Annotated in this window: 116 protein-coding genes and 1 riboswitch (2 of these 117 cut by a window edge); of the genes, 30 read left to right on the plus strand and 86 right to left on the minus strand. The window is 49.5% G+C overall.

Annotated elements, in window-relative coordinates; all coding sequences use genetic code 11:
• Window positions 1–509: the 5' end (the start) of a biosynthetic-type acetolactate synthase large subunit gene (gene ilvB, locus AC3Y23_RS16895; RefSeq protein ID WP_379200959.1), read on the minus strand. The gene continues 1234 nt to the left of window position 1, outside the view; only the first 509 of its 1743 coding nucleotides appear in the window; the start codon lies at window positions 507–509; its stop codon lies beyond the left edge, outside the window.
• 600 nt (window positions 510–1109) lie between these two features.
• Between ilvB and AC3Y23_RS16900 the strand changes: the two genes are divergently transcribed.
• Window positions 1110–1556: a GNAT family N-acetyltransferase gene (locus AC3Y23_RS16900; protein WP_379200961.1), complete on the plus strand. Its 447-nt coding sequence runs from the start codon at window positions 1110–1112 to the stop codon at window positions 1554–1556.
• A 21-nt stretch (window positions 1557–1577) separates the two neighbouring features.
• Here AC3Y23_RS16900 and AC3Y23_RS16905 read toward each other — a convergent pair whose 3' ends face one another.
• The 5 genes from AC3Y23_RS16905 to AC3Y23_RS16925 form a co-directional block, all read right to left on the minus strand.
• Window positions 1578–1898 carry a hypothetical protein gene (locus AC3Y23_RS16905; protein ID WP_379200963.1) on the minus strand — a complete coding sequence of 107 codons (321 nt, stop codon included), beginning with the start codon at window positions 1896–1898 and terminating at the stop codon, window positions 1578–1580.
• Window positions 1899–2142: 244 nt separating this feature from the next.
• Window positions 2143–3102: an ABC transporter permease gene (locus AC3Y23_RS16910; RefSeq protein ID WP_379200965.1), complete on the minus strand. Its 960-nt coding sequence runs from the start codon at window positions 3100–3102 to the stop codon at window positions 2143–2145.
• On the minus strand, window positions 3103–4176 hold the full coding sequence (locus AC3Y23_RS16915) for an ABC transporter permease (protein ID WP_379200967.1): 1074 nt from the start codon (window positions 4174–4176) through the stop codon (window positions 3103–3105). It lies immediately after the preceding gene.
• Window positions 4169–5707: an ABC transporter ATP-binding protein gene (locus tag AC3Y23_RS16920; protein ID WP_379200969.1), complete on the minus strand. Its 1539-nt coding sequence runs from the start codon at window positions 5705–5707 to the stop codon at window positions 4169–4171. Before AC3Y23_RS16920 ends, AC3Y23_RS16915 begins: the two co-directional genes overlap by 8 nt.
• 194 nt (window positions 5708–5901) lie before the next feature.
• Window positions 5902–6939, minus strand: coding sequence for a BMP family lipoprotein (locus tag AC3Y23_RS16925; RefSeq protein ID WP_379200972.1), 1038 nt, complete (start codon window positions 6937–6939; stop codon window positions 5902–5904).
• A gap of 307 nt (window positions 6940–7246) precedes the next feature.
• Between AC3Y23_RS16925 and AC3Y23_RS16930 the strand changes: the two genes are divergently transcribed.
• Complete coding sequence (locus tag AC3Y23_RS16930) at window positions 7247–7792, plus strand: acyl-CoA thioesterase (protein WP_379200974.1); 546 nt, start codon at window positions 7247–7249, stop codon at window positions 7790–7792.
• 147 nt (window positions 7793–7939) lie between these two features.
• Here AC3Y23_RS16930 and rplT read toward each other — a convergent pair whose 3' ends face one another.
• The 4 genes from rplT to AC3Y23_RS16950 all read right to left on the minus strand — a co-directional run bounded on the left by rplT (window position 7940) and on the right by AC3Y23_RS16950 (window position 10615).
• Window positions 7940–8299, minus strand: a complete 360-nt coding sequence (rplT, locus tag AC3Y23_RS16935) for a 50S ribosomal protein L20 (RefSeq protein WP_379200976.1) — start codon at window positions 8297–8299, stop codon at window positions 7940–7942.
• A 33-nt stretch (window positions 8300–8332) separates the two neighbouring features.
• Complete coding sequence (gene rpmI / locus AC3Y23_RS16940) at window positions 8333–8530, minus strand: 50S ribosomal protein L35 (protein WP_066373235.1); 198 nt, start codon at window positions 8528–8530, stop codon at window positions 8333–8335.
• A gap of 56 nt (window positions 8531–8586) precedes the next feature.
• Window positions 8587–9084 carry a translation initiation factor IF-3 gene (gene infC, locus AC3Y23_RS16945; protein WP_379200979.1) on the minus strand — a complete coding sequence of 166 codons (498 nt, stop codon included), beginning with the start codon at window positions 9082–9084 and terminating at the stop codon, window positions 8587–8589.
• Between the two features lie 292 nt (window positions 9085–9376).
• Window positions 9377–10615, minus strand: coding sequence for a glycosyltransferase family 2 protein (locus tag AC3Y23_RS16950; RefSeq protein ID WP_379201252.1), 1239 nt, complete (start codon window positions 10613–10615; stop codon window positions 9377–9379).
• A gap of 407 nt (window positions 10616–11022) precedes the next feature.
• Here AC3Y23_RS16950 and AC3Y23_RS16955 point away from each other — a divergent pair, with 407 nt between their 5' ends.
• On the plus strand, window positions 11023–11550 hold the full coding sequence (locus AC3Y23_RS16955; RefSeq protein ID WP_379200981.1) for a phosphatase PAP2 family protein: 528 nt from the start codon (window positions 11023–11025) through the stop codon (window positions 11548–11550).
• Window positions 11551–11602: 52 nt separating this feature from the next.
• Window positions 11603–12718, plus strand: a complete 1116-nt coding sequence (locus tag AC3Y23_RS16960; protein ID WP_379200983.1) for an MGDG synthase family glycosyltransferase — start codon at window positions 11603–11605, stop codon at window positions 12716–12718.
• A gap of 85 nt (window positions 12719–12803) precedes the next feature.
• On the opposite strand, the gene trmB is transcribed toward AC3Y23_RS16960, so the two are convergent.
• Window positions 12804–13520, minus strand: a complete 717-nt coding sequence (gene trmB, locus AC3Y23_RS16965) for a tRNA (guanosine(46)-N7)-methyltransferase TrmB (protein WP_379200985.1) — start codon at window positions 13518–13520, stop codon at window positions 12804–12806.
• Window positions 13521–13715: 195 nt separating this feature from the next.
• Entirely contained in the window at window positions 13716–13898 is a 183-nt protein-coding gene (locus AC3Y23_RS16970) for a hypothetical protein (RefSeq protein ID WP_379200988.1), read from the minus strand.
• A 312-nt stretch (window positions 13899–14210) separates the two neighbouring features.
• Between AC3Y23_RS16970 and mnmL the strand changes: the two genes are divergently transcribed.
• From mnmL to AC3Y23_RS17005, 7 genes are all read left to right on the plus strand, one after another.
• A complete protein-coding gene (gene mnmL / locus AC3Y23_RS16975) occupies window positions 14211–15167 on the plus strand; it encodes a tRNA modification radical SAM protein MnmL/YtqA (protein ID WP_379200990.1) in 957 nt (318 codons plus the stop codon).
• Entirely contained in the window at window positions 15167–15763 is a 597-nt protein-coding gene (gene mnmM, locus AC3Y23_RS16980; protein WP_379200992.1) for a tRNA 5-(aminomethyl)-2-thiouridylate-methyltransferase MnmM, read from the plus strand. Before mnmL ends, mnmM begins: the two co-directional genes overlap by 1 nt.
• 7 nt (window positions 15764–15770) lie before the next feature.
• On the plus strand, window positions 15771–16163 hold the full coding sequence (locus tag AC3Y23_RS16985) for a VOC family protein (protein ID WP_379200994.1): 393 nt from the start codon (window positions 15771–15773) through the stop codon (window positions 16161–16163).
• Window positions 16164–16202: 39 nt separating this feature from the next.
• Window positions 16203–17171, plus strand: a complete 969-nt coding sequence (locus AC3Y23_RS16990) for a type I phosphomannose isomerase catalytic subunit (RefSeq protein WP_379200996.1) — start codon at window positions 16203–16205, stop codon at window positions 17169–17171.
• A gap of 52 nt (window positions 17172–17223) precedes the next feature.
• Window positions 17224–18177, plus strand: a complete 954-nt coding sequence (locus AC3Y23_RS16995) for an alpha/beta fold hydrolase (protein ID WP_379200998.1) — start codon at window positions 17224–17226, stop codon at window positions 18175–18177.
• 170 nt (window positions 18178–18347) lie between these two features.
• Complete coding sequence (locus AC3Y23_RS17000; RefSeq protein ID WP_379201254.1) at window positions 18348–18431, plus strand: putative holin-like toxin; 84 nt, start codon at window positions 18348–18350, stop codon at window positions 18429–18431.
• Between the two features lie 300 nt (window positions 18432–18731).
• Window positions 18732–19424 carry a class I SAM-dependent methyltransferase gene (locus AC3Y23_RS17005; RefSeq protein WP_379201256.1) on the plus strand — a complete coding sequence of 231 codons (693 nt, stop codon included), beginning with the start codon at window positions 18732–18734 and terminating at the stop codon, window positions 19422–19424.
• 100 nt (window positions 19425–19524) lie between these two features.
• On the opposite strand, the gene AC3Y23_RS17010 is transcribed toward AC3Y23_RS17005, so the two are convergent.
• Genes AC3Y23_RS17010 through recQ form a run of 3 tightly spaced genes read right to left on the minus strand, consistent with a single transcriptional unit; the run spans window position 19525 to window position 24437 of the window.
• Window positions 19525–20610 carry a nucleotidyltransferase family protein gene (locus AC3Y23_RS17010; protein WP_379201000.1) on the minus strand — a complete coding sequence of 362 codons (1086 nt, stop codon included), beginning with the start codon at window positions 20608–20610 and terminating at the stop codon, window positions 19525–19527.
• 24 nt (window positions 20611–20634) lie between these two features.
• Window positions 20635–22587, minus strand: coding sequence for a B12-binding domain-containing radical SAM protein (locus AC3Y23_RS17015; RefSeq protein ID WP_379201002.1), 1953 nt, complete (start codon window positions 22585–22587; stop codon window positions 20635–20637).
• A gap of 14 nt (window positions 22588–22601) precedes the next feature.
• Window positions 22602–24437 (minus strand): DNA helicase RecQ, encoded by a 1836-nt coding sequence (gene recQ / locus AC3Y23_RS17020; RefSeq protein WP_379201004.1) that lies wholly within the window; start codon window positions 24435–24437, stop codon window positions 22602–22604.
• Between the two features lie 261 nt (window positions 24438–24698).
• On the opposite strand from recQ, the gene AC3Y23_RS17025 reads away from it, so the two are divergent.
• Window positions 24699–25730, plus strand: a complete 1032-nt coding sequence (locus AC3Y23_RS17025; RefSeq protein ID WP_379201006.1) for an RluA family pseudouridine synthase — start codon at window positions 24699–24701, stop codon at window positions 25728–25730.
• A 65-nt stretch (window positions 25731–25795) separates the two neighbouring features.
• Here the strand turns inward: AC3Y23_RS17025 and AC3Y23_RS17030 are convergent, their stop codons facing one another.
• From AC3Y23_RS17030 to AC3Y23_RS17045, 4 genes are read right to left on the minus strand one after another with little or no spacing between them, the layout of a single operon-like run.
• Window positions 25796–26677, minus strand: coding sequence for a cysteine ABC transporter substrate-binding protein (locus tag AC3Y23_RS17030; RefSeq protein ID WP_379201008.1), 882 nt, complete (start codon window positions 26675–26677; stop codon window positions 25796–25798).
• A 21-nt stretch (window positions 26678–26698) separates the two neighbouring features.
• Complete coding sequence (locus AC3Y23_RS17035; RefSeq protein ID WP_379201011.1) at window positions 26699–27454, minus strand: amino acid ABC transporter ATP-binding protein; 756 nt, start codon at window positions 27452–27454, stop codon at window positions 26699–26701.
• Between the two features lie 22 nt (window positions 27455–27476).
• Window positions 27477–28154: an amino acid ABC transporter permease gene (locus AC3Y23_RS17040; protein WP_379201013.1), complete on the minus strand. Its 678-nt coding sequence runs from the start codon at window positions 28152–28154 to the stop codon at window positions 27477–27479.
• Complete coding sequence (locus AC3Y23_RS17045; RefSeq protein ID WP_379201015.1) at window positions 28135–28800, minus strand: amino acid ABC transporter permease; 666 nt, start codon at window positions 28798–28800, stop codon at window positions 28135–28137. Before AC3Y23_RS17045 ends, AC3Y23_RS17040 begins: the two co-directional genes overlap by 20 nt.
• 267 nt (window positions 28801–29067) lie before the next feature.
• Here AC3Y23_RS17045 and AC3Y23_RS17050 point away from each other — a divergent pair, with 267 nt between their 5' ends.
• The 4 genes from AC3Y23_RS17050 to AC3Y23_RS17065 all read left to right on the plus strand — a co-directional run bounded on the left by AC3Y23_RS17050 (window position 29068) and on the right by AC3Y23_RS17065 (window position 32372).
• Window positions 29068–29583 (plus strand): hypothetical protein, encoded by a 516-nt coding sequence (locus AC3Y23_RS17050; protein WP_379201017.1) that lies wholly within the window; start codon window positions 29068–29070, stop codon window positions 29581–29583.
• Window positions 29584–29627: 44 nt separating this feature from the next.
• Window positions 29628–30023, plus strand: coding sequence for a hypothetical protein (locus tag AC3Y23_RS17055; protein WP_379201019.1), 396 nt, complete (start codon window positions 29628–29630; stop codon window positions 30021–30023).
• Between the two features lie 37 nt (window positions 30024–30060).
• The gene (locus tag AC3Y23_RS17060; RefSeq protein WP_379201021.1) at window positions 30061–30639 is read left to right on the plus strand and encodes a TetR-like C-terminal domain-containing protein; all 579 of its coding nucleotides are present in this window, start codon (window positions 30061–30063) and stop codon (window positions 30637–30639) included.
• 152 nt (window positions 30640–30791) lie between these two features.
• Window positions 30792–32372, plus strand: coding sequence for an oleate hydratase (locus AC3Y23_RS17065; protein ID WP_379201023.1), 1581 nt, complete (start codon window positions 30792–30794; stop codon window positions 32370–32372).
• An 83-nt stretch (window positions 32373–32455) separates the two neighbouring features.
• Here AC3Y23_RS17065 and AC3Y23_RS17070 read toward each other — a convergent pair whose 3' ends face one another.
• The gene (locus tag AC3Y23_RS17070; protein WP_379201025.1) at window positions 32456–33184 is read right to left on the minus strand and encodes a DsbA family oxidoreductase; all 729 of its coding nucleotides are present in this window, start codon (window positions 33182–33184) and stop codon (window positions 32456–32458) included.
• 342 nt (window positions 33185–33526) lie between these two features.
• Between AC3Y23_RS17070 and AC3Y23_RS17075 the strand changes: the two genes are divergently transcribed.
• A complete protein-coding gene (locus AC3Y23_RS17075) occupies window positions 33527–34459 on the plus strand; it encodes a glycosyltransferase family 2 protein (RefSeq protein WP_379201027.1) in 933 nt (310 codons plus the stop codon).
• Between the two features lie 254 nt (window positions 34460–34713).
• Window positions 34714–35826 (plus strand): FAD:protein FMN transferase, encoded by a 1113-nt coding sequence (locus tag AC3Y23_RS17080; RefSeq protein ID WP_379201029.1) that lies wholly within the window; start codon window positions 34714–34716, stop codon window positions 35824–35826.
• Window positions 35827–36411: 585 nt separating this feature from the next.
• Here AC3Y23_RS17080 and AC3Y23_RS17085 read toward each other — a convergent pair.
• From AC3Y23_RS17085 to AC3Y23_RS17105, 5 genes are all read right to left on the minus strand, one after another.
• Window positions 36412–37122, minus strand: coding sequence for an HAD family hydrolase (locus tag AC3Y23_RS17085; RefSeq protein WP_379201032.1), 711 nt, complete (start codon window positions 37120–37122; stop codon window positions 36412–36414).
• Between the two features lie 20 nt (window positions 37123–37142).
• Window positions 37143–37601 (minus strand): GNAT family N-acetyltransferase, encoded by a 459-nt coding sequence (locus AC3Y23_RS17090; protein ID WP_379201258.1) that lies wholly within the window; start codon window positions 37599–37601, stop codon window positions 37143–37145.
• A gap of 191 nt (window positions 37602–37792) precedes the next feature.
• On the minus strand, window positions 37793–38302 hold the full coding sequence (locus AC3Y23_RS17095; protein ID WP_379201034.1) for a metallophosphoesterase family protein: 510 nt from the start codon (window positions 38300–38302) through the stop codon (window positions 37793–37795).
• A gap of 141 nt (window positions 38303–38443) precedes the next feature.
• Window positions 38444–39124: an HAD family hydrolase gene (locus AC3Y23_RS17100; RefSeq protein ID WP_379201036.1), complete on the minus strand. Its 681-nt coding sequence runs from the start codon at window positions 39122–39124 to the stop codon at window positions 38444–38446.
• A 153-nt stretch (window positions 39125–39277) separates the two neighbouring features.
• Window positions 39278–39538, minus strand: coding sequence for a YqkE family protein (locus tag AC3Y23_RS17105; RefSeq protein WP_379201038.1), 261 nt, complete (start codon window positions 39536–39538; stop codon window positions 39278–39280).
• Between the two features lie 89 nt (window positions 39539–39627).
• On the opposite strand from AC3Y23_RS17105, the gene AC3Y23_RS17110 reads away from it, so the two are divergent.
• Complete coding sequence (locus AC3Y23_RS17110) at window positions 39628–39954, plus strand: winged helix-turn-helix transcriptional regulator (protein WP_379201040.1); 327 nt, start codon at window positions 39628–39630, stop codon at window positions 39952–39954.
• Between the two features lie 150 nt (window positions 39955–40104).
• Here AC3Y23_RS17110 and AC3Y23_RS17115 read toward each other — a convergent pair whose 3' ends face one another.
• Window positions 40105–40608, minus strand: a complete 504-nt coding sequence (locus AC3Y23_RS17115) for a GNAT family N-acetyltransferase (protein WP_379201043.1) — start codon at window positions 40606–40608, stop codon at window positions 40105–40107.
• A 71-nt stretch (window positions 40609–40679) separates the two neighbouring features.
• Window positions 40680–41522: an SDR family oxidoreductase gene (locus AC3Y23_RS17120; protein ID WP_379201045.1), complete on the minus strand. Its 843-nt coding sequence runs from the start codon at window positions 41520–41522 to the stop codon at window positions 40680–40682.
• A gap of 148 nt (window positions 41523–41670) precedes the next feature.
• On the opposite strand from AC3Y23_RS17120, the gene AC3Y23_RS17125 reads away from it, so the two are divergent.
• Window positions 41671–42765 carry a M24 family metallopeptidase gene (locus AC3Y23_RS17125; protein WP_379201047.1) on the plus strand — a complete coding sequence of 365 codons (1095 nt, stop codon included), beginning with the start codon at window positions 41671–41673 and terminating at the stop codon, window positions 42763–42765.
• A 124-nt stretch (window positions 42766–42889) separates the two neighbouring features.
• On the opposite strand, the gene AC3Y23_RS17130 is transcribed toward AC3Y23_RS17125, so the two are convergent.
• Window positions 42890–43624 (minus strand): queuosine precursor transporter, encoded by a 735-nt coding sequence (locus AC3Y23_RS17130; RefSeq protein WP_379201049.1) that lies wholly within the window; start codon window positions 43622–43624, stop codon window positions 42890–42892.
• A 7-nt stretch (window positions 43625–43631) separates the two neighbouring features.
• Window positions 43632–43677: riboswitch (PreQ1 riboswitch) on the minus strand.
• A 348-nt stretch (window positions 43678–44025) separates the two neighbouring features.
• Here AC3Y23_RS17130 and AC3Y23_RS17135 point away from each other — a divergent pair.
• Window positions 44026–45717 carry a methyl-accepting chemotaxis protein gene (locus AC3Y23_RS17135; protein ID WP_379201051.1) on the plus strand — a complete coding sequence of 564 codons (1692 nt, stop codon included), beginning with the start codon at window positions 44026–44028 and terminating at the stop codon, window positions 45715–45717.
• Between the two features lie 429 nt (window positions 45718–46146).
• Here the strand turns inward: AC3Y23_RS17135 and AC3Y23_RS17140 are convergent, their stop codons facing one another.
• The 14 genes from AC3Y23_RS17140 to AC3Y23_RS17205 form a co-directional block, all read right to left on the minus strand.
• Window positions 46147–46392, minus strand: coding sequence for a helix-hairpin-helix domain-containing protein (locus AC3Y23_RS17140; protein ID WP_379201054.1), 246 nt, complete (start codon window positions 46390–46392; stop codon window positions 46147–46149).
• A gap of 93 nt (window positions 46393–46485) precedes the next feature.
• A complete protein-coding gene (locus AC3Y23_RS17145) occupies window positions 46486–46812 on the minus strand; it encodes a YnfA family protein (RefSeq protein WP_379201056.1) in 327 nt (108 codons plus the stop codon).
• Window positions 46812–48410: a cobyric acid synthase gene (locus AC3Y23_RS17150; protein WP_379201058.1), complete on the minus strand. Its 1599-nt coding sequence runs from the start codon at window positions 48408–48410 to the stop codon at window positions 46812–46814. The genes AC3Y23_RS17145 and AC3Y23_RS17150 overlap by 1 nt, the downstream gene beginning before the upstream one ends.
• Window positions 48411–48464: 54 nt before the next feature.
• Window positions 48465–49277, minus strand: coding sequence for an adenosylcobinamide-GDP ribazoletransferase (gene cobS / locus AC3Y23_RS17155; protein ID WP_379201060.1), 813 nt, complete (start codon window positions 49275–49277; stop codon window positions 48465–48467).
• Window positions 49274–49822, minus strand: a complete 549-nt coding sequence (gene cobU / locus AC3Y23_RS17160) for a bifunctional adenosylcobinamide kinase/adenosylcobinamide-phosphate guanylyltransferase (protein ID WP_379201062.1) — start codon at window positions 49820–49822, stop codon at window positions 49274–49276. Before cobU ends, cobS begins: the two co-directional genes overlap by 4 nt.
• Window positions 49819–50886 carry a nicotinate-nucleotide--dimethylbenzimidazole phosphoribosyltransferase gene (gene cobT / locus AC3Y23_RS17165; RefSeq protein WP_379201064.1) on the minus strand — a complete coding sequence of 356 codons (1068 nt, stop codon included), beginning with the start codon at window positions 50884–50886 and terminating at the stop codon, window positions 49819–49821. The genes cobU and cobT overlap by 4 nt, the downstream gene beginning before the upstream one ends.
• Before the next feature lie 299 nt (window positions 50887–51185).
• Entirely contained in the window at window positions 51186–52349 is a 1164-nt protein-coding gene (locus tag AC3Y23_RS17170) for a pyridoxal phosphate-dependent aminotransferase (RefSeq protein ID WP_379201066.1), read from the minus strand.
• Window positions 52339–53280, minus strand: coding sequence for a D-alanine--D-alanine ligase (locus AC3Y23_RS17175; protein WP_379201260.1), 942 nt, complete (start codon window positions 53278–53280; stop codon window positions 52339–52341). Before AC3Y23_RS17175 ends, AC3Y23_RS17170 begins: the two co-directional genes overlap by 11 nt.
• Window positions 53281–53293: 13 nt before the next feature.
• Window positions 53294–54745 carry an aminotransferase-like domain-containing protein gene (locus tag AC3Y23_RS17180; RefSeq protein ID WP_379201068.1) on the minus strand — a complete coding sequence of 484 codons (1452 nt, stop codon included), beginning with the start codon at window positions 54743–54745 and terminating at the stop codon, window positions 53294–53296.
• A 93-nt stretch (window positions 54746–54838) separates the two neighbouring features.
• Window positions 54839–55147 carry a hypothetical protein gene (locus tag AC3Y23_RS17185; RefSeq protein ID WP_379201071.1) on the minus strand — a complete coding sequence of 103 codons (309 nt, stop codon included), beginning with the start codon at window positions 55145–55147 and terminating at the stop codon, window positions 54839–54841.
• Window positions 55148–55184: 37 nt separating this feature from the next.
• Window positions 55185–55853, minus strand: coding sequence for a histidine phosphatase family protein (locus AC3Y23_RS17190; protein WP_379201073.1), 669 nt, complete (start codon window positions 55851–55853; stop codon window positions 55185–55187).
• A gap of 951 nt (window positions 55854–56804) precedes the next feature.
• A complete protein-coding gene (cbiB, locus tag AC3Y23_RS17195; protein ID WP_379201076.1) occupies window positions 56805–57758 on the minus strand; it encodes an adenosylcobinamide-phosphate synthase CbiB in 954 nt (317 codons plus the stop codon).
• A gap of 70 nt (window positions 57759–57828) precedes the next feature.
• Window positions 57829–58728: an adenosylcobinamide amidohydrolase gene (locus AC3Y23_RS17200; RefSeq protein WP_379201078.1), complete on the minus strand. Its 900-nt coding sequence runs from the start codon at window positions 58726–58728 to the stop codon at window positions 57829–57831.
• On the minus strand, window positions 58725–59861 hold the full coding sequence (locus tag AC3Y23_RS17205; RefSeq protein WP_379201080.1) for a pyridoxal phosphate-dependent aminotransferase: 1137 nt from the start codon (window positions 59859–59861) through the stop codon (window positions 58725–58727). Before AC3Y23_RS17205 ends, AC3Y23_RS17200 begins: the two co-directional genes overlap by 4 nt.
• Before the next feature lie 201 nt (window positions 59862–60062).
• Between AC3Y23_RS17205 and lplA the strand changes: the two genes are divergently transcribed.
• Window positions 60063–61064 carry a lipoate--protein ligase gene (gene lplA, locus AC3Y23_RS17210; protein ID WP_379201082.1) on the plus strand — a complete coding sequence of 334 codons (1002 nt, stop codon included), beginning with the start codon at window positions 60063–60065 and terminating at the stop codon, window positions 61062–61064.
• Window positions 61065–61187: 123 nt separating this feature from the next.
• Here the strand turns inward: lplA and AC3Y23_RS17215 are convergent, their stop codons facing one another.
• Window positions 61188–61901, minus strand: a complete 714-nt coding sequence (locus AC3Y23_RS17215; RefSeq protein ID WP_379201084.1) for a metal-dependent hydrolase — start codon at window positions 61899–61901, stop codon at window positions 61188–61190.
• A gap of 269 nt (window positions 61902–62170) precedes the next feature.
• On the opposite strand from AC3Y23_RS17215, the gene AC3Y23_RS17220 reads away from it, so the two are divergent.
• Window positions 62171–62974 (plus strand): Cof-type HAD-IIB family hydrolase, encoded by an 804-nt coding sequence (locus AC3Y23_RS17220; RefSeq protein ID WP_379201086.1) that lies wholly within the window; start codon window positions 62171–62173, stop codon window positions 62972–62974.
• A 45-nt stretch (window positions 62975–63019) separates the two neighbouring features.
• Here the strand turns inward: AC3Y23_RS17220 and AC3Y23_RS17225 are convergent, their stop codons facing one another.
• The 8 genes from AC3Y23_RS17225 to AC3Y23_RS17260 form a co-directional block, all read right to left on the minus strand.
• On the minus strand, window positions 63020–63316 hold the full coding sequence (locus tag AC3Y23_RS17225) for an ATP-binding cassette domain-containing protein (RefSeq protein WP_379201088.1): 297 nt from the start codon (window positions 63314–63316) through the stop codon (window positions 63020–63022).
• On the minus strand, window positions 63273–63854 hold the full coding sequence (locus AC3Y23_RS17230; RefSeq protein WP_379201090.1) for a GNAT family N-acetyltransferase: 582 nt from the start codon (window positions 63852–63854) through the stop codon (window positions 63273–63275). The genes AC3Y23_RS17225 and AC3Y23_RS17230 overlap by 44 nt, the downstream gene beginning before the upstream one ends.
• Before the next feature lie 245 nt (window positions 63855–64099).
• Entirely contained in the window at window positions 64100–64813 is a 714-nt protein-coding gene (locus AC3Y23_RS17235) for a 5'-methylthioadenosine/adenosylhomocysteine nucleosidase (RefSeq protein WP_379201092.1), read from the minus strand.
• On the minus strand, window positions 64810–65958 hold the full coding sequence (locus AC3Y23_RS17240) for an iron-containing alcohol dehydrogenase family protein (RefSeq protein ID WP_379201094.1): 1149 nt from the start codon (window positions 65956–65958) through the stop codon (window positions 64810–64812). The genes AC3Y23_RS17235 and AC3Y23_RS17240 overlap by 4 nt, the downstream gene beginning before the upstream one ends.
• Entirely contained in the window at window positions 65958–66614 is a 657-nt protein-coding gene (locus tag AC3Y23_RS17245) for a methionine ABC transporter permease (RefSeq protein WP_379201096.1), read from the minus strand. The genes AC3Y23_RS17240 and AC3Y23_RS17245 overlap by 1 nt, the downstream gene beginning before the upstream one ends.
• Window positions 66611–67633, minus strand: coding sequence for a methionine ABC transporter ATP-binding protein (locus tag AC3Y23_RS17250; RefSeq protein ID WP_379201098.1), 1023 nt, complete (start codon window positions 67631–67633; stop codon window positions 66611–66613). Before AC3Y23_RS17250 ends, AC3Y23_RS17245 begins: the two co-directional genes overlap by 4 nt.
• Window positions 67626–68840, minus strand: a complete 1215-nt coding sequence (locus tag AC3Y23_RS17255; RefSeq protein WP_379201100.1) for an aminotransferase class I/II-fold pyridoxal phosphate-dependent enzyme — start codon at window positions 68838–68840, stop codon at window positions 67626–67628. Before AC3Y23_RS17255 ends, AC3Y23_RS17250 begins: the two co-directional genes overlap by 8 nt.
• A 113-nt stretch (window positions 68841–68953) precedes the next feature.
• Window positions 68954–69802 carry a MetQ/NlpA family ABC transporter substrate-binding protein gene (locus AC3Y23_RS17260; protein ID WP_379201102.1) on the minus strand — a complete coding sequence of 283 codons (849 nt, stop codon included), beginning with the start codon at window positions 69800–69802 and terminating at the stop codon, window positions 68954–68956.
• 247 nt (window positions 69803–70049) lie between these two features.
• Between AC3Y23_RS17260 and AC3Y23_RS17265 the strand changes: the two genes are divergently transcribed.
• The gene (locus AC3Y23_RS17265; protein ID WP_379201104.1) at window positions 70050–70505 is read left to right on the plus strand and encodes an S-ribosylhomocysteine lyase; all 456 of its coding nucleotides are present in this window, start codon (window positions 70050–70052) and stop codon (window positions 70503–70505) included.
• 21 nt (window positions 70506–70526) lie between these two features.
• Complete coding sequence (locus AC3Y23_RS17270) at window positions 70527–71297, plus strand: SDR family NAD(P)-dependent oxidoreductase (protein ID WP_379201106.1); 771 nt, start codon at window positions 70527–70529, stop codon at window positions 71295–71297.
• Window positions 71298–72180: 883 nt separating this feature from the next.
• Here AC3Y23_RS17270 and AC3Y23_RS17275 read toward each other — a convergent pair.
• The 5 genes from AC3Y23_RS17275 to cysT form a co-directional block, all read right to left on the minus strand.
• Window positions 72181–72963 (minus strand): MBL fold metallo-hydrolase, encoded by a 783-nt coding sequence (locus AC3Y23_RS17275; RefSeq protein WP_379201108.1) that lies wholly within the window; start codon window positions 72961–72963, stop codon window positions 72181–72183.
• Between the two features lie 321 nt (window positions 72964–73284).
• Window positions 73285–74361 (minus strand): sulfate ABC transporter substrate-binding protein, encoded by a 1077-nt coding sequence (locus AC3Y23_RS17280; RefSeq protein ID WP_379201110.1) that lies wholly within the window; start codon window positions 74359–74361, stop codon window positions 73285–73287.
• A gap of 268 nt (window positions 74362–74629) precedes the next feature.
• Entirely contained in the window at window positions 74630–75694 is a 1065-nt protein-coding gene (locus AC3Y23_RS17285) for a sulfate/molybdate ABC transporter ATP-binding protein (protein WP_379201112.1), read from the minus strand.
• A 1-nt stretch (window position 75695) separates the two neighbouring features.
• Window positions 75696–76493: a sulfate ABC transporter permease gene (locus tag AC3Y23_RS17290; RefSeq protein WP_379201114.1), complete on the minus strand. Its 798-nt coding sequence runs from the start codon at window positions 76491–76493 to the stop codon at window positions 75696–75698.
• Window positions 76490–77308 carry a sulfate ABC transporter permease subunit CysT gene (gene cysT / locus AC3Y23_RS17295; protein ID WP_379201116.1) on the minus strand — a complete coding sequence of 273 codons (819 nt, stop codon included), beginning with the start codon at window positions 77306–77308 and terminating at the stop codon, window positions 76490–76492. Before cysT ends, AC3Y23_RS17290 begins: the two co-directional genes overlap by 4 nt.
• Before the next feature lie 242 nt (window positions 77309–77550).
• Here cysT and AC3Y23_RS17300 point away from each other — a divergent pair, with 242 nt between their 5' ends.
• On the plus strand, window positions 77551–77952 hold the full coding sequence (locus AC3Y23_RS17300) for a secondary thiamine-phosphate synthase enzyme YjbQ (protein ID WP_379201118.1): 402 nt from the start codon (window positions 77551–77553) through the stop codon (window positions 77950–77952).
• Between the two features lie 140 nt (window positions 77953–78092).
• Here AC3Y23_RS17300 and AC3Y23_RS17305 read toward each other — a convergent pair whose 3' ends face one another.
• The 3 genes from AC3Y23_RS17305 to AC3Y23_RS17315 form a co-directional block, all read right to left on the minus strand.
• Window positions 78093–78674 carry a TetR/AcrR family transcriptional regulator gene (locus AC3Y23_RS17305; protein WP_379201120.1) on the minus strand — a complete coding sequence of 194 codons (582 nt, stop codon included), beginning with the start codon at window positions 78672–78674 and terminating at the stop codon, window positions 78093–78095.
• Between the two features lie 3 nt (window positions 78675–78677).
• Window positions 78678–79310, minus strand: coding sequence for a YigZ family protein (locus AC3Y23_RS17310; RefSeq protein ID WP_379201122.1), 633 nt, complete (start codon window positions 79308–79310; stop codon window positions 78678–78680).
• Window positions 79311–79439: 129 nt separating this feature from the next.
• Entirely contained in the window at window positions 79440–80795 is a 1356-nt protein-coding gene (locus tag AC3Y23_RS17315) for a glucose-6-phosphate isomerase (protein WP_379201124.1), read from the minus strand.
• A gap of 272 nt (window positions 80796–81067) precedes the next feature.
• Between AC3Y23_RS17315 and AC3Y23_RS17320 the strand changes: the two genes are divergently transcribed.
• A complete protein-coding gene (locus AC3Y23_RS17320; protein ID WP_379201126.1) occupies window positions 81068–81970 on the plus strand; it encodes an NAD(P)-dependent oxidoreductase in 903 nt (300 codons plus the stop codon).
• A 286-nt stretch (window positions 81971–82256) separates the two neighbouring features.
• Here the strand turns inward: AC3Y23_RS17320 and ppnP are convergent, their stop codons facing one another.
• Both ppnP and tkt read right to left on the minus strand, forming a co-directional pair.
• The gene (gene ppnP, locus AC3Y23_RS17325) at window positions 82257–82574 is read right to left on the minus strand and encodes a pyrimidine/purine nucleoside phosphorylase (protein ID WP_379201128.1); all 318 of its coding nucleotides are present in this window, start codon (window positions 82572–82574) and stop codon (window positions 82257–82259) included.
• A gap of 30 nt (window positions 82575–82604) precedes the next feature.
• A complete protein-coding gene (gene tkt, locus AC3Y23_RS17330; RefSeq protein WP_379201130.1) occupies window positions 82605–84647 on the minus strand; it encodes a transketolase in 2043 nt (680 codons plus the stop codon).
• A gap of 223 nt (window positions 84648–84870) precedes the next feature.
• Here tkt and AC3Y23_RS17335 point away from each other — a divergent pair, with 223 nt between their 5' ends.
• Window positions 84871–85500, plus strand: a complete 630-nt coding sequence (locus AC3Y23_RS17335) for a hypothetical protein (protein ID WP_379201132.1) — start codon at window positions 84871–84873, stop codon at window positions 85498–85500.
• 27 nt (window positions 85501–85527) lie between these two features.
• On the opposite strand, the gene AC3Y23_RS17340 is transcribed toward AC3Y23_RS17335, so the two are convergent.
• From AC3Y23_RS17340 to AC3Y23_RS17405, 14 genes are all read right to left on the minus strand, one after another.
• Entirely contained in the window at window positions 85528–89331 is a 3804-nt protein-coding gene (locus AC3Y23_RS17340) for a PKD/REJ-like domain-containing protein (RefSeq protein ID WP_379201134.1), read from the minus strand.
• A 13-nt stretch (window positions 89332–89344) separates the two neighbouring features.
• The gene (locus AC3Y23_RS17345) at window positions 89345–91609 is read right to left on the minus strand and encodes a hypothetical protein (protein WP_379201136.1); all 2265 of its coding nucleotides are present in this window, start codon (window positions 91607–91609) and stop codon (window positions 89345–89347) included.
• 5 nt (window positions 91610–91614) lie between these two features.
• The gene (locus AC3Y23_RS17350) at window positions 91615–92235 is read right to left on the minus strand and encodes a hypothetical protein (protein WP_379201138.1); all 621 of its coding nucleotides are present in this window, start codon (window positions 92233–92235) and stop codon (window positions 91615–91617) included.
• A gap of 208 nt (window positions 92236–92443) precedes the next feature.
• Window positions 92444–92941: a hypothetical protein gene (locus AC3Y23_RS17355; protein WP_379201140.1), complete on the minus strand. Its 498-nt coding sequence runs from the start codon at window positions 92939–92941 to the stop codon at window positions 92444–92446.
• 18 nt (window positions 92942–92959) lie between these two features.
• Window positions 92960–93340: a hypothetical protein gene (locus AC3Y23_RS17360; protein WP_175370638.1), complete on the minus strand. Its 381-nt coding sequence runs from the start codon at window positions 93338–93340 to the stop codon at window positions 92960–92962.
• Window positions 93341–93355: 15 nt separating this feature from the next.
• Window positions 93356–93499, minus strand: coding sequence for a hypothetical protein (locus AC3Y23_RS17365; RefSeq protein ID WP_379201143.1), 144 nt, complete (start codon window positions 93497–93499; stop codon window positions 93356–93358).
• Between the two features lie 6 nt (window positions 93500–93505).
• Entirely contained in the window at window positions 93506–93715 is a 210-nt protein-coding gene (locus AC3Y23_RS17370) for a hypothetical protein (RefSeq protein WP_379201145.1), read from the minus strand.
• A 58-nt stretch (window positions 93716–93773) separates the two neighbouring features.
• Window positions 93774–94580: a hypothetical protein gene (locus AC3Y23_RS17375; RefSeq protein WP_379201147.1), complete on the minus strand. Its 807-nt coding sequence runs from the start codon at window positions 94578–94580 to the stop codon at window positions 93774–93776.
• 74 nt (window positions 94581–94654) lie between these two features.
• Window positions 94655–95704 carry a hypothetical protein gene (locus tag AC3Y23_RS17380; RefSeq protein ID WP_379201149.1) on the minus strand — a complete coding sequence of 350 codons (1050 nt, stop codon included), beginning with the start codon at window positions 95702–95704 and terminating at the stop codon, window positions 94655–94657.
• 12 nt (window positions 95705–95716) lie between these two features.
• On the minus strand, window positions 95717–97153 hold the full coding sequence (locus AC3Y23_RS17385) for an ATPase, T2SS/T4P/T4SS family (protein ID WP_379201151.1): 1437 nt from the start codon (window positions 97151–97153) through the stop codon (window positions 95717–95719).
• Entirely contained in the window at window positions 97150–98214 is a 1065-nt protein-coding gene (locus AC3Y23_RS17390; RefSeq protein WP_379201153.1) for a CpaE/TadZ family protein, read from the minus strand. Before AC3Y23_RS17390 ends, AC3Y23_RS17385 begins: the two co-directional genes overlap by 4 nt.
• Before the next feature lie 14 nt (window positions 98215–98228).
• Window positions 98229–98993: a CpaB family protein gene (locus tag AC3Y23_RS17395; protein ID WP_379201155.1), complete on the minus strand. Its 765-nt coding sequence runs from the start codon at window positions 98991–98993 to the stop codon at window positions 98229–98231.
• A gap of 235 nt (window positions 98994–99228) precedes the next feature.
• Window positions 99229–100128: a formyltetrahydrofolate deformylase gene (gene purU / locus AC3Y23_RS17400; RefSeq protein ID WP_379201158.1), complete on the minus strand. Its 900-nt coding sequence runs from the start codon at window positions 100126–100128 to the stop codon at window positions 99229–99231.
• A 48-nt stretch (window positions 100129–100176) separates the two neighbouring features.
• Window positions 100177–101304 (minus strand): deoxyribonuclease IV, encoded by a 1128-nt coding sequence (locus AC3Y23_RS17405; RefSeq protein WP_379201160.1) that lies wholly within the window; start codon window positions 101302–101304, stop codon window positions 100177–100179.
• 170 nt (window positions 101305–101474) lie between these two features.
• Between AC3Y23_RS17405 and AC3Y23_RS17410 the strand changes: the two genes are divergently transcribed.
• Both AC3Y23_RS17410 and AC3Y23_RS17415 read left to right on the plus strand, forming a co-directional pair.
• The gene (locus AC3Y23_RS17410) at window positions 101475–101939 is read left to right on the plus strand and encodes a DUF2621 domain-containing protein (RefSeq protein ID WP_379201162.1); all 465 of its coding nucleotides are present in this window, start codon (window positions 101475–101477) and stop codon (window positions 101937–101939) included.
• 54 nt (window positions 101940–101993) lie between these two features.
• Entirely contained in the window at window positions 101994–102893 is a 900-nt protein-coding gene (locus AC3Y23_RS17415; protein WP_379201164.1) for a TIGR01777 family oxidoreductase, read from the plus strand.
• Window positions 102894–102936: 43 nt separating this feature from the next.
• On the opposite strand, the gene AC3Y23_RS17420 is transcribed toward AC3Y23_RS17415, so the two are convergent.
• The 11 genes from AC3Y23_RS17420 to AC3Y23_RS17470 all read right to left on the minus strand — a co-directional run.
• Window positions 102937–104616, minus strand: a complete 1680-nt coding sequence (locus AC3Y23_RS17420; protein ID WP_379201166.1) for a DUF6382 domain-containing protein — start codon at window positions 104614–104616, stop codon at window positions 102937–102939.
• A 16-nt stretch (window positions 104617–104632) separates the two neighbouring features.
• The gene (locus tag AC3Y23_RS17425; protein ID WP_379201168.1) at window positions 104633–105142 is read right to left on the minus strand and encodes an A24 family peptidase; all 510 of its coding nucleotides are present in this window, start codon (window positions 105140–105142) and stop codon (window positions 104633–104635) included.
• Between the two features lie 3 nt (window positions 105143–105145).
• A complete protein-coding gene (locus AC3Y23_RS17430) occupies window positions 105146–106153 on the minus strand; it encodes a TadE/TadG family type IV pilus assembly protein (RefSeq protein ID WP_379201170.1) in 1008 nt (335 codons plus the stop codon).
• Window positions 106154–106171: 18 nt separating this feature from the next.
• The gene (locus AC3Y23_RS17435; RefSeq protein WP_379201172.1) at window positions 106172–108427 is read right to left on the minus strand and encodes a hypothetical protein; all 2256 of its coding nucleotides are present in this window, start codon (window positions 108425–108427) and stop codon (window positions 106172–106174) included.
• Window positions 108428–108525: 98 nt separating this feature from the next.
• Window positions 108526–109194, minus strand: coding sequence for a TadE/TadG family type IV pilus assembly protein (locus tag AC3Y23_RS17440; protein ID WP_379201262.1), 669 nt, complete (start codon window positions 109192–109194; stop codon window positions 108526–108528).
• Window positions 109194–109379, minus strand: a complete 186-nt coding sequence (locus AC3Y23_RS17445; protein ID WP_379201174.1) for a Flp1 family type IVb pilin — start codon at window positions 109377–109379, stop codon at window positions 109194–109196. The genes AC3Y23_RS17440 and AC3Y23_RS17445 overlap by 1 nt, the downstream gene beginning before the upstream one ends.
• A gap of 14 nt (window positions 109380–109393) precedes the next feature.
• Entirely contained in the window at window positions 109394–110266 is an 873-nt protein-coding gene (locus tag AC3Y23_RS17450) for a type II secretion system F family protein (RefSeq protein ID WP_379201176.1), read from the minus strand.
• Window positions 110267–110279: 13 nt separating this feature from the next.
• Window positions 110280–111062 (minus strand): type II secretion system F family protein, encoded by a 783-nt coding sequence (locus AC3Y23_RS17455; protein WP_379201264.1) that lies wholly within the window; start codon window positions 111060–111062, stop codon window positions 110280–110282.
• 32 nt (window positions 111063–111094) lie between these two features.
• Window positions 111095–112363, minus strand: coding sequence for a TadA family conjugal transfer-associated ATPase (locus AC3Y23_RS17460; RefSeq protein WP_379201178.1), 1269 nt, complete (start codon window positions 112361–112363; stop codon window positions 111095–111097).
• A complete protein-coding gene (locus AC3Y23_RS17465; RefSeq protein ID WP_379201180.1) occupies window positions 112356–113531 on the minus strand; it encodes a P-loop NTPase family protein in 1176 nt (391 codons plus the stop codon). The genes AC3Y23_RS17460 and AC3Y23_RS17465 overlap by 8 nt, the downstream gene beginning before the upstream one ends.
• Before the next feature lie 190 nt (window positions 113532–113721).
• On the minus strand, window positions 113722–114220 hold the 3' portion of the coding sequence (locus AC3Y23_RS17470) for a copper amine oxidase N-terminal domain-containing protein (protein WP_379201182.1). The gene runs 425 nt beyond the window's last position; the window shows 499 of its 924 coding nt (coding positions 426–924); the start codon falls outside the window, past its right edge; the stop codon is at window positions 113722–113724.

Consider the following 114220-nt stretch of genomic DNA (forward strand, 5'->3'; position numbering starts at 1 on the left):
TTGGCTACATGGAACGCTTCGTGAATCACACGTGGCAGATCCTCGACATCACGCACCAGGTAGCTGTGCTTCGTGATTGGCATTGTAATACCAGTAATGTCTGCCTCTTGGAACGCATCCGTACCAATTAAGCTGGAGAATACGTTACCTGTAATGACAACCAATGGTACAGAGTCCATAAACGCGGTCGCGATACCTGTTACCAGGTTAGTTGCTCCTGGTCCCGAGGTGGCGATACAGACACCAGGCTTGCCGCTTGCTCTAGCATACCCGTCCGCTGCGTGGATGGCGCCTTGCTCGTGACGAGTAAGGATGTGATTGAAATCTTTAAAGCCGTGCAGCGCGTCGTAGATGTACAATACTGCACCACCAGGATATCCAAATACGGTATCAACACCTTCGAGTACAAGACTGCGAAGCAGAATCTCCGATCCGGTAATGATCTCCGGCTGTTTCCATTTCTCACGTAACTCATCTGTCGACCGCAATTTCGGTATTTGCGCGCTCATCAGTCTTCCTCCTTCGATGTTTAACGTTCAGTATTCAAAAATGACGGACCGTCAATTTAACAACAACTTTAGTTAGGGGCGGCGTTCTTTAACAACAAAAAAACCTTCCGCCTCCCACACGCAAATTAAGCGTGTGAGGGACGAAAGGTTGATCTTCCGTGGTACCACCCATGTTTGCATTCATCTCGCGATGATATGCCTTATCAGGTATACAAAAATCCATCGATGTAGGCAGGGCCCAATCTTTGTAACCTGAAGTCCCTAACGCGGACCAAACGATTCCCCCTAATAATTCCACCGCTCTTACTGATGGACCTTTCAGGAAAACAGCTCCGAGGTGAGCTCGTATATAAGGGATTTCGGTGGAGGTTGCAGCAAATCCTCACACTCTCTGAGCAAAAGAGCCCTTAAAACTTCGTCCTCATCATTGCCGATACATGTATGCTCGTTAAAATGTTTAGACACATTATATGATTCCTCACACGGATTAGTCAATACCCATATTTTTAAAAAACTTTCTCGTCCCCTTCACCCTTACGGAACGCTTCCCCCTCCTACTGTCATATGATGGTACGACAATGCGTGGAAAGGGGGCGCCATATGATCCGTTACCGCAGACCGAAACAGGACGATGCTGTCATCCTCGACTTGATCGAGAAGCAGCTCGTCCCATTATCCCATCTGCCACAGAAAATGATTTCCCAGGTACGAAAAGATTTGCCCCGCCGGATAGGTCACGGTGTGACGCTTGTTGCCTGCACCGATTACGAGAGTGATCCGCTGGGGTTTGTCCACTTTATGCTGCACGGGGATCTGCTTTATATCGACATGCTGGCCATCACACCCGCCGCTCGGCGCAAACGCTGGGGGAATCTGCTCATGGATCGGGCAGAGCGATTTGCACTATCACGCGGGTGCCAGCGGGCCAAGTTATCGGTAGATTCCGGTAATACAGCCGGCCTTACCTTCTATCGTAAGCTGGGCTACAAGACGACCCGTTATCATAAACAGGGGTACATCTATGAGATGGAAAAACAATTATCTTAAAACCCATGCGGCTATATCCACTTAGTAAAATCCATAAGGATAAGGTGCTCCACCGTACCCGTATCCAGGACCGTAGCCGCCATATCCATATCCGCCACCATAAGGTACGCCGCCGTATCCGCCATATCCATATGGAGCCGTCCCTACAGCGAGCAAATCAAACAGCACCAGCGGAATCAATGCCTTCGTTTGCACTTTTTTGCCACTAGAACGCTGCAATATCAAACGATTTCCGGAAATGCGGACCAATTTTCCTGATACCTTCGTTCCATCTTTTTTGACCGCTACGATATGTTTGCCAACCAGCTTCATGACCTGCTTCTTGGTGACCGCTTGTGCCATAATATCCCTCCTCAAATGTTGTACGAAACCCATCCCTTCGAATGTTCTTCGCATTCAATTGGCTCTGCTCTTGTCAGTCCTTTGCTTACATCTTCAAAACAGTGTATTCGCTGGATAATACGCCTGCCTGTTCATCCGCCTGTTCTGCTAAATTTACTTTCAGGTATGGAAACAAAAAAAGCCGCATTCCCGGAAATACCGAAAATGCGGCTTGAACTATATTTGCCTAACCTGTTACTCTGATCTAGCGTTTACTTGGATCGTACGGTTGCCCCAAAGCCTTAGGAGCTGACGAACGTCCTACAGTACTTACAAGCACGATAATCGTCAGCACATAAGGAATCATAAAGATAAATTCCTGAGGAATGTTCTTGGACCATTCGAACAATTGTACGTAGTTGCGGATCGCTTGAGAGAAGCCAAAGAATACGGCCGCACCAAAAGCACCGAGCGGGTTCCACTTTCCGAAGATCATCGCTGCAATAGCGATAAAGCCTTGACCCGAAATCGTATTATGGGCAAAGGTGCCCGTTGTCGTCAATGTAATCGTGGCGCCGCCAATACCAGCGAGCATACCACTCATCATTACGCCAATATAACGCATTTTGTTTACATTAACACCCAGCGTATCCGCAGCACTCGGATGTTCACCCACAGCTCGCAAACGAAGACCAAACGGCGTCTTGAAGAGTACCAGGTAAACAATGATCACCAGCACAATGGCAAGATAAGTCGTCGGATAGGAATTGAAGATTCCTTCTCCGATAACCGGAATTTTGGACAGACCTGGAATAGCAAACTTGCTGAAACCATCCAATAATGGAGTCTCTCCCGAGCCTTCAAACAATAGCTTTACCATATAAAGCGTACTGCCTGCCGCCAAGAAGTTGATCACCGTACCACTGATGGTCTGATCTGCTTTGAACGTAATCGAGGCAACGGCGTGAATTAATGAACCGATAATCCCCACTGCCATCGCAGACAGCACCCCTACCCAGGGCGCCAATTCACCCATGCCGGCTTCTTGGGCGTAATATCCCCCTACAGCAGCGGCAAAAGCACCAAACATCATCAAACCTTCAAGCCCAATGTTAACTACACCGGAGCGTTCCGAGAAGATGCCGCCGAGGGAGGCGAAAATGAGCGCTGTGGAAAATACAAGCGTCGTATTGAGCAACTGGCCTAATAGCGTCAGCACATCCATCTATAACACCTTCTCTTTCTTGCGCTTGAAGTAAAATGGTTTGAGTACCCAGCGCACAATACCTTGTGCAGCAATGAAGAAAATAATCGAACCGATAACGATACGGATCAGTTCAGGCGGTACATCCGCACCAAAACTCATACCTGCTGCACCGTAGGTCAGCGTACCATACAATATCGCTGCCAAAATGACACCGAACGGATGGGTCAAACCAAGCAGTGCTACCGCAATACCGTCGAAGCCATAGCCCGGCGAACCTGCGAAGACAGATTGGTAGTGGAATACACCAAGGACTTCACCTGCTCCGGCTAGACCCGCGAATACCCCACTAATAAACATCGCTTTGATGACATTTCGGCCGACATTCATCCCGGCATACTCTGCAGCATGTGGATTAAGACCTACCGCACGCATTTCGTATCCTTGCTTTGTTTTCCATAGATAAACATAGAAGAAGACGGCGGCTGCTAACGCAATGGCTGTTCCCCAGTGGAGACGGGCATTGTCGAAGAAAGAATTAAGGAAGGTCATAGAGAGCGAAGCTGGGATATCTTCCGAACGGTTCTGACCCGGAATTAACAAGAAGGTTCTAACGATATAATTCGCAAAGAACAATGCGATCCAGTTCAACATAATGGTCGTGATAACTTCGTTAATCCCACGTTTAGCCTTAAGGTAACCGGCAAAACCGGCCCAAATACCGCCGCAGAGTCCAGCAGCAATCACAGCGAGTGGAACAAGCAGGAAGGATGGCAGAGCAGCCAGCTTAATGCCGACTACCGATGCCGCTGTCATCCCAATCAGAACTTGTCCGTCCGCACCGATGTTGAACATCCCTGAACGGAAGGCAAAAGCTACGGCAAGTCCGGTCAGCATAAGCGGTGTCATCTCACGGATGGCTTCCCCGATGTCATACGTGCTGCCGAATACGCGTTTGAACAGCGCAGAGTATGCTGCAATCGGATCATATCCTCCCGCTAGCATGACAATAGCGCCGACCAGGAATCCAAGGATAATCGCGACAAGAGGAATAATATAGCTGTCCGTCGCAAAGATTTTTCTAAGCTTATTCAACCGTCTTCCCTCCCCGCTTCAAGCTACCCGCCATCATCAGACCCAGTTCCTGGTCATTTGTGTCCTGCGGATACACTTCGCCGACAATCTGTCCTTCATAAATAACGGCAATTCTGTCGGATACGTTCATAATTTCGTCCAGCTCAAAGGAAATGAGCAGAACAGCTTTGCCTTGATCACGCTGAGCGATAAGCTGCTTTTGCACAAATTCAATCGCACCCACATCAAGACCACGGGTTGGCTGAGCCGCGATGAGCAATGTCGGATTTTTATCTATTTCCCGCGCAATAATCGCTTTTTGCTGATTTCCCCCGGACAAGGAACGAGCCTTCGTCTCCAGAGAAGGTGTCCGCACGTCGAATTGCTGGATAAGCTCTCCTGCATGCTTATTAATAATGTCATAATTCAAGAATCCACTTTGGTTATATGGCTTCTTATAGTAAGTTTCCAGCACCATGTTCTCACTCATCGAGAAATCAAGGACAAGACCATGTTTATGACGGTCCTCCGGTATATGGGAGACATTCTTCTCGGTAACTTTACGCGGGGAGAGGTTCGCAATCTCCTGGCCTTCCATACTAATGGAACCGGAATCAATCCTACGCAGACCGGTGATCGCCTGGATTAACTCACTCTGTCCGTTGCCGTCGACACCAGCAATACCCAGAATCTCTCCTGCTTTAACTTCAAAGCTAAGTCCATTCAATACAGGCACGCCGTCCTTGTTCTTGCTGTTGACATTATCAAGCTTCAGTACGGCTGAACCGATCTCTGGAGGCTTCTTGTCCACTTTAAAGGTTACCCCGCGTCCTACCATTTTCTCGGCCAGTTCATTAGGGTTAGTCTCAGAAGTCTTGACGGTATCAATAACTTTTCCGCGACGGATAATGGTAACCCGATCAGAGATCTGCATGATTTCCTTAAGCTTATGAGTAATCAGAATAATGGATTTACCTTCAGCAACGAGTCGCTTCATGATGTCCATCAGTTCTTTAATCTCCTGCGGTGTAAGTACAGCAGTTGGCTCGTCAAATATGAGAATATCCGCTCCGCGATACAGGGTCTTCATAATTTCAACCCGCTGCTGCATGCCTACAGAAATATCATGGATTTTGGCATTTGGATTGACTTGAAGTCCATACTGCTCAGACAGTTTCCGAACCTGCTCCGCAGCGGATTTATAGTCGATTTTAAGACCTTTTTTCGGTTCCATGCCAAGAACAATATTCTCGGTTACCGTAAAAGGATCTACTAGCTTGAAATGTTGGTGAACCATACCGATACCAAGCTCAATGGCTTTATTCGGACTATCGATCATCACCGGTTTCCCGTCAATCTCAATACTGCCTTCATCTGGTTGATACAGCCCAAATACGATGTTCATCAAAGTGGACTTCCCTGCACCATTCTCACCGAGCAATGCGTGGATTTCCCCTTTTTCAAGAGTCAGGCTGATGGAATCGTTGGCGACAATACCAGGAAAACGTTTTGTGATTTGCTTCAACTCTACGACTGGAGCCGCAGCACTCATGGAATCACCCTCATCACAGAATATAATACAACGGAGTAAAAACTCTCTTAAGAAAGCGATTTATCGCCCCATCCAGGACGTCATCACTGCCTACCTACTTACAAATTAACGCCTTAACCAAAGAACAAGGCCAGCTGTATAACCGGCCTTGCTCCCTTGTACTATTGTGTAATACACGAAAAAGTGAGGCAGTATTACTCAGCAGGAACTGTGATCTTTCCGTCGATGATTTGTTGCTTGTACTCATCTACTTTAGCCAGAATTTCCGGACTTACGTTAGCCTTCGAAGTTTCAGGAAGACCTACGCCATCGTCTTTCAAGCCAAGATTGGTAACTGTACCACCTTTGAAGGTACCATCGATTACTTGCTCAGATACTTTCTTAACCGCTTGGTCTACACGTTTGATCATGGAAGTCAGGGTTACATCATCACCAAATTCCAGAGATTGGTCTTTATCTACACCGATAACCCATACTTTACTTCCGCCCGATTTGTTGCGGGATTTAGCTTCGTTGAACACACCAGTTCCTGTTGCACCAGCAGCAGGGAAGATAATGTCCGCGCCAGAGTCATACAATGTAGCTGCCAAGGACTTACCAGTATCAGGCTTATCATAAGCACCAGCATAAGTAATTTTCACATCAGCATTTGGGTTAACCGCGAGTACACCTGCTTTGAAGCCAACTTCAAAACGTTTGATAACCGGGCTTTCCATACCGCCAACAAAAGCTACTTTGTTAGTTTTAGTTGTTAGACCTGCAACAACACCCACCAAGAAAGAACCTTCGTTCTCAGCAAAAGTAACGGATTCAACGTTAGGAGCATCTACAACGCTGTCGATGATTGCCAGGTTGGCGTTAGGGTTTTCTCCAGCTACTACTTTAATAGCATCGCCAAGGTCAAAACCGATACCCCATGTCAGGTTGTATCCACCCTTTACGAATTGGTTCAAGTTCGGCTGATAGTCTGCATTAGATTTACTTTGCAAGTATTTAACCTCTACACCTTTTTCCTTCTGAAGGGCTTGCAGCGCTTCCCAAGTGGATTGGTTAAAGGATTTGTCGTTAACTCCGCCTACGTCAGTAACCATACCGATCTTAACATCGGATTTAGGAGCGGCTTCTCCACCGTTTGCTGCATTAGTGCCGGCGTTATTACTTTTTCCGCAGCCAGACAAGATTACTGTTAGAGAAAGCATCGTAACGAGAGACAGCTTGAAAACCTTTTTCATTGATAGTGATCCCCCTTAATAAATTGGTCGTCCTCTGTGTTTCTAATTGGACATCCATTAGCTCAAATTATACCCGCAAAAAATGCTAAAATCCAGTCTATTAATGACCGAAGGTCAATAATAATTTGTCTTTTCGACTCAAGAAAGCGCTATCCCTGTCATAATATGTAACAAAAGCATACAAAACACGTTAGATAAGTCGAAACATCTGCAGCAGCTTCCGCTTTCTTCTTTTTAATATTATTGCACAGAATCGCAATTTCTATTATTATGAGTGCTTACAAAGCAGGAAAGGAAGTTTCAGAAAATGAGTGAAAACAAAGAAATCCCAGCGGCGGCTCCCGCCTTCAAATACTGCCGGGAATCCCGCGTATTCAAAACCGGACGAGTCTTCCCTAATGATGTCAATAATCACAAAACATTATTCGGCGGCAAGCTGATGAGCGGAATAGACGAAGTTGCTTCTATCTCAGCCATGCGGCATTGCCGGATCAACGTCGTCACCGCTTCCACCGATTCTGTGGATTTCCTGCGCCCGATCGAGCCCAGCGATTCCGTATGCTTCGAATCCTTCGTCTCCTGGACCGGACGCACCAGTATTGAGGTATTCGTAAAAATTATCGCAGAGAACCTCTACACTGGCGAACGTGCTGTTGCAGCGACCTCTTTCCTGACATTTGTAGCTATTGGCGAGGACGGACGGCCAGCTGCAGTACCGACAGTCATTCCTGAGACCGATGAAGAGAAGTTGATCAGCGAGTCAGCTGAAGAACGCGCCGAGCTACGGAAAGTCAGACGGGGTATTAGCAAAAAGCTTGCTCTTCAGCTTAACACCACCAAATACTGGGAATAGATAATTGCCGCGATAAAAAGCCCCAACGCAAGATCGTTGTTAAGGCTCGGTCTTAGTCAAAAATTCCGGAAGAACTCTCTCATCCCACAAAAAAGCACCGCCTGCGGGTTCCCCGTATAGCGGTGCTTTTCGGTTATATTACAACACTTACGCGTTGATTTTCTCTTTGGCTACAACTGCCAGCGAGTTGAATGCGTTGATATCATTCACAGCCAGATCAGCCAGCATCTTGCGGTTTACTTCTACGCCAGCCAGTTTCAGGCCGTGTACAAGTTTGCTGTAAGACAAACCGTTCAAACGAGCTGCAGCATTGATACGAACGATCCACAGTCTGCGGAAGTTACGTTTAGTTTGACGACGGTCGCGGTATGCGTAAACCATCGATTTCATTACTTGTTCTTTAGCTGTTTTGAAAATGCGGTGTTTGGAACCGAAATAACCTTTTGCCAACTTCAATACTTTTTTATGTTTACGACGAACGACGAATCCGCCTTTAACTCTTGCCATATTAATAAACCTCCCAAAAATGTGTAGTAAATATTACAAATTACCCAATTGTTGTTTCAAACGTCTTACATCCCCAGGGGCCATAACAGGGTTCGTTCCCAATACGCGCTTAGCACGTTTGGATTTGTGGGACAACAAGTGATTTCTGTGTGCTTTGTAACGTGTTACTTTACCAGTTCCGGTAATTTTGAAGCGGCCTTTAAGGCTGCTGTGTGTTTTCATTTTAGGCATTGTGTTTCCTCCTTGAATATTATGTGGTCCCCATTGCTGAGCAAAGGGTTCCGGAGTTATTGAGGCTTAGGAGCCAAAATCATGATCATGCTGCGGCCTTCCAACTTAGGCAGGCGTTCCACAACAGAGATCTCAGCAACTTCATTCTTAACGCGTTCCAGGATCTTCTGGCCGATATTGGCATGTGTAATCTCACGTCCGCGGAAACGAACCGAGCACTTCACCTTATCGCCTTCGTTCAGGAATTTAACCACATTGCGGAACTTGGTTTGATAATCATGTTCCTCAATGTTGGCACGGAACCAGACTTCCTTGATATCAACGATCTTCTGGTTCTTACGCGCTTCCTTCTCTTTCTTCTGCGTTTCATAACGGAACTTGCCGTAATCCATGATGCGGCATACCGGCGGTTTCGCCTGTGGCGCTACGTTGACTAAATCCAGATTAAGATCGATCGCCATTTGCAGTGCCTCGCGGATCGGTTTAATTCCGATTTGCTCACCTTCCGCACCTACCAACCGAACCTCTTTGGCCCGAATTTCATCATTGATCATATGTTCCTTACTGATAACTCTCCACCTCCGGATCTTGTTAACGATAAACTTCAGCACAACTTCATAAAAAAGGGATGCCGGTAACTCCCGACACCCCTGTTTGATCAACGTTCATGAACATTAACATTCATAAAGCATTGAGATCAAAACCAGCTAGCATAATGCCAGTCAGGTGAGAAGCCGGTGCTTCTTCTTGCAATCTCTATGTTTTTCACACTTAAATACTATACACTGTTGTCTATATGAATGTCAACAGGTTTTCGACTTTTTACAAAAAAACATCAGCAAACCACTATCCCTGCTTGCTTTGCACTTCCTCCAGCCTTACGACACGCGTATGCTTGGTGTGGCTCCATTGCTTGTTGTTCTGCGTGAAGAACGCATAGAACGTAATCGGATACCACGAGATCAAGTAGATTGGGAACAGAAGCAAATATGCATATACCTTCTTGAACTTGACCTTCTCTAAGATCATCGCCAAGAAGAACGTAAGCAGGTTCCCTCCTATAGCCACAAAGCCCAGCCATAATGGAAGGTGTCCATAAATATTAGCAATGTTCGGTCCGTTAAAGAAGGCATTGTCGATCCACATGACCGCTGTCATCAGGAATGTAAGCAGCACAATATATACGTTTGCCCCATAAAGGGCGAGGTCAAACTTCGTCAGACTGCGTTCCTTAATACTCTGCCACAGCAGCGGGAAGAAATAACGACGGGCCACCGTGAAGTGTCCCTGCATCCAGCGTAGGCGTTGTCTTGAGGAGGCCTTGAAGGTCAATGGTTTCTCATCGAAGACCTTGGCGTCATAGTTGAACTTCGGATATACACCCTTCGAAGCGCTGCGCATGGTGAACTCCAGATCCTCAACCAGACTTGTGGCTCCCCAACCCATTTCCTTCAGCAGCTTGGTCTCAAAGCACATGCCGGTGCCACCAAGGAAATTCGCCATGCCCAGGTTGTGACGGGAGAGCTGCCATAGACGGTTGATGTACCAGTAAGATACACCGTAAGCGGCCGTAATCCATGAATCTTCTGGATTCTTCGTATCAATGTAGCCCTGAATCACTCGTGCCCCTGAACAGAGATCATTGTTCATTTCCATCAAGAACTCGGTGTGCGCCAGGTTATCGGCATCGAACATCACGACGGCGTCATACTGACGCTGCATGCCCCACAGTTCCTTGAGCATCCATTCAATCGCATAGCCCTTACCTCGCAGATTGGCATTGGTACGGACGCAGGCATTCATGCCGTGCTCCCGAACAATCCGGGCCGTCCCATCCGTACAATTGTCACAAATCACGAATACATCGTACAGCTCCGGCGGATAATTAAGCTGTTTCAGGTTTTCCATCAGTGCGCCAACTACTTCTTCTTCATTGTGCGCCGCAACAAGTACTGCAAACGATTTTTCCGGCTTGAACTGCTCTTTTCTTTTTTTCTTTTGCAGTCCGAACAGCGAGAACGAAAACTGGTAAATCGCGATCGCCGCCAAGATCACTTGGAGCGTAACAAACAGTGCGTCTGTCATGACCTTTTTTAATGCCCCCTTTTTTTCACTCATGGTGTTCTTTTTCTCTCTGGCTTGTAAAACGTTCTTTCTGACCCTTTTGTTGCATCCCTTACAAAATAGACTACAAGCATTCACTTATTGTTGGCAGGGTCCTGGTTTTTTATATCTTCCGCGCTAAAGGATTGTTCGGATTCCCTGAGGTGAAACCCATTTTTCTCTGTTACCTTTTAAACACGTTCGGCCTGCTTGAATCATTGTAAGGCGTAAGGGTATCCCAAGTCAAAACTGGCAATTTTCGCGCAAAGCTGAGCTTTTTCTTGAATGGGCTCCCTTAAAAAAGTATGATAAAGACGGCTTCACTTTTTAAGAACGGATTGCCGCATCAATGCTAAACCGATAGCCGGACTAGCGGAGGGACAACGATTATGAGACATTTATTCATGAAACTGCATCTCTGGGAGCGGCGTCTTTTTCAATGGATTAACGGCCGGATGCATAACCGGTTTTTGAACTTCTGGCTTTACCATCTCACGCATCTGGGTGGAGCAACCCTCGCAATCGGCACTAATCTGCTGATTTGGGCCTTCGCTCCCCAGCCATGGAGAACAACGGCGATACAGGCGCTAGCTTCGCTGGCTGTCAGTCATGTGCCCGTGGCTATCGCCAAGAAGCTGTATCCGCGCAGGCGCCCCTATCTGGCCCTTCCGGGTACACGGACGTTTCGCAACCCGCTTAAGGATCATTCTTTTCCATCAGGTCATACTACTGCTATCTTTGCTTGGCTCGTTCCTTATATGGCAGCCTTTCCGCCGCTCGCCTTTGTGTTGCTTCCGTTAGGATGCACTGTCGGATTCTCACGGATGTACCTGGGCCTGCATTATCCGTCCGATGTGCTTGCAGGTGCTGTAATAGGTACCGGAGTTGCTGCCGGCACAATTGCCTTATGGTCCTGAACAGGGTAGGCTAGAATATTAGAATCCCTTTTGAGAACAGGTGAACTATACATTGCGCAAAAAAAGAGTGCTTTTGCTGTCGGAAGGCTTTGGCGCAGGTCATACGCAGGCAGCCTATGCGCTGTCCAGCAGCCTGCGCAAGCTGTCGCCCAATGTTCAAACGAAGGTGCTTGAATTAGGGAACTTTCTAAATCCTAAAATGGCACCTCTTATCGTATCTGCTTACCGGAAGACGGTGACCACTCAGCCACGGCTGATGGGGTATGTCTACCGTCATCAGAAATCATTTAACCGCCTTACCACGCTTGCCCTGCATCGCATTTTTTATACCCATACCAAAAATATTATGAAGCAGTTGCAGCCGGATATCATCGTATGCACCCACTTTATTCCCAGTGCAGTGATCTCCCGCCTGAAGCGGCTGGACCCGGATTTTAAAGTTCCGCTCTGCACTGTCATCACCGATTACGATGCGCATGCCAGCTGGATCAGTCCACATGTGGACCGTTATTTCGTCTCTACGCCGGAGGTGAAATCCAAGCTGCTTCGCCGCGGAGTCGCCTCTGCCAGTATACAGGTTACGGGAATGCCGGTGCACCCCAATTTCTGGGAGCATCCTGGCAGAGCGGAGATTCTGGAGCAATTCGGTCTTCATGATAAGCCAACGGTGATGGTGATGGGAGGCGGCTGGGGGATGATGAACGACGAGACGGTCAATCATTTCTTGGCAGGGTATCGGGAGCAGATCCAAATCGTATTTTGTCTTGGTCAGAACGAGAAGCTTCTGGAGGAAATGCGCAGAAACCCGGTGTATAACCACCCTAATATTCGCCTCCTCGGGTTCACGCGTGAGGTCGACAAGCTGATGGAGGTATCTGATCTGCTCGTCACCAAGCCAGGCGGCATGACTTGTAGTGAAGGCCTAGCCAAAGGCATTCCGATGCTCTTCCATCATCCCTTGCCCGGACAGGAGGAAGAGAATTGTCGTTATTTCACGGCGGCCGGGTTCGGCGAGCCCATTGAGTCTCTCGATGTTGTCGTCAAATGGATGGAGCGCCTGTTGAACAACTATGAGGATATGCAGAACAAGCGGAAGCACCATTTGGAACGAATCGCCCGCTACCATCCCTTGCAGAGTGCCCAAAGCATTCTCGATATGCTGGAGTAAAAGCAAACAGCGGCCCTCAGGGCCGAAATAAAAGCCGGCAAGTCCTTCGTGAATACGGAGGCTTGCCGGCTTTTAACTGATAACATTATAGTCTGTACTTGTCCATCCGGGTGGCCTGATAACGTGCCAGCGCCTCTGAACCCACAATGGCTTCGCAGCGATGAATATTGACTCCCCGTCCGTAGAACTTCGTCTCATATTCTGTCATCACATGCTCTTCATTGATCACACCGTCCGTATGCAGATCAAGTGAAATGTTCTTCATTTGCAACCCGAAATCCGCAAAAGAATTCAGCGAGAACTCGAACAAACTTCTGGAATCCGTCTTCAAATGAATCTCGCCCAGAGGGCTCAGCAGGCCACGATATTTGTCGAGAAAACGCGGATGCGTTAGACGACGACGGGCATGCTTGCTCTTCGGCCAAGGGTCACTGAAGTTCAGGTAGATGCGTTCTAGCTCCTCCGGAGCAAACACTTCTTCCGCATAGTCGATATTGGCAAGCGCCAGCTTCAGGTTAGGCGGGGTCTCATGACCTTGCGGCTCCCATACAGCTCTCGCTTTTTCTCCGGCACGGCGGATCAATTCATCGTACATGTCCACACCGATAAAGTTGATATCGGGATATTTGGAGCTCATTTGGCTGATAAACTGCCCTTTGCCCATTCCAAATTCGACATGAATCGGATGGTCATTCCCGAACAAGGCAGCCCATTGCCCTTTATGGCTACGGGGGTCGAGGACAACCAGATCAGCCTGGCCCTCGAGACTTTCACGTATTCCTTTTCTTCCACGTAAACGCATGCGTATTCCTCCGCTTATCGAATGCTGTAACTGTCACTTGCAATATTGTGCCGAACTTGTCCCCAAAAGTAAAGGCATAACGGCAAAAAAAAGGAATCCATCATACCAGCCCAAGGAAGGCTGCTGCGAGAATCCCTTACTGATTACTATTGAAATTGGGTCATGCTTTACTACACCACCGGTGGTGTGCTCAGCTTACTTTGCTCCGGAATTGAAATCGAGCGTCTTCTCGAACGCATTACGAATCTTGCGCTGCGCTTCCGTCTTAATCTTGTGGTTACCGTTAAATTCTACACCTGTCAATGCAAGGGCCTCATCAGGGGTTAATGTAACGTCAATCGAACCTTTGCCATCGGCATATGCCGTTTGAGAATTCATCGATATCACCTCACGGTTATTAGTATGGACCGGACGACACGAAAGTATGAATTCAATACAAGGAAAATGTCTTGATATTACTGACTTTTTACACTTCAAATATAACATAAGGTGTAAGTATTAACAAGCCAATTTTTCTATTTTCCGGCCTAAATTTCAGCGATCTTTACAGTGCCTCTTGTTACGCTGGACGGTGATTTTTGGTACAATGGATTGGACTCATGACGCATGATAAAATTACTTGCGTCTTCTTTATAAGTCGATATACTAACCGTATAGCAGAGAATGAACCGAATTTCAAAGGAGCAACCCATGTTTAACCTATTAGAGACCTCCTCCGCCCCTTTGTGGGGAGATAAACGTTTTCATACCTGGAACTACGAAATGCGTGAGCAGATGAATACAAAAGTGTTCAAAGTCATGCTCGATGCCGGTTTCACTTGTCCGAACCGGGACGGATCCATTGCCAAAGGCGGCTGCACCTTCTGCAGCGCGCGAGGCTCCGGAGATTTTGCCGGCAGCCGCCGCGATGATCTCATCACCCAGTTCAATAAGGTACGTGATCGGCAGCATCTCAAATGGCCGAATGCCAAATACATCGGCTATTTCCAGGCTTACACTAATACTTACGCTCCAGTAGAAGAACTGAGAGAATATTTTGAAGTTATTCTTCAGCAGCCAGGTGTTATAGGACTGTCCATCGCTACCCGGCCGGACTGCCTGCCAGATGATGTAGTCGAGTATCTGGCAGAGCTGAACAAGCGTACTTACCTTTGGGTGGAAATGGGCCTTCAGACGATCCATGACTCCACCTCAGAGCTGATTAACCGTGCTCATGATACAGCCTGTTATCTGGAAGCTGTCGAGAAGCTGCGCAAACACGACATCCGAATCTGTACACACATCATTCACGGGCTGCCACAGGAAACCCATGAAATGATGCTGGAGACGGTCTCGGCCGTAGCCAACATGGATGTACAGGGCATTAAGATCCACCTGCTTCACCTCATGCGCAAGACGCCGATGGTGAAGCAGTATGAAGCCGGCCTGCTTCGTTTTATGGAGCAGGACGAATATATCAAGCTGATTGTCGACTCCCTGGAACTTCTGCCACCAGAGATGATTGTGCACCGTCTGACCGGTGATGCCCCGCGCGATCTACTCATTGGGCCAATGTGGAGCCTCAAGAAATGGGAAGTCCTCAACGGCATCGATAATGAGCTGATTGCCCGGAACTCCTGGCAAGGCAAGTACTGGAGGCAACGCTAATGGGCTTCTGGTCTGTTCTTAGCTTCGCCCAGAAGCTGACCACCGAGCGGCTATCCTCTGGTGGCCGCGCCATTGATGCCACCGTCGGAACAGGGGCTGATACCCTGTTCCTGGCGAAGCTCTGCGGGCCGCGCGGCGAAGTCCGCGGCTTCGACATCCAGGCGGAGGCGCTCGCGCTGGCTGAAGAGCGTCTCCGCGCGGCGGGCGAGGCGTCACCTGGGACGCTGGCCCCGGTAACGCTGCTGCAGAGCAGCCACGCCGACATGCTTGAAGCGGTTCCGGAAGACTGGCCCGGAACCGTGTCGGCGGTGATGTTCAATCTCGGCTATCTCCCTGCGGGAGATGCCGATAAGACCATCATCACCAAGCCCGACAGCTCCCTTGCGGCTCTGGAAGCCGCGCTCGAGCTACTTCGCCCCGGCGGGATCATCACAGCGGTGCTGTATCCCGGGCATGACGGCGGCGACCTGGAAGCCGCTGCCGTGGAGTCTTGGGCCGCTGCCATCCCGCCTGTCGTCGCCCAAAGCATTGTATACCGCCAGTTACAGCGGGCATCTGCCCCTTACTGCCTGGCGCTGGAGAAGAAAAGGAGCTGAAGACCGCATGGCCGTACACAAAATTGAGCATGTTGGGATCAAGGTCTCTTCTCTTGAGACCTCGATTGATTTCTATCGCAACGTCATTGGCCTGACACTGGCCGAAACGGTCGGTGAGCTGGGCGACCGTCTACGGCTGGCCTTTCTCTCTTTTCCGGGACAAGCCTCTGTCGAGGTGGAGTTGATTGAGTCTCTATGGGAGGGCCTGCCTGATGAAGGCCGGGTCAGTCATATTGCCTTTACGGTCTCCGAGATCGAGGGTGAGTACCAGCGAATAGAAAGCCTTGGTCTTGAGGGCCTGACCGCCATCCGTCAATTGGAGGGTGGCAGCCGGTTTTTCTTTTTTGATGGACCAGATCATGAAAAAATTGAGTTTTTTGCATCCACCCGCAAGGTCTAACAGCAGCTAAATTTTACTATCAGAGAGGAAGATGTAATCATGACTCAACCTTATCCATTGAAATTTCAACCAGAATTCCAAGAACGTGTTTGGGGCGGACGTGCCCTGGAGAAATTCGGACTGGACCTGCCAGAAGGCCATATCGGCGAAGGCTGGATGATTGCTGACCACCCTAACGGAACTTCTTCCGTGGTCAACGGAGACCTTGCCGGACAAGGACTGGATCAAATCCGCGAGCAATTCGGACGGGAATGGTTCGGCAGCAAAGGGATTTCGGAAGCAGGCGGCAGATTTCCGCTCCTGATCAAACTCCTGGATTGTAACGATAATCTCTCCGTACAGGTACACCCTACCGATGATTACGAAGGATTGCCGAAGGGCGAACTGGGCAAAACAGAAATGTGGTACGTTCTTGACGCCAAACCAGATGCGAAAATCATCTACGGATTGAAGGAAGGCGTTGACCGCGAAACATTGCGTCAGGCGATGGAGAACGGTACAGTCATGGACACGCTGCAAGAAGTCTCTGTATCGGCAGGCGATACATTCTATATTCCGGCCGGAACAGTGCATGCCCTGTGTGCAGGTGTTGTTGTAGCCGAGATTCAGCAAAACTCGGATACTACATACCGTATCTACGACTACGACCGTCCAGGTCTGGACGGCAAGCCGCGTGAGCTTCATATCGAGGATTCCCTTAACGTAACGGCCTACGAAGGTGCGGGGGCCACTTCCATGAAGACTGACAGTGCAGTCCCTGGAGAATGGCTGCAGCTTGCTGCCTCCCCTTATTTCATTGTGGAAAAAGGGATTGTACAAGGCGAATGGAATCTCGCCACCACTCCGGACAGCTTCACGATCCTCGTGATCTGTGAAGGCAGCGGCCATCTGACTTGGGAAGGCGGATCACAGCCTTACGCTGCAGGCGAATGCTACCTGTTGCCAGCCAATCTGGGGGCTTATGGAATCGAAGGCCAATCCACAGTGCTTCGCTCCTATTTGCCATAAGACTTCCTAAATCCAGTGTCTTTGCCCGCAATCTTGTTCAGGAGGATGGGCTATGTTGGAAAATAGTTTTACAATGACGGATCCCATCGGGGTCGATATACATGTCTATGAATGGTTGCCGGAACCCGGCGCTACGGTCAGGGGCATCGTGCAGATCTCGCACGGGATGTCCGAGACGGCAGCCCGTTATGCCCGCTTCGCGAAGGCGCTGACGACAGCGGGATATGCTGTCTATGCCAATGATCACCGGGGTCACGGCAAAACGGCAGGCCAAGTGAATCTGCTTGGCGATACCGGCCAGGATGGCTTCTACTGGATGCGGCGCAATCTGCTGCAGGTCGCTGAGATTGCAACCTCCAGGCATGAGAATCTGCCGATCTTTCTGTTTGCACACAGCATGGGCTCCTTTCTGGCTCAAAAGCTGATGTGCGAAGAGGGCAGCTCGACTTATGCCGGGTATATTCTCAGCGGTACCAACGGTCCACGCAGTATGCTTAGGCTTGGGGAATCCCTTGCGAACATCCAGTACCGTCTTCAAGGAGAACTGCATCGCAGCATATTGTTAAACAGCATCGTATTCGGCAGCTACAACCGCGGGTTCTTGCCAATGAGAACCCCATTTGACTGGCTGAGCAGTGATCCAGACGAGGTTGACCGGTTTGTATCCGACCCTTTTTGCGGTGCCATCTGTACCACCCGCTTTTTCCGCGACTTCTTCCGGCTGTTGCGTGATATCCATTCCGAGACGTCACTCGCCTCCTTGTGCACAGACAAGCCAGTGTATCTGTTCTCTGGAGAATTGGACCCTGTCGGCATGAAGGGCACAGGTGTACTGAAGCTGGCAGAGCTGTATAGGAACAAGGGGATTCAGGATGTAGCCTGTCGGTTATATCCCGGAGGCCGACACGAAATGCTAAATGAAGTAAACCGCGATCAGGTAACCGCAGATGTACTGGATTGGCTGGTTCATCACCTCCCCACGGGGAAATCATTGCTGCAATCCTAAATTAAACAAAGACAGGTTATTCCGAATTACGGAATAGCCTGTCTTTTTGCACTCCACTATAAATCTACTAATGCTCCATTTTTTAACTTCATAATTATGATATTATTTTATTGTACAAACACTGGCTTCAATAGCGGCGGTCTATCTCCTTACTAAGGAGGTGACACTCCATGGAGGTCAAGGATGCCCTAACATTAATGTTCGCTTTTGGCATGTTTATACTATCACTGCTCGCCTATCTAAAAAAGAAATAGACCGCCCCGGCAAGGTAACGGTCTATTCCACACACAAGCGATAACGGCCGACTGCTATGAAGCAGTGGTTGTACGCTGGGAACCGTGTTTGCCGCACGGCTCCTTTTTCATTCCTATTATAGCACAATCCATATTATTACATAATCACAACACAGATCATAATAAATACAAGTTGCTCAGAAAGTAAATTTGTCACAGCTGTCTTTACTTCATGGGCTGTAAAATACTTCTCATAATAAGGAGGCTGATACACGTGACTGATTTGGATGGTACGAAGCAGATTCTCGACTACTAAAAGTCATCTACGATATCGGCGGAGGTATAGGCGTATACTCCAGGTGGCTAGCAGAATTGGGTCATGAGGTTCATATGTTCGAGCTTGCACCCAAAGCTGTGGAATACGCGCGAGCGCTTCAGGACTCCAAGCAAATCGTACCTATTCATACCATTGAGGTTGCCGATGCCCGAAGCATTGCGCGCCCTGATAACAGTGCTGACTTTGTATTACTGATGGGACCGCTTTATCATTTACCTGAACGAAAAGAAAGAATGGCGGCGATACATGAAGCCAAAAGGGTCCTGAAACCTGGCGGAATTATCATTGTCTCTGCGATCTCCCGCTTTAGTTCAACCTTATGGGGATTATCTGTATACGGAGGGCAAAATGACTATTTGGAAGATCCCATTTTTTCAGCAATGATTAAACAGGAACTGACAAATGGCCAGCATATTCGACCAGAGGCTTATCCTTCGTTTATCTCCCGGGCCTTTTTCCATCTACCGGAGGAATTAAATAGCGAACTTGCAGAGGCAGGCTTCATGGACACTAAGATGCTAGCCGTTGAAGGGCCAGTGTGGATCGTGCCTACATTTACTGAGAAGTGGAAGAACGAACACAGTAGAGCAGAACTATTGAAAATATGCTCACTGGTAGAAGAGCAGGAAAGCTTACTAGGAATGAGTCCACATATGCTGGCTGTCGCTAAAAAATAGTTAACGGCAGCACTCTAGCCATTTCTGCTTAATATAGCGACGAAAACACCTTTAGGCAACTGCCCGAAGGTGTCTTTGTGTTAGAGAGGAATAGAACGATTTACCAAGGTACAATTTGCAGCTCAGGCCATTTATCCGCCCACTTCTGTGCCTTGCTGAGGTAGATCGTTTCATTGATCAGCGCCTTGTTCGGACGAACGGTCAATGTAAACAAATCCTCCAGACCGTATGGGGCATAAATCTGCCAGCTGCCATCCCTATTCAGCCTTGCACCCAAGCAGGTTGCTGTTGTAGGCCATGTATCAAGCGCCGCCTCCAATGTAGTATAAGGCTTGAGCTCTATTCCGAATTTATCGCGGTACCAAAGATGGACACGGGCCTGGTTTTTCAGATCAACAGGAATAGGGATGTCTGCGAACAACGCCTTGGCTTTCACAATCATTGCATCTTCGCTTTCGTAACTGAGATCAGTGTTGTCGTAGTAGACAATATCGATATCTTCAATCCCATAATGGAGCGGTCTCCCGGTTAGCTCGTTCCAGACCGTTTGGACAAGACAGCCTGCACCAATATAATACGGGTAAGGCTCCAGTGCCTGAGCGCCGTGAAATAAATTCATTAACACGGAGCTTCCGGTGATAATTCCGATCAGTCTTTGGCTTAAGTCTGCCGCCTCAGCCGGATTTTTCGATGTTGAACTGCTCAGCAGATCATACTGAAGAATTTTCTGCTGGCCTTTTTTCCCCATTCGACGCAACCCATGATCGACAAACCCCGCCTGGGAATACAAGCGTTCTGCCGGAAGGTTCCTTTCATTCACAGCAAGAACCACTTCCCTTACCGTTGGAAAATGCAGCTGAACGAACTGCGGCAGCAATAACAGCGCCGACTTGGCATAACCCTTCCCCTGGTGCGCATAATCAATCAGGAAAGCACGAAGCAGCAGTGCTCCGGAATGATTCGGATAGAAATCGGAAATCCCCTCACCACCATGAAGAATGAAAAAACCGACCGGCCGCTCTCCTTCCAGGATGACAACGGCCGTTCTGTCGCCATCCTCCAAAGCAGTTGCCAGTGTATCTCTGGGCATACCGGTGAACTGCCCTTGCTCTTCTGGAAGGTAAAAACGAAGCAACGCTTGCTTGTATTTATCCTCATACAGAGCCAATGAAATTCCTTGATTCACGAATAAGCCCTTCTTTCCTCTTCCCTAGACCAAGGGCATGGTGTAATACTTCGGCTTTCCACTCTCATCCTGCTGGTACAGCACGATGAGCAATGTGTTCCCTCCGGCCGGAACATCAGCGACAAGCGTGGAGGTGTTCGCCTGCTCAGATGCCTGGGCGGACAAACCCTCCTCACCCGGAACAGCTGCTTCGACTCCTGCTCGGGCTGTAGCGGAGATCCCGGCAACAGCAAGGAAAGCGCCGTTATCGGGTTCACCTATGGCTTGGAGCTCCCCGCCAACCGTCGTTCCTTCATCAGCCCGCAAGCCACTGATGGATGTCAGCACTTCTTCAAGCGGGAAGGGCAGCAGCTCCAGCACGGCATATTTTTGCAGCTCACGTTCATTAATCCCCGTTCTTACTCCTGCAAGTTCCATGGACAAAATTTCTGGATTCGCAGCAATCTCCTTCAACCAGGAGGCCCACTGCGACTTACCGAGCGTAGGCTCCCACCAGATTTTACGCGGCTTGTACTTATGCCCAAGGAAGTAGTCGAGCTTCATGAGTCCGGTGATAATGTCCATCGACTTCGTGCCTCGCTCAGTCAAGAAATCATGTAGCCTTATGAACAGGTCCTCCAGCTGATGGCCAATCTTCTGCCAGCCCTGCTCCTCCCAGTAATCGCCGAATTCTTGAAAGAAGTCAAAGGGTGAAGGAAACACATGGCGAATCAAATACTTAATGGAATGATCCAGCCGATGGCTGTTCCAGTATTTCTCCAGCACATCCTCTAGCCGTTTCAGGCGGATAATGTCGCCAAAAGACATCACATGGCTGCTCAAAATTTCATAAGGAGCGTGCTCCATATATGTGTAATCATATTTGGCTGCCTGCGACCGCAGCCCGGTGCCGCGCAGCATTTTCAAAAAGCCTAATTGCAATTCTTCCGGCTCCATCGCGAACACATCATTAAAGGTCTTGCGGAACGTTGCGTAATCCTCCTGCGGCAGTCCGGCGATCAGATCAAGATGCTGGTCGATATTGCCACTGGCCTTGATCTTCATCACCGTACGCGACAGCTTCGCAAAGTTCTGGCGGCGTTTGACCAACTCATTCGTCTCATCGTTGGTCGACTGCACACCAATCTCGAACCTGAAGATGCCCGGGGGTGCATTTTCCGCCAGAAAATCCAGTACCTCCGGCCGCATAATATCCGCCGTAATCTCGAATTGGAACACACAACCCCGGTGATTATCAATCAGGAACTGGAACATTTCCATCGCATAATTGCGGTTAATATTAAAAGTCCGGTCGAGGAACTTGATGATCTTGGCTCCATTGTCAATCAGGTAGAGCAGGTCAGACTTCACGCGCTCAATATCATAATACCGGACACCGACCTCAATACTGGACAGGCAGAACTGGCAGTTGAAAGGACAGCCCCGGCTGGTCTCAAAATATACGATCCGTTTGCTTAAATCTGGCAAATCATCGGCAAAACGATGCGGCGTGGGCAATGTGTTCAGATCACTTTTCGGCCGGGGAGGATTGACGATCAATTCCTCTCCCTTGCGATAAGCCGCACCGTACACAAAATGGAACTTGCGGTCATCCCGCAGCTCCTGGAGCAAATGATGGAACGTCTCTTCACCGTCTCCATTCACCACAAAATCAACGCCCGGCTCACGCTTCATCCAGTACAGCGGCTCATAGGACACTTCCGGCCCGCCAAGCACAATCGTCACTTCAGGCATGACTTTCTTGAGGATACCGATCACCTTGATCGTCTCCTCGATATTCCAGATATAACAGGAGAAGCCGATCACATCCGGCCGTCTCTGGAACAGGTCAGATACTATATTCATTACAGGGTCTTTAATCGTATACTCCGCCAAATGAATATCACTGAATTCATGCTCGCTGTACGCCTTAAGCAGGCGGATCGCTAGCGAGGTGTGAATGTACTTGGCGTTTAATGTAGCCAGGATGATCTTCATGCGCTACGCCCTCTTTACAAGTCATTTTGGAAAAACTCAAGGAACGGTTTACCATACTTGCGGTATTTCACTTCACCGACACCCTTCACCCTCAGCATTTCCGCTTCGGTCTGTGGACAAACCACACTCATCTCACGCAGGGTCGCATCATTGAAAATAATATAGGACGGCACATGCTCCCGGCCTGCCAGCTCCCGCCGGATCAGGCGAAGCTGCTCAAACACCGTCTCGTTAACCGCCGACGGCGACAAGTCGCGCACCCGGCTGCGCTCCCGCGAGCTTGAAGGTGATCCAGCCCGCGATGGCCGAGCCACCCGCTGCAGCACCTGACGCTGACCGCGCAGCACTTCTGCAGCCGGAAGCTGCAGTCTAACTACCGGATACTGCCCCTCCGACAGGGCCAGATATCCTTCCGAGATCAGCACGTTGATGCTCTCCGTAATCTCCTTCTCCGTCCGTCCGGACATCGCGCCATGGGTTGGCAGCGACTCGAAGCCGTATTGCAGCACCTTCTGGTTACGGGAACCTTTCAGCACAGAGGCCACCAAGGCAACCCCAAAACGCTCACGCATGCGGTGAATGCAGGAGAAAATTTTCTGCGCATCCACGGTCATGTCCACTAGCTCACGCTCATCCGTACATGAGCTGCAAATGCCACAAGGCTTGTCCTTATGCACCTCGCCAAAATAATCCAGCTGCGCACTGCGCAGACAGCGGGTGGAATAACAGTATTCGATCATCTGTTGAAGCTTGCGGTATTCATTGGCTTTGCGCTCAGGGTCCTGCGGATTCTGCTCGATCAGGAATTTCTGGGTCATGATATCCTGGGCGCTGAACAGTAAAATACACTGGCTCGGCTCCCCATCCCGTCCGGCCCGGCCTGCTTCCTGAACGTAAGCCTCCATATTCTTCGGCATGTTGTAGTGAATAACATAACGGACATTGGACTTGTCGATCCCCATGCCAAACGCATTCGTCGCCACCATCACCCGGATGTCGTCATAGAGAAAGCCCTCCTGGCTCTCCGCCCGTTCCTGGTCATTCATCCCGGCATGATAGCGCCCAGCGGCAATCCCGGTATTCAGCAGCCGTTGATACAGATCGTCAACATCCTTGCGGGTCGCCGCATAAATAATGCCTGGCTGGTGTGTATGCGAAGCCGTATAATCCAGTACGAACTCACGCTTATTCTCACCACGCAATACGGACATCGCCAGATTGTCACGCCCAAGTCCGGTCATGAAGACGCCCGGCTCGCGTAAGCGTAGCAGACGGACGATATCCTCCATTACCTCCGGCGTGGCCGTCGCCGTGAACGCCGCCAGAATGGGCCGCTGCGGTAGCTCATCTACGAACGGAGACACGGAAAGATAGCTGGTGCGGAAGTCATGCCCCCACTGGGAGACACAGTGCGCCTCGTCCACCGCTACGCAAGAGATGGACAAGCCTGCCATCTCCAGACGAAACCAGTCCAGCTCCAGCCGCTCCGGTGCGACATAAAGCAGCTTCAAGTCACCCCGGCGGGCCGCACGGATGCGTTCATTAACTTCCTTGCCGCTCAGCGTGCTGTTGATATACGCAGCCGGAATACCAGCCGTGATGAGTGCATCTACCTGATCCTTCATCAGCGAGATGAGCGGCGAGATTACCAGGGTCAGACCCGGCATTAACAGAGCTGGCACCTGATAACAGATGGACTTCCCGCCCCCGGTAGGCATAATACCGAGTGTGTCGCGCCCTTCCAGCAGATTTCCAACGATTTTCTTCTGACCCTCCCGGAAATCGGGATAGCCGTAATATTTTTGCAGTTCAACCTGCGCCTGTTCCATAGTAGGTGCTTGCATAGTCATATCTATCATAACTCCTTAGATCTATCTCTCTTTAGTTTACCGGGCAGCAGAGTAATGAGCAACCGCCCGACCACATTTCCAGCTCTCTTTCTTCTTTTGGAAAAGACACATAAAAAGAATAGGTTTGAGCCAAGCTTTATATAAAAACTATAATTAGTAGGAATACATCGACCCTGTTCTATATCTGATTCCAACAATAGTAATTCTTCAGAGGCCATGGTATATTGAAGAGTACAATATCAGAGGACGGAGAATGCAATCATGAACACAAGACGAAATCCCGGGGAGACCTCTGCAAGAAATGCGAAGCCTGCCCGCACAACCAAACCCCAACACAAAACACAACCCAAAGCAGGTACCAGAAACCATAGCAAGCCAAATAGCAGACCAAATCCAAAGGCCAAGACACCAGCAGCACCAAAAACCTATACGGTAACTGAGCCAGTGGAACTGTTATCCTTTTTGCTCAGTCACGTCAGCGGACGTGGACGCAATGCGATCAAATCCATTCTCGCTCGTGGTCAGGTATCGGTTAATGGCAAGACGACAACCCAGCATAATTTCCAACTTCAACCGGGCTATAGTATTGTGATCGAAACTGAAAAACCGGTGCAGCCGGAAGTTCTGAACGGACTCACCATTGTGCATGAGGATGATGATATCATCGTGATCCAGAAGGATGCGGGACTGTTGTCCATTGCTACTGGAGAAGAAAATGAATTGACGGCCTACCGCCAGCTCATGGAGCATGTACGTCGCAGCAATCCGAAGAATCGAATCTTTGTGGTACATCGCCTGGACCGCGACACCTCAGGGGTTATGATGTTTGCCAAAAGCGAACGTATTCAGCAGGCCCTGCAGAATACGTGGAAGGATACTGTGAAAGAACGCTCCTACGTGGCGCTTGTCGAAGGGGCCGTTAAAAAGCCGGAAGGCACCGTCAGCTCCTGGCTGAAGGAAACTGCCACTCTCAAGATGTATTCCAGTCCTTATGAAGGCGACGGCCTGCATGCCGTTACCCATTACAAGTTGATCCAGTCCAATCGCCACTTCTCCTTGCTGGAAGTGCAGCTGGAGACAGGGCGCAAGAACCAGATCCGCGTCCACATGGCCGATATCGGCCACCCTATTGCAGGCGACAAAAAATACGGAGCAGAGACCAAAACCGTAGGCCGGCTCGGACTGCATGCCCGCGTTCTGTCCTTTGTTCATCCGAAGACAGAAGAATTGCTGACCTTCGAGAGCCCGATTCCTAAAGCGTTCTTGAAATATACCTCGCCTGAATCGAGATAATAAAAAAGTCTGTCCCATCAAGCTATCAACATAGCTGAGGGACAGACTTTTTTTATGTTCAAGACTTACTGCACCTTCCCGCCTTCTACAACCAGTTGGTCGGTGAAGCCTTCACCGTATACCTCTTTCAAGGTCTCGTTATACGCCTCATGAATGAACTTTTCCTTGCCCAGTGTGCCCAGCTCGTTGTTGATCCAGTCCAGCAGCTCCTTATTGCCCTTGGCAACAGCCGGAGCAATGGTGTCTTGGCCACCGAACTCGGGAATGCTGACCGTAAAACCAGGGTTGGACTTGGCCCAAGCGATTAGCTCGGTATTGTCGTTAGCAATCGCCGCGCCGCGTCCATCTTTGAGGGCAGCGAAAATTTCTGTGTATTGGTCAAATTTCAGCAGCTCCACATCCGGGTATTCCTTGGTGAAGTAGGACTCAGCCGTTGTGCCTTTAGCGACAATCAGCTTCTTGCCCTTCTCCTTCAACTGGTCAATGGAAGTAATCGGGGCACTGTCTGGCGACACAATTCCGAAGGACAGCTTCATGTACGGGTCAGCAAAATCGACCTTTTCCTTCCGCTCATCAGTAACCGTGAAGTTCGCCATAATGATATCTACTTTATTGGATTCCAAATAAGCTACACGGCTGGCTGCATCCACGAGAACGAACTCAGCCTTGGATTCATCGCCTAGCAAGTCTTTCGCAAAACGCTTGGCAATGTAGACGTCGAACCCCTGGTTCTTGCCCGCTGAATCCACATAACCAAATGGCGGTTTATCCGCGAATACACCAATTCGGATCTTGCCATTCTTCTTCAATTGCTCAATCGAAGCAAACTTGGAGGAGCCGGTACTGCCACTGTCCTTGTCCGAATTGCCGTTACTGCAGGCCGCAAGACCCACCAATAACAGACTGGCCAACACGACAGACGTTAACAACTTCAATCCTTTTCTCATCTCTCTTCATCTCCCTTGAGTCTATAATTTGTCGTACTGAAATATATCCAGAAAATGCTGGGCACGTTCTGTCGACGGTGAAGTGAAAAACTGTTCCGGTGATGATATCTCGCAAATTTTGCCTTGATCCATAAAGACAATTCGGTCACCTACAGATCTTGCGAAGCCCATCTCATGGGTGACGATAAGCATCGTCATTCCCTGCTTGGCAAGCCCCAAAATGACCTCAAGCACCTCTCTCACCATTTCGGGGTCAAGCGAGGCAGTTACCTCATCGAACAACATGATTTCTGGGTTCATGCATAGTGCCCGGACAATGGCAATCCGCTGCTTTTGTCCCCCCGACAGCTGGCGTGGGTAGGCATCCTTCCGGTCAAGCAGCCCTACCCGCTCCAGCAGCTGCTCCGCCTGCCGCTGTGCTTCGTCTCTGCTGCGCTTCTGCACCTTCAGCGGCCCGAGCAGAATGTTCTCGATAACCGTCATATGCGGGAACAGCTCGTAATTCTGGAATACCATGCCAATATGCTGCCGCACCTCGCGAAAATCCACATCAGGCTTCGCCAGATCCTGATTGCGATAATGAATTCTCCCGGCCTGGACAGGTTCCAGGCCGTTAAGACATCGCAGGAAGGTACTCTTCCCACAGCCAGAGGGGCCGAGAATGACGATGACTTCTCCCTTGCCCACTTGCAGGTCGATCCCCTCCAGCACTTTACGATCATCAAAGCTCTTCTCTAGCCCCTCTATCTCCAGCAAAATTTCCCCCGACTGTGTCATTGCGATCTGTCCTTCCTAGTATCTAATTTTGCCATCGCCGCTCTGCCAGCTTGGACAATCTGGATAACGGATAACAGACGAGAAAATAAAGAATGAAGATGAATCCGTATACCCAGAAGGATGCCGTCGGCGCCTTAATTACACCCAGCTCTATAATCTGCTGCCCGATCTTCACCACTTCGATCACCCCGATCAGTACAACCAGCGAAGTCGTCTTAACCATCCGTGTCGCCAAATTGATCGCCCCCGGCAGCATTCGCCGCACGGCCTGCGGAATGAGAATATGGCGGTATAACTGCCGGGTACCAAGGCCGAGTGCCTTCCCCGATTCCAGTTGATGGCGCGGCAGGGATTCCAGCCCTCCCCGGACAATGTCACCGATTTCTGCCGCCCCCCACAGGCTAAATACCAGAATGGCTGTCACTTCCCCGTCTATATCAATACCGAGCAGCGGAGAGAATCCGAAGTGCACCACGTACAGCCAGACCAGAATTGGAATGATTCTGAACGCCTCCAGATACAGTCGCAAAATGAACTTCAGAGGCCGGGAATTCAGTGTCCGCAAGAGACCCATAATCGTTCCAAGCACTACACCGATAATAATCGAGATAAATGCAATTTCTATCGTAACCAACAGACCGCCTAATAGCCGCTCGAAATTGGAACCTTCAAACAACACGTTAATCCCCGAATTCTGCATATCGAACCTTCCTTTCCACCCAGCTCAGGACCAGCGATAATGGCAGCACCATAACCAGATAGGCCAGCACTAACAGTAGCAACGACTCCGCCGTCTTGTAGTACATGCCGATGAGATCCTTCGCCACATTCATCAGATCCATCAGAGCGATGGCTCCGACAATGGACGTCTCTTTGAGCAGAAATATTACATTGGCCCCCAGCGACGGAATACTGATCGCAAACGCCTGCGGCAGGATCACATATCGTGCCAGTTGAACCTTGGACAGCCCAATGCTTAGACCGGATTCTATCTGTGTTCTCCCCACGGCTTCGATCCCGCTACGGAATGCTTCTGTCATATAGCTTCCTCCGAGAAAAGTCAGGCCGATAATGGCACAAGTCGTCTCACTTAGATGAACGCCGACCTTGGGCAAGCCATAGTACAGAAAGAACAATTGCACCAGCAGCGGCGTATTCCGGGAAAGCTCCACATAAGCATGAATCACAGGACTAACGATCTTGACCCTGTAATATAAAATCACGCTGAAGACCAACCCGATTAGCAGCGAGAACAAAATGCCCCAGAAGGCCAGCTTGAGGGTCAGCCACATCGCGGCACCATACAGCGGCAAACTCTCCGTCATAAACTCCCAATTTAATTGCATATACACACCTACTCTGCTTCCGAAAATAAAATCAATCATTAAACAAACTATTCTCATAAATTTTATTGGTTATAAAAATATAGAACTCTATGAATCTAGGGATTCTACCAAATCTAACTTTTATTTAATTCAATTTTAAGGAAAAAAATTACATCCCGCGACACTTATAATATTCACATAATTCCAACTTGTCAACTAAGTTTTATGCATTTTTAACGGCGTCTAGCGACATGTTACAATAAAAATAAAAGTAAGAAGGTGCCCTTCATGTTCCATCCTACTGTCTTTGATAACATTAAAATCGCTATCGAGAACCAAATTTACGACTACGACAACCTGGATGGACTCCTTATCGTTACAGACCGATCCGATCTACTGGATCTGGCGCTAATGTCACGTGAATTCACGCTTTCCTTCCAGCTCATCGGGAAAGGGAATATCACTGCCGAGATCGTCCTGCGTTCCTCTATAAAAGAGCTAAGTGATGAGATTCTGGAGACACCGGGAAGCAATCCCGGCTGCTATCTGCTGCTCCGCTTTTATATGCAAGTCAGCGACGCCTCTACGACCTGCCCCGCTGTGGTCAGTGCACTGAATACCATTTGGGGGCCGGATCTGCAGCCAGTGCAATCCTTGTCTTTTATATACGGTCAGGAAGAGGTAGGCTATCACAACTGCATTGAATTGCAGTTCAAGCGGCAAATTACCGAGGAACAGATGGAGGATATTCCAGAGCTGTTGAAGCATGTCTTGCAAAGTGCCGAGGCACTTGGAGCCTTATAGTTTCTACTTTGTAGCCAAACCCTAAGCGAATGGAGGATGTCACGATGTCATTCCTGCCTGCTGCCAAAGAGTCACGCTGGTTTTGGTGGATGGGAATCTACAGTCTGCTGCTGTGGCTGCTGCTCTGCCTCAATCGCTTCGTCCTGCTCGGACGGCCTGTTGAAGCTGTACTTCTGCTGCGGTTTGCCCTGTTAGCCCTTACGATATCCGCTGTTCTGCATACTTTCGGATGGCTTGGTGCCCGGCTGGTCTGGGTGATGGCAACTGTCGGAATTATCGCAGGCTTTCTCGTGATGTTCACTTATACCTACAGGGAAATGTCTGGCTGGCAGGATCTTGCGGGGTTTCTTGCCTTTTCCGTATTGTCACTGGGAGGCTTCGCTTGCGGGTTGATGGTAGAGGGCCTCGTACGGCTGACAAAGTGGTGGCGGAATTCCTAGTTTCACACGCTGCAACCAAATGTGGAGGTGATGTCTCTTGTCCAATGCCATACTTACTAAAAATGCGCTGGCTCACTCACTGAAAGGTCTAATGGAGCATACTCCACTGAATAAAATAACCGTCAAGCATCTTGTAGATGATTGTGGTCTGAACAGACAGACCTTCTACTATCACTTTCAGGATATTTTTGAGTTGCTAGGCTGGATCTATAATACTGAAGCGCTGGAAAGCATCGCCCAGTATCGCAGCTATAACACGTGGACGGACTGTTTCTATAGAGTATTCCGCTATATCGAGAGCAACAAAGCCTTCTGCTGCAACACCCTGGATTCCCTGGGCCGAAATCATCTTGATGCCTATCTCTATTCAGTGACCCATGACATGATCATGGGGGTGATTCGTGAGTTGTCCGAAGGGCTGGAAGTGAGTAGTGCCGATAAAGAATTCATTGCTAACTTTTACACACTGGCTTTTACCGGACTAGTCATCCAATGGATAAAGAACGGCATGAAGGAGCCACCCGAGCAGATTATAGAAAAGCTAAGCGAACTGCTCGAGGGCAACTTTGTTAAGGCCCTGCACACGTACGGGAACAAGTCGCCTCAATCCCTATAGGTGGCTGCTTTAAGCTGAATCCTGTCTAAAAACTAGACACTTTCCCTCAAGTGACCAAAATCCCGACATTTCCAAGGTTTTGATTATACTCACGCTTGCCGCCTTGTATTACATTAGGGGTGTGATTACAGCACCCTTTGGAGGCGATAGTTGTGAGAGAAGAATACAGTGATAAACAGGTCTATTTTGTAGGTGGAGGCATTGCGTCCCTGGCCGGCGCATCCTACCTGGTCAGAGACTGTGACTTTCCCGGACAGAACATTCATATCATTGAAGAAATGAAAATTCTGGGCGGCAGCAACGACGGGGCCGGCGATGAAGAGAACGGCTATGTCATTCGCGGCGGGCGGATGCTCAACGATGAGACCTATGAGAATACGTGGGAGCTGCTGACATCGATTCCTTCCATCGACCGGCCGGGCCTGTCTGTGCGGGATGAGATCATGGCCTTCGACACGGCCAACCCGACTCATTCCAACGCCAGATTGGTCAATAGCCGAGGCGAGGTAGAAGATGTTCTGTCGATGGGCTTCGACATGGCCGACCGTCTGGCAATGGGCAAGCTGATCATCACACCAGAGGAGAAGCTCGGCAAAGCGCGGATCAACGACCTGTTCGGCCCTCATTTTTTCACAACAAATTTCTGGTTCATGTGGGCAACCACCTTCGCCTTCCAGCCATGGCACAGCGCGGTTGAATTCAAGCGGTACATGGTCCGCTTCATCCACGAGTTCCCAAGAATTCAAACGCTGGAGGGCGTAACCCGTACTCCTTATAACCAATACGACTCTATTATTCTTCCAATGCATAAATATCTGGAGGGCTTCGGTGTCGACTTTACCCTGAAATGTACCGTGACTGACCTGGAATTCAAGGACGGTGACGGCATTACCGTAACCCGCATGAATGTGCTGCGCCAAGGGGTGGCGGATGTAATTGATGTAAAAGAAGGCGACCTCGTCATCATCACCAACGGTTCCATGACCGAAGGCTCCAGCCTCGGCTCTATGACCGAAGCGCCAAGTCTGAACGGCAAGGGCAGCTCCTGGAAGCTGTGGGAAAATATCGCCGCCAAGAAACCGGGGCTCGGTAACCCTTCTTCTTTCGCAGATCATGTGGATGGTTCGAAGTGGGAATCCTTCACCGTCACCTTCAAGGACACCAAGTTCTTCGATCTTATGGAGAAATTTACACGTAACCGTGCTGGTACCGGCGCTCTGGTCACCTTCAAGGAGTCCAGTTGGCTCATGTCGGTTGTGCTGGCCTTCCAGCCGCACTTCCGCAACCAGCCGGAGCATGTTCGGGTATTCTGGGGTTATGGCTTGTTCCCGGACAAGGTCGGCGACTTCGTGAAGAAGAGAATGTGCGATTGTACCGGGGAAGAGATTATGGAGGAGTTAATCGGTCATCTTCATTTTGAAGCACATCGGGAAGAAATTATGGCCACCGCCAACTGTATCCCATGTATGATGCCTTATATCACGTCCCAATTCATGCCGAGACTGCACAGCGACAGACCGCAAGTGGTGCCTGAAGGCTCCACGAACCTGGCCTTTATTGGACAGTATTGCGAAATTCCGGATGATGTTGTTTTCACGGAGGAATACTCTGTGAGAGCCGCCAGAATTGCCGTGTACACGCTGCTGGGCATCAATCGCTCGATTGAGCCGATCACCCAGTATCAATACGATGTGCGAAGCCTGTTCTCAAGCTTTATTACTTCATTCAGATAATTGTCGCAATAATATTCATATGCCAAAAAGGCGGAGAGCAAGGGATTCCCTTCTCTCCGCCTTTCTATGTTCCAAGCGCCAGATTACAGACTGCAGGAGCCGTCTGCACAGCCGTCATCGCCAGCTGCTTGGCCTCCGCCTTTGGGCTGACCTACAACCTGCAACGCCGGAGCTTCCTGCTCTTCTGCCCAAACGGTGTCCAGCACCTCCGAGAATACCGGTCCAGGCTGCGCACCCGATACAGCATACTTATTGTTGAAGACAAAGAACGGCACACCGGTAATATTCAAGCGGGCACCCTCTTCGATATCCGCATGAACTTCAGCGCTGTAATCATCAGATGCCAGCATCGCCGTAGTGTCTGCTTCATTCAGTCCCACTTCGCCAGCCAGCTTGACAAGCACACTCCGATCACCCAGATTCAGTGAATCCGTGAAGTAGGCGCGCAGCAAACGTTCGGTCATCTCGGCAGCTTTTCCTTGCTTGGCTGCAAAGTGACTCAAACGATGGCCGTCGAACGTGTTCGTATGCACCATAGTATCAAAACGGAAATCCAATCCTACGCCTTGAGCCTGTTCCGTCAGCTGTGCATTCATGGCTTTAGCTTTGTCCAGACTCATGCCATATTTCTTAGCCAGCATCTCGTGGATGGTCACATCGCCGTCAGATTTAGCGTGGGGATCGAGCTGAAAGCTGCGGTAGACCACCTCAACGTTATCGCGGCCTGCAAACTGGCTCAGTGCGTGCTCAAGTCTTCTTTTGCCTATATAACAGAACGGACATGCATAATCAGACCAAATATCTATTCTCATCGTTATAACCTCCCAAATGATCTTTCAGCAATCAAGTCACTTACTATTATATAGTTGAATCCCTGAAATTACAAACTTATAGACAACAGCGACCGGAAGTCCAAACATTCCACCGTAGTGACGATCGAGCCTAACGTTCGAATCTTAAGTTCATCTTATATAGGTTGAATTTAAGATTTTGACATGGATAAGTTGCGAAAAATGTTTGGATTTTTCAGAAAAAAGTAAACGAAAGTGGTATATACGCTCATCTTGGACGGGGAGTAGAATGAAAATAACGAAACTAACGGAAAATTCGGCGAAGTAGCAAGGAGAATTACATACCTGAAAGGAGACTACGGCATGCCTGACTTATCTATCGTGATTCCAACGCGCAACCGGGTCAGTGACCTCACGCGATGTATCGAATCCATTGCTGGACAAGTTCAGCTGGAGGACATCTCTATAGAGCTGCTTATCATGGATGACGGAGATATACCGAAAGAAGTCCTGGAGCATTTCACCCAAGCACTTGCCAGAATGCCGCAGACAGAACTGCGATATTACCGCAAGACCAAGCCGGGCGTATGGCTCTCGCGGTATGAAGCCGTGAGTCTCGCGAGTGGCGATATCCTCTTAACCTTCGATGACGATGCTGAGCTGGACGATCCACTGTATATCCGTCGCATGCTGGATACCTATGCCGCTGACCCTAACATCGTCGGTGTAGGCGGTATCGCCAAAGGTCTGTCCAGCAGCCCTTCAGGCAAATTGCTCGGCCGGCTGACCTGCCAGATGTCAGGCTCGCCGGGTAAATTATCAGCAAGCACCCTCGCTGGCTCTCTATTGCTATGGGGAGAGACGGAGGAGACGTTTGAGACCGATTTTTTTCACGGCTGCAATATGTCCTTCAGGCGATCTGCCTTAAAGGATATGAAGCCCTACCCCTGGATGACGAGCTACGCGGTAGCCGATGATATCTATATGTGTCATTTGGCCGGCCGCTACGGCAAGCTAGTCATCAACCCCCGGCTACAAATTACGCATCACGAATCCCCCAGCTCTCGTGACAAAGCCGGACGTGTCGCCAGAGCGACCGCAGTCAATCATTATTATCTGCTGAACCTACGCAAGGCTCCGCTAACCGGTTACGCCGCCTTGCTCTGGACACTTGCCTATTTAACAGGGAAATCAACGTTAAAACGCAATATGAGCGCTGTTGCTGGTTATGTCCAGGGCATCCTCTTCGTATTAAACCCACGCAAGAATAAGTATAGGGAGTACATGACGGACTGAAGCCAGAGTTATATGGCTTTACACTATCACCTACGCATTACACACCCTCACGAGTGCCACTCTATTTTGCATGTACACCTTCTCTTTTCAGGGAGGGTGTTTTGTTTTGTGGTGAGACAAAGTTACTATTCGTGGGCCTTTCCCTGGAGTATGCTTATTGTCGCCCGACTGGAGAAATGGGTTCCCGGGGCTTCCTATCTGCGGTATGATAGTCATGATATGGTTTAAGAAACTAACTTTATGGATGGTGGAACATGTTTAAAAACAAAAAATTAACGCTGATCCTCGCACTCATCGTTGTTGTTGCCTTAGCAGGCGGGATCTGGCTGTTCACCGGGGGCAAAACCAAAGAATCTGCGACCTCTCCGGACGGACAAGGTTCCAAGATTGTAGAAGAGAACGGAACGAAATCCCTGGCGCAGACATTTTACATTTATGATACGGTCGTGAACATCAAGATTTTCGGAGACAAGATCGCTCAGAAGAATATGGACGATATTCAGACGATGATGGAACGGATGGATTTGGAATTTAGCCGGACCAAAGAAGGTGGCGAAATCTACGCCGTGAACAAAGCAGCAGGCAAAGAAGCTGTTGTCGTCTCCGACGAAACTCTGGATATTATTAAGGAATCCCTTAAATATGCCAAAGAAATGAACGGACTATTCGATCCTACCATCGGGCCGCTGGTAGACCTCTGGAATATTGGCAGTGGTGGTACCAAGGTGCCGGACAAAGCCGCTATCGAGAAGGCTGCAAGTCTGACCAATTATAAGGATGTTATCGTTGACGAGAATGCGAAGACTGTTAAGCTAGCCAAAGAAGGTATGGTGCTCGACTTAGGGGCGATTGGTAAAGGCTATGCTGCTGACCGTATCGCTGATTACTTGAAAGAACAAGGCATAGAGAGTGCCATGATTAATCTCGGCGGCAGCAGCATTATTGCGCTGGGCGCCAAGCCGGGCGGCGCGAAGTGGAACATCGGCCTGCAGGACCCGGATCAGAGCCGTGGAACACAGCTTGGTACGATCAAAATCGAGGACGAGGTCATTGATGCTTCCGGCGTGTACGAACGCTTTTTCATCCAGGATGGTGTCCGTTATCATCACATTCTCGACCCGCGGACAGGCTTTCCGTCCCAGAATGGACTGAAGAGCATCACGATCATGAGCCCCAACGCAATGGATGCAGACGCACTATCAACCGGGATCTTCCTGATGGGTCTGGACGAAGGCATGAAATTCATTGAAGCACTGCCGGAGAAGATCGAGGCGTTCTTCATAACTGATGACAACAAGATCTATGCCACGTCGGGCATCAAAGGCAGACTGAACCTGACGGACACTACCTATACTCTTGCTAATTAATTGAGGGGACGTGTGCTGGGTTGAGGGCGGGTGTTGGATGCGGAGCGCCGAGTGGGGAACGGCGAATGCGAAGCATTGAATACCGAGCGCCGAATGTGGAACGTCGATGCCAGGCGCCGAATGCCGAACACCGGATGCAAAACCTCGAATGTGAGCGTCGAATGCAGAACATAGTGTTAACATGAACAGGATTTTGGAATTAAGTGCAATTTTGTACCTTATATTTAGAAATTCCTTCGACATTTGAGAATTAAGTGCAATTTTGCACCTTAATTTCCAATAAATCACTCGTTCGGGGGCAATCGATGGAATTTAAGATACATTTATGCCGTTAATTGCCTATATCTGTTCTATTCATCCAAACTAAGGTACAGATTTGCCCTTAATTTGTTCTACCCAGGGATTTATTCGGCAGCATCATTCAGAATTGAAGTTCCGTGCAATTAGTGGTTATAAAAAGGACCTCGCCTCCACGAAATGTGGAAGTCGGAGGTCCTTTTGTTTATAATTTGTGGATAAATGGAGACATTCCTATTTCCTTCGAACATCACTTTTGAGCAGACCCGAGTATACTCCAGAACTCTCCTACAGGATCGGTAACCCGGCAAACTCTTCATAGTTACTGAATGTATGTGTCGGCTCATGTGCTGTGCGCGGCTCTCTCCCGTGTGGATTGTACCAGCATACTTTCCATCCCGCTCCGAGCGCACCGACAACATCGTTATCCCAGGCATCTCCAACGTATAGCGACTGTTCTGCTGTCGTCCCGGTTTTGCGGTTCACATAGGCGAAAAGCTCCGGGTCCGGCTTAGCGATCCCGACGGCATCAGAGATAAAAATCCGGTCTGCAGGCAGGATGCGATCCACACCAAGACCTACAATCTTTTTCATCTGGTGATCTGCCGGACCATTCGTAATCACACCTACCGTATGGCCCCCAGCAATAAAGCGCTCCAACTGCTGCCGGACTCCCTGGATCATTTCGATTCTGTACTGACGGTCGATGTAGGCTGCCTGCACCTCTGCTGCTTGTGCACGATCAAGCGTCATTCCGAAATCCGCAAAAGCTCGCTCCATCCGCATAACCCGCGTCTCTTCCAGCGGAATTTCCCCACTCAGATACTTAGGCCACAGCAAATCGCTATGATGTCTTACCTTAAAGAATAAATCCGCAAAGTCCAGATTCTCACCCGCTGGCTTCAAAACTTCCTTCACCGCTTCCCGGAAGGGAACCAGATGGTCATACAGTGTATCATCCAGGTCAAAAAACACCGCTAGTTTCTTGCTGTTCTCCACATTAAGTCTCCTTACTCTATTTACTTTTTGAAAAAAAGATCATACGTATAGAAGTCCTCGTCCCTGATGTAACCGTTCGATTCATATAAATGCTGCGCCACATTATTGTCTGTCGTAGTCGTTAACGTCAGGCCCTTTCTTCCGGTCCTCATTGCATATTCACGCGCCGACTCCAGCAGTTTAGAGCCTATACCGGCACCCCTGAGTTTTTCATTCACGTACAGGTCGTTCAAGATCCAAAGCCGCTGCAGCGTCACTGACGAGAAGGAGGGGTACAGCTGAGTGAAGCCAGCTGCTTGCCGCTGACCTCCTGCCTCTTCCACTGCCAGCAAAATTACAGACTCTTCAAGCCGTAGCCGCTCCTTCAGAAACGCCCGCGCCCCGTTCAGATCCGATTCCTGTCTGTAGAACACACGATACTCGTCAAATAACGGAGCGAGCAGCTCCAAGTCTTCCAAAACAGCCTGTCTAATCACGATCTTCTGTATATCATCCTTCAGCACATCATTGTTCTGTACATCATTCTTTAGCATATCGTATCCTGCTTTCCGGCTGTAGCCTTTTTACCATAATTGTAATATCTTACTGCCGGACTGCCCATGGACAGATTACTGCATAATTTGTATCTTTGCCTTCATCCCTATCTCCATCTCTATCTCCAGCGCTATCCCTATTCCTTGGAGTCATAGAAGATATGACGGGCGTCGGCTATTTTGCCATCTTCAATATCCAGTAGCCCGAAGGAGTACTGCTTCTCCCGCCGTTTGTCCGTCGGTGAGCCGGGATTAAATAATAGAATGCCGTTCTCCCTGCGCAGCAGCGGCTGATGCGAATGGCCGAACAGGATGCAGTCCACATCCTCATCTGCAAAAGCGAGCAACGCGTTGCCATCGGTCCCTTTGCGCGAATAAGGAGCATGGCCATGGATCATGCCAATACGGACCCCCTCCAGTGTGATGATCTTGCGTTCACCAAAACGCGCTATAATTTCCGGACCGTCATTATTCCCGGCAATCCCTTCTACCGGAGCCAACTCAGCCAGCCAATCGTAAATCTCCAGCGCAACCCAATCCCCGAGATGCAGGATCATGTCCACCTTGCGAAATTCCTCCGTAAGGGCCTGTGGCAATGCCTTGGCCATTCTGGTCATATGTGTATCGGATACAACGCCTACTTTCATGTCCTCAGCTCCATTCTATTCAGGAATCCAACTAATTCTGATTATTGTATAATCTGCACTCCGCAGACGCAAGTTTAGGTCAGTTGTTTCGCTCGCCGTGAGCTCTCTATTACCTTATAGCCACTTGGTTATTCTACGTTTCTACAAGAATGGTCTGGCGTCGTTTAAATTTTGGATAATAAAATCCGGATCATTATGATTATCCAGTGTCCAGGGGACGGAGAGCCTATTCAGCCAACAGGCCCGGATTCCAGCGCGCTTCGCCCCCAGAACGTCAGAGGCGGTATCGCCAATATGTATGATTTCCGCAGGTCGAACATTATAATGAGCAATCACTTGCTGAAATAGCGTGTTAGAATGATCATTTTTATACGATTTATATGTTTCTGAAGCGAACAGGCGAATGGGATAACGGGTATAAAAGGCAGGCAGCATATCCTCGTCCGTATCGCTTACAATGCAAACATCATATTTTCCAAGAATATAGCGGATAAAGTCTTCCGTCTCTTCATATAGCTCTGCCTGCGAATGCTCCCGAACGAGAATATCCAGCGCTTGCTCTGGCTCGAATCGGATATTATACGTGGAGAAGAGTCTAGTAAAACACCGTCTGTATATCTCTTTGGTCAGCAGGAATTGGCCGTCACCCCTCATCTGCACAGCAATAGTATAATAATGTTCCAATAACCGGGCTTGATAACTATTCGCCTGATCCTCACTGCAGTCATCGCCCAAAATCGCATTCCACATGCTCATAGTACGCCTATCCAGATTCACCAGCGTTTGAAACATATCCAGACTAATGACCTTAATTGACTTCATGGCTACCCCCAATCTGCCTACTACCTGCGAACAATGTGAATTCCAATGCTTCCTGTGAAAAAAGTACCACATCCTGCCCTCTCCCGGCTCGCTCTTTCATCACACATAAAAAAAGACACTCTTTCGAGTGTCCTCCATTGGTCATACAACCGTTTATTTAAAATTGTGCCAATCTTGTTTACTGTTCTCCAGCAGATGGGCAAAATCATTCTCCAGCCGCTTCTGCTCTGCTTTCCGCTTGTCCTCCACTGCTTGACGGGCCGCTTCCTGACGCTGCTTTTCTTCAGCCTTCAGTTCATCTGCCTGCGCTTTCAGCTTACTCAGCACATCGCTGCTCAGTAGGTCCTTAAGTGTAGCCGGACTGTCCGCTGCGGCAGCGCGGGGAGGCGTTTGAGTTCTTTTCTTTTTTGCCACGATAAATCATCCTTTCAGCCTACTATTAATTCAAATTTGTTTTAGTCACGGGACTTTTCGTTTATAATGTACTGTAAGAGGTGAGCCTTATGAAAGCCACAGATTTATGTCCCCGGTTACAAAAAAGCATGGATATTATGGGCAAGCGCTGGACTGGCCTAATCATCTATCAGCTCCTTCAAGGACCACAGCGTTTCAGCACCATCGAAGCCTCGCTCCCCGTCAGCGGAAGACTGCTCTCGGAGCGGCTCAAAGATCTGGAGCAGGAAGGTATTGTTCTGCGAGAAGTTTTTCCCGAGACGCCTGTAAGAATTCAATACTCCTTGACGGAAAAAGGTCTGGCGCTTGAGTCGGTCATTCGCGACCTCCAGCAATGGTCCGAGAACTGGATAGAACCTGGAGAATGCCAATCCTGATCCTACCTAACTATAGAGAGCTTCACTGGACCCTACGAAATCACATTTCGTAGGATGGAGACCGAAATAATACTGTGACGCAGGGAAACCGGAGAATACCGGTTTCCTTTTTGGCGTTCAGTCTAAAGCCGGATAAAAGTGCTTCCGAGGTTACAGCTTGCGGCCGATAATCACCAGATCACGTTCAACGCCGTCCATTTCAGCTACCCCGGGCAGCAGTCCCCACTCGGTAAAGCCGAATTTCCGCAAAAGGCCCAGACTAGGCTCATTATGGCCAAACACGAAGCCGACGAGATTCTTCAGCCCAAGGGTTGGCGCCGTCTCCAGCGCCTTGGTCAGCAGAATGCTGCCTGCACCGGTCCCGCGATACTTCTCGCTTACATACACGCTGATCTCGGCAGTCCCATTGTAAGCCGGGCGTCCGTAGAACGACTGGAAGCTGAACCAGGCCGCGATCTCGTCGTTATTCCTCAGTACCCATAGCGGACGATGATGGCTGTTATGCTCATGGAACCACCGTTCCCGCTCCTCTACGCGTACAGGCTCCAGATCGGCGGTCACCATTCGTCCGGCAACCGTTGAGTTATAGATGTCCACAATTTCCGCCAAATCGGCGAGCTTGGCATCTTCAATGATGTAGTTCTGCCAATCCATATCTTCATTCCTCCACTAAAATAGAATGTCCGCCATGAATAACGCTTGGTTCTTACGATTACTGAAATCGGTCAGGACAAGCCGACCTGTTCTTCACTCCATTGCCAGAGCCGCTTGGCTTCTACTGAATCCGTCGCTCTCGGCGACAGCTCCTTAATCTTGCGCCGATAATAATACTCTCCCGTAACCTGATGCAATTCCGGGGCTGTGGCTAGGTAAAGAGCGGTGTCCGCACCTTGCTCCGGGGTCAGGAAGAAGTAAGACATCAGCTTCATCGCTGATCGGCCAAAGCCAGTCTCCCGGTTCACCCCAATGCTCGTACCCACCGCGCCAGGATGTACTGAGTTTACGGTAATCCGCGTTCCCTGTAAGCGCAATGCCAGTTCCCGGGTGAAGAGGATATTGGCGAGCTTGGAGCGGGCATAAGCCTTCGCCACATTGAAGCCCCGTGACAATGTCGGGTCCTTATAGTGCATCGATCCAATTTTGTAGGCGCCAGAAGCAACCACAATGATCCGCCCCTGCTCTGCCGCTTGAAGTTGCTCAAGCAGCAAGTTAGTCAGCAGAAAATGTCCCAGATGGTTGACGCCAAGATCCATCTCAAACCCGTCAGCTGTCAACTGGCGCTTGGTGCTAACTACACCGGCATTGTTGATCAGGACATCCAGTACGGAATAACGAGCGGCGAATTCCTGTGCGAAGCTGCGAATGCTGTCCAGCGAGGATAGATCCAGCAGCATCAATTCAATCTCTTCCGATCCACTCTGCTGTCTGGCGGCCACTAGCGCTTCCTCCCCGCGCTTTTGACTGCGGCAAGCCATAATGACCCTGGCACCCTTGCGGGCAAGCTCAACTGTTGTAGCCAATCCCATGCCGGCATTAGCACCGGTGATGATTACAACCTTACCTTTCATTCGGGTTCACTCCTCTTAGGCTGGATTCGGCAGAAGCGGCCGGTCCCCTGTTCTGGTTTTTTGCGAGCGATTGTCTTAATATAATGGTACATCATTTTGCGGATGGGAGAAAGCATACCTTCGCAAAACCGAGAGGGGAACCATGAATATGAGCAATGTATTGAAAAGCCTGGAGCAAGGGCTGACCAGTGAGGGACTGGACGCTCTGCTCGTTACCGATCCTAAGCATGTCTACTATCTGACCGGATTCGCCAGTAATCCGCATGAACGTTTTCTCGGACTGCTCCTGGTCCGCGGAGAAGAGCCGGTCCTGATCGTCCCGGCCCTTGATGCTGAAGCAGCCCATGCTGCCTCTTCCGTGAAGAATATCGCCACGCACAGTGACACTGATAATCCATATGAACTGCTGCGCTTGCGTCTGCAAGGCAAGAAGCTCGGGGCCGTTGGTATTGAGAAGGAGCATTTCACCGTTTCCCGATTTGAGCAGCTCGCAGGGGCCGTTTCGGCAGAGCGCTTCAGCGATATCGGCTATTTACTCCGGAGCATGCGCGCGAAGAAGACGCCAGAAGAGGTCGCTGCCATGAAACATGCCGCAGAGCTAGTGGAAGAAGTGCTGCGCCGTGGCCTGAAGCATGTCAAGGCCGGTGTCAGTGAAATTGAACTGGTAGCGGAGCTGGAGTATTTGATGAAGAAGCTTGGCGCTTCTGGCCCAGCCTTCGATACCCTGGTACTCTCGGGACCGAACACCGCTCTCCCACATGGCGAGCCAGGTAGCCGGATCATCGAGCCAGGAGATTTCCTAATGTTCGACCTAGGGCTGTATGCTGCGGGTTACGCCTCTGATATTACACGCACCTTTGCCGTGGAAGAGGCGGACAGCAAGCTGACCGGCATCTACAATGCCGTGCTTGCAGCTAATGAAGCGGGGATTGCCGCCGCTAAATCAGGAGCTACCTTTGGGTCAGTGGATCGCGCGGCCCGTGAAGTCATTGAAGCTGCCGGGTACGGGGAGTACTTCGTCCATCGTGTCGGCCATGGCCTCGGCATAGATGTCCATGAATATCCTTCACTGCACGGGCTCAATGAAGACATTATTGAAGTGGGCAATGTCTTTACGGTGGAGCCGGGCATTTATGTACCGGGCGTAGGCGGTGTGCGCATTGAAGATGATGTCTTCGTCAGTGAAGACGGTGCGCAGACACTGACCACCTTCCCTAAAGCTCTGACTGTACTTCATTTATAAAGAGGCATCGAATCACCTTTTGACAAGAAAACTCAGCATAATTATATAAAACAGCACGTCTCCAAATCAGGAGACGTGCTGTTTTATAATACATTAACTTGCTCTATAAGGACTCCTGGCTCTTCTAGGCGGTAGTCGCCTTCGTATCGGAAGCCTCCGGGAGTGGCATATTCGGTTTATCCTCCGCAAAAGTAAATGTGCGGGCAATATACAGTACCGGTGTCCCTGCTGCAGTGAGCAGGAATTTGATAATGTAGGTGGTCAGTAAGATCTCTGTCCATACCTTCAAGTCGTAAATCCCAGCAAAAGCAATCGTACAGAAGACCAATGTGTCCACAAAGGAACTCACCATCGTGCTACCATTGGTACGAATCCAGAGCTGGCGGGAGCTGCCATAATACTTTCGAATCCACGAATACAGCCGCACATCCAGGAACTGACTGACGAAGTAGGCTACCAGACTGCCCAGTGCAAGCCGTGGCATCATTCCGAAAATCGTCTCCAGCGAAGACTGGGCGATATCACTTTCCTGCGGCGTGAACGCCAGCGCCATCTGCATGATCACCGTCGTCGTAATCAGTGTGAAAAAGCCAAACCATACCGCTGTCCGCGCCTCCGCTCGCCCATACTTCTCGTTGAGCAGATCACTGGCCATGTACAATGTCACATACATGGTATTACCAAGCGTCATGACGATGCCCGGGGGCATGGAAATAGTCTTGGAGACCTGAATATTGGCAATGACGGTGGCAACACCCACCCAGGCGTACATCCCTTTTTTGCCGAACAGTCGGTAGCACAGCAGAAAAAACACAAAATTGACGAGGACAAAGAGAATCCCCCACCATAAATTAAACATCTTATAACTCCTCCTAGTTTTGTTTACGCGGGATGGTTACGAACCGCGGTTCCGAATTTTCGGAACAAAACATAAATACTCTACCATAACAGAAGCAAAGACACCAGAATATTTTGTTTTTTGCGTAAATCCTCTTTTTCCCATCCTCTTCTATTCAATTTTCGAAAGTTTCGACACTTTTTTATCTTTTTCAGAAAATAATACAGCGAAAATCGATTTTTTCACTATTCAACCGCAGGTTAATTATATAAAATAGTTATCAACAATGTGTGTTTATCCCACCAGAGCGATAGTATTAACCTGATATACGACCCTACTTACGGAGTTATCATAGCTATCCATACATAAAAAGGCATCAGGCTTGGGATAGAAAGGCATATCAGAGAAAAGGAGAGAATCCAATGTTTCGTTTCAAGCATTCGATTAGCCGAAAATTCACGCGCTTGTTGTTTGTCGCCATGTTGCTCGCGTCTCTTTTGTTAAGTACAAGCTTTTATTTCATATCGACTAATACGTTCGAGAGCTATGTACTGCCGCAGATCAACAAATTGCTGACCGGAGCTGTTCAGGATGTATACAAGAACATCAATTCTACCCACGCCCAGCGGGCGCTAGGCAAGAATGAGCAGTCAATTACCAATATCGAATACTATTTCAAGGACAAACGCAACCAACATGATGTAGAAACGATCTTTCTGGCGAGTCTGAACGACGGTCAAGCTACCGTACTTACCGCTGATCATGGCTCCAAAATGAAGGCAGGAGACAGCCTGCAAGTGACCCCAGCTATGGAACAGGCCTTCAAGGACCAAAAAACGACGCTCAGCGATATCTATAGCGACGATTACGGTGTACATAAAACAGCCTACATCGCTATTAAAGGCAGTCCGATGGTTATCGGCGTAAGCTCTGATGTAGCCTTTATCACAGAAAGAATGAACGGCATCCTCTGGACTAGTGCAGGAATCACCTTGCTCGTTCTCATCCTCGGCATCACCGGTGCCCTACTTATGAGCCGGCGGATCACACGCCCTATAACACAGCTCGCAGCGTACAGTAATAGGCTCGCGCAGGGTGATTTCACCCAGGAGTTGACTATAAAAGGTACCGATGAAGTAGGCCAACTCTCCGAAAGTTTCCGAACCATGACTGAACGCCTTAAAGAAATGTTCGGCCAGGTTCTGGAGACCTCCAGTACGGTTGTCGAAGACTCCAATGATCTCAAAGCGCGTGTGAAGGTCCTGAACGGGATGGCAGAGCAGTCCGCCCAGTCCGTGATCGAGATTGACAGAGGCAGTACATCCATAGCTCACAGCGCGAAGGACAACTCGCGGGCTATGGAAGAGATTAATTACAGTATCCAGCATATTGCCTCCGCCGCAGGAGAAGTTACTGAACAAATCAGCGAAGCCTCAGCCGAAGCGCTCGGCGGCAATGAAATTGCCCAGATGGCTGTTGAAAAAATGCGTCAGATTGAACGAGCTTCCGAACAGTCACTGAGCCAATTCCAGGTCATGAACGAGCGCTCCCTCCAGATCGGTGGAGTGGTGCAGGGCATCACAGAGATCACTAAGCAGATTCAGATGCTCTCTCTAAATGCGTCGATTGAAGCGGCACGGGCCGGAGAACATGGACGCGGCTTTGCCGTGGTAGCCGGAGAGGTACGCAAACTCTCAGAGCAATCCCGGACAGCTACCGACCAAATTCGTGAATTTCTACTTGGTTTGCAAGAGGATATGAATCGCTCTGTCACGGAGATGAACCACGTCAACTCGGAAGTAGCATCCGGGGTCGGCAAGGTTGCAGAAGCGGGAAATGCGTTCAATCACCTGTTGATACTTATTCAAAGCATCGACCACAGCATTCAGTCTGTGTCCGCAGCCACTCAGCAAATCTCGGCCGGAAGTGAGGAGGTCAGCGCCTCAGTGGAAGAAACAGCGCAGATTACTGCAAAATCACAGGCTAATGCCAATACACTCTCCCAAAACTCCGAGCGACAGGGTGCGGAACTGGAAGGCCATTCTCGTACAGTAGAGCATTTGCATGAGCAAGCCACGAAGCTGCAGCAAGCCGTGCGGCAGTTCAAGATCTAACATATTCCCAAGATGTGACCAGCCCCCGTCCTATAATGGACGGGGGCTCTCTTGTATATGTCTTTAGAAACGCTCGTTCTATTCCCCACTGAAGGCTCTTGAAATCCACAACGTTCCAACTGCTATGCTATAATAGCCCTGAAAGATTTTTTCCAGTATATGGACAAATCTGCTTTTGGAAGTTAAGCGTACCGGGTTCTCAAGCTGGGTGGCCGGCTGCTGCTTCAGGCACTTCTCAGTCCATACTGGCGATTCCAGTGAGCTACCCGGCTTTAGTGGACAAGCTGGGTTCTGACAGGCTATTCGGTTAAAGTGATTTTGGAGGTAAAATCATAGCACCACCTGATAGCAAAGAGGCTGCCGGTTATTGTCCGCAGCCTCTTTGTGTTTGCCCTTCTATGCTGTTTTCACGATCATAGTCATCCGATCTCAGGAACCTTCCGCGAACGACAGCCCCTTCTCGGCAAGTGCCGTGCGCAATTGGCCCAGCGCCTTGGGGCCCATGCCATGCAGCTGCAAAAGCTCGCGCTCGGCAAGCTTGCTCAATTGCTCAAGCCGCACATATCCGGCTGCAGCAAGCGCTCGCTGTGCCGGCTTGGCCAGGGCTGAAAAGTCCGATTCCAGCTGTGCGCCAGCTCCGTCATCACCGGAGTTGGTTTGTGTATTTTTGGACATAAAGGGTGCACCTCTATCCGTAATAATAGTCGCTTAATGTTATCAGGCTTCCCACAGTTACCAGACTGGCATACCCATTAGATCTTCTTGGTCTTAATGCCTTGGCGCCCACAGAATGACCGACACGCCTACCATACAAATCAAGGCACCTGCCCAGTCGTAGACATCCGGTGTCTTCTTGTCCACCAGCCAGCCCCACAACACGGCCAATATGATAAACACTCCGCCATAGGCGGCATACACCCGCCCAAAGGACGGAAACTTCTGGAGTGTAGGAATGATACCATAGCCCACCAAAATAATAGCCCCGACAATACCATACCAAAGCGGCCGGGATTCCCTCAGCCAGAGCCAGACCAGATAACCGCCCCCGATCTCCGCAAGGCCGGCAACAATGAATAACAGTATAGCAATTGCCATTAAAATCCCCCTTCTCTGTCTATCCCCATGATTCCATAGATGGCCTCCATGTTCAAGCTTTGTCTTGCAGCATCGGCCAGACGATCGAACTCCATCTCGCGGAGCGCAGCCGCCGAGTAAGTTGCCTCCAGCGGCTTCAGGCCCTTGGAGACACGCAACCCGTCAAGCCAGGCTCTGCGCAAGCGGTCATTATGGAACACCCCGTGTAGATAGGTTCCCCATACTTTTCCGTCCTTTGTGCCCCATCCTTCGCCAAGCGTCTCGCCGTTCCCCCCTGTTAGCTCGAACAAGCTGTGAACAGCGTCTGCATCAAGACTCGTGGTTGTACCCATATGAATCTCATAACCAGCAATAACGTTGACCGAGTCTGTATCAGAAGTAGCGCCATACAGCTGAAGCGGATGGCCAGGAGCCAAGCGTCCGCTAACCCGTACAGTAGTCTTATGCTGTAAAAAAACTGTAGACAGTGGCAAATACCCCAGTCCGGCAGTTGTCCCCGGTTCATGACTCTCCACGGCATGTGGATCATGCAGTTCAAGGCCCAGCATCTGGTAACCTCCGCAAATCCCTGCAAGCTGAAGTGTCCCCCCTGCCAGCGCCCGATCAATGGCATCCGGGAAACCCTGCTCACGTAAATAAGACAGATCAGCAGCCGTATTCTTCGTACCTGGCAGCAGAATGACATCTGGCGTCCCCAATTCTTGAGGACGGGTTACATACCGTACAGCGGTATCCGGTTCTTCCCCCAGCGGATCAAAGTCGGTAAAGTTGGAGATTCTCGGATAGCGGATGACGGCAATATCCAGTTCCTTGCCTTCATCCTTTTGGCGGTACCCGGACGTTCCTTCCAGCACCACGGAGTCTTCAGCTTCAATACGAAGCTGCGGCAAAAAAGGCAAGACACCCAGCACAGGAATACCCGTACGCTGCTCCAGCCAATCCAGACCAGGCTGCAGCAGCGATAGATCGCCGCGGAATTTATTAATTATGAACCCTTTGACCCGTGCAAGTTCATGCGGCTCCAGCAGTTCAAGCGTACCCACCAGAAAGGCAAACACGCCTCCTCGGTCAATATCAGCCACCAGCAGCACCGGCGCATCGGCCCAGCCTGCCAGATTCATGTTCACAATATCCCGTGATTTCAGGTTAATTTCCGCAGGACTTCCCGCCCCCTCCATCAGCACGATGTCGTATTCCCTGCGTAGGCGGTTCAGGGCATCCAGTACCGTGCCTTTGGCTTCCGGGAGAAATTTCTCGCGATACTCCCTGGCACTCAGCGCAGTATGAGGTACCCCATGCACGACGATTTGCGCACTCATCTCGCCGGAAGGCTTCAGCAGAATAGGGTTCATATCGGTGTTTGCCTCAATGCCGAAGGCCTCTGCCTGCATCCCCTGAGCACGGCCAATTTCTTTGCCGTCCACGGTGACATAGGAGTTCAGAGCCATGTTTTGCGACTTGAAGGGCGCGGTGCGGTACCCATCCTGCTTCATGATCCGCCCGAGGGCCGCAGTCAACAAACTTTTGCCTACATCAGAAGCGGTTCCCTGCAGCATCAGCACCGCTGCAGATCCCTTCTTGTCTTGAATCTTATCCATGGGATTCCTCTCTTTCTTTAGGCGCCGTATAGCGGCTGCGATACGGCAACTCGTTCATAGCAGGATATGCTGGAGCATTGCCAGCACCAGCAAGAGTACGGCCTCCAGCAGCTCGTTCAGCGCGCCGTACACGTCGCCGGTGAGGCCGCCGAGCCGGCTGACCGCCCTGTGGGCAGCCATGTTGCCGCAGATGAAAGCGGCAACTGGCAGCAGGAGGGCCGCGGCCAACGTCAGCGGCCAGGCTGTGCCCCCGCCGAGCGCCAGCGCAGCACCCGCGGCGGCGAGTGAGAGCAGCGTGGCGCAGATCCCTGCGCGCTGCTCATGTGTAGGTGTCAGGCCGGCAAAATTGGCGGCCAGTCCTTCATCGCCGCGGGCAATCGGCCAGCGGACCATGGCCCGCACCATGGCCCAGCGGCTCCAGACCGGGGCCAGCACAAGCAAAAACAGCGACGTATAGGAGTTGTCCGCTAAGATCGCTGCCAGCAGCGACGCCTTCAGCAGGAGCAGCAGCACACAGGCGAGCACACCCATAGCCCCTACGCGGCTGTCTTTCATAATCTCCAGCATTCGTTCCCTTGAACGGTAACTAAGCAATCCGTCGGCGGTGTCCATCCAGCCGTCCAAATGCAGTCCGCCGGTGAGCGCCACCCAGACGATCAGGCTAAGAACCGCAGTCGGAAGCGGTGGTAGCAGCAGGCCGAACAGTCCCGCTACCGCTGCTGTGCATAACCCGATGGCTGCACCCACCAGCGGATAATATACCACGCTGCGCTGTAGCAGCTGCTTGGAAAAGCCCACATCCCGGCGGATGGGAAAGCGCGACAGAAATTGAAAAGCAGCTGTAGCGGCGTCTCTCTGGGTCCTCATAGCTTGTACTCCCGGCTTTTCAATTCAATTGGAATCCCGGCGGTCACCAGAAAGACCTGACTGCATTGCTGAGCTAGTCTGGCATTCATTCGCCCTGCCAGATCACGGTACAGCCGCCCCAGTGCGTACTCCGGGACAATACCATCGCCCACCTCATTCGTAACCAGGATGAGTGTGCCCTGAAAAGAAGCCACGCTCTGTTCAAGTCTGCCGATCTCCCGCTCCACCAGCAGCTTTCGCTCATTATCTTCCTCCACAGCCAGCAGCACGTTGGACAGCCACAGGGTCAGGCAGTCCACAAGCACTGCCCTCCCACCAGAGAGGCTGTCCAGCAGCCCCGGCAAGTCCAGCGGCTCCTCAGCGGTCTCCCAGGCATAGCCGCTTTCTTCCCGCTGCCTGACATGTAGGGCAATCCGCTCCTGCATCTCTCCATCGAAGGCTTGTCCGGTAGCTACGTATAAAGCCCGATCCGCTAGTGACTCCATCAGCCGCTCCGCAAAGCCGCTCTTGCCGCTGCGCGCCCCGCCCGTTATCAGAATGCTCATGACGGCTCCTTCTCCGCGCCGGATATTCCAGCACTTTCAAAGGTCGCCATCTCGCGCATGATACGACAGACCGCATCGATCATATGCAGGCACAAGACGCCCCCTGTGCCTTCGCCGAGCCGCATGCCAAGGTTCAGTAGCGGCTCCATCCCAAGCCGTTCCAGCAGGAGACGATGGCCCTGCTCGCCCGAGACATGGGAAGCTATCATGTAGGCGCTCGCCTCCGGGGCAATGGCTCTGGCTACCAGTGCCGCCGCGCCGGAAATGAAGCCATCCAGCACAACAGGTATGCGGCAAGAAGCCGCCCCAAGAATCAGCCCTGCCAGCCCGGCAATTTCTAGCCCGCCGACTTTGGACAACACGTCCAGCCCGTCCTCTGGATCCGGCCTGTTGATGCTCAGCGCCCGTTCCACCACGGTGATCTTATGCTTCAGAGCTTCACCGTTGATACCGGTTCCCCGGCCGACTGCAGTCTCCGGTGTGACTCCTTCCAGCGCACACAGGACGGCAGAGCTCGCCGTCGTGTTGCCGATTCCCATCTCACCGGTAATCAGTAGCTCCGTGCCGCTCGCAACGGCATCCTGTGCCACACGAATTCCGGCCAAAACCGCCTGCAAAGCCTCGTCCCGGCTCATAGCCGGCCCCTGTGCCATATTATCCGTACCAAAACGCACCTTGACGTTCAGCAGATCGGGGTGGCTCACATTGCCATTCATTCCGATATCGACGAACTTCACCTCAGCCCCGGCGTGGCGGGCCAGTACATTTACCGCCGCGCCGCCGTGAAGAAAATTATCCGCCATCTGCAGGGTTACCTCTTGAGGAAAGGCACTGACGCCCTCGCAGCATACCCCGTGATCGGCAGCCATCACAACCACCGTACGCTTGTTATAGAGCGGCTGCTCTGTCACAGAAATGCCGGCCAGTCTGACTGCCAGCGCCTCCAGCTGCCCTAAGCTCCCTGGTGGCTTGGTCAGGCTGTTCAGGCGAAGAAGTGCCTGACGCGAGGCGTCCTCATCCGGCGGGACAATCTCTCCCGTCATTTCATAAATTGCAGATAACATCCAATGTTCCCCTCCAGATTTATTAAATTCTTGTGCGTCCTTCTCAGTCCGGGTTAGTTCGTAACTATAACGTCTCCGCTTAGCTTCTCCTTGGCTTTTCTTTAGCCTTCCCTTTAGATTTTGATTTTGGTTTTGACTTCGTTACTGCTTTCGCCTTAGATGCTGCCTTAGACTTCGAAGCAGATTACGCCAAAAACCCCCGCTCTATAAAGAGGGGGGCGAAGCTTTCCATAGCCATTCTGATGCATATCCCCATTTCTTCTGCTAAGGATTATAGGGGATATGCAAACATCTTACAATTACATTTTTACCTTCATGAAGCTCTCCATCCGCTCCAGCGCCTGCGATAACTTCTCTGTGGATACTGAGTATGAGCAGCGAATATGCCCCTCTCCTCCCGCTCCAAACACATGACCGGGCACGGCTGCAACACCAACTTCCTTCAATAACTGCAACGCAAACGTCTCAGAATCAAGCCCGGTGTGAGCGATACTCGGAAAAGCATAAAATGCACCCTCCGGTACATGGCAAGGCATCCCGATCGAACGGAATCCGTTTACCAGCAGCTCCCGGCGCTGCCGGTATACTTCTCTCATCTCGTTCATAGCCTCAAGGCCATGGCGCAGAGATTCTATTGCAGCAATCTGTCCCAACACCGGGGCACACATGGCTGTATATTGGTGGATCTTCAGCATTGCTGCCAGCAGCTCGCGGTGGCCGCAGGCATAGCCAATTCTCCAGCCGGTCATGGCGAACGCTTTGGAGAAGCCGCTGAGTACAATGGTCCGCTCCTGCATCCCCGGTAGTGAGGCAATACTGACATGCTTCCGGTCATAGGTTAGCTCGGCATAAACTTCATCGGAGATAACCAGCAGGTTGTGTGCCTTCACGATCTCCGCAATCGGCTGCCAATCCTCGGCAGTCATGATTGCGCCTGTCGGGTTGTTGGGATAATTCAGCATCAGCAGCTTGGAACGCGGGGTAATTGCCTTTTGCAACGCCTCGGCAGTTAGCTTAAAGCCATCCTCCGCCCTCGAGTCCACCTCCACTATGGTAGCCCCATTAAGATAAGCGATTGGCGAGTAAGCGATATAACTGGGTGAGGGCAGAAGAATCTCATCTCCTGGAGCAGTGAACGCCCGCAACGCCAGATCCAGCGCTTCGCTGCTGCCTACAGTGACTACTATTTCGCTTGCAGGGTCGTAGCGCAGGTTGAAGTTATTTTGCAAATAGTGAGCAATTTCCTCTCTAAGCTCCGGCAAGCCTGCATTCGGTGTATATCTCGTTGCTCCCTGACTCAGCGCCGCCATACAAGCTTCTCTGATATGCTCCGGGGTATCAAAATCCGGCTCACCCACGCCGAGCGAGATAATATCCTGGTTGCCGGCACTGAGCTCGAAGAATGCACGGATTCCGGAAGGCGGGATGTCCCGTACGCGAGGCGCTATCCAATTATTCAACATGAACCGGCACCCCCTTATTCTTGCTGCGTTCCGTCAGAGAACAGCTGATAATCCGATCCAATAATGCGCTGAATGACAATCCGGCTGCCGCTGCGCTTTTAGGAAGCAGACTCGTTGTTGTCATTCCAGGCAGCGTATTGACCTCCAGTACATAAGGTACACCGTCCATCAACAACATATCGACCCGGGCATATACGCTACACTTCAACGCCTTATAACAGGTCATTGCCGCCTTGCGCACCAACTGCTCCACCTCTGGCGGCAGGGTTATCACAACCTCTTGCGCCCCACCTACCTCATACTTGGCACTGTAATCGAACCACTCCGAAGACGCCGAAGTAATGCCTACCACCGGGAGAAGCTCCCCGTCCAGGATGGAACAGGTGATTTCCTGGCCTACGGTATACCGTTCAATCAGGATCGACTGATCGGGATCACTGGTAAAAGCCTTCAGCACCGCACCTCGCAGCCCCTGCTCATCATTCACCTTTTCCATTCCGATGCTGGAACCGCCTGAATTCGGCTTCACCATCACGGGATAACCCAAACGTTCCACAGCTTCCGGGGAATAATCGTCCATGCTGTCCCAACACAGCCAGTCGGGTGTGTTGACTCCCTCGTACCGGAGGATTTTTTTGGCCAGATCCTTGTTCATGCACAGGCTGCTCGCCAGCACGCCACTTCCCGTATACGGGATGCCCAATGTCTCCAGCGTTCCTTGTATCGTTCCATCCTCCCCGTAAGCGCCATGCAGAGCTAGAAGAGCAACATCAAGCCCTTTGACCTTCTCTACAAGCTCCTCCCGTGAACTGAATACAACCGGAACCACCTCGTATTTATTACGGTCCAGATGATTCATCATCTCTCTGCCCGTGTTCATCGATACCTCAATTTCTGAAGAAATGCCCCCCAAAATCACGCCAACCTTCATCTCCAGCACCCCTTCATCCCATTAATTGCCTAGCCGTTCTCCCAATGATTTCGATTCCTTTGACAATATCCTCATCCGCCACTCGAGAGAAGCCGATCCGCATCGTATGCTGCCCGCCGCCATCGGTATAGAACATCTCTCCTGCCGTAAAAATAACCCCCTGCGCACGGCACGCCTCAAGCAAAGCTCTTGTGCTAAAGCCCTCCGCAAATGCGACGAACAAATGCAGTCCCCCATCACTCGTCAACGTTTGGTACGGAACATGTTGCTTACAGCATTCCAGGGTCAGCTCATATTTTCGTTTATATTCCGCTCTCGCTTTTTTCAAATATTTCTCCAGATTGCCGTTGTACAAATATTGATAAAGGATCGACTGATCCAGAGTAGAAGTGTGAATCGTCTGCGCCCGCTTGAGGCTCTCCAGATAATAGATCAGTTCCTGATCAGCCAGCACCCAGCCTACCCGAAGCCCTGGGAACAATACTTTAGAGAAGCTTCCGAGATAAATCACACTATTGCCTGCACCCGCCGTCGCAATCAGTGGCGATACATGCGATCCTGAATAACGCAGCTCTTCATTAAAACCATCCTCAATAACCGGAATATCGTATCCCGCCATCAGCTTCATCAGACCCTGTCTTTTCTCAGGAGACATGACAATCCCGGTCGGATTATGGTACGAAGGCACGAAGTACGCACAATCATACTCTCCCGCATCCAATGCCTTCTCCAGCTCACCCAAATGAATACCATCCCGCTCCATCGGAATGCCCTTAATCCCGAAGCCATGCAGCTTGAGGTTCTTGATCGCTGTGTGATGCGTAGGGTTCTCGGTCAGGACCTGGCCACTCTTCCGGTTCAGGGCTGACAATACGATATTGAAGCCCTCCGTGAAACCATTGGTGATCAGGATGTCCTTGCCTTTCATGTCCACGCCCTTGTGTTCCATATATTGATGTAAATAATCGATTAACGGTTTGTAGCCCTTGGCGTAGCCGTAGTTCAACAGGACATTGCCTTCCACTGCCATACGGTCCATGAAGGCCCGTTTAACATTGTCTAGATCGAATAAACTCTCATCCGGCGCAATGCTGGTAAAAGAAATAGTACCCTTTTCCGCACGAAGCCCGTGCTTCATAATATCCAGTTCTTCCGCCAGCATGGCATGATCGTTCAGATGTCGCTTCCAGTCCATAGTGCGGGAAGAAACCGTCACGGTACCGGGTGCAGAAGAGGCTACATAATTGCCCTGCCCTTTAACGGCGTAGACAAACCCATCGTCCTCCAGTCCTTCATACGCCGCGATTACAGAGTTGCGACTAACTTGCAGCAGCACACACATCTCGCGGGTGGACGGCAGCTTCTGACCACCTTGCAGTGCGCCTTTTATAATTAAGTGCTTCATATAGTCTTTGATTTGTATATATACCGGTCGTCCGGCAATGAGCTTAAAATCTTTAAACATCCATCATCGCCCCCATAGCTATCATGGCATAGTTAGCAGGGTAAAAAAAGAACCACGATCCCGGATTTTTCATCCAGTCGTGGTTCTTAGGGGTTATGATCTTGTTTGGTTGATGCTCCAAATACCTATAATTATCTCTGTGCCTATCTCTGTTTCTACTTCTGTTTCTACTTTTGTTCCTACTTTTGTTCCTACTTCTGTTTCTACCTCTGTTCTTACCTTTGTTCCTACCTCTGTTCTTACCTTTGTTCCTACCTCTGTTCCTACCTCTGTTCCTACCTCTATTCCTACCTCTGTTCCTACCTCTGTGCCTACCTCTGTTCCTACCTCTGTTCCTACCTCTGTTCCTACCTCTGTTCCTACCTCTGTTCCCGTGCCTATCCTTGGCCCTGTTGAAAACACGGCCTTCTCTGTGATGAGTATTTCCCCGGTAACTGCGTTATCTGCGTAGATCTGCTCTCTCGCTCCATCTGCCTCTGTTCCATTGCAGCCGAAGTAACAGTAAAGATCCCAGTGGAGGAGCGATCGCCTCCCGGAATGAAGTCCCCGTTCGGGTGAGGGCCAGCAGCTGACGGATCACGCCCCCATGTGTCACCACCAGCACACGTCGGGGCTGGCAGAGCTCTCCCTGAGAAGAACAAGAAGGCACCCCTGTGGCTACCTCCAAACTGTCCAGAAAATGGGCCACTCGATCTGAGAACTGTGCCCAAGACTCGCCCCCTGGAGGGGTGAAGGCGGCGGGATCATCGATCCAGTTCCGGTAAAGCGCTTGGTCCTTCAACTGCTCATAGTTGCAGCCCTCCCACTCACCGAAGTTCATCTCACGCAGCCGCTGATCATAGACAGCACTGGCTGCGAGAGGGGAAGCGACTGCAGTCAGGGTCTGCCGGCAGCGAAGCAAATCGCTGCACCACACTTCCTTGAAGCTCTCGTATCCGGCTAGCTGCTCCTTGAGCCTGAGCAATAACCCTCCGCTGTCCGGCAGCAGCGGGAGATCCGTGTGACCCAGGTAGCGCCGCTCCGCGTTCCACTGTGTAGGGCCATGGCGTATCAGCACCAACTCCAGCTCAATAACTCTACCATTATCCGAATGGGGTTCTGTATTCATATATGCAATCATTCCTATACATGCGATTGGACTGAATCTACTAAAGAGGATAAAAAAGTAATACTCACTTTATCAATTCTTCATCAGTATCTATATAAGACGAACATAAGATCCGAACATAAGATCTGAACGTAAGATTTGAACACAAGATCTGAACATAAGATCTGAACACAAGATCTGAACACAAGATCTGAACACAAGATCTGAACACAAGATCTGAACACAAGATCTGAACACAAGATCTGAACATAAGGCTCGTTGTCACTGATGTGGAATGTTTGGACTTACGGTCGCTGTTGTTCCTAGATTCCTTCTTTATAAACCGTCTCTATATAGAACGCCTAAAATAACAAACAAAGCCTAGAAGTTATCTCCGAAGTGTAATTAACGGCATTTTTGTACTCTAAATAGCCCGTAATTGTCGATAGGTGGTAATTAAGTGCAATTTTGTACCTTAAATTCACTGAAATACCCTCTATTGTACTTTTTTTAAAAAATAAGGTACAAAAACGCCCTTATTCTCCTCATTTACCTCTAATCTACAAATATAAGGTACAAAAATGCCCTTAGTTGGGTAGGTAGCGTCATTTCCCATCGTTCTTTCTCGCTTCTCCCTTAGTCCTCCTTAGTTCTTCTCAGTTCTCTTTAGTTCTCCTTACTTTCCTCTCGCTTTTTTCTTCGGTTCTCCTCGCGTGTTCCTCGTTCCTTTTTGCTTTTGTTACTTTCTTTTGTTACTTTCTTTTGTTACTTTCTTTTGTTCATCTTATCTTTTCTAAAAGATACAAAACTCGCGCGCGCCCTTGCCACCTAGGACAGTGTTAACCGAATCAGCAAACTAGCCTATCAACCAATCAATCAGTCAGTTAGTTAGTTAGTTAGTTAGTTAGTCAGCCAATCAATCAGCTATTAAATCAACTAATCAATCAACTAATCAATCAACTAATCAGTCAACTAACTAATCAGCCAAGCTGTCGCTGCGCAAAGACAAGCAAAGATAGAGGAACAGAGCAACATCATCCGCGAGGCCTGGAGAATATCCTCCGGCTCCATGACCCTGACCGGGTCGCCCATGTAGGCCCGGAAGGAGGTTACGCCATGGTAGACGTTCTCCCCGCCCAGCCGGATACCGAGCGCGCCAGCTACCGCTGACTCTGGGAAGCCGCTATTTGGGCTGGGATGCAGGCGGGCATCGCGCCTGATTATATGTATACAACGCCGCCAGTCTAGGCGTAGCAGCCAGGCGCACATCGTTAGGAGTCCCGCTGTGATCCGGGCAGGAATGAAGTTGGCAACATCGTCCAGCCTGGCGGATGCCCAGCCGAGATGAAGGTACTTGTCATTCTTGTAGCCTACCATGGAGTCGAGCGTATTCACCGCTCGATAGGCCATGGCTAGCGGCGCACCGCCAAGCAGGGCATAGAACAGCGGCGAGACAACAGCGTCTACGATGTTTTCAGCCACAGTCTCCACAGTGCCGCGAACAATCTCCGGGCTGTCTAACGAGGTTGTGTCGCGCCCCACAATCATCCCTACCGCCTGACGGGCAGCGGGAATGTCCCCCCGACGCAGCTCGGTGTAGACGGCGAGGCCGGCGTCCTTCAGACCTTTGGCAGCAATGGTGGTTGAGATTAGCCAGGCCGAGGCGACCCAAGGAAGCCAAGGCGCGATCATCGCGAGCAGCCATAGCAGCAGAGTCGTCAGACCCCAGGCTCCGCCAGCCACGATTAGCGGCAGGAGCAGCCCGGCTGGCCGCAGGTTGCGGGGCCGGGATACGAAACGGCGAATCAGACGTTCCACGGCCTTGATCACCTTCCCCATCCCTACTACCGGATGGGGAAGTGCCCGCGGATCACCTACGATTCTATCAATAATATAGGCGGCGAGCAGAATCAAGGCCGTAATCACAGCCCCTCCTCCCAGGCTCTATTTTCATTGCCTACTCTTATCCCTGGCCTTGTATTTTTATCCGTGCTCATTAACTGTCCTTCCTCGTCTGCAACGATTTCAGGCTGGCTGTGACCGCACCATAGACCAGCCGCCCCAGAGCACCGCCCAGATCGGTAGCTGTCCCGGCATAGACATGCTCAGCGCCGTATCGTCCACTCTGGCTTACGCCCAGTACGATAGCATCTGTTGTCGTACCCGTCGCCGTCAACCCGTTCTCGGGGTCAGTAATCCCGAGATCCGCGAGAGCGGCTGTCTTGGCCTCGACAGCTGTCATCACAGCATTAACCATTGCCGCAGGCGATAGTCGTCCATCAATGCCCAGCATAATGTTAATCGTGCCTGGCCGGTATGCCTTTAGCACGGGGCGGGTTACCCCTGCACGAGCCGCATTGCCTGCAGCTGCCGTAACGCAGCAGAAGATTCCGGCAGAGCCGGTATCTTCCTCGAATACCGCAGCATGCTCCAGCGGCACGGCTGTCATCAGGCCGGCGCAGCCTGTCGCAGGATAACCCCATTCCCGGAGCTTGTTCTCCATATCGCGCACCGGATCACTGCATTCATAATCCCGGCTGACAAACAGATTTACCGCTTGTGTCAGGGGCATCATGCCCCCGCCATATACTGCACTCGACAGTCCATCCACCTCAACCGGGAACGCCAGCAGTAGATGGTCTTCCTGTCGCTCCAGGGTCAGCCCGGGAAAGACCGAAGAATGGATTACTGCGGTCCCAGCTTCATTCATAAAGGGGAGCTTTGCTCGACTCAGCGTGGCTTCATTCCCCTGGATTACAACTCTGTTGAGTTCATTCAGATTGTTTTCATTCAGATTGAGTTCATCCAGATTGTTTTCATTCCGTTTTGTTTCTGTTTCTGTTTCTGTTTCTGTTTCATTTCTATTTTGTTCACTAATATTGATGTCTCTCATCATCCCTTTGCCCCCTCCGTCAACATTGTTTTTTCACTGCCTCGTCGTTGCTGCTCTCTTATAATCTCCTCAATGCGCTGCAGCAAGATGGTATTATCCTCATGCCCTTTGACCGCAATGCGGATATGTCCCGGCCCAAGGCCAGGATACATAGCACAGCTGCGGACCAGGATGCCGCTGTCCCCCAGACAGGCCTGCATCTCTGCCGCACTCCATGGCTGCGGTAGACCGCACAGCAGGAAGTTGGCTTCGCCCGGCAGCACATCACAGCCGATTCTAGTCAACCCTTCCAGCAGCAGCTTCCGCTGCGCCGCAATTAGCTCACGCGTGCGGCGTTCATAGGCCTGCCCGCTGGTCAAGCACGCCTCTCCAGCCAGGAGAGCGAGCGTGTTCACGCTCCAGGTGACCTGTTTATCGGACATGGCAGCGCCAAGCGACGGATGAGCGATAGTGAACCCGAGCCGCAGGCCTGGAATGGCATAGAACTTGGTCATGGAGCGGATCAGCACGGTGTGTGGGAACCGCGCAAGCTCCGGCAGCAGCGTGGCCCGCTGCCCCGGCTCAATAAAGTCGATGAAGGCCTCATCGACAGCCAAATATGCACCACTAGCCTCGGCCTTTTCCGCCAGTAGCACCAGCTCATCCAGCGAATACTGGATGCCATTCGGATTGTTCGGCTGGCCGAGGAACAGCAGCTCCACCCGGTCCAGTAAGCCGGAGAGTTCTTCTACTCCGGCCCGATAGCCGTTCTCCCGGGTGCCCTGCACAGTCAACACCTCTGCTCCGAACTGCTCCGATAGCTGGCGATATTCCGAGAAGCACGGCTCTGCAAGACCTACCCTGCTGGGAGCAAGCGCCAGCAGCAGCAAGGACATACTTTCGGCGGCGCCGTTGCCAACGGTCAGCCATTCACCGGGCACACCCAGCGTTTCCGCGAGCAGGCCCTTGAAGATCCGGTGGCCAGGGTCAGGATAAGCCGTGACCGAGGGCAGCGCCTCCCGCAGCCGTTCCAGCAGCCCTGGCGGCGGACCCAGCGGATTAATGTTGGCGCTGAAGTCCAGAAAAGCGCGGCCCTTCCCCCCGTAGAGTTCCGCAGCCGTCAGCAAATCCCCGCCGTGGCCGTATTTTTCAAGCATAACAGCACTTCCTTATCTTATATTTACGTTACCTATGTAAGCCAATGCCCTCATTTTGCGCTCTAGCTGGAAATTCGTCAATGACTTCGCGCTGCCGAGCGAATCTCTCGTGGAGAGGGTAGTGAAACGCTTTTGTGAATTCCCTACTTTTAGTTTAAAATAAAGGCTGTATTCAATCATGCTGCAACGGAGGAACATTCCATGCTATTTATCGATAACACGGGGATTACGGATGCATCCATCAATCTCGCGATTGAAGAATATGCGCTAAAGCATTTGCCTATGGACGAGAGCTACTTGCTCTTTTATATCAACAGTCCGTCTATCATTATCGGCAAGCATCAAAATACGATTGAAGAGATTAACCAGGAGTACGTGAAGGACAATAACATCCAGGTTGTGCGTCGTCTATCTGGCGGCGGGGCGGTCTATCATGACCTCGGCAATCTTAATTTCAGCTTCATTACCAAGGATGACGGCGAATCCTTCCTTAACTTCCTGAAGTTCACGCAGCCGGTCATCGACTACTTGCGGAGCATGGGCGTCAATGCCGAGCTCAGCGGACGGAACGATCTGCAGGTCGGAGAGCAAAAAATCTCCGGGAACGCCCAGTTCTCTACACGCGGACGCATGTTCAGCCATGGTACGCTGATGTTCGACCTCAATCTGGAGGATGTACAAGCTTCGCTGAATGTTAATCCGGAGAAGTTCAAATCGAAGAGTACGAAGTCGGTTCGCAGCCGCGTAGCCAACATTAAAGATCTTCTAGGGACGGATATGACGATTGAAGAATTCCGCAGCGGTCTGCTGCGCTCAATCTTTGGCATGGAGCCTTCCGAGGTGCCACAGTACAAGCTGGAACAAGACGACTGGGTAAAAATCCATGAAATTTCCAAGGAGCATTACCAGAACTGGGATTGGAACTATGGATTGTCACCGAAGAGCAACGTCAAACACACACGTAAGTTCCCTGCCGGAATTATTGATATCCGGATGGACATTGAAGATTCCTACATCAAGGATATTAAAATTTATGGCGATTTCTTCGGTGCTGGCGATGTGGTAGACGTTGAAAATGCACTTCGTGGCAAACGTTACGAGCAAGTCGAAGTCAGACAAGCGCTGGCCGAGCTGGACCTGAAGCATTACTTTGGACGGATCGAGCCGGAGGAATTTTTCGGGCTGGTTTTCCTGGAAGAATAGATTTCCTGTATATAAAAAAATCAATAAGGCTCTCTCGCTGCACCGCGCAGCGAAAGAGCCTTATTTCTGTTATGTATTGTCCCAGCCATGTTGCTGCAATGTCGTTGCTCAGTCTGTGGTGCTTTACGGCGAGAGAATAAACGCATAGATTACCAGCGCCAGAGTAAGCACAATACACAGATTCTCTACAGCGCTGCCCTTCTTCGTGCCGGTGCTCATCAGCCTCAGACGTAGCTTGAAGGGGATTGGTGGCAGCGGGGTAATCCCGCGCTGAGTAAGGGAGTCTGCCAGCAGATGCAGCGCATAGGACATGCACCCGGCGATCCACAGGCTGCCGCCATCATCCAAGCCACGGGAAGCAAAATACAGCAGCGCGCCCCATCCGGCCACGCCGTACAGCGTGTGCGTTAGCCCACGATGCGGGACAATGGATGCGACGATTAGCACGCAAGCTGCAATATAGTTCCATGGAGCATAGGCGTCTGCGAATGCAATCAGCCCCAAGGCGATCAACAGCATAACAAGATGCCTCAGCCTGCGTCCCGGCAGGAAAGAAACGCTGCCGACAAGCAGCGCCAACGCAATGTTCCAAGGCGGCTGTACTAGGCCGGCAAAATAAAGATAAATAGCTCCGCCAAGCAGCGCCACCTGAAGAATTCGCAGTACGAACTCAGGAATAGCCTTGCGTACCAATAATGAATTGGGCTCATCAATATCTGGCATAAGCGAGCTTACCGCCGCCACAGCAATGGCTGGAATGGTGATCTCATAGCCTAATAGATTCATAACCGACAGGGTAACCCCGGTGCTGATGATTAAATGGGATTTGCCCATCATAGGAGAACCGCTCCCTTTCCAAGATGTAAACGCGAACAAATGTGCGGTTATCGAAGTATACCAAGACCCTGCTCTTTTGTCTAGCTTGAACCCTGAAATGGCCTGTTCCATAAAGGATCTTCGGCAGCTTTGTCTTGTTCTTACTGCTTTTTTAGGATACAATTTGGACAACTTGTCTTTCTGTATAAGACAACTTTCAATGCCAGGCATCAGTACCCATTTGATCTGATTGTTATAACCAGAAAGAAATAAGGAGAGAGAAACCATCCATGTACAAATTGATTGCTATCGACATTGACGACACACTGATTAATGATGACAAGGAAGTTACCCCGGCCACGCAGCAAGCGTTGGAGCAAGCCGTTGCCGCAGGTGTAGTGGTAACACTGGCCACTGGACGCGCCTATGCGTCGGCCCAAGCCATTGCCCGCCAAACCGGACTTAACGTGCCGATCATTACGTACCAGGGTGCACTCGTGAAGAACTTGCTGGACGAGAACGTATTATATGAACGTTATGTCCCGCAGGATGCCGTACGCAAGCTGTTCGAATACTGTGTAGAGCATAATCTGCATTTGCAAACCTACATTGACGATAAACTTTACTCCCGTGAAGAGAACCAGAAGCTGATCGACTACTCCGCTTTGAACAACACCCGTTACTATATCGAACCGGACTGGGAGAAGCTGGTGCCAGAAAAAACACCAAAAATGCTCATCATCGACGATCCTGATTTCCTGGATGAGCTGGCGCCGATTCTGCGTGAGCTGCTGGGAGATTCGGTGCATATCACCAAATCCAAACCTTATTTCCTAGAAATCATGCACCACGAAGGCACCAAGGGCTTGGCTCTGGAATTCCTGGCCGGCCATTTCGGATGCGATCTGTCCGAGACCATCGCTGTCGGCGATTCCTGGAACGACCATGAGATGCTGGAAGCAGCAGGCCTGGGTGTAGCCATGGATAACGCAATCCCGGCGCTGAAGGAAATCGCTGATTTCATCACCCTCAGCAACAACGAGGACGGCGTCAAGCATGTCATCGAAAAGTTCATTTTGCAGAGCGAAAATTAATACAAAAGTGCCGCACAACCGTGTATTTTAACGGCGTGCGGCACTTTATTTATATATAGATTTAGTGACCTGTTGACGAAAGTATCGTTTCCTTGATCTGAGCTTCTTCCTATTCACTCTCCAACTGTGAGCCGTAGCTTCATCCAGCAACAGAGTCGGTGCATCTTTCAGAATTGTCCTGGTAATAGACAGTCTCTGGCGCTGACCCCCTGAGAGTCTGGCCCCTTCCTCAACAACCTCTGAATCCTGCCGCATATAGGCAAAATACCCTCTGTTGCTGGAACGAATCCACTCTCCCCTAAAATTCCGCTCCTCGCACCTTGGCATACACCTTACTGTCATGTAATTCCCCGTTCATTGCCCGCCGATTGCTACGTAAAATCCCGTCCAGCGTATAGCCCGCGCGTTCCGCTACGGCTGCACTTTTCAGATTATGGGCGCTGCAACGGATCTCAATCCGGTTCGCTGCCAGCTCTCGGATCGCAAATTCCGTGACCCTGTTCACCGCTTCGGTCATGTACCCTTTGCCAGCGCAGCTGCTCCTGATCCAATAGCCAATTTCAAAACTGCGAATGTCCCAATTGATGCTGTGCAATCCGGTGCAGCCAACGAACCGACCAGACGCTTTGTCAAAAATACGCAGGTGCATTTCAGTACGCTTTAGAAATTCCAGCCTTGCTTCACGTGTGAACTTCTCTGATTCCTCCAAAGTCTGCAAGGTTTGGGCGAACGGCATCCAGGGCTTCAGCAGCTCCTGACTTTCCACAAGCGCTTCATGCATACTGGCGCCATCCCCCCACAATGGAGCTCGGATCAGCAGACGTTCTGTCTCAAAGCTTTCGGGAAAATCAAACAAGATTGGTTCTTGTGATCCTGACATTATGTAATCCTCCAATGTATTTGATTGTTATGCTAAATAGATTGAAGCTGGAATTTTCACACGAGCTAAGTACGTCATTGCGGAAAATATAACTATGTAATTCTTTTACGCAGGTATATCGATTATATTTAAAACCCCCTAATAATACCATTAATTTGTATATATTAGGACATAAAAATACCGTTCACACCAGGATCATTTTCCAGGGGGTGAACGGTAACATTTTATACGAGCATATTTTAATACTATAAAGAGCTTCCCGGTTCATACAAAGTCAGGAAAGCCTCAACGACTTCGGCCGAATTCTTCGCGGCCAGATCGACGTTGGAGGTGAACAATTCAGCAGCTCCCGCGCCGACATTGTCTGAGATCCCGCGGACCGAAAAGAAGGGAACCCCGAATTGATAAGCCGTTTGGGCGATGGCTGCGCCCTCCATGTCCGATGCCTTGGACTCAGGGAACCGTGTCCGGATGGAGACAGCAAGCTCCGAATGCCCGATGAAAGAATCCTCTGTGGTCACAAGTCCCGTCACGACGCTCCGCTCACTATTGATGAGGGCAGCTCCTTCCAGCGCCAAGGCTACCCATTGCTTATCCACCGGGTACGAAGCTGGCATCTGCGGTACCTGTCCGTAGACATAATTAAAAACAGTAGCATCCACATCACTGTAGGTAAGTTCCTCGGCAATTACTACATCGCCGATCTGGAGGCCCGGGTCCAACGCACCTGCAGCACCAATGTTGATAATCAGCTCGACCTGAAACCGCTCCAATAAAATGGAGGTGGTCATTGCCGCGTTGGCCTTGCCGATCCCGGATTGCACCAGCACAACATCCTTGCCCTTAAGACGTCCGGTGAAGAAATTGCTTTTGGCCACTACCAACTGCTGAATGTCCTCCAAATGTGATTTGATCAATGCTACTTCTTCTTCCATTGCCCCGATAATTGCGATACTCATGACTTTCCCGCCTTCTCTTTGTTGGAATTTGCTCTGTATTCTGTTGTATAAAGCTCAAGCTGTGCTATTGCATCTGCTACTTCTTCTGCTCCAATGTGACCCGGCATTCTGTGAATGGAAGCGTTCTGAACGGTGGCCCGTTCTCCAAGCTGAAGCCAATCCTCACGCCCCAGATGTCCAAGTCCCATATCCTGAAGGCAGGCGGGCAGACCCAACTGCTCATAGAATGGCAAAAGAAAATCAATCTCCGTCCGGTTGTCCTCTAGCGCAAGCTGCACCAGCACTCCGTAAGCCACTTTATTCCCGTGCAATTGCCCATGGGCTTCCGGTATGGCCGTTAGCGCATCATGGATGGAATGAGCACCCGCTGTACGCCCATAATCCTCTCCGAAGCCGCCCACAAGACCAGCAACCATAATAATAGTCTCGGCAATTCGTGTCAGGTCCTCATTGGCCTGTCCCCTCCGTAGAGCTTCAAGTGCAGCCTCGCTGTGTTGCAGCAGATGCTCCTTGCATTTTCGTGCCGCATACCAAGCCAGCTCCACCTCTACTGGAGGGGAAGCCATGCCCCGGATGATCACATCAGCTTCGTACCATTTGGCCAGGGTATCCCCGATACCGGCGATCAGCAGCTCTGGCGGGGACTGCGCAATGACCTGTGGATCAAGCAGAACCAGCGCATTGCTGTATGGAAACACATCCATACTCACAAAGCGTCCCTGATCGTCATACATGACGCTCAGGGACGACCATGCCGCACAGGTCGAGGCCAGTGTGGGCAAAATAATCGCAGGAAGCCGCAGTGCGGCTGCTGCGCTTTTGACCAAATCGCTTATTTTTCCGCCACCTACTGCGATAATAGCTTGAGCCTCACGATCTACAGCTTCAGCCACGATTCCGTCGCGCTCCGGATAGGTGCATTCCCCGCTGTATGCATACAGGTGGACAACCGTCGCCTTCAGTTCAGGCAGAAAGGGCTGCGCCGCACTCCATGAATCCCGGCCATGCACAATCAATACTGTGTGAATGCCTCTTCGCTCCAAGTGCTGCTCTAAGCTACCCCAAGAACCCGGTCTACAGATGAATTCTTGCGGTGCAGCCCGAACTATAATTTCCGGCTTCAATCCTTCGTTCACCCTGCTCATTAGTTACGCCGAGCCTTACGAGCCAGCACGTTGCCAAGAGACTGAATGCCCTGCACGAAAATAATCAGGATAACCACCGTAACGATCATGACAAACGTATCGAACCGTTGATACCCGTAGGAAATAGCCAAATCACCGATGCCGCCCCCGCCAACCGTACCGGCCATAGCCGTAGCCCCAATCAGACCGATCGTAGCCGTTGTCATCGTCAGAATCAGAGACCCAAACGCCTCCGGCAGCAGAAAATGCCAAATCACCTGGAAGGTCGTTGCGCCCATGGCCTCCGCTGCTTCCAGAATTCCCGGACTGACTTCAAGCAGAGAATTCTCCACCAATCGCGCGATGTATGGCGCTATATAGACGATCAGCGGCACAATAGCCGCACTAGTACCAATGGAAGTATGTACGACCCATCTTGTAAACGGAATGATGGCGACCAGCAATATAATGAACGGAAGAGAACGTACAATATTGATCACCGGATTCAGTACCGAAAAAACAAATTTATTTTCCAGAACGCCTCCAGGCCGTGTAATTACCAGTACAATACCAAGCGGAATCCCGAGCAATGCGCCGAAGAACAGGGAGAAGCCCACCATGACCACCGTTTCCCTGAGGGCTCCAAAAAGCTGATCTGCCGTTATCACCGTATTCATACTTTATCCACCTCCGTAATCTCAACGCCCTGACTCAGCAAATAGGATGCAGCCTGATCAATTGTGCCGTGATCCCCGTTCATCTGCAGAATCATCGTTCCCAGCGTCGTGTTCTGAATTTCCGTCATATTGGCAAATAAAATATTCACATTAACCTCATGATTGCGAATTAGATTGTTAATGACAGGCTCGGATGCCGCACCACCGACGAATTTGAGTCTGAATAGCCTTCGTCCGCTTTCTGCTTTGAGCGTATGGATTACACTTTGCGGCACACTGTTGTGAATCACTGTCTGTACGAAGCTCTGTGTCGTAGCATGACAGGGATTACCGAAGACCTCCAGCACGTTGCCCTGCTCAATGATCTCTCCCTGTTCCATCACCGCTACTTTGTTGCAAATCTGCTGGATGACCGCCATCTCATGGGTAATGATCATAATCGTGATGTTGTATTCCTCATTGATCCGTTTCAGCAGCTCCAGAATGGAGCTGGTCGTCTGCGGGTCCAGCGCTGAAGTCGCTTCATCGCACAGGAGAATGGACGGATTACTGGCAAGTGCCCGGGCGATACCGACCCGCTGCTTTTGCCCACCGGACAGTTCCTTAGGGTAGCTAGCAGCCTTGTCACTGAGCCCTGTGAATTTCAGCAATTCTGTAACACGCTCGCGGATTTCCTCTTTGCTCTTCTTGAGCAGCACCAGCGGAATAGCAATATTATCGAATACAGTCTTGGATTCCAGCAGGTTAAAATGTTGAAAAATCATGCCGATCCGCTTTTTCACCTGCCGCAGCTCGGAGGGACTGTATTTGTCAAGCGGCTCCCCGTCTACAAAGACCTGACCGCTGGTCGGGCGTTCCAAATAGTTCACCAGACGAATCAGCGTGCTTTTGCCAGCACCACTGTAGCCGATTACCCCGTAAATATCCCCTTTTTCAGCGCGGAGACTGACTCCTTTCAAGGCCTTAATGGATTGTCCTTTGCGCTCAAAGGATTTATGGACATCTCTAAGCTCAATCATGCTGCACGCCTCCTGACTGTACGGCTATACCCGATTTTTTAAAAATACCTGTCGCTGCAATTCGATCAATGGCTTCGTTCAACCTCTCCTCGCTGTTCACCAGGCCGACTCTGACATAGTATTCCCCCTGCTTGCCAAAGCCTGCTCCCGGCGCCACTGCAACATGCGCTTCATCCAGCAGACGCTCCGCAAAAGATTCTGCGGTGTACCCTTCCGGCACTTTGAACCAGGAGAAGAACGAGCCCTTGGGCGCTGTAACTGCCCAGCCGATTCCCCGCAAACGGTTCACCAGAAAGTCACGCCGCTGCTCATATAAGGCCCCAAGCTGCTGTACACCCTCTTGTGGTCCAAGTAGCGCAGCCGCCGCAGCATCCTGCACCGCCCCGAAAATCGTGCTGTAAGCCTGAGTATGAAAGTGCTTGAGCGCTCCGATGACCGAAGCATTTCCCACCGCGAAGCCGAAGCGCCAACCAGCCATGTTATAGGTCTTGGAAGCCGTATACAACTCCACACCATAATCTTTGCCCCCAGACTGCTGAAGGAAGCTCAGCGGCTTGTGTCCATCGAAGCCAAAGGCACCGTAGGCAAAGTCATTCAGCACCGGAAACTTGTGCTTTGCAGCAAACGCCAGCGTCTGCTCAAAAAATTCTTCCGTAGCGATCGCACCTGTCGGATTGTTAGGATAGTTCAGCATCAACAGCTTCACCTTCCGGGCAATCTCTTCAGGAACGCTCTCATAGCGGGGAAGAAAACCATCCTCTTCGTAGACGGGTATCGTCTGAATTTGTGCTCTTGCCAGAATCGCCGCAGCGAAATAAGGCGGGTATGCGGGATCCGTTGTCAGCAGCAGATCGCCGGGGTTCAGGAGACTTTGTGGAATACCCACCACACCAATCGCCGAACCGTTGAACACAGCTACCTCCGTCTCCGGGTCAAGCTCTACATTGTATTCCCGCTTATAAAAAGCTGCTACCGCCTCCCGCGCGCTTCCCTTACCGTAAAAAGGCGGATACCCCTGATTCAGCGGCTCTTCGACCGCTTCTTTCAGAACTTCGATAATATGCTGCGGGGTCGGCTGATCCGGAGTTCCACTTGCCAGATCAATAACGTCAACTCCCTTGCTGCGGTATAAGGCAATCTTGTCGTTGAGCGCACTGAAATAATTATTAGGTAATTCGCTGACTACATTAGAAGGTCTAAAGTCCATTGTTTTACACCTCTTTAGCAAAGATCGGTTTTGGTATCACCGTCATCCTATCCCCTCAACAAATAGGAGGGTCTGCCACTTCTCCGTAAAGGAATGGCAGACCAGATCAGTTATTATTTAAAGTAACTTGGCAGCTTGTAACCCTCATAGACCGGGTTCGATTTGATGTATTTCTGGAACTCGTCCGAATGGTAGCCCTCTACAATATCCTTAACGAACTGTGCGTCCTTGTTCTTGCTGTCAATCGCCACAATGTTGGTAAATGGATCCGTCATGTTCTCCAGTTGCAGCGCTGTCGTCAGCTTAATATTGTTAGAAACAGCGAAGTTCCCCTGAATAGCAGCATAATCGACGTCTTCCAGCGCCCGTGGACCTTGTGCCGGCTCGGTGGCTATGAACTTCAGGTTATGCGGGTTGGAAGTGACGTCCGAAAGAGAGGTCTGCAGCGGATCAATATTGTCCTTCAGCGTAATCCAGCCGATATCCTTCAGAACATTGAGCGCACGAAGCATATTAACCGGCTCATTCGGCAAATTGACCTGATCGCCATCGCTCACCTCGTCCAGGCTTTTATGCTTCTTGGAGTAAAGGCCCATCGGCGGCGTCGGCACCTGCACAGCCCCTATCAGATCAATCTTTTCTCTCACATTGATAGATTGCAGATACAGAGAATGCTGGAATACATTCGCGTCGATCTCGCCATTAGCCACAGCCACGTTCGGCTGAATGCCATCGGTAAATTCTTTATATGTAATTTGATACCCTTTCTTCTCCAGATAGGGTGCTACTCCATTTTTGAACTGATCACTATAAGGTCCTGGATTGAAGCTGATTCGCAGTGTTTTCTTGTCCTGGCTGGAAGCATCCCCTGAACCGGCAGCTTCCTTGTTGTTACCGCATCCTGCAATAAAAAGTGCGGCAGCGACGATGATTAGTGCAGAATGAATCCATTTTTTCTTCATATGATGTTTCTCCCCCTTGACGTGTTGCTCTCCCCTAACGCAAGACTAGTTCGAATAATACCAAGTAATTGCATCAGATTTAAGATGTTTCATATGTTACAATGCATTAATATTCATGTCAACACATTTACAAACATAATCCGTATAATGTACTATGAATAATCCGCTTTGGCAGACCTAACTATTTACATCCCTACCGGGTTGTGATAGTTTGGAATGAAAAGTCCCGAAAGGAAGAGATATAATCATGGCACAAGTAGAAAGTTTCCAACTAGACCACACCAAGGTGAAAGCACCTTATGTAAGAATTGCAGGTACTGAAAGCAATGAGAAGGGTAGCACCATTCAAAAGTATGATCTGCGCTTCCTTCAACCGAACGAGGATGCCCTGCCGACAGCAGCGGTACACACGCTGGAGCACTTGCTCGCGACTTACCTCCGCGATGAGCTGGAAGGTATTATCGATATTTCCCCAATGGGTTGCAGAACTGGCTTCTATCTTATTATCTGGAACGAGCATAATCCTGCCGACGTGGCAGCGGCACTTACTAAGGTATTGCACAAGGTTCTCGAAACCGAGCATGTGCCTGCGGTCTCTGCCCTGGAATGCGGAAATTACAAGGACCACTCCTTGTTCAGCGCTCAAGAATACGCCCGTATCGTACTGGATGCTGGCATCAGCGACGATCCATTCAGAGCCTAAGATAGAAGGGAACTGTGCAGCATGCTGAGCATTGATTTTACTGGCAAAACATTGATCGTTACCGGCGGCCTAACCGGGATCGGCAAGGGGATAGTGGATTTGTTTCTGGAGGCCGGGGCTAATGTCGTCATTGGCGACATCGCCTGCAAGGCAGATTATGAGCATATCCATGAACGGCTGGTTCATCTTCGTATTGATGTCACAGTGGCTGAGGATGCCACCAGACTCATCGAAGGAGCCGTTCAGGCCTTCGGTCGGATCGACTTTCTGGTGAACAACAGCGGCACGTCTACCATGGATTTTGCCGTGGACATCAAGGAAGCCGACTGGGACAAAGTCATGGATATCAATGCCAAGGGCGTTTATCTAGTCTCCCAGGCGGGAGCCAGACAGATGCTGCGCCAGGGCGGTGGCGGTCGGATTATCAATATTGCCTCACAGGCGGGGAAGAACGGCTATCGCTGCATGGGGAACTACGTGGCCTCCAAGCACGCAGTGCTGGGATTCACCAAAGTGATGGCGATCGAACTCGCCAGTGAGCAAATTCTGGTGAACGCCGTCTGCCCAGGAATTGTGGAGACGGATATGAAACGCCGTGAACGGATCGAGGGCGCACAGCTCCGCGGGATGACGCCGGAAGATATTCTGGCAGAAGACCGCTCGCAGGTTCCGCTAGGCCGGACCGCCGAGCCGGAGGATGTAGCGAACGTGGTCCTGTTCCTCGCCAGTCCTTTCTCTTCATACATGACCGGGCAAGCCATCAACGTAACCGGCGGCATGACCATGCATTAGTAGACCACTTGGGTTAGAGGATAACTGCGTTAGGGGATAGCTGCGGTTAGACGATAGTCGCAGTTAGACAATAGTTGTGGTTAGACAATAGCTGCGGTTAGACAATAAAAGGAGCACAGTATTCGGGTATCCCCCGTGACTGTGCTCCTTTTTAATGCTATGAATTAGCTACATAAAACGCATTTAAAAACAAACATAGCTAAGAAGAAAGAGAACTTATATAAGAAGGTTATATTAAGAAGCATCGAAATATAATTAACGGCATTTTTGTACCTTAAATCCTCTGCTGCTAAGGGTTATTGGAGATTAAGTGCAATTTTGCACCTTAAATCCTCCAGAATCACCCCTTCAGCTTGCTTTTCTCAAAAATAAGATACAAAAATTACCTTATTTTCCTCATTTGACTATTTTTAAGAAAAATAAGGTGCAAAAATGCTCTTAGTTACGGACGTGGCCCCTCTTTTCCACTATTAAGACGACCAGTGAAGGGGAATTTACTGCTTCTAGTGGTTGAAATCTGTTGACACTCTATGTTCCGGTGCTAGCTTGCCTATGGAAAGCTTTCAGGCGAACACTTTGCCCCTACAGTTCCAAACTTCCCGTTCGTTCATCTTCGCTTTTTGTTAATTTCTTTTGTTCGGCTTATATAGTGACACGCTAGTGCTGCTAAATGATAAATGCGGCTATATGCGTTTTCTGATCACTTGATTTTCCATGCTCTGGTTACCCAACTGCCCCTAATTATAATACTTACTATACTTCTCTACTGACATGCTCGCTCTCCACTTGCACCTCTTGCTATATTCGCTGCACTTACTCTACCCGCTGTACCTGCTCTACTCCCATACCTGCTTTACTCCCATGCCTGCTCTACTCCCTATACTTACTCTGCCGCGCTTCCCAGAGGAACCCTCATTCCCGTCCGCGCCAGTGTAACATGCTCCGGCAGAATATAATCCTTTCGTAAATCAACATCATGAGACATGTGGGTGTATATAGCCCGGCGGGGCTTTACTTCCTTCAGCAGTTCCGCAGCCTCGGTCATATCGTAAACAGATCGGGTGGATAGCTCAGCTGCTTCATAATAGAAGCTTGTCCCCAGGACCAGCAGATCGGCGTTATGCATACGCCGGGTCTCTTCCTCCCCGAGCGAGATAGAGTCTGGACAGTAAACCCACGCATACCCCTCCTTCTCCAGTCGGTAAGCATAGGAGTAGCCATTTTTGCCATGACACACTCTCCATGTCTCTATCGCCCAGCCGTCCAGTGTGATCCCTTCATCACAAGGAATCATATCCAGTTGATTCTCCAGCCAAGGATACTGACGTTGAATCACCGGAATAACCTCTGCGGGCGCATAGAGCTGACCTCGATACCCCATCCAGCGGCAAGCGTCAGCCCACTCGGGAAGGCCACCGATATGGTCAAAATGAGCATGTGTCACGAGCAAGCGCCGCATATGGCGAATTCCCTGTTCTTCCATCTGTCGTCTCCAGTCCGGACCGCAATCAATCACCAGCCCGTCGCTGCCGTTGTCAATCAGTACGGAGGAACGAAGCCGAGCGTTTAGTCCGCCCGTTCTCGACTCTGAACAAGTCTCACAATCGCAGTAAACCCGTGGAACTCCCATTGCATCGCCCGTGCCCAAAAATACCAATGTATCCATCAGTTCTCTCTCCTTCTGTCCTATCACGAAGTCTTGTATGCCCATTATAAAACAGGTTAGAGCACCATTGCACGAAGCCAAGGACCCACTTAGTACACCCTATATAGGTCAGCCCCTATAATAAGAAAAGCAGAAAAAGGGACAATCAGCACATTCTAGCTAACCTGATAATACAAAAAGTCGCCCACAAGGCGCTTTGCCCTACGAACGACTTCACTTCCCGTCTTTTTTCTGTTCCGTTTATCTAACATGAGCTCAAGTTATGAACGTAAGGCTCGACCGTCACTACCGTGAGGCTTGGACTTCGGTTGCTAGCCTAGCTTAAATCCCAGCCAGCACCTGATACCAGACTCCACGCTTGGAGTACAGCGTGCTACGCACTTCGTTCCAGCCACCCAGGTACTGGATGTCGAACAGACCGGCCGGGATGGGATAATGACTTTCGTTGTCAGTATATACCTGTTTATTGACCGGACGGAAACCATGCTTCGCAAAGATTTCCTGTGCCTGTGGGCTCAGCAGGTAAGCAACAAGTGCATCCGCGGCCTCGCGAGTACCGTGCTTCTCTGCGTATTTGTCTACAACCGCCAGCGGGTTTTCAATGAGAAGGGTATCCTGCGGAATAATCACCTCATATTTGACCCCTTTGGCGATCCGCGCGAGCAGTTCGTTCTCATAGGTAACGATCACATCGCCAACACCGTATTCGAAGGCGGCCATCGATGCCCGGCCGCTTTTGTCCAGCGACTCCACATTGGCATGTACGCTCTCCAGGAAAGCCTTGGCAGCAGCGGGATCCTTCACCCCTTTCTGCTCCTCAGACAGCTTCAGGCCCGCCCCATAGATGGCGTTGATATCCCACTGGGCGCCGCCAGACGTCTTTGGATTGGGGTAAAGCACCTTAATCCCCGGCTTCGCCAGATCCGCAAAACCGTGAATGCCCTTCGGGTTGCCCTCCCGGGTTCCCAGGGCTACTACCGAGCGGGTGACCATCCCGTCCTCACCGCCTTTGCTTTTCCAGTCTGGCTGTACAAGTCCCGCCTTGACCAGCTTGTCGACGTCCCCCTCCATCGCCAGCAGCGTGACATCCGCCTCAAAGCCACCAGTAATGGCCCGGGACTGAGTACCCGATGCCTCGTAAGACTGCTGGAACTCCAGAGTCTGCCCCGTATCCGCTTTCCATTTGGCCGCAAAAAGCGGTAAGACTTCTTCCATAGCATCCTTGACCACGCTATAGGCACCGATGACCAGTGTAAGGTCGCCTTTGCGCGGGGTCTCGGGAGCCGCATTACTATCCTTCCCTTCACTCACACAGCCTGTTATCGCTAGTACAAGCACAACCAGCATTAGAGCGGCGAGCCATCCGTGCAGTTGTCTGCTCCTTTTGCGAGGCTTCATTGCGGCCCACATCCCTTTAAAATTGTTAGATGATTGTTCTTCATCGGCTCAAGTCCGCTTGCTGATCACGCGAGTGAGCAGACATGGTCACGGAGATTAACGGGAGTTTTTCCAGTTATTTAAGAAATACCTCTCACTCCACACGCCTCATCTTCGTACAACCTTTTATAACAGCACCTTTATCATTCTTTAAAAGAAAATAGCCTAGCTTGGATTGAATTGAATTGGATTGAATTGGATTGGATTGGATTGAATTAGATAAAATAAATTAAATAAATACCGGCATCGGGTCTTCCTTCAGGTTGTTCTCCTGAATCCAGCTATGATCCTCGTTGAACAGGTAAGCGCGGTGCACCAGCACGGATATTTCCTGCCCCACCTGCAAGGTCTCTTTCTCCAGGGAACGGTAGGTCACGAGCTTGTGGCCGTTCACTTCGATCTCTACCAGCCATTCGCTGCCGCGGAAATGCAGATGCTTCACGATGCCCTGCTCTGTAGCTGATGCGACTTTAAATTCATTTAGACTGCCTACTTCGATGTATTCGGGACGGATCAGCGCTTTGGTCGGCTTGCCACCACCAGTATTGTCAAAGCCCTTCAGCTCGGAAGCATTCTCGATTAGCGTGGATTCACCGATGAATGTTGCGACGAACGGGGTTTTCGGCTCTTTGTAAATATCCCACGGAGTACCCTTCTGCTCCAGACGCCCCTGATTGATGATCATAATCTCGTCTGCCACTTCAATCGCTTCATCCTGGTCATGAGTAACGAAGATGGAGGTGATGCCTACACGTTCTATCAGTTCACGCAGCCATGAGCGCAGCTCCTGGCGGATCTTCGCATCAATCGCCGCAAACGGCTCATCCAGCAGCAACAGCTGCGGTTCCGGTGCGAGCGCCCGAGCGAATGCCACACGCTGACGCTGACCGCCTGACAACTGGTGCGGATAGCGTTTTTCAAAACCCTTAAGACCCGTCAACTCCACGAGTTCAGTCACCCGGTCCCGGATAGCTGCCTTGCTTGCTTTTTTCACCTTTAGGCCAAAGGCAATATTCTCAAATACGGTCATGTGCTTGAACAGTGCATAGTTCTGGAAAACGAAGCCGATTCCGCGCTCCTGAGGAGGAAGGTTGTTGACAGTCTGACCATGAAAAATAATCTCCCCGCTATCCGGTGACTCCAGCCCTGCCAGCATGCGCAGGATCGAGGTTTTGCCACCGCCGCTTGGGCCGAGCAGGCCGATCAGATGTCCCTTGGTAATTCCGAACTCCACATCCTTGACGGCATGAAAATCTCCAAAATGCTTATTTAACCCTCGGACTTCGACATGCATATCAATGCACTCCCTTTCTTCTCTTGGTCCATTCCATCAACAGCAGCAGACCTACGGAAAAAGCCGCCAGCACAAGCGCTACACCGCCCGCAGCGGTTACATTAAAATTCTCGACATCCTGATATACGAGCGTAGTGGCCGTTTGCGTTTTATTCATGATATTGCCCGAGACGACCAGCACCGCCCCGAATTCGCCCAGCGAGCGGGCGACCGTCAAAATAACACCGTACATCGCCGCCCAGCGGATTGAGGGCCAGGTAACTTTCCAGAAGGTCGTCCAGCCATAAGCACCAAGCGTCGAAGCCGCTTCCTCCTGCTGAGAGCCAATCTCCTGCAGCACAGGCATAATCTCACGCACCATCAGTGGGAACGTCACAAAGAGTGTGGCAATGACCATACCGGGAAAAGCATACACAATCTTCAGCCCGATCTCTTCAAAAAGCGTGCCAAGCGCGCTATCCGGCCCGAGCAGCAGCACAATCATCAAACCGCCAATTACCGGCGACACCGCATACGGCAGATCGACAATACTGTTCAGCAAGCTTTTCAGCCGCCGTCCAATAAAGCGGGCCCGGACCAGATAAAGAGCCAACATAATGCCGAACAACGTGTTCAGCAGCGTAACCACGATCACAACAAAGCCGGTCATCATCAGCGCGTGCAGCGCTTCCGGCCGGACCAAGGCACTCCACAATCCAACAGGTCCCTGACTGAAGGCGCCGATGGTCATTTTGCCCAGTGGAGCAGCAATGAGTAGAAAGAACACCAGGTACGTTAAGCCAATCCAAAGTCTTCTCATGATGATCTTCTCCCCCGCATCTGTACCATATTGATCAGCCATAGGATGAGGAAGGATAAGGTCAGGAGGATGATGGATACGGCCGAAGCCCCTACGGGATTGTCGCTCTCCACTTCACCGTAGATAAAAACAGAGGATACCAATGTGCGGCCCGGGATATTACCGGCTACGAGCACTACCGCCCCAAACTCCGCCAGCGCCCTTGAGAAGGCCAGCATGCCGCCACCAATCATTCCGGGAGCCATGGACGGCAGAATCACCTGACGGAACACCCTAACTCCCTTGGCGCCCATCGTATATGCAGCCTCTTCTTCGGAAGGGTCCAACTCCTCCAGCAGCGGCTGCACTGCACGAATTACAAAAGGAAACGTAACAAACACCATAGCAATGACGATAGCCGGCTGGTGGAAGACAATCTCGAAGCCCAGCTTCTCTGCGATCCCGCCTATCAGACTTCCCGGTCCGAGTAGCAGCAGAATCATTAATCCTCCCACTGCCGTAGGCAGGGCAAACGGTAGATCCACCAGACTGTTCAGCAAGGCCTTGCCGGGAAACTTGTAGCGAATCAGAACCCAGGCAATCATCGTACCCAGCAGCACATTGATGGAGGCTGCGATCACAGCCAGCTTTAACGTCAGCAGTACCGATTTCCAGGCAATCGGATCACTGAGGCTTTCGGCGAAATTACCAAAACCCAGCGAGAAGGAGCTATAATACACCCCAAGAATCGGCAGTACAATCAACACTACAAAATACAACAAGATCGTCGAGCGAAAACCCCATGTCCATCCCTTGTGTCTAAGCAGCGAATTCAACGATTAGTCCTCCCACCTCCGGATTACCGGTCGGTATAGTTGCCTTTACGCGCAGCATTATTCCCATTAATATACTCGGTTTAATATAAACACTACTTTATCAAAATCGCCTTGCTAACGTCAATTACTTTCCAGCCTTTTTGGGGTAAAATATGTAATGAAAACCATTTCCCCTTGGAATAGGGTTCATTTTAGCGGTTCATGCTGTTCAGGTTTGTTGATCCAGAGAGGAGAAATGTAGCATGCTGAATACGATCCAACTATCTACAAGCAAGCGTGACGAACTGCGGGATATTACCCGCGAGGTGGTATCTTACGTTAAAAAGAGCGGTGTTCAGAATGGAATTATCGTCGTCTATTGTCCACACACCACAGCGGGAATTGCGATTAATGAGAATGCCGATCCCGACGTGAAGCATGATGTCCTGATGCGGCTGGATGAGGTCTACCCTTGGAAGCATCCACAATATCGCCATGCAGAGGGCAATACGGCCTCCCACTTGAAATCCATTACCGCAGGACCTTCACAGAGCATCATCATTCATGATGGTGAGCTGCTATTAGGACGCTGGCAAGGTATTTATTTTTGCGAATTTGACGGGCCCAGACACAGAGAATATTATCTAAAAATCATCGAGGGATAAAAACAAGAGGACCGCTTACGGCTGCTACCGTAAAGCGGCCTCTTTAAAATGTATAGTTCCTATAACACTTTCATCAAGCAGAGAAGTGATGTTATACCAATGCAATGCTTTAAAGCGTAAACTTATAAAAAAAGCAAGCTCTACAGATTGCGGCATAATACCTTGATATGGGAGACTGCTTCCGCTTTGACATCCTCAAAAGATACTTTATCCTGAATATAGTAAGAGATAAATCCATGTGCAGATAAAAATAAGGTCAACGGCATACTCTGCCAGTCCCCATGTACATATCCTTCTTCTTTCATATGACGGCGTACAATACTTGCAAATAAATCAAAACATCGTCCCTGTTCTGCTCTACAATAGGCCAACAGCTCTTCGTCACGGATCATGAACATGATCTCGTATTGATAAGGATGATCCAGTCCGAACCGGATAAACTCCATAATCAGCTGCTCCACCCGTGTCATACCTTCTTCCGGGGGCGTATTCATCGCCTGGCTCAGCAGTGCAGCCACATAATTGAAATCCTCGACAACAATGGCGTAGAACAACTCCGCCTTTTCCTTGAAGTGATAATAGAGGGAGCCATGGCTGTACCCCAAGTGCTGCCCTATGCTGCGCATGGAAATTGCCCGGTATCCTTTGGTAATAAACAAATGCCTGGCTGCCTCAAGTATCCTTTCCCTCGACAACTCCTGCTCCACTGCTCTTCTTGCCATCGTCTATTCCCCTTCGTTGTAGTAAAGCCGCCGCCCTTCCGTTACCAAGGCTTGGCCTTGGGTTAGATCTGTTATCCATGCCATAAATGCATCGCCCTCATCATTGCGTGGCAGACAGGTCAGTGTCACTTTGTCGGTGAATGAAGTCTCGCCGGTCTGAATACCTCTGCCCCGGAGCTCGTTCTCAACCTTGCCCAGCCAGGTGTAATCCAGTTCAACGAATACCTCACGCCTCAGTACACGGGTGATGACCTCTCCTGCTTCAAGCGCGATTGCTGCTCCATCTGCGTAAGCCCGGATCAGCCCTCCAGCTCCCAGCATGATACCTCCGAAATAACGGGTGACAACAATTGCGACATTTTTAACCCCTTGGCTGCGGATTACCTCCAAAATCGGTTTGCCGGCTGTTCCGCTCGGCTCTCCGTCGTCAGACTGCCTCTGGATCTCGTCCCTCTCACCAATCATAAATGCTGAGCAATTATGTGTGGCGTTCCAATGCTGCTTCTTGATGTCTTCGATAAATTGCACCGCTTCTTCTTCATTCTCCACCGGCATAACATGGCCGATAAAGCGTGACTTACGGATTACGATCTCCTGTGACCCAGGAGCGCGAACCGTCCGGTATTGTTCCAGCATGATTCTCCAGTCCTTATACGCAAATAATAGCTAAATATATATGAGGAGCAGCCCGCGGTAATGATACCTATGGACTGCTCCAGTGTGAGTTACGCTAGTATGAGAGTTGTTGCTTCGGTGTAGCCGATGTTACTCGGTAAGTCTGGCTTCCAGCTCAGCCTTTTCCTTCTCGTAACCCGGTTTGCCCAGCAATGCGAACATGTTCTTCTTGTAAGCTTCCACGCCCGGTTGGTCAAAAGGATTGACGCCCAGCAGGTATCCGCTGATCCCGCAGGCTTTTTCAAAGAAATAAACCAGATATCCGAAAGTATACGGTGTTTGGTCCGGAATAGTGACGATCAGGTTCGGCACTTGTCCGTCTGTGTGCGCCAGCATTGTTCCCTGGAAAGCCTTCTTGTTGACAAAATCCATTGTTTTGCCAGTCAGGAAGTTCAAACCGTCCAGATCATCCGGATCATTCTCGATTGTTACGTGATGAGCCACTTGCTCCACTTGGATAACCGTTTCGAAGATGTTGCGGTTACCTTCCTGGATGAATTGACCCATGGAGTGAAGATCTGTCGAGAAATCAACGGAGGAAGGATAAATCCCCTTGAAGTCCTTACCTTCGCTCTCGCCGTACAGCTGTTTCCACCATTCAGAGACAAAGTGCAGGGAAGGCTCGTAGTTAACGAGGATTTCCGTTGTTTTGCCTTTGCGGTACAAAGCGTTACGTACAGCAGCGTACTGATAACTTTGGTTCGTTGCCACGTCCGGGTTGTTGAACTCGTCAGCTGCAGCGGCTGCGCCTTGCATCATTTCTTCAATGTTGATGCCTGCAACAGCGATTGGCAGAAGGCCTACCGGTGTCAGTACGGAATAACGTCCGCCTACATCATCAGGGATGATGAACGACTCATAGCCTTCTTCATTAGCCAGCTTCTTGAGTGCGCCCTTCTCCTTGTCTGTAGTAGCGTAGATGCGCTTGCGAGCCTCTTCCTTGCCGTATTTCTTCTCCAGCGCTGCGCGGAAAATGCGGAAAGCGATAGCCGGTTCAGTTGTAGTACCGGATTTGGAGATTACGTTCACGGAGAAGTCTTTGCCTTCTACGAGATCAAGCAGGTGTGTAATGTATGTGGAGCTGATATTGTTACCGGCAAAATAAACTTCCGGCGTCTTGCGTTTGTCTTTGGAAAGATTATTGTAGAAGGAATGGGAAAGCGCCTCGATTGCTGCGCGAGCCCCCAGATAAGAACCGCCGATACCGATAACGATAAGTACTTCGGAATCATTCTGGATCTTCTTGGCAGCCTGCTGAATGCGGGCGAATTCTTCCTTGTCATATGCTGTTGGCAGATCGATCCACCCCAGGTAGTCGGAGCCTGTTCCTGTTCCGTTATGTAGCTGCTCGTGAGCCAGCTTTACTGGAGCTGCGAAGTTGTCGATTTCATTCTGTCCAATAAAAGACAGGGCTTTACTGTAGTCAAAATTAATCTTTTTAGACATGTGTAATGGTAACCTCCTGTTTGTCTCTTTAAATTTGACACCGTTTGTTACAACTTTATAATAGGATACTTTAATTTTCCGGGGCTGGCAAGGTCTTAGGTCACAACCCGGGCTTTAGAACGATGTTTTTGAACAAAACTGAAAACGCTGCCTAAAAGTGAAGCGCACTCTACCCTGTGGAACCTGTACTAAACGCATGCTAGAATGGAGAAAAGTGCTCCACAAATCCTGTCGAATTTAACAGAAACCCAATAGCGAAGGTGTGAAAAGTAATGACAACTATCGGCTTTATCGGACTCGGAACAATGGGAGCGCCAATGGCCTCCAACCTGCTTCGCGGTGGATTTCAGGTCACCGTTTACAACCGCACAGCTTCCAAGTGCATTCCTCTTGTAGAAGAAGGTGCTCAGGCGGCAGCAACTCCCCGTGCAGCAGCAGAAGGTAAGGATGTTATTATTACCATGATCAGCAACGATGATTCCATCCGTGAAGTGTATTACGGGGAAGAGGGCATTCTCGAAACGCTGAAGCCCGGAACCGTCGTGATTGATTCCAGTACGATCTCCCCTGGACTGGTACAAGAAATTGCAGCAGCAGTAGAAGCGCGCGGCAGCCAGTTCCTTGATGCACCGGTAACTGGCAGCAAGCCAGCAGCCGTGGATGGCACGCTGGTATTCATGGTCGGCGGTAGCGCCGAAGTCATTGAAGCGAACCGCGCCCTCTTCGATACCATGGGCAAAAAGCTGCTGCACATGGGCGGCAACGGCAGTGGCGCCGTCGCCAAGCTGGCCCACAATACCATGGTAGGCATCCATAACGTTGCGCTTGCCGAAGGCTTCTCCATCGCCGTGAAATCAGGCGTTCCGGCGGACAAGTTCCTGGAACTGGTGCAGCTCGGCTCAGCAGGCAGTAAGCAGGCAGAGCTCAAAGGCCGCAAGATCATCGAGAATGACTTCAGCAACCAGTTCTCACTGGCACTGATGCTCAAGGACCTGAAGCTCGCTGCTTCGCTCAGCGATGCCACAGGCGTTCCTACGCCAATGCTGGGACTCGCCAAAAGCCTGTTCCAAGCCGGCTACACCCAGGGCTATGGCGAAGAAGATCTCTCTGCTGTAGTCAAAACCTACGAGTCCTGGATTGGTCAAAAAATCGGTGAAGATAAGCCGGAGCAATAATATAGCTTCGCTGTAGCTGAAGAATTCGCTGCATTGAACAAAAAGACTGCTTTTCTGGACCAGCGGGTCCGGCGAAAGCAGTCTTTTTGATGTAACAAGAAACAGTAACTTAGGTATCGTCAGGTTGCTCCGTCGATCAACCGAGCGCTGTAACCCAAGCTATGCGGAAGAAAAGCTGCTCCCCAGCTCCTTTTGGCAGTTAGCCTATTTCTGAGATGCAACGGGAGCAAGCGCAAAAAAGAGCCCCGCACAAGCGGAGCTCCTTCATAAATATCTATTCTACAAATTACAACTCTGGGTAAGAACAGCAATAATCCGTTACACTGAACACTTCCAACGCAAATTTGGAGTTGCCTGGAACATGGAAGGTTTCAGGGCCTTTGATCTCCTGCCATACCTCAGCGCCCGGAAGCAGCACTTTCAGGTCACCGGACAGAATCTCCATGATCTCTGGGCCATCCGTACCAAACTCATATACGCCTGGAAGCATGATGCCAAGTGTTACTTTGGTTCCATCCTCCAGATGAACCGTACGGCTGGTTACTTGCCCTCCATAATAAACATTGGCTGCCTTGACAATCGTCGCATTGTTAAACTCGCTCATGTCCTGTTCTCCCCCTATAGTTGCAATAGCTTACAGCAAAGCTTTTACGCGGCTAACTACATTCTCCACAGTGAAACCATACTCTTTGATTACAGTATCGCCAGGCGCGGAAGCACCGAAGGTTGTGATACCCAGGATGTCGCCTTGATCTCCAGTGTAACGTTCCCAACCGAAGGTTTGCGCCATTTCAATCGCCAGACGGGCTTTAACTCCCGGCAGGATAACGGAATCGCGGTAAGCTTTGTCTTGTTTTTCGAACAGATCCCAGCTTGGCAAGCTGATAACACGTACATCAATGCCTTCTTCAGCCAACGCAGCTTGTGCTTTCACAGCCAGTTGAACTTCGGAACCAGTGGCAATGATTTGTGCTTGCGGTGTGCCATTCTTCGCATCGGATACAACGTATCCACCGCGTTTGATGTTCTCGCGCACGCCTTCCACAGTACCAGCAAGGATCGGCAGGTTTTGACGAGTAAGCACCAGTGCTACCGGGTTGGACTTGTTCTCGAGCGCATATGCCCAAGCTGCCGAAGTTTCGTTGGCATCAGCCGGACGAATCACAGTCAGACCTGGAATGATACGCAGAGAAGCCAATTGTTCGATCGGCTCGTGCGTAGGACCATCTTCACCAACAGCGATACTGTCGTGAGTCAGAACATAGGTTACAGGCAGCTTCATGATGGAAGCCAGACGAACTGCCGGACGCAAGTAATCAGTAAATACGAAGAACGTACCGCCGAATACTTTCAGACCGCTGTGCAGTGCAATCCCGTTCATCGCTGCTGCCATACCGAATTCACGAACGCCGAAGTAGATATTGCGGCCTTCATAGGATTCAGATGTAAATACAGGCAGGTCTTTCAGGTGAGTCATCGTGGAACTCTCAAGGTCTGCAGAACCACCAACCAGTTGTGGTACGCTTGGAGCCAGACCGTTCAGTGCACTACCGGAAGCCACACGTGTGGACACGGCTTTGTCTTCTGTTGTGTAGAACGGAAGATTAGCATCCCAGCCTTCTGGAAGCTCACCATTCAAAGCAGTTTCGAACTGGGCAGCCAGTTCAGGATACGCTTTTTTATAAGCTGCGAACTGCTCGTCCCATGCTTTGTTAGCGGCAATACCCTTATCTTTCACTTCTGCAAAACGTGCACGAACTTCATCCGGCACATAGAAATCTTCTTCGTATACCCATTTGTAGAATTCCTTGGTCAGCTTCGCTTCTTCTGCACCCAGCGGAGAACCGTGTGTACCACCATGACCGCCTTTACCTTGCTTGTTCGGGCTACCGTAACCGATAACGGTTTTGACTTCTATCAATGTTGGTTTGTTCAGTTCAGCTTGTGCTTCAGCAATCGCTTTTTCGATAGCAGGAAGATCGTTGCCATCCTCTACACGCAGCACTTGCCAGCCATAAGCTTCAAAACGTTGAGCTACGTTCTCGGAGAACGCCAGGTTCAGCTTCCCGTCAAGGGAAATATCATTGGAATCGTACAGGACTACCAACTTGCCCAGCTTCAAATGACCAGCGAGGGAAGCGGATTCGGAAGAAATTCCTTCCATCAAGTCGCCGTCACCACAGATTGCATAGGTAAAGTGGTCGACGATTTTATGTTGATCTTTGTTATAAGTAGCTCCCAGTTGGGCTTCAGCCATAGCCATACCCACAGCCATACCAATCCCTTGTCCAAGCGGGCCTGTTGTAGCGTCAACGCCAGCAGTGTGGCCGAACTCCGGGTGTCCTGGTGTCAAGCTGCCCCATTGGCGGAATTGCTTCAATTCTTCCATAGGCAGATCATAACCACTCAGGTGCAAGAGGCTGTACAGCAACATCGAGCCATGTCCTGCGGACAATACAAAACGGTCACGGTTCACCCATGTCGGATGTTCCGGGTTATGATTCATTGTTTTTGCAAACAATTGATAGCCCATCGGTGCGGAACCCATCGGCATACCTGGATGTCCGGAATTTGCTTTTTCAATTGCATCAATGGACAGGGTACGGATCGTTGTGATCGCCAGATTGTCGATAGTGGAGTTCTCTTCCTTCTGGATAGCTTGTGTAGAATCACTCATTTTAAATTGTCCTCCTCTGAAATCTCAAGAATGTCATTTTGACTCTTATTGTATCACTAGTGTAGAAGCATTACCATTTCTTTTTGCACGCACTGGTCTTAGGTCCAGTATTTGTTTAAGACTAAAGTTTGTTTTACTACGCCGGATTATACAGTAAGATGGAATAACTCAGGCATTATTTTACCTAAATATCCATTAACACCAACAGAAAGGGACCTCCGACATGACTCAAAGCAAACATATTTATATTGTGTTGACCGGAACGGGTACCGCTTTCAGTGGTTTTATCCGCTTGTTCACAAGGGCCGCTCTGAATCATGCCTCCATTGCCTTTGATCCTGAATTGCGGGAAGTCTACAGCTTCGGTAGAAAAAAAATGTACAACCCGTTTGTCGCCGGGCTTATACGAGAGAACTTTGTGGACCCTTTTTATAACAGTGCAAACTGTGCCATTTATCAATTAAAGGTATCTAATGAAGAATACGACACCATGTATAATCACGTTCAGGGCATGATGCAACAACAGGACCGCTACAAATATCATTTGCTGGGCCTGGTCGGGGTATTATTTAATATTAAAATCGATAGGGAAAACGCCTATTTCTGCTCGCATTTCGTCGCGTCTGTCTTCGAAGAGACCCAGAGGCTTCCTGTGAATAAACCATCCTGCTTCGTGACGCCAGAGGACTTCGCCCTCTCGTTGTATCACCATAAGATTTATAGTGGCAAGCTGTGCTATTACCTGCGCATGATCAATTACAATTCGACTCGCTCAGGCAAGCACATTGTGACCTCTAGTACCGCCAGAATAATGAAGGACATAGAAAAACAGGCAGAGGAAGCCGTTGTTTAATCGACATTCCTCCACCGTTCACGCGTGCTATTTTATGCGATGAAACCGGAAATACTCTGACCAATCGTCCAGGATTTGAATCGTTACCTTATCGATCTTGACCTGATATTCGTTCGTAGCCGTGAAGGTGAACGTAAGGGGGCCGTCAGGCAGCTTTTCAAAAGAGGAGTCATACAGCTCCCCCTTCCATACCAGCTTATCCTCATTATCCGGACGAAGCTGCGTGCTGTATCCGCCCGGCATAGTCACCTCCACCGTATCCGGCAACCCTGTAGTGTCCGCCAGGAAAACAAATTTCTCTCCCGCCCAAAACACGCTATAACCCCGTGGCTGCTCTCTGTCACCACTCTTCTTCAGATTATAATTCTGTCGGTTCAAATTCCACTCTTCCGTATGCTTCACTCCGCCTTTAACACTCAATAAATTCACCATGAGATACTTCCGTGCGGAAACATTACTCCAATCGAAACCGTCAAACACTTCAACCTCTACCGCATACTTTTCATTCTCGATCAGTGCTCCGGCTGGAGTTTGCCACTGCTTCGCACCTGAGACCTGGTCCCCGGATTGTACTTTTATCGCTCCTGTAGCCAGATTGATGATTCTTACACGGAAACGTTGCTGCAGATCTCCATCCTCATCCTGGTAATCCCACTTGATGATTGGAGTCAGTGTACTGGCGATTGTTGGCTTACTAGGGTTGTCACTTGTTGGATAGGTGATGTTGACCTTCGGCAACCGGTTCACCACAGTGATATTTTGCGATAGCTCTCTGAACAGCCCCAGCGAATCGGTAACAACCTGACGATAGGTAAATGTACCGTTAGATGTGAACTGTTTGGTGATGTCCTTCTGTGAGCTAGCAAGTGCTTCTGCTCCACTTCCAGGCTTGAGATAATATCTGTAACTGATGCTATCTCCCTTCGACTCGTCTGGATCGGAAGCTGTGCTCTTGATGTTTAGAACATCCGTCCGATAGATCGGCACCTTCGTAGCATCCTTGCCTGTATCTGTAATCAGCGTAAACCCAGGTCTCGGCGGGTTGTCGATGATGAACGACTTTTCATTGGAAACCTCAGACCACGAATTTTTAGAATAGGCCCGTCCTAAAACCGTGAAGTATTCAAAGCGTTCAAAAGTATTATTTGGTATTTGATACTGCCTAAGTAGACCAGTAGGATCCGGATTTTCAATGGTCTTCACTAAGAGTCCATCCTTCATAAAAAACTCCAATCTATACTTTTCCTGTGGATCATTCTCAGGATCGGCATACATCCATTTAATTAAAGGATCTCCTTCTAGCACTGCATCAATTACCGTAGGATTAGTAGCTGTACCACTTGGGTTCGTTAAAGCCATCGATGGTGGTAAGTTTTCCTTCACATTGACTTGTAGAGCAGCGATGTTTGACTTGTCACCGATCTGATCGATCGCCCAATGTTCAATTGTGTATACTCCTGGATCTAGGAAAGTAAGCGCAATATCGCGAGTAGTATAGGATTTAATCAATCCATCACTGCTTTTAACTTTCCAGTAATACTCTAGAGAACTTTGATCTGATGTATCCTCATCGTAAGCTCCTGACGTGTATTGTTTCGTATCATATTGGTTTGCGGACGACGGTCCATTAATCAAAGCAACCGGTATATGATTTTTAACAGCAAAGGTTCGAGTAGCGTAAGAACTTAACATACCATCTGATGCTTGAAGCTGCATTTCCCAACCATCTGATATCGCTTTTTTATGGGATATTCCATTTCGATTAATAAGCTCTCGAATAGTCATAGACTGATATCGATTGTTTCCTGCCCAGTAGTAAGGAGAATTATTAAATTTCGCATTCCAGGCATAAGCTAATACATCTCCATCTTCATCCGGATCAGGAGTTAAGTTATCCATCGTAATAACCGTATCACGGTACACTTCGCTTGGCATCATAAAAGCAGCAGCCGGCGGGTGATTGATCACCAGCACATTTTGACTGTAGGCTTCGGACCACAGGCCACGATTATTATGAACCTGTAGTCTGATTTCGTAATTACCAACTCCATATGATGCTATATTGGGCGGAATAGTTGCACCACCCCAATGTTCAAATACCTTATTCCATTCATCCTTAATTACAGTCCAGTAATATATATCTAAAGGAGCATTATCTGGATCGAAGGACTTGTCCGTAATGGTTGTGGACTTGCGGTAGGATACGATATTTGGATTAACGGTAAACATTGCTACAGGCGGTAGAACCCCTGCTGTATTCCCAACAGTTCGTTCACACCAGTCACTCCAAACTCCGATTCCATTATTGCCGTCTATATCTCTAACCCTCAAACGTATATTATAATTTTCAGTTGAAGAAGATACATTCTGCAGCTGTCCGTCTGTCCACATCTCATCCGAACTTTTTTTATATTGCCATTGCCACTGCATAATCCCTTTATCAGAACTTGAGATATGATCTAAATCGTAGGACAAATCTACCAATTGCACATTTCCATTTATTAGCTTAGCCGAAAACAATGCTATAGGTTTGCGATGCACTTGAAAACTCATCGTTGAGGCTGCATCACGACTCCACATTTGATATTCAGCAAAGCGAGCATCCGACTTCGGGTTATCCTTTGCTTGATAACTCACTACGTACTGACCCGTATAAGGAAAAGAAGTGTAAAGACTTGTTCTCCATAGTCCCGAATCACCGATAATCCCCATTGAGTTATCAAAGTAATTCGGATCATGATCATATTTTACCCGTTCGGCATACTTAGGATCACCTTCATAGTCCTCATAGGTAGTACCACTATTCACGATTGGAGTATTAACAAGAACAAAAGCATTACGTTTTAGCCGGTTGGTTACTTTTAAATTCAAATTCACCGAATCCGACATATTTGAAGGGTCTGCCACTTTTACCGTCATCGTGTAATCGCCAGGAGGAATCGAATCCCCTATAGCGTCTAATGGGATGGAGAAATACTGATAACCTAGTGTTTGAGATACTTCTGTCTTCCTATAAAAAATATTGGGTATCTCAGCGCTTATGATTAGATTATCATTATCAGGATCATGAACATATCCCTCGATGTTAAGTGTATTTCTCCCAGGCTCATTTTGCAGCACCTGGTTATTCGGTGTGTTTAAAGAAATGGTGGGTGGGCTATTAGGGATTAAGCGAAATACTTTGGTAAGCGTTATATTAACTGACGGACCACTTACTCCATACATAGGACCCCTGCGCATTGAATCCTGCTGTCCCGCTGAAAAGTAATATTTCATCACTAATCCTACTGGAACGCCTCCAGCCCCTTTTTTTGTACTATAAACATCTTTTGCTAAATTGAATGTGTGCGAAATGGAATTTTCCGCAAACGGCCCTTGAAACCAAGTCATTTGTAGCGGGGTCCAACTGGTATTGGAATACCAGCCATTTGGACAACCATAACTAGTTGCCGGTAGATCTGTTGATTGCCCCTCTCCAATTGCCGCTACACAGAGATCGTTCGCAATGACACGTACATCTGTAGAACTTTGAGAAGGAACTAAGTTTGCTGTAGTCGTCATTGTTGCATCTGAATTCAGATCGAATGTTAATTGTCCTGTTGCCTTATTATATTTAAGATTCGTTAGCTTGTGATCATTGATAGATGCAGTAATATTACCGGATCTCCACCCTGCATCAAAATATTGTGCTGCAGCAGGTATGTTTATATCTTTGAAATTGATAATATTCGGATCACCAGTAGCAGCTTCGGCGGTTTGAAGATAATAATTAGGAAAAACGCTAAATACCAATGAGATTACAAGGAATAAAGATAGTATTTTTTTTGTCATTTAATCACCTCTTCTACCAGGACCAATCAACTTCTGGTGCTCGATTTTTCACTTCCACTATCCGTGAGCTTAATTTTTGTCCATCTGAATTTGTGGATTTACGGTCTGCTAAAGTGACGAACTCATCGATCGTAGGCTGACCAAATTCCTCAAAAACGGTTAGGCGAATTTCATATTTCCCAACCTCACTAAGCAGCAGATTTAAACGATCCTCATTGTCATTACTGAAGATCACCCATGGTTCTCCGTCAAAACTTCCGTCATTATTAGAGTCATAGCGATATTCCCACAATCTGCGTCCCACTACATCTTTATCAGGGGAATACGACATATCATCCAAAGAAACTACTGCCTTGTTTCCGTAATCAGGACTTCTATAGACTACTGCCGGCATAGTGAAGTAAGCATATGGTGCTTCATCTGGAATAATATCAAAAGTAATCTCGTTTGTAGCAGAATATCCAAGCGTGTTTTCTACATAAATCGAAGCTTTATATTTACCAGCCCTTTTGAATAGAATATCTTTACTTTCAAAATCAGATAATGTACCGGCATATTTAATATCTGCATTCGTTCCGCCAGAGACAGCGGTTATGGTCACTCTCGTCTTTGAAGAAACTAACGGAAACCGTGTGGGACTCTGGCTTTTAGACATTAATGTAGTCTTTCGATTTTGCTTAAGCGTCCCTTCTATTACTAAACTCGCTGATGGTGTTGGCTCAATTACCGTAACTTGGGTGCTTGTACTGCCAAATAGATTATCATTATCTACAACTGTCAGCGCAATAGGATACGTCTTTCCAATCTGCTCTCTGGTATACCAGACATAACCTCTTGAGTTGTTTCCGATCTCCCCCTGTGCTCCCGAGGTATCCCACCAGTAATCCTTAATGTATCCATCCGGATCATAGGAAGCAGCTCCACTAACAAGCATATCATCCCCAGCTTTTATGTATCTTGGTGCTGATATTCTTGCTACAGGTGGCTTTCCTTCAGGGGGTGTAGGAACGGCTGGGGGCGAAGGAAAAGAAACCTCAGGCTTATTCTTATAAACACCCGCCGAAATTTCTAAAAGCTGTTCCAATGAATCAATAGGTCCATTTTTAGTAACAATAGGTTTTTTGAAACGAACAAGAACCCTTAGCGCATAATCTTGAGTATGGGTTTCGCCCTTCACATCCGGTTTTTTTATCGTAAAATCAAATACGGTGCTAACATTGAAAGTCTTTGCAGTTTCTTTTTTCGTTTGTAGGGTCTGGTCCCTATTTTTCTCTTTTGCATAGAAGACCCACTCTTGAATGTTTGAGGCATCCGTGTAACCTTGCAGCTGTCCCATTAAAGCGATTTGCACGGGTACATCCGTATCTCCCAGTTTTGTAGGATTTGGATTAGGTTTGTTTAGAGTTGCTGTTCCGGTAAGGGTAGGTTCTGTTGGGAGATTGTAATCAAACGAGATATCTCCACTATATTTATAAGAGGTTACATTCGCTGAGGCTGTAAAGTAGTATTTTAATGCTGTTCTATACCGTCTACCCAATGCATGACCGCTTTTATCAAAATTTTCACTCAATGGTTCAGGACCATAATTTTTCAAAGCCGCATCAGTTTTATAATAGATTATAAATTGTTTTCCATTTACTACATTATGATTAACATATGTTGGTGGAAGAAGATCTGTAGGTACAACTAATTGGACAGAGGACTCTATGATCTGAGTTGGATCAATTACCGAATTCACACTCTTGTCGTACCATTTAATCCCGGATCGTGATACTTCTGACTGAGTCACCACCTTCATATCCGGGGGATCTTCTCTAGGTATCTCATTACCTTGTCCATTCGTATTGTGATGTTTCTGAGCGTTAAGGTAGGGGTCCCACTCATTTATTTGCCATCTCACACCATCTGAATATCGCCAAATTGAATTGCCGGGCGTTGTTTCAAATAGATATCTAAAAGAACCGAAATACCCGAGCACATTATCGATTCGTTGCTTCGATTCCACACCCTTTAAAGTCACTTTTATTTTCCCATTCTCTATTGATAAATTTACTCTCTGACTAGTACCATTATACTTTAGAGATGAGGTATTAATCGAAGAACTGGATACACCACTAGGAAGATCTAAGTAATATGTCTTCTGACTATTGGCAGATCCAGTAAGAATTTCTGAGGGTATTGACACTGTTTTGTTTAGCGTATTAGCTGCCCTCGTTTCCAGCGAAAAAGATGTTAAAAACAACGTAAATGTAAATATAGCAATGCATAGTTTTTTCATATAGACTATTCCTCTGGCATATTCACAATGTATTTTTCTTGAAATTGGCCATTAACATTAACGTAAATAGAGATATCTTTAGGATCTTTAATATATCCATACATCTGATAGGTAGATAGTTGTTCACCTGGTTTCAATACCCAATCCCACAATGCTTCTCTATTATTGAGCTCATCTACTTTCTTTCCAGGAGTGGGTGCATCGAGGCTACTGCCATTTACATTTATACGCCATTTCGGACTCAAATCTCTTGCACCTTGCTGAATGATCTTATTACTTTTATTTTCAATGGTTAACTTTGTCCATACCATATATTTAGTAGGTGTTCTATAAATTCTATCTGAATAACCATATTTCTTCATGAGCGTTTGCGCTTCAGTAGATTTCACGTCGTAGAACATCAGCTTCTCCAGCGTGTAACTCAAACCCCCAGCAGTAACAGTAACCGGCAGCTCAATGTCCTTTTTCAATCCAAACTTAAACAAGTTATCTGTCATGACCGGCTGGGCTTTTGTAGTAGGAGCTGCTGCTGCATCTGCTTTCGAATCGTCCACTGCACCCTGTCCCAAAATTCCACCTACCAACATGGTTGCTGCTAGAGTTACCTTCATCATTGTGTTCTTCATTCGAAACATCTCCTTTAGAATATTTATTTGATGCCCTGCTAAGTCTCACCACAGATCAGCCTTACCACTCCAAATATGCTTCAGTTCATCTCCACCGGGTAGTTTTTCCGCCATACCTGAACAGGTCATCCGCCAAAAACAGGGTTATGTATTACGGCAATAGAGCCCGAGATAATACCATCCTCACAGGCTCCAGTTGCCGCTAAAATTACTTATTGTACTTGTACTCCTGAACTGCCGGTACGGTAATGGCTTCTTGCTTTTTTGTTCTAGCAATCAATACCGGATGCTTGGTTTCTATCACCGCTATAACGGAAGGACCTTGTATATATTTGGTGATGCCGTATTTACGGTCCTCGTAGAGTAGCGGGAAACTTGCTCCTTTGGATTCATCTACGATATCGAACTTTACGATTTTGACCTTGTCTCGAAATCTACTTCCAGCCTTGGGAGAGAGATCAATACCTAGCCCCAAATTATGGCGAAGCGAATCCTCAAAGGTCGCATAAGCTTGGGCGGGATCGATAATCAGCCGGCCCTGCGCGCGGGCAGTCTCATCCATTTCTTGTGCAGCATCATGGACTGCGACGTTACTAGCATCCTTCAGCATGCTCCGCACGGTGTCCCATTCCTGATTCTGAATCTGAAAAAACCAGGAATAAATAAAGATCAGCAGCACAAAAGCCAGTTTGATAATATAGTCCATCTGTTAGCCCATCCCCATCTAGTCCAAATACTCACTCATTATGGATCCATGCCCGTAATAACGTGTCGGCTGCGACATGCCAGAGAATTTGTAAGGAAACAGATTCAGTCGCGGTGCTGTTACATAGACGTCAATTCGCTGCTTGCGCGCCTGCACGCTTTCCGTACTGCTGGTGATTGAGATCGAAGCTTCTGGAAAACCGACCGCCTTCAGGTTAGATATCACTTCGCTTCTCATTGCAGAGGTAACCATTCCCTCAGTAGCCGCCTTTTGCGTCAGAAAAGAGGTGTTGGCCTTTACCTGCAGATCGAGTAAATAATCAAGATAAGTGAATATCGGCTGCAAAATAATAAAGAGGACAAGCCACATGAACAATGCCCTGAGGACAGTCGCTTTCACGGATTCTGCCCCCTTCTAGTATTGCTCTACTTGCTTTGTATAAGTAATGATGTCATCCTGGCTGTCGCCAATAATGCCAGTAGCCGCAGTGATAAATATCCCGGCGATGACAAAGCCTATGGCCAGAAAAACCGCAACAGAAATAGAGTCCTTTTTCATAACTCGTTACACTTGACCGTTTAACAACAAATGGGTTGCAGCACTTTGAATCTGTCCAGACGGTTGTACAATCATCACTTTAGGAATGTCCGGTTTACTGTCACGCGCATTATTAACGACATCCCTGACGACAGGAACCAGGATGGCGATAACGATAGCAACACACAAAAATCCGATAGCGATAAACATACCTGTAGATATAGCGTCTTTTTTCATTGTTAATATCTCCCTTTTAATTGTATATTTTTATTCGATTCTTGAATATGACATTTTTTCACTGAAACATACCTACACCGCCAAAATCCCCTTTTATTAACATGATGTACTGCATCGCCAAACAAACAATCATCAAAAAGGTGGCGATCGACGGAATTACGTTCACAATCGTTGAAATATCCCCGATAAAGGACCATTTTCGCAAATACTGATCGCTGGAGATTTTCGAAATGATTTTCCCCTGTTCCCGCAAATAGTTGGCGGCTTCGACATCGTCGTCCATACTCTCGGTAGCCAGCAAAATAGAACGGATATCGTTAATAAAGCTATGGTTCGCCGGAAACCTTCCACAAAACCATTCTATGGCCGGTTCCACCCCTTCATCGACCGCACGCTCTGACAACTCACGCAGATCCTGGCGGATATACTGAAAATGATCTGCAGAGCCTCCGCAAAAAGCAGACAGTTGGACATATCCATGTTTTCGCAGCCTGTTATTCTCATATAGACGAATGAAGGAGATCAGCTCACCGTCCTTTTGAACCATCGTTCTCTGGTGATACCATGACAACAGCCAGCCGAACGGAAGATAGCGCACAGGACTAGTAACCACTAGAATGAGACCTGCAATCAATGGATCATAGAGTGAAAATGGTGCGGCGCGAATGAAATCTCCGATAATCTGGAGCAGAAGATAGATAAGCGCGGCAGAGTAGCGAAACAGGGTGATTTTCTGGGCCGATACAGGTATTCCGCTATGATCCAGCAGTTGCTGAAGGCGGTCATTCTGTACACGCTCACCAATCTTATTCCACTTTAGGCCAAGCCTAAGAATATAGCGTTCCTGCTTACTGCTACTGCTCACAAAAACTAGCAACGCAACGTACGCAACTCCCAATGTGGCAAGTAATAAAAATAATCTATCCATAGTTCATCACCTTAATGGTAGTCCAGTTTAGGTCTGGCAAGAACCGTGCTGATGACAAAGGAAATAAAGAGTCCCGTAATAATGATCATCAAAAAGGTCAGGCCAAGCGGAGTCTCAAACTGCAGTCGCAGGTACACATCAGGCTTCAGCATGTAGATAAAGGTTCCGACAGAAGAAAATAGCACCACCAGATTACCGTACAGCCCCAGGCTGATTGCGTCTCGACTGTTTGCTTTTACCGAAATAATAGTCTCGCGCTGTTGCTCCATCGAGCGGTTCAGCATCATAAGCGAGTTCTTCAGATAACGTGTACCTTCTTTCTCCGAATACAACAAATCCGACACAAACTCCACGGCGAAGGTTGTTCCAATCGCGGAAGAGAAGCGTGCAGCCTCCTCATTCAGTTCTCTTTCACTGCTGTAATTGGAAAAGGCGGCGCCAAGCAGCTTGAGCGGGGTCTTCAGCACGTTATCCTCTGTGAGAAAATCCGCTGTTTTGTTCAGGATGGAATCTACCGATAGATGTGTGAATTTCGTCGATATTTTTACCACATCCAGTAGATCGTAGCTTCCTCTTACCTTACGCTGCGCATGGACATACCTTAGCCGGAAGTACGGAATCATCGCAGAAATAAAAGCTGCAAATAACGGAAAACGCCAGGCCCCTTGAATGGGCACCCCCTGCTTAAAAGTAACTCCCTCCATAAAAGGGTTAGAGAAGCTCAAACGACCGGGAAGCTCGCTTAGTGTCAATAGACCAGACAAGAAAACCGCCGTAAACACAATGCCAGAACCAAACATAAAACGCATCACACTGATCCCGGGCTCGTACTTCCGCTGAGCAAAATAAAGCAGGTGATCCAGATGGCGATAGATCCACAGCCTCTTCCGAAACCTGCTGACCTTTTGCCCGAACATGCTGGCCTTACGGTGCAGCTTCTGATCCAACTTCTGCCCAAGCTGCCGCAAATGCTGCTCTACGAGCGGTTTAATCATCAGCCATAATGCCCATACCACCAGAACATGCAGAGCAAACCGTAGTAAATACTGCAAAAGATTCATAGATTCACCGCCTTACTTGTTAAGAACAATCCGCGATTTCAAGCTTTCCTTCAGGGGCTCCACCATCGGTTTGAGACCGGCCAGATGTCCAAGCTCCTTGAGCAGTATTTTGGCGGCTGTGGCGTTTTTCTTCGCCATCTTGGTCATCAGCGCCTCTGTCAGCTCATCGTTGTATGTCCACTCCGCCCGCACCTCGTCCCAGCGCATCAGATCATTGGCAAAAACTGAATTACGGGCCTCATCGTAAAACACCTCCGAAATACGGGACAACCGCTTCTTCCCATTAGGAATGCTCTCCAGAATAAAGACCAGTTCACAGGCCTTCAGGGCAGAAATAAGATGGCCCTCCAGGCTACCACCAATCCGAGTCGATACAGCAAAAGCCCCTTGATACGGAATATCCTCCGAGTCAACTGTGTGAAACGTGCCGGTGATGCCGTCATAGCCCTTTTCGCCGCTCCAGAGATAAAATTCCCATTCGTTATAGCGCATCTCGGTCATGTAGACGATGTTTGGGTCATGCCGCAGCGATTCCACGCCGACCTCCATCAATTCCTCATTAGCTGCCTGGATTGGAATAATTCGATGGCCTTTGATCTGATACGGCAGCGTAGATTCCGGATGCTTCTCAATCATGACCACCCCCATGCAGGAGGTAGAACCCAGCAGCTGCTCACCGACAATCGTATTGGCAAACGTTGTTTTACCCGAACCGACAGCACCTGCGATGATCGTGTTACGGAATGTCCCAGCGAGCGCCCGAATCAGCTCCACAGCTTCTACCGGGATGCATTCCGTGCCAGCCTGATCATCCAGATCAAGAAACTCCACAACCTGACGTCTAAGCGAGATTGTCGTGAAGCCCTCCCAGACCCGCGGGGACACCCAGATTGCCAGCCGGATGAAACGTCCGGGCCAGAGTGGATCGTCCATTTTAAACTCAACCGAAGGGTGATCCTTGTTCAGCTTTTTGTTAGGGTCGCTCTTCAGCAAAGATCGCTTCAGCTGTTCCACCCGATCCAGAGAAGGCATCTCGTACGGATAAGGCACGAACTGTCCCTTGTGGTTATAAAAGATCTGTTTTCCTATCATCTGCAGTCCCGTAGACTCGCTGTATGCCCGGTCGGTAAACCAGCGGTAGGCTGGACCGAAGCCCTTCCATTCGTGGAAAAGAGCCTCCGCTGCTGTCCGGTAGGCCTCCGGCACCTGACCTGTGAACGGTGTTTTGCGCAGATACTTTTCAATTTCATTCATAAAATAACTGACCGCCTGGGGATCACCAATCAGAGCCTTGGCATTAAGCTGGAAATAGTAATCATCCTCCCGCTCCAATCCCGCATTCATATCATTTTTCATTTTTTGCAGAAAAGCGTAGAAATCTTCTTTCCCGGGCTTGCTGCTGCGCATCACACTTCTTTTAAGCGAAAAAGGCTCCTGAACACTAATCATGAGAACAATCCCTTCTTGCGTGTCTCAGGTGCCAATCCAAGTGCCACCATTAAGAAACGCACCTTATCATCGACCTGCTGAAGCTCTCTTTTGCCAAGCGGGAGATTCTCCTGAAAGGATTGAACATATGGGATTTCCAGCATAATCTCGCTGCCGATCCGATGCGCAAGATTTTTCGGTGTCGTAATCTCTTCCAGATTGCTTCTGTTAATAATCAGTTGAAAATCCTGTGGTCCCAGATCCATGTGCCCGGCCAACTCTAGCAAGGGTTCCAGTCTATATTCGTGCTTGGGATGGGTGACGATCAGTCGCAGCGCACTTTGATGCATCCCCACATACCAGGCAGCACTTTCCGGAATGGAGCCAAAATCAGCAATCACGATATCGGCATTCTCCGCTGCCCGGGCCAAAAGATACTCGATCTCCTCTTCCTGATAATCCTGGGCGCTCAAGTAGTCATAGTTGCCCGGCAGATAAGCATAGCCGTCCTGCTTGATCAATTGCTCGAAATCCTCGGCGTGCAGCATCTTGCCTGTAATTCTTGGACGCAGCCTGTCCAGGCTGATTGTTGTTCTACGGTCAAAGCCTGGATCATACAAATCAAGGCCCAGTAAAATCACGCGTAAGCCAGCCGCAGCAAGTCTCCAGGCAAACAGCTTGGCCGCACTTGTGCAGCCGATTCCGGGACCTGACCCGAAAAACCCAACCAAATTGCTGCGTTTCTCGCCGTCCTCTTCCAGAATAAAATGGATTTTCTCGATAATCGCCAATGAAGTTGATCGAGGCGGGATAAAATGAATCCCCAGGCTCTCGCATAACATATGCACCGGCTGATAGCCGTGAACTCCCTTTTGCATATACAGATAAAGAATCGTCGTTACCGGGTATCGGTGGCGCAGCTCACGCAAAGTCTGTACCGGGACCTGCTCGCTGGTTGCCAGAAGCATGTGCCCCTCCGTATGGGGCGGATCAGGCAGCACATTTTGAGTGACGACTGTAAAGCCAGCATTTTTAATCTCATTGACAGTCAGTTGATCCATTCCAAAGCTAAAAATCTTCAATTACGTTCTCCCTCCTACTCCACCCGCACAATCCACAGCTTCTTACCCTGCTCCAAATATTGGCCTAAGCGCTGACCATCACTTTTCTTCAGCTTCAGTTCAGGTGATGCGACCTTCCCCGTCGATGTGAACCGATTATTCGTGTTGCCATGCTCCGAGTCGAGCACATCATTATTATCCTCCGAGCGCACATAGTTCACTGTGGCTCCGGCCAGAAACAGCGATGCTCCAGAGTCAGGAAGCTCTGCAGCCTCCTTACCGTCACTTAAAACTCCTGGCGTGTTGTCTATACCGTTGGCAGCATTGCGCTCTCTAGCTGCACTAGCATTGCGAGAATCACCCTCGACCAGATAAATATCCACCTTGTCCCGGCTGCGCAATGAACCATTGATGGCATAAATCCCCTCCTTCGGAATTGGGAATATTCCTTCATCAGCCGTAGGCTCCAGCTCGCTGACATCAATCAGGTAGTCGGTGAGAATACTCCCATTCGTTAAATTGACATTTGTGATTTTATGTTCGACCTTCCGGATATCTGTAACGACACCGGCGGGAATGTCCTTGGTCTGAACAGAATCCAGGTACAGATCACTAGCGGTCAACTCATAATTTTTAGGCAAAAAATTGCCGTCTGCTACCTTGACCTTCACTACCGTCTGGGCCAACACGTAGGGCTTGAAATATAGATCGTAGCCAAGTAGACCGCCGAACCCTGTAATCAGAATCAGAAATGCGAAAAAATAATTACGTTTTAGCAAATGCCTTCGCTGTAAAGACAAGCCCTCTGCCTCCTTCAAAATACTAATTTTGCCCACGACAAAATGCACTTTGGCATGGATATCCAAAATGCTGGTAAAATGCTTTTTTACCTGTAGGGAATTAAGAAAGTTATAAGATTATCCAAGAGGAACTACACTGGGGGATTCTGCGGAATGAGCATTCCGGCTGATGAAGAATCCGGTGAACGCCGGGTTTGCAAGGGTTGCACCCGCGTTCACCGAAAAGTTAGTTGAATTAGTTAAACACGACAGTCTTGTTGTTGTGCACAAGAATACGATCTTCAATATGCCATTTAACGGCACGGGCCAGAACTACACGCTCGATCGTACGACCAATTCGCTTCAGTTCATTCACATCGTCGCTATGACTAACGCGCTGAACGTCCTGCTCAATAATCGGGCCGCCATCAAGCTCTTCAGTTACATAGTGAGCTGTAGCTCCGATAATTTTCACCCCGCGCTGGTAAGCCTGTGCGTAAGGCTTGCCACCGACGAAGGCAGGCAGGAACGAATGGTGGATATTGATGATCTTGTGACGGAAATGCTCGATGAATGAAGGCGAAATGATCTGCATATAACGGGCCAGGATGATGACATCAATGTCGCCTCCGATGACTTCAAGCTGCCGTTTCTCTGCTGCTGCCTTGGTCTCCGCAGTAACCGGGATATGATGGAATGGAATGCCGAAGGATTCCACATAAGCCTGCATATCCGTGTGATTGCTCACCACAAGGGCAATTTCAGCATCCAAATCACCGGCCTGCCACTGCCAGAGCAGCTCGACCAAACAGTGATCTTCTTTGGAAACAAAGATGGCTAGCCGTTTTTTGTGACTCACCTGGAAGATCTGCCAATCCATCTTGAACTTGTCAGCTACTGCACTGAATTGTGTGCGAAGTTCTTCCAGCCGCTCCCCTAGCTCCGAAAGATCAAATTCGACTCTCATGAAAAACATGCCGCCATCCGGGTCCATTGTATATTGATCAGACTGAACAATGTTGGCACCGTGCTGGTGCAGAAAATGTGATACTGCCGCCACAATTCCCGGTCCATCCGGACAGGAAATGAGCATCCGCGCACGATTCGGATATTGATGACTGCTTGATGAATGATCTCTCTTTACATGTAATTCCATGTTCTGTGTTCCACCCTCTCATCTACTTGCGCATGTCTAAAGTTTTGCTTAAGCGTTAACCAGAATTTGTTTGCCGGCAAGCCACGCGATCAAACGGTGATTGATACCTTCCTCACTGAGTTCAGGGAACAATCCGGCAGCCGCCACATGATCATACAACCGTTCCAGCGGCTCGCGTGGGTCAGCCTTCTTGGCCTTGGCATCGTTCTTCAGCAGATTCCAGATATCCAGCACATACTGGCGGGAATCAATCTCCAGCTTGGCAAAGAAGCTATGCAGCTCCTCAACCTCCTTCAGAAACTCCGGTCCGAAGCGCTCTGATACGTTGCCACGCAGCAAGGCAATCTCCACCTCATACATCGGCCGCTGTGTCTTGGCATCTTTACCGATCCATGGTGTCTCCAGGATAAACGGAAGACCCGACAGTGCTTCATGATGAACCACCTTATTGATCGCATCGAAGCCAATAAAGCCGGATCCTATCGGTGTGTGACGGTCTTTGCGCGCGCCGGAAGGATTCTTACTATCGTTGATATGAATAACGCCTAGGCGGTTCAAACCAACGATCTGATCGAACTGTTGCAGCACTCCATCCAGATCGCTAACGATATCATACCCGGCATCATGAATGTGGCAAGTATCCAGACAAACGGTCAACCGTTCGTTGTGAACGACTTTGTCAATGATTGAGGCAATCTCCTCAAAGCTGCGGCCGATCTCTGTACCCTTTCCGGCCATGGTCTCTAGCGCAACATGAACTTCTGTCTCATTAGTACCGTTAAGCACCTCATTAAGACCGTCTGCAATCCGTTGGATGCCATATTCCGGATCCTTGTCTGTATAAGCACCTGGATGCAGTACAATATTCTTGACGTCAAATGCATGTGTACGGCGAATTTCCTCCTGCAAGAAATCCACAGCCAACTGATACGTATTGTCCTTATACGAGGCCAAATTGATAATGTATGGGGCATGGACAACAATCTCCTCTACCCCGTTGGCCTTCATCGCCAATTTCCCTTCCTCGGGATACATCGCTTCAATCGGCTTGCGACGCGTATTCTGCGGCGCCCCAGTATATAACATGAACGAGCTAGAACCGTACTCGTTGGCTTCCTTAGCAGCGGTCAGGAGACCCTTGTCCGAGCTGGACACATGTGAACCTATTTTCAGCATGCCTTTTTCCCTCTTTCCATCACGAATTAAACTATATTCTACCGTGAACGGGGGAATAAATCTAGGCAATGCCAAGCTGGCATTCCGACTTCGCAAAACTTGGTAAATACGCTATACTTTAGACCAGAGACAAATTTGTGATAATAATCATTGTTAAAGGTGGTTAGGACATGTTTATCAAATCAGGGCTTGGAATGTTGTCGGTAGCACCGAGCAATTGGTTTATGAACTCCATCGCTTTCTGGACCTTTCTTCTACTTGGCTCCATGTGTATCGGCGGCTACTTTATGTTTCGCAAATTTCTGAAAGTGCTTCCCAAAGCCGATGGGAAGTCCAAACTTGATTGGCAGAACTATTGGGTGGAGCGTAGCCGACCACTGTGGGGCAGCGAATCTAAAGCCTTTTTGGATCAACTCGTTCAGCCGGTGCCCAGTCCCTTTCGAGATATCGCCAAACATTCCATTGCTGCCGAGATCGGAAAGATAGCGGTGGAGAGCAATGCCTCTGAAGTTACACGCGATCATTGCATCAAGGGCTACATTGTTGCTACCCCCCGGCGGGATAACCGTTTTCTCGTCAGTTTTCTTGAAAAGAACGGAATCGATTACTCTCCCTACAAGCATTTGTTCAAGTAGACCATCATACAGAACTTCCGTGGCATTCCGAGCGGCGAAATGGAGGCATACAGTATGAAATACGTAATATGCGGCGGCACAGGCTTCATCGGAAGCAAGCTTAAGGATTACTGGCTTCAGGCCGGTCATGAAGTATTGATCGTAGGCCGCAAGCTGCCTGAAGTGAAGTCATCACATGCCAAGCTAAGTTATCATACCTGGGACGGCCTTGCAGTCAATCCCCTCCCTGCCGAGAACAGTGACGCGCTTATCAATCTTGCCGGCTCCTCGCTAAGTCAGCGCTGGACCCCAAAAGGAAAGCAGTCGATTATACAGTCCCGTCTGGTCACCGTAGCGGCGGCAGCCAAGCTGTGGCATGCGCTGGAGCATCAGCCACCTGTGATCGTTCAAGCCTCCGCCGTGGCTATCTACGGTACGTCCTTCAATGATACTTTCGATGAATCTTCTCCCGCCCATGTGATGGATTTCCCTTCAGAAGTCGTAAAAGCTTGGGAAGATGCTGCAGATGCAGCCTATCCCGATATCAGAAGGGTCAAGCTCCGTATAGGAGTCGTACTTGGCAACGAAAGTGGAGCTTTTCCTATGATGAAGCTTCCTTACCTTCTAGGCGTTGGCGGCAAAATAGGTAGCGGTAAACAGTGGCTGTCCTGGATTCATCATGATGACATCGTGAAGCTAATCGACTTCTGTGTCCATACGCCGGATATTTCCGGTCCAGTCAACGCCACAGCCCCGAATCCGGTCACCAATGATCAGTTTGGTCGAACCATTGGCAAGGTGTATAAAAGACCACACTGGTTTCCACTCCCGGCATTCCTCTTGAAGACAGCCGTAGGCGAACTTTCGGAAATTCTGTTGGAAGGCCAGCGAGTGCTTCCTTCCAAATCGATAGCGCACGGATTCAGCTTCACTCATCCTACACTAGAAACTGCACTGCAAGACCTCAAGGCGTAGTAGAAGTAGAAGCTCCCCAATAAAGCAACATTGAATTCAGGGACTAGGCTGTATGAAAGATATAATTGCCTTTGACAATAGTAAATTCAGTTCCTTCCATGAGCGGGTACTCTTTATATGGGATCATAGCCTCCCCCTGTAGCAAAGTTCCGTTCCTGGAGTCGAGATCCTTAATGACATATCCGGCTGGACTCTTGAGTATTTCAGCATGCACTCGGGAGGTGCCCTCGGATTTTTCTACATATTGGGCCACCTCTTCCGAACGTCCAATAATAAAGCTTGCTCGATCCAGTTCGATTCGTTCAATCGCACCGCTGTTATTGTGATCACATCGTTCCAGATACGGTGCAGCACGTCTGTGCTTATCCGTCGCCACATTGTTATCCGGCGCATTTTCCACTGATAACAGAACGGTTGCCGAGGTAGGTAACGAGCCTGAAGCAGGAAATTCATGAGCAGGATGCTTCTGGTTTTGCACTGATCGGCTATTGTCTACTTTCTGCCTATTTTTCAACGGTTCTACCTTGGACAGCGGTGGTGATAAACCGGCGTTCATAGAGTCCCTTTCAGATTCCCTTTTAAGGCCCCTTACAGAATCCCTCCCAGAATCTCTTCCAAAAAAACTGTCCGGTACCCTGAGGCTCATCCCCCGTGCAATCTCTTCTGCATCCGGTTCATCCTCGTCTTCCTTCTTACCTAATTTGATGACCCCAGTCCACACCAGCCAGCATGTAATCGCAAGCAGCAACGTTATGATTCCGCACACTGCTAGCCATAGAGTTGAAGGATCACTCATATAAAGAAATTTCCACAACAGTGCATCGCCCAGCAAGCATCCAAGCACGATATATGTTCTGTATGGCGAGGCCCGCTGTGTTTCCTCTGCTTCCGTAAACCCTGAACTTGTTTGTTCCTGGCTCCGCTGAAAAGCGGAATAACCACCCGTCCATGGGGTCGGAGGAACTCCTGCTGCTGTAGGTACACTAACAGAATCTTGCATGCCCGCTTTCTTATCAGAACCCCCGATTGATGGCCGTGTCCTTAACGGTTGATCAGATAAAATTGACGGCTCAGGATTCTCAAATCTCGGGAAAGGCAAGACATTGCTGTCCCTCTTGATTTCCGAATGCGGCTTCACCACTTCCCCCTCAGTCAGAAGCTCTGCCAGCAGTTTTTTTAAACGGACGGGAGTGAAGTCCTCTTCTCCACAGCATTGCAATAATCGCTGTACACCATCGCCCGTAAGCTCCTTCACTGAAGCCATCAGCGTCATAATCAGGGATCTAAAGCCTTGGCCGGTAGAGATTACATTATCCGGACTTAGCAAGGGAACGTAGGTCAGATAGACTTTTCCGGAGTGTAGCGAACCTTCGACGAAAATATAGTCCTCATGCAGCGCATACTGTTCGGCTTTCAGCATGTAGAGTCTACCCTCTTCTATCGATTGAGCCACCTGGAGCAGCAAACCGAAGAAAGAGGTCATACTCAGTTTCTCACCTTTCAGTAGATGGCTGAGCATTTTTTTGCGGGATAATCCATATTCCAGAGTGACTCTTAGGTCGATCTCCTTGAGCTGCAACCGCAAATGATGTGGGATTTCTGAATTCATAAGCATACGGACCTGTACCATATTGAGCCGCTCTGCACGCAGCCCTTCGGGAACACCCAGCATCATGCTGATGCCATCCTTTTGCATAAAATCACGGGTCAAACCAAACAACATTGATCACCTCCCAACCTCAATAATATAGATAAGCACATACAACAGCGGGTAGCACCGCCAGCATAAAAGGAAATTTCAGCAGATGCCCGCCGCCTGACTTTGCTATACCCAGATTGCGCAGCACTACAACCCCCGCCACTGTTCCAAAAACTTTTCGCAACCGCACCCACGCCTCTTCGCGCCGCAAGGCGATGATCCAACCGATGACCGCCCCGAACAAGATCGAATACATGATGGTCTGAGCTGTGAACATAAAGCCAGTCCAGGCCCCGATGCCAGCAAAAAGCTTAACATCCCCGGCTCCAACAGCCCCGATAAGATGCAAAAGCAGCATCACTGCAAATCCCCCAGCAGCCCCGATGACTGACATTAAAAGACCGTGCCAGCCGTTCATGAGCGACTGAGCCAATAGGCCTCCAAGCCATGCAGACACTGTAATTCGATTGGGTATCCGCATCGATCGTATATCTGTAACGAGTGCAGCCACCAGAAACGGAAGGCAGCCCCAAAAAGCCCAATCGGCCATTCTCTAACCCCCTTTTTTACCACTCACGACTGTAAAATTGACTTCGATGGACTGCCCATCATCTGTCTGAATAACCAATGTCCAGGAACCTGGCGTCGTGTTAACGCCAATCTTCCATTCCCATTCGATATATCCATCCTTGTCCGCCTGCTTCCAGCCCAAGTACTTTGCCTTGCTCAAGCCACTCTTATAAATGACTGTCAAGTTAGCAGAGGTGCCCGGTGGGATTTTGGCCCGAACCTTGCCCTGCTTGTTAACAACACCGGGATCCGGCTTCTCCAGGATCACAATCGAAGGCTCTTCTTTTCCGCCCTCTTCCCCATTTCCGCCGCGGCCCTCGCCAGTATCACCGATCCACAGACGCTCTACGGCACTTGCCTCCAGCACAATATTTTGATTCAGAAAAGGAACCTTCATGGGCAAATCATAGCTTACCTCCACACCGAAATAGGGCCTTGTCCCCTTCTTCAAATCTGGGATAATGACATTGGACACATGAATTCGGTCATACTCCAACATGTCGCTGGCGAGATAAGGCTTCATTAAAGGCTTTATGGCCAGGTCCAACACACTCTGTGAGGCTTCCGCCTGAAGCTTCTGCAAGGGTCCTTCTCCCTTTTCTGCTGCAGCCAGGGCCCACTCATTCAGCGGAGGCGGCAGATCATTCGCATAATCCTCCCCCCATTCCATGAGCGAAAGACGGGGAATTCCCCATGGCGAGTGTGCATCTGCTTGTTTGCTTCCCGGATCACTTCCTGTAGGATTTGTTTCGCTGCCACTGTCTTTATCCCATTTTTGAGCTGCCAGAGCTGCGGGATAGATATGGGTGGAGATGACTTTCACGGTGTCCGAGGCCGTGCTTTGCAAAGCGGTGGAGTATAGACTCATTTGAATGATAAAGATCAGGAACAGAACGAATAACAAGAAAATGGGGAGAACCATTGCCGCTTCAACCACCATGCTACCCTCGTTCTTCTCATTGCTTCTTCTTCTTTTGAGCCATAGCCTCATAATCTTCACCCCCTCCGCCTAATAAGCTGAATCAGCCTGTATCCCCCTATAGTAAATCTTTCCTTTCACATCCCCCGCAAGCACTCCACTGTAATTCAGCAATGTAATCATCCCTGGCAGAAACCATAGACGCAGTCCAAAACGAATATTCGCGGAAGCATAAGTATTTCTCTCTGCGGGATTGATACCTGTATTGAGCCGAATCACAGCCAGCATTCGTGATAATTGTGATTCGCCACTGCCATGTATCATGAGGAACAACCTCAAGTAATCACGGTAAGTCAACTGAGCCGGTATAAACTCTGATAATGGAATTGAACCATCCTTGCATAGTTTCAGCATGTCCTGAACTGCCTGCTCAATGCCGTACAACAACGCAGCCGCCAGAACAGCCAGTGGATTGCCAATACCCGCTTTTTTGACAAACCCCTCCATGGTGCGAATGGCTAGCCGCATGGCGAATATTTCACCATAAGCGGCGGCAATGTTGCCTGCCGGATTATGGAATCCGTACAAAATATACTCCAGTTCCTGAGCATGCGGGTCCATCTGTGCAGCAAGCTTGTCAACATTCGCGCCTTCCATACCGCTACCCATAGAGGACAAAGCAGAGAGATCAAAATGTTGAAAATAAAGTGCTGAATACTCTGTTTGAAAAAGCCTATCTCTTGTTCCTGTAAGGGCACTGGTCATGACATCGTATACCCCGTCCATATTCGTCATCGCAGAGCTTCCGGCAGCATAAGGATCGGAGGAGGTTTGCCCGTCTTTTCTGGCATCGTCCAATCCTTTATTCAGTGAAAGAATTTCCTCGTAGTACTTCTGCAAAGTATCATAGCGCTGCATAGCCTCTCCTGCCCGGTCGTTCAGCTCTCGAATTATATCTATTGTCTTCATAGCATCACTCAGCTTGGTCTTGGCCTCTTTCTCCCACTGCTTCCGCTGTTTATCCGAGCTCCGGTGCTCTTCAAGTGCAGCAAGCTCTGCTTCAATAAGGCTACCTCCAGCACCATAGCTGCCCAGATAGTTCCCAACAGATTGCGCAGCTGCTAAAACCGACCCAATCATTCTTGAACCATTACTGTATAGCCCCGAAAATTCAGCAAGGACACCCGGCAATGCGGCAGTTACTGGTTCCAGCCGTTCAAAACCTCTCTTTTGAGTGGAAAAATGTTCTTCTATCCCTGTAAAGTCAGCTTGATCAAGAATAAGAGAATCCTCCTGCTCACGAAGCTTGTGTAGCGGATCAGAGTCTATTTCATTACCACTACTGCCTGGAATATCCCAATCCTTCGCCCGGTCACTCTTACTAGAACCGCTGTTTCGGGACTGCTCCAGCACGACCTTCATTTCATCATTCAGCTCTCTTGCCCGTAACAAAGCACTTTCAGCCTGTTCTATGAAGACATTGTGCTGTTCACGGAAAGCATTCATGGCTGGCGGAATTCGCTGAATTACTAGTGCCGATTGCTGTGAATACCGGGATAACGGATATGTATATCTCGCCGGCTCCCGACTATCACGGTTCATGTCCCACGTATACTTGTAAACAAAATCATCATATTGAGCCGCTATATCCGCTGCCGTAGATACCTCACCAAGCGTACTTGGCTGCAAGCTGTCCCCCGGTGGATTCATGATAAGCTGAAGCAGCGCCCTGCCGCTTTCTGCAGCTTGCTTCCGTCGTTCTATCATCAGATCCAGCGCTTCCTCACGCTCATCATAAAGTGGCTGCAATGCCCGGAGTACCTTCGTCACCTGCGAGGCCTCCGCCATCGCCCCGGACAAAGGTTTGAACTTGCCGCCCAATTCCAGTGTAAAATCGATCGGTGCCTTATATTTCATCTCTTCATTAATCTGACGCCGGAAAGTCCCATACTCGCCTAGCGGCCGACTCCATTCCACAGTAGAGCTCTCAACGCCCATCTGAATAAGATTAAAAGCGTCAGACCGACCGCTTTCGTGCAGATTATCATTGAGTACGCTGGATAACAGCATGTTTCCATCCGTTCCGCCTGAAGCGAACAAACCGTATTTCTCCCTTAGCTCTACATCGTAAGCCGATAGCACGGAACGTATTCCGGCTCGGGCAAGACGTTCCCCCTGGGTATTGGCCGCAGCAATCCGCGCATAATCAATCAGAACCGCATCGAACAGGAAGACAAAGGCCAGCACCATGATCAAAAAGATGGATACCGAACCGTCTATTCGAAAAAACCACCCTCCTTTCCTGCGCTTCAAGCCTCGGTTAGAGCCGTTATACGCTCTCTTCATCCATGTCTTCCTTTCTTCGTGACTACTTTCTTCCGTTCCCAGATTGAGCCCCATTCCCAGCCATTCTCGTCACAAACTCTCAATAGGATTGCTCATTCTCACTTTTTACCAAGCTTCATCATCATTGCAGAGGCATCCTGCTTGTTCATAGGCTGCCGGGTCTCCCCGCTTCCTTGACGTCCTTTAAACTTGGCGCCGTAATAACGCATCAGATCTACAGTACGAATAAACTCCGCCGGTTCAGTAACGACAGATGTGGCTTGTATACTGGGACTTGCGCCATCCGATAACACATCGTCCAATACAGGTAAGTGGAGCAGACGTTTTAAATCCAGACTCACTTTGCGCCCAGTAAAGCCATACTTATAGCCCATCTCCCCTGGCATATTGGCTGGGACCATACGGGATGCATTAGCCAGTTTAAGATCAGGCAGCGGAGCTGAATCTTTACTTCCCGCCGGAAGCTCAATCTGTGTACCGCCACTTCCCCCCTCACCACCAAATAATGATGCAATTAAACTGTCCTCCCCGATACGCCAATACAATGAATCATATTCACCTGCAGCAACTGCTCCCGTCTTCTCTTTATGGCTATTGTCCCAATTAAACGCCGCCCGTTCAGTAGAAGCCGACGCCACCTGTAGCAGCATTGTCTTCTGATAACTGTACAAGCCGAAAAACAGAAGCAGCATGGTAATGAGCATAATAATGGGTAGCAGGAGGGAAGCCTCGATGGTGAAGCTGCCGCGATCATCCCTCAGCAACATCAATCGAATACTTCCTGACTCTTCTTGCCAGCAGTACTAATCAGCGATTTCACAACCTCTTGTATTTCTTTTCTAAACACCAATACTACAGCAATCAATACTGCAATAATCAGAATCATCTCCAAGGTGCCGAGTCCCTCCTCGTCCTTCCAGAAGCTTTTCATTTTCCCTATAATCAACGACATCTCATCTTCCTCCTCTACATTTTGAGCATCATAATTGCCGGTGCTCCCACCAGCACAATAACGATTAAAAAGATCACTACCATCGGAAAGACCAACTTCGAGGAAGCCTGCTCCCCACGTGTCCGGCTGACCGCCTTCCGCTTATCCCACAGCATCCGTGACAGGTCGCGGAGCGCCAATACAAAATCACTCCCACCCCTCCGGTAATTCAATAACACGGTCGTGGTAAACAACGATACTTCCTGCACAGCACAGCGTTTGCTAAAGTTCTCAAGCGACTGCTGAAAGGAATAGCCGCTCTCCCATTCCCCTGTCATGGCTATTAACTCTTTATATAACGGGTGTTTCGTATTCCCTTTGCGGCTCTCCACACAACGCTGGATTGCCCGCTGCACGGTCTCACCGGCGCCGACCAGTAGCACGATGCTATTCAGTAGCTCAGGCAACTCCAGCAAAATATTCTGCTCCCGCAACCGCACCTTTTTATGCAAATCACTTGCCAAAGCAATCGGCAATACAAGAGCTAGCAGAGATCCTAGTACAATCCCCGTCTGTTCCCCGGTTAAAAGCGTCAGTGCGCTCCCACCTACTGCCAGCAGCCAGCTATAACTGAGCATCTCTCCCGCGAACAGCAGTGTTCGTTCTGCGCTATATCTGGTACCCTCAATCCGCTGAATGGAACGCTGAATTTTGAACATCACTGACGGAAAACGACTACCAATGCCAAGTCTCTCAATCAACAGCAGCATTGGTTCACCAAGCTGTCGCAGCCTCAGTCCCTCCATGGGCAATGTGCGCAATCCTGCATACCGGTTGCCACTTTGCACCCGAAAGACACACCAGAACACTATCAATAGAAGCAAGACCACACCAGATACCCATCTCATCCTCATCCGTCCTTCACAGCGGGATATTCATTATCTTGGAAGTCCACAGATAGCACAGAAACAACCCCGCCAGTGCTAATGTAGATATAACCATCCCTAGCCCGGTGTACATAGGCTCCATATAATCACCCGCCGTCAGACTCATAAACATGATCATGGCCAGCGGAGAGATCAACAGAGCCTTAGCCTCGAATTTCTTCTGAGCAATGCTGACAGCGATATCCTGTTGAATATCAAGCTTCTCGCCGATGACTGTCGAGGTACGGCGCACTACCTCCACCAGATCACCGCCTGTCCGCTTACATACCGTGAACACATCAGCGAAGCGTTCAATATCCTCCAAGCCAGCCCTTGCACTAAAATCATGCAGCGCTTCTTCCACCGGCTGTCCATTCTCCATACGTGTACAGATAATGTTCAGCTCGGCAATCATATCGCCGCCCCCTTCGGGGTCCAGCATGTGCAAATCCTGCACCGCTTCCCGGAAGGCGTTTTCTACAGAGCGGCCTGCCGAGAGAGAAGAGGATAATGAGAACAGTGTCTGCTTGAACTGTAGCGTGAGTCCCATCCGGCGACGATTATGCAAATAATCACGCAGCAACCGCGGAGCATAGACTCCACCCGGTACTAGCAGCAGAGCTATGAGCCAATGATGATAAAAGAGATAGCCAACTCCATACAGGAGCAGGCTCCCGATTAGGATCGCCGCATTCTTTTGCCAAGAAGATAAGATGTAGACTTTGTAATCCGGCAGAACCGTCCTCACCCCGGCACCAGACTTTCCGGTTTGAGCCATGGCAGAATCCTGTTTGAAATTCCCGCGCTGAATCAAACCCCTCCTACCTCCTCCCTAGCCTTCTCGGCATACTTCGATAACGGGTGTGTCGCGATACCCGACATTCTAAGCTTGCTGGTATGCAGCATAGCATTACCGCAAGCAGTCAGCCCTCCCTGAACCCGTCCGTCACGCTCTCCCGTCTCCCGGAATTCGTAGAGTCGATTGAGCTGTACTTCTCCGTCCTTCAATCCGTCAACTTCACAGATTTCCATTACCCGACGGGATCGATCACGCAACCGAGAGAGGTGCACGAAGATATCAATCGCCGAGCTAATCTGCTGCCGAACCACCGTAACCGGTAGCTCTGCCGCGCTTAGCACCATGGTCTCCATGCGGCTGACCATATCGCGGGCGCTGTTTGAATGTCCCGTGGACAAGCTTCCGTCGTGGCCAGTGTTCATGGCTTGCAGCATATCCAGGCATTCCGCGCCCCGTACCTCGCCAACTACAATCCGGTTCGGCCGCATTCGTAGTGAAGAACGGATCAGATCGCGGATCGTAATTTCCCCCTTGCCTTCTGTGTTAGCATTGCGTGTCTCCATGGAGACAAGATTCGGAACGGTGACAATCTGTAGTTCCGCTGAATCCTCAATCGTAATGACACGCTCCTGCGAGGGGATGAACTGGGACAATGCGTTCAGGAATGTGGTTTTACCTGAACCTGTCCCTCCACTAATAAAAATATTGTATTTGGCCTCAACCAAAGTCTGGAGCAACTCCGCCGCCTCTTCACTGAGCGTCTCGCGCCGGACCAGTTCATTCATGGTCATGGGCTTTTCCGGGAATTTGCGGATAGTCATCGCCGGACCTTTCAAGGCAACGGGCGGTAGAACAATATTGACGCGGGAACCATCTTTGAGTCTCGCATCCACAATGGGAGAAGAATCGTTAACCACCCGGTTCACACCGGAAACGATGGTCTGGATAATATCCTCCAGTCTGCCGCTGGATTCAAAGGCCAGTGGCAGGCGGCGGATAGCCCCCTCCTCTTCAATGAAAATATCTTTGTGGCTATTGATCATAATTTCTGTGATTGCCGGATTATCTACCAGGGGCTGAAGTACATCCAGCCCGCGGAAGGAATCGAACAGCCGCTTCACGAGCTCATGCTTTTCCTGTGCCGTTAAGTAGCGAAGACTCTCCCGCTCCAGAATGGTCTGTTCAATATAGGCTGTAAGCTCACGGTTCCCGACAGATGAAGTAACATCCAGTCCGGCCCGGATATCACCGCGCAGCGCCCTGAACATCTCCTCATTCATAACCGGTGTTCCCAGTAAAAACACGCGGCAGAGAAGGCTCTACGACAGCCCTACATAGTTCCATAACCGCTTGCTGGAATTGAGGGGAGTTCAGATACAGTTCCTCGCGGTGCCGCAATGTCCAAGACGGAATATAAGGAAGTACCCCATCCATACTCAGCCCTTCCGGCAGGCCCCCTACTTCAATGTCATCTGACCCAAAGTTCATGACAAACCGGCTCTTCTCAAGAATGCCCGGCGGCAGACCGGAATGAGGTGCACTGCAATGTGACAGCCATCTGGCCATCTTATGTATGTTCAGATCATCATTGCGCATCACCCACAACAGAATGCTGCAGCGCTGCAACACCGCCTTGACCCGCTCCTCCTCTATGTTACCGGTATCGATAATGACAACATCATAGTTACGAGTGGCTATGAGCAATTCCAGTAAGTCGAGTGTATCCTGCGAAGTCATCTGGAGCATTTCTTTGAGATTGTTCACAGGTCTAAACGCATCGCTCTGCAGCTCCTCATGACGAATGACATAACGCCCCAGTTCAGGGGGTTCTACCTCATCATTGTTCCTACCAGCCTGAAGATCATAGAGCAGCCTTTCGAGCCCTGGGACATTCCCATGCGGCGGGCGAAGAATGATACCGCTGCTATCCACACTTTCCAAATTGAGATAAAAGACTGACAAGCCCTGTTCGCCCAGAACTTTCGCCATATTTAGAGCAATGGTCGTCTTGCCACTGCTGCCGCTACTGGAGACTACGCCGAGCAGCAAAGTTTCTTCTTTGGCCGATAATGGCATGCCTGAACGCCTGACATCACATAATTGCAATATTGATTCCAGCAAGGAAGGCAACGACTGGTACTTGGCAATGACTTCCCCGCCAGCCAAACTCTTGTTGCTGGTCCCAAGGTAGCTTCCTGGCCCTCCATCCTCGCTCATAACCGCCCATCGCACAGTGCTTCGTCCGCCAACTAGCCAAGCTTCAATAAAGGCCGCATCCCCAACAACAGCATCTGGCACCTCATCGCCCTGTATAAATTCTGCAAAAGCCTCCATCCGGCTGAACGCCGTGATCCGCAGCAGATCGCTATACTGGCTATGATGAAGATAATGCAGTAACGGTTCGATGTATTGACTCTCCCGCACGGCCAGCACAATCCTTGCCGCCATGCCATCACTCTCCTTTCTCTAAAAAAAGACAGCAAAAAAGCACCGCCAAAAACCGTGAAAAACGGTTGATGAACGGTGCTTCCGTTACTATCCTTTAATTTACAGCTATAGTAGCATATATATAAACAGGCGGCAATCCTTTTTTTCACAAATCAGGTAAGACGCAAATTCAATCGAGAGACTTCGTACTTCAGAGCTTTATCTCCCCCGGTATAGCTACAACGAACTGCTTGCGTGTATCCGGCCAGTCCGTCAGTCGCCCGAGTTCAGAGAAGGTTCCATCAACATTGGCTACGCCGTAGGTCACCGAACCACCCCAGATACTGGTGTTAAAATACACATATTCCTGGGATAGTACAGGCCGCTTGCCATACTCCTTGTAGATCGGATGCCCAAACACAGAGGTAATATCTTTGTTCGTCGCCTCTTTAGCATTGTCCAGAGTAGCTTCCCAGACTGCTTGGCGAATATTATCCTTAATCTCGAAATAAGTCACGAAATGCCCGTTCAGCAAGTAGTAGCCATCTGATTTTCCCTTAGCAAAGTAATAACTTTCGGAGAAAACTTCAGCATCACCGGCAGTACTCTCTTCTATTAACCGGGAAGGTGTGCTCCCGTCCAGTGGGATTTGCAGTGCTGCGATCCGCGAAGCCGCCAAGTCGCTGCTGTTATAATTCTTCAGAATCGCC

The sequence above is a fragment of the Paenibacillus sp. MAHUQ-45 genome, from assembly GCF_058133325.1.

What these genes read in the sequence shown, in the direction of transcription:
- AC3Y23_RS17120 (WP_379201045.1), bottom strand. Translation starts at nt 41,522, where the DNA reads ATGAAAGGTAAGGTTGTAATCATCACCGGTGCTAATGCCGGCATGGGA.
- AC3Y23_RS17140 (WP_379201054.1), bottom strand. Translation starts at nt 46,392, where the DNA reads ATGTCCAAAAATACACAAACCAACTCCGGTGATGACGGAGCTGGCGCA.
- AC3Y23_RS17240 (WP_379201094.1), bottom strand. Translation starts at nt 65,958, where the DNA reads ATGAGCAGGGTGAACGAAGGATTGAAGCCGGAAATTATAGTTCGGGCT.
- AC3Y23_RS17465 (WP_379201180.1), bottom strand. Translation starts at nt 113,531, where the DNA reads ATGGCGGCAAGGATTGTGCTGGCCGTGCGGGAGAGTCAATACATCGAA.
- AC3Y23_RS16905 (WP_379200963.1), bottom strand. Translation starts at nt 1,898, where the DNA reads ATGGCACAAGCGGTCACCAAGAAGCAGGTCATGAAGCTGGTTGGCAAA.
- cobT (WP_379201064.1), bottom strand. Translation starts at nt 50,886, where the DNA reads ATGTTATCTGCAATTTATGAAATGACGGGAGAGATTGTCCCGCCGGAT.
- AC3Y23_RS17255 (WP_379201100.1), bottom strand. Translation starts at nt 68,840, where the DNA reads ATGGACTTTAGACCTTCTAATGTAGTCAGCGAATTACCTAATAATTAT.
- AC3Y23_RS17410 (WP_379201162.1), top strand. Translation starts at nt 101,475, where the DNA reads ATGTTTATCAAATCAGGGCTTGGAATGTTGTCGGTAGCACCGAGCAAT.
- AC3Y23_RS17350 (WP_379201138.1), bottom strand. Translation starts at nt 92,235, where the DNA reads ATGAAGAACACAATGATGAAGGTAACTCTAGCAGCAACCATGTTGGTA.
- mnmL (WP_379200990.1), top strand. Translation starts at nt 14,211, where the DNA reads ATGTTTAACCTATTAGAGACCTCCTCCGCCCCTTTGTGGGGAGATAAA.
- AC3Y23_RS17290 (WP_379201114.1), bottom strand. Translation starts at nt 76,493, where the DNA reads ATGAGAAGACTTTGGATTGGCTTAACGTACCTGGTGTTCTTTCTACTC.
- AC3Y23_RS17170 (WP_379201066.1), bottom strand. Translation starts at nt 52,349, where the DNA reads ATGTTGAATAATTGGATAGCGCCTCGCGTACGGGACATCCCGCCTTCC.
- AC3Y23_RS16930 (WP_379200974.1), top strand. Translation starts at nt 7,247, where the DNA reads ATGAGTGAAAACAAAGAAATCCCAGCGGCGGCTCCCGCCTTCAAATAC.
- ppnP (WP_379201128.1), bottom strand. Translation starts at nt 82,574, where the DNA reads ATGAGCGAGTTTAACAATGCGACGATTGTCAAGGCAGCCAATGTTTAT.
- AC3Y23_RS17260 (WP_379201102.1), bottom strand. Translation starts at nt 69,802, where the DNA reads ATGAAGAAAAAATGGATTCATTCTGCACTAATCATCGTCGCTGCCGCA.
- AC3Y23_RS17425 (WP_379201168.1), bottom strand. Translation starts at nt 105,142, where the DNA reads ATGGCCGATTGGGCTTTTTGGGGCTGCCTTCCGTTTCTGGTGGCTGCA.
- cobU (WP_379201062.1), bottom strand. Translation starts at nt 49,822, where the DNA reads ATGAGCATTCTGATAACGGGCGGGGCGCGCAGCGGCAAGAGCGGCTTT.
- AC3Y23_RS17440 (WP_379201262.1), bottom strand. Translation starts at nt 109,194, where the DNA reads ATGTTGCTGAGGGATGATCGCGGCAGCTTCACCATCGAGGCTTCCCTC.
- AC3Y23_RS17355 (WP_379201140.1), bottom strand. Translation starts at nt 92,941, where the DNA reads ATGGACTATATTATCAAACTGGCTTTTGTGCTGCTGATCTTTATTTAT.
- tkt (WP_379201130.1), bottom strand. Translation starts at nt 84,647, where the DNA reads ATGAGTGATTCTACACAAGCTATCCAGAAGGAAGAGAACTCCACTATC.
- AC3Y23_RS17000 (WP_379201254.1), top strand. Translation starts at nt 18,348, where the DNA reads ATGGAGGTCAAGGATGCCCTAACATTAATGTTCGCTTTTGGCATGTTT.
- AC3Y23_RS17095 (WP_379201034.1), bottom strand. Translation starts at nt 38,302, where the DNA reads ATGAAAGTAGGCGTTGTATCCGATACACATATGACCAGAATGGCCAAG.
- AC3Y23_RS17275 (WP_379201108.1), bottom strand. Translation starts at nt 72,963, where the DNA reads ATGGATACATTGGTATTTTTGGGCACGGGCGATGCAATGGGAGTTCCA.
- AC3Y23_RS17055 (WP_379201019.1), top strand. Translation starts at nt 29,628, where the DNA reads ATGTCATTCCTGCCTGCTGCCAAAGAGTCACGCTGGTTTTGGTGGATG.
- AC3Y23_RS17130 (WP_379201049.1), bottom strand. Translation starts at nt 43,624, where the DNA reads ATGTTTAATTTATGGTGGGGGATTCTCTTTGTCCTCGTCAATTTTGTG.
- rpmI (WP_066373235.1), bottom strand. Translation starts at nt 8,530, where the DNA reads ATGCCTAAAATGAAAACACACAGCAGCCTTAAAGGCCGCTTCAAAATT.
- AC3Y23_RS16995 (WP_379200998.1), top strand. Translation starts at nt 17,224, where the DNA reads ATGTTGGAAAATAGTTTTACAATGACGGATCCCATCGGGGTCGATATA.
- AC3Y23_RS17420 (WP_379201166.1), bottom strand. Translation starts at nt 104,616, where the DNA reads ATGTTGTTTGGTTTGACCCGTGATTTTATGCAAAAGGATGGCATCAGC.
- AC3Y23_RS17235 (WP_379201092.1), bottom strand. Translation starts at nt 64,813, where the DNA reads ATGAGTATCGCAATTATCGGGGCAATGGAAGAAGAAGTAGCATTGATC.
- infC (WP_379200979.1), bottom strand. Translation starts at nt 9,084, where the DNA reads ATGATCAATGATGAAATTCGGGCCAAAGAGGTTCGGTTGGTAGGTGCG.
- recQ (WP_379201004.1), bottom strand. Translation starts at nt 24,437, where the DNA reads ATGACTATGCAAGCACCTACTATGGAACAGGCGCAGGTTGAACTGCAA.
- AC3Y23_RS17285 (WP_379201112.1), bottom strand. Translation starts at nt 75,694, where the DNA reads ATGCATGTCGAAGTCCGAGGGTTAAATAAGCATTTTGGAGATTTTCAT.
- AC3Y23_RS17040 (WP_379201013.1), bottom strand. Translation starts at nt 28,154, where the DNA reads ATGCAGAATTCGGGGATTAACGTGTTGTTTGAAGGTTCCAATTTCGAG.
- AC3Y23_RS16900 (WP_379200961.1), top strand. Translation starts at nt 1,110, where the DNA reads ATGATCCGTTACCGCAGACCGAAACAGGACGATGCTGTCATCCTCGAC.
- AC3Y23_RS17460 (WP_379201178.1), bottom strand. Translation starts at nt 112,363, where the DNA reads ATGAATGAGGAGATGTTCAGGGCGCTGCGCGGTGATATCCGGGCCGGA.
- AC3Y23_RS17035 (WP_379201011.1), bottom strand. Translation starts at nt 27,454, where the DNA reads ATGACACAGTCGGGGGAAATTTTGCTGGAGATAGAGGGGCTAGAGAAG.
- AC3Y23_RS17450 (WP_379201176.1), bottom strand. Translation starts at nt 110,266, where the DNA reads ATGAGATGGGTATCTGGTGTGGTCTTGCTTCTATTGATAGTGTTCTGG.
- AC3Y23_RS17415 (WP_379201164.1), top strand. Translation starts at nt 101,994, where the DNA reads ATGAAATACGTAATATGCGGCGGCACAGGCTTCATCGGAAGCAAGCTT.
- rplT (WP_379200976.1), bottom strand. Translation starts at nt 8,299, where the DNA reads ATGGCAAGAGTTAAAGGCGGATTCGTCGTTCGTCGTAAACATAAAAAA.
- AC3Y23_RS17230 (WP_379201090.1), bottom strand. Translation starts at nt 63,854, where the DNA reads ATGTCAGGATCACAAGAACCAATCTTGTTTGATTTTCCCGAAAGCTTT.
- trmB (WP_379200985.1), bottom strand. Translation starts at nt 13,520, where the DNA reads ATGCGTTTACGTGGAAGAAAAGGAATACGTGAAAGTCTCGAGGGCCAG.
- AC3Y23_RS17150 (WP_379201058.1), bottom strand. Translation starts at nt 48,410, where the DNA reads ATGGATAAGATTCAAGACAAGAAGGGATCTGCAGCGGTGCTGATGCTG.
- AC3Y23_RS17370 (WP_379201145.1), bottom strand. Translation starts at nt 93,715, where the DNA reads ATGAAAAAAGACGCTATATCTACAGGTATGTTTATCGCTATCGGATTT.
- AC3Y23_RS17315 (WP_379201124.1), bottom strand. Translation starts at nt 80,795, where the DNA reads ATGTCTAAAAAGATTAATTTTGACTACAGTAAAGCCCTGTCTTTTATT.
- AC3Y23_RS17080 (WP_379201029.1), top strand. Translation starts at nt 34,714, where the DNA reads ATGTTTAAAAACAAAAAATTAACGCTGATCCTCGCACTCATCGTTGTT.
- AC3Y23_RS17070 (WP_379201025.1), bottom strand. Translation starts at nt 33,184, where the DNA reads ATGAGAATAGATATTTGGTCTGATTATGCATGTCCGTTCTGTTATATA.
- AC3Y23_RS16985 (WP_379200994.1), top strand. Translation starts at nt 15,771, where the DNA reads ATGGCCGTACACAAAATTGAGCATGTTGGGATCAAGGTCTCTTCTCTT.
- AC3Y23_RS17245 (WP_379201096.1), bottom strand. Translation starts at nt 66,614, where the DNA reads ATGAATACGGTGATAACGGCAGATCAGCTTTTTGGAGCCCTCAGGGAA.
- AC3Y23_RS17385 (WP_379201151.1), bottom strand. Translation starts at nt 97,153, where the DNA reads ATGATTAGTGTTCAGGAGCCTTTTTCGCTTAAAAGAAGTGTGATGCGC.
- AC3Y23_RS17445 (WP_379201174.1), bottom strand. Translation starts at nt 109,379, where the DNA reads ATGTCGTTGATTATAGGGAAAATGAAAAGCTTCTGGAAGGACGAGGAG.
- AC3Y23_RS17190 (WP_379201073.1), bottom strand. Translation starts at nt 55,853, where the DNA reads ATGAATACAGAACCCCATTCGGATAATGGTAGAGTTATTGAGCTGGAG.
- AC3Y23_RS17380 (WP_379201149.1), bottom strand. Translation starts at nt 95,704, where the DNA reads ATGAATCTTTTGCAGTATTTACTACGGTTTGCTCTGCATGTTCTGGTG.
- AC3Y23_RS17175 (WP_379201260.1), bottom strand. Translation starts at nt 53,280, where the DNA reads ATGAAGGTTGGCGTGATTTTGGGGGGCATTTCTTCAGAAATTGAGGTA.
- AC3Y23_RS17265 (WP_379201104.1), top strand. Translation starts at nt 70,050, where the DNA reads ATGGCACAAGTAGAAAGTTTCCAACTAGACCACACCAAGGTGAAAGCA.
- AC3Y23_RS17205 (WP_379201080.1), bottom strand. Translation starts at nt 59,861, where the DNA reads ATGCTTGAAAAATACGGCCACGGCGGGGATTTGCTGACGGCTGCGGAA.
- AC3Y23_RS17025 (WP_379201006.1), top strand. Translation starts at nt 24,699, where the DNA reads ATGAACACAAGACGAAATCCCGGGGAGACCTCTGCAAGAAATGCGAAG.
- lplA (WP_379201082.1), top strand. Translation starts at nt 60,063, where the DNA reads ATGCTATTTATCGATAACACGGGGATTACGGATGCATCCATCAATCTC.
- AC3Y23_RS17365 (WP_379201143.1), bottom strand. Translation starts at nt 93,499, where the DNA reads ATGAAAAAGGACTCTATTTCTGTTGCGGTTTTTCTGGCCATAGGCTTT.
- AC3Y23_RS17305 (WP_379201120.1), bottom strand. Translation starts at nt 78,674, where the DNA reads ATGGCAAGAAGAGCAGTGGAGCAGGAGTTGTCGAGGGAAAGGATACTT.
- AC3Y23_RS17225 (WP_379201088.1), bottom strand. Translation starts at nt 63,316, where the DNA reads ATGACAGTAAGGTGTATGCCAAGGTGCGAGGAGCGGAATTTTAGGGGA.
- AC3Y23_RS17435 (WP_379201172.1), bottom strand. Translation starts at nt 108,427, where the DNA reads ATGAAGAGAGCGTATAACGGCTCTAACCGAGGCTTGAAGCGCAGGAAA.
- AC3Y23_RS17250 (WP_379201098.1), bottom strand. Translation starts at nt 67,633, where the DNA reads ATGATTGAGCTTAGAGATGTCCATAAATCCTTTGAGCGCAAAGGACAA.
- AC3Y23_RS17270 (WP_379201106.1), top strand. Translation starts at nt 70,527, where the DNA reads ATGCTGAGCATTGATTTTACTGGCAAAACATTGATCGTTACCGGCGGC.
- AC3Y23_RS17180 (WP_379201068.1), bottom strand. Translation starts at nt 54,745, where the DNA reads ATGTTTAAAGATTTTAAGCTCATTGCCGGACGACCGGTATATATACAA.
- AC3Y23_RS17455 (WP_379201264.1), bottom strand. Translation starts at nt 111,062, where the DNA reads ATGGCTCAAACCGGAAAGTCTGGTGCCGGGGTGAGGACGGTTCTGCCG.
- purU (WP_379201158.1), bottom strand. Translation starts at nt 100,128, where the DNA reads ATGGAATTACATGTAAAGAGAGATCATTCATCAAGCAGTCATCAATAT.
- AC3Y23_RS17110 (WP_379201040.1), top strand. Translation starts at nt 39,628, where the DNA reads ATGAAAGCCACAGATTTATGTCCCCGGTTACAAAAAAGCATGGATATT.
- AC3Y23_RS17015 (WP_379201002.1), bottom strand. Translation starts at nt 22,587, where the DNA reads ATGAAGATCATCCTGGCTACATTAAACGCCAAGTACATTCACACCTCG.
- AC3Y23_RS17145 (WP_379201056.1), bottom strand. Translation starts at nt 46,812, where the DNA reads ATGGCAATTGCTATACTGTTATTCATTGTTGCCGGCCTTGCGGAGATC.
- AC3Y23_RS17430 (WP_379201170.1), bottom strand. Translation starts at nt 106,153, where the DNA reads ATGAGGCTATGGCTCAAAAGAAGAAGAAGCAATGAGAAGAACGAGGGT.
- AC3Y23_RS16910 (WP_379200965.1), bottom strand. Translation starts at nt 3,102, where the DNA reads ATGGATGTGCTGACGCTATTAGGCCAGTTGCTCAATACGACGCTTGTA.
- AC3Y23_RS17050 (WP_379201017.1), top strand. Translation starts at nt 29,068, where the DNA reads ATGTTCCATCCTACTGTCTTTGATAACATTAAAATCGCTATCGAGAAC.
- AC3Y23_RS17075 (WP_379201027.1), top strand. Translation starts at nt 33,527, where the DNA reads ATGCCTGACTTATCTATCGTGATTCCAACGCGCAACCGGGTCAGTGAC.
- AC3Y23_RS17310 (WP_379201122.1), bottom strand. Translation starts at nt 79,310, where the DNA reads ATGCTGGAACAATACCGGACGGTTCGCGCTCCTGGGTCACAGGAGATC.
- AC3Y23_RS16920 (WP_379200969.1), bottom strand. Translation starts at nt 5,707, where the DNA reads ATGAGTGCTGCGGCTCCAGTCGTAGAGTTGAAGCAAATCACAAAACGT.
- AC3Y23_RS17045 (WP_379201015.1), bottom strand. Translation starts at nt 28,800, where the DNA reads ATGCAATTAAATTGGGAGTTTATGACGGAGAGTTTGCCGCTGTATGGT.
- AC3Y23_RS17300 (WP_379201118.1), top strand. Translation starts at nt 77,551, where the DNA reads ATGCTGAATACGATCCAACTATCTACAAGCAAGCGTGACGAACTGCGG.
- AC3Y23_RS17100 (WP_379201036.1), bottom strand. Translation starts at nt 39,124, where the DNA reads ATGAAGTCAATTAAGGTCATTAGTCTGGATATGTTTCAAACGCTGGTG.
- AC3Y23_RS17280 (WP_379201110.1), bottom strand. Translation starts at nt 74,361, where the DNA reads ATGAAGCCTCGCAAAAGGAGCAGACAACTGCACGGATGGCTCGCCGCT.
- AC3Y23_RS17405 (WP_379201160.1), bottom strand. Translation starts at nt 101,304, where the DNA reads ATGCTGAAAATAGGTTCACATGTGTCCAGCTCGGACAAGGGTCTCCTG.
- AC3Y23_RS16990 (WP_379200996.1), top strand. Translation starts at nt 16,203, where the DNA reads ATGACTCAACCTTATCCATTGAAATTTCAACCAGAATTCCAAGAACGT.
- AC3Y23_RS16925 (WP_379200972.1), bottom strand. Translation starts at nt 6,939, where the DNA reads ATGAAAAAGGTTTTCAAGCTGTCTCTCGTTACGATGCTTTCTCTAACA.
- AC3Y23_RS17030 (WP_379201008.1), bottom strand. Translation starts at nt 26,677, where the DNA reads ATGAGAAAAGGATTGAAGTTGTTAACGTCTGTCGTGTTGGCCAGTCTG.
- AC3Y23_RS17340 (WP_379201134.1), bottom strand. Translation starts at nt 89,331, where the DNA reads ATGACAAAAAAAATACTATCTTTATTCCTTGTAATCTCATTGGTATTT.
- AC3Y23_RS17335 (WP_379201132.1), top strand. Translation starts at nt 84,871, where the DNA reads ATGACTCAAAGCAAACATATTTATATTGTGTTGACCGGAACGGGTACC.
- mnmM (WP_379200992.1), top strand. Translation starts at nt 15,167, where the DNA reads ATGGGCTTCTGGTCTGTTCTTAGCTTCGCCCAGAAGCTGACCACCGAG.
- AC3Y23_RS16955 (WP_379200981.1), top strand. Translation starts at nt 11,023, where the DNA reads ATGAGACATTTATTCATGAAACTGCATCTCTGGGAGCGGCGTCTTTTT.
- cobS (WP_379201060.1), bottom strand. Translation starts at nt 49,277, where the DNA reads ATGAGGACCCAGAGAGACGCCGCTACAGCTGCTTTTCAATTTCTGTCG.
- AC3Y23_RS17215 (WP_379201084.1), bottom strand. Translation starts at nt 61,901, where the DNA reads ATGATGGGCAAATCCCATTTAATCATCAGCACCGGGGTTACCCTGTCG.
- AC3Y23_RS17135 (WP_379201051.1), top strand. Translation starts at nt 44,026, where the DNA reads ATGTTTCGTTTCAAGCATTCGATTAGCCGAAAATTCACGCGCTTGTTG.
- AC3Y23_RS17115 (WP_379201043.1), bottom strand. Translation starts at nt 40,608, where the DNA reads ATGGATTGGCAGAACTACATCATTGAAGATGCCAAGCTCGCCGATTTG.
- AC3Y23_RS17200 (WP_379201078.1), bottom strand. Translation starts at nt 58,728, where the DNA reads ATGATGAGAGACATCAATATTAGTGAACAAAATAGAAATGAAACAGAA.
- AC3Y23_RS17125 (WP_379201047.1), top strand. Translation starts at nt 41,671, where the DNA reads ATGAGCAATGTATTGAAAAGCCTGGAGCAAGGGCTGACCAGTGAGGGA.
- AC3Y23_RS16970 (WP_379200988.1), bottom strand. Translation starts at nt 13,898, where the DNA reads ATGAATTCTCAAACGGCATATGCCGATGGCAAAGGTTCGATTGACGTT.
- AC3Y23_RS16950 (WP_379201252.1), bottom strand. Translation starts at nt 10,615, where the DNA reads ATGACAGACGCACTGTTTGTTACGCTCCAAGTGATCTTGGCGGCGATC.
- AC3Y23_RS17320 (WP_379201126.1), top strand. Translation starts at nt 81,068, where the DNA reads ATGACAACTATCGGCTTTATCGGACTCGGAACAATGGGAGCGCCAATG.
- AC3Y23_RS17220 (WP_379201086.1), top strand. Translation starts at nt 62,171, where the DNA reads ATGTACAAATTGATTGCTATCGACATTGACGACACACTGATTAATGAT.
- AC3Y23_RS17345 (WP_379201136.1), bottom strand. Translation starts at nt 91,609, where the DNA reads ATGAAAAAACTATGCATTGCTATATTTACATTTACGTTGTTTTTAACA.